The sequence below is a fragment of the Rhodococcus sp. NPDC003322 genome (assembly GCF_053589555.1).
In genome coordinates this window covers 1,241,348-1,354,257 of record NZ_JBSFSC010000001.1, presented here as the reverse complement: position 1 = coordinate 1,354,257, position 112,910 = coordinate 1,241,348, and the positions used below count along the sequence as shown (strand labels likewise).

The window sequence follows — 112,910 nt, the reverse complement described above, 5'->3', positions numbered from 1 at the left end:
CGGGGCCCGCCGGGCCTGGGGCGGGTACAGCGGCTACTTCGCGGATCCCGACGGCTACCGCTGGGAGGTTGTCCACAATCCCGGACTGGTGGTGCATTCGGACGGTCGCGTGGAGATCGGCACGCCCGACGGCCTGGAGTGAGTGGGGATTGCCTGCGTGCGAGGTCGGTAGGTGGCAGCAGGTAGCGTCGACCGGTGTGAACGACCCACTTCAGCCCCTGGTGGACCTGCCCGGCGTGCGTGAGGCCGCCGACCGGGCCCGCGACGCGCTCGGCGAGGTGCATCGGCACAAGACGAACCGGCGTGGCTGGCCGACCACGGCGGCCGAGGCGTCGGTTCGGGCCGCGCGGGCGTCGGCGTCGATCGACGGCGGCAGCACCGAACTTCCCGGCGCCGGTGAGGTGGGAGATCCGGTGCTGACCGGGGCACTGCGGGTTGCGCAGGCGCTCGACGGGGACGCGCTGGCGAACACGGTCTCGACGTGGCAGCGCGCACCGCTGCAGGCGTTGGCGCGACTGCACCTGCTGGCTGCGGCCGGGCTGGTCGACGACGAGGCGGCTCTGGGGCGTCCGCGTACCGAACCGGGCGTGGGCGAGCGGCTGGACCTGCTCGCGCAGTTGGTGACCGGTGGAACGAAGGCCCCGGCCCCGGTGCTGGCGGCCGTGGTTCACGGTGAGCTGCTGGCGTTGCGGCCGTTCGGTACCGGTGACGGCGTCGTGGCCCGGGCGGCCTCGCGTCTGGTGGCGGTCTCGACCGGACTCGATCCGCACAATCTTGGGGTGCCCGAGGTCAGTTGGCTGCGTCGGCAGCAGGCCTACCGGGATGCGGCCACCGGGTTCGCGTCAGGGACGGTCGAGGGTGTCGGGGGATGGGTGATCCTGTGTTGTGGCGCGCTCGAAGCCGGTGCCCGGGAGGCGCTTTCCATCGCGGAGGCCGCAGCACCCTGAATCGGCCTGCGGGACAGCGGAAAGCGGAGGAAATTCCTTTACGGCGTCGATGCTGTCGGCGCATGAAACGGGCGGCGCTGCCGACTGCTGTCGACTTCGCCGCCCGCTAGCACGGACTACCTGGTTACCAAGCGTGCAAAATGGTCTGTGATCCGGCCTCGGCGTAGGCTCACGTACCGTCGGTTCGCCTCTGCAACTTGTGCAAGGTTCTCGCCAACGTGTGCGCGAGTTACGCAGGCCCACAATGACTCTGCCCTTATAGTGGCTTGCGCTCCGCGTGGGTGCCTGGTGTCCGTGCTGGGACTCCCGACTGGGGAATCGACTCTTCTCTTCTGATTCGATCCTGGCCTGCCGTTCGTCCGTAACTCCTTTGTACCCTGTGACTCCGCGCACTTCAAGGGATATCCGGGCCTGGATCGATACCAGTTTTTTGCCTGTGTCAGCGCCGGCGGCGCAATACTCCGTACGTCACCGCGCCCGCCGCGACGGCAGCGAATCCGACCGCAGTGGCGGCGATCGTGGAGGTCGTCGACGCCGAGGGTAGTCGGGCTCGCAACGGCACCGGGTTCGAAAAAGTCAGTACGGGCCAACCCTTTTCGGTTGCCTCCTTGCGGAGTGTGCGATCGGGATTCACGGCTGTCGGGTGTCCGACGGCCTCGAGCATCGGCAGGTCGGTGGACGAGTCGGAGTAGGCGTAGCAACGGTCGAGGTCGTACCCGTGGGTCGCGGCCAGTTCGCGGATCGCCCGGGCCTTGCCCTCACCGTGACAGTAGAACTCGAGGTCGCCGGTGAACCTGCCGTCCTTCACCGCCATCCGGCTGGCGGCGGAGTGGTCGGCGCCGAGTGCCTGCGCGATCGGGGTCACCACCTCCTCGCCGGACGCGGACACCACGATCACGTCGTGGCCGCGGGCCCTGTGGTCCGCGATCAGGTCGGCCGCCTCCGAGAAGACGAGGGGGTCGACGATGTCGTGCAAGGTCTCGGCAACGATCGTCCGCACCTGGTCCACGTCCCAGCCGGCGCACATGTTCGTCAGGTGCACGCGCATCCGCTCGGTCTGGTCGTGGTCCGCGCCGGAGACGAGGAAGAGAAACTGTGCGTAACTGCTCTTGAGCACGGCGCGACGGTTGATCAGCCCCTGCTCGAAGAACGGCTTGCTGAAGGCCAGGATGCTCGATTTGGCGATGATGGTCTTGTCGAGGTCGAAGAATGCGGCCACGCGCCGATCCTCCGAACTCTCCTGCGTGTTCGCCGTCACGGGTACAGAGTAGAGGTCCGGCCTGCGGTCGCGGACAGCCGCGCGCACGGCGGGCCGCAATATGGACATGTGACCAGTTGAACTTGCGATGGGATGGGCGGCGAGGTGTAGTATCAGGGGCACCTGGACTTGATCTAGGTGTGTTCAGTCCGACCCCCCGGGACTGAACTCCGAAGACCCCCGCCTCCTCCCCCCCTGGCGGGGGTCTTCTTCGGTCCGGGTACCGAAGCTCCTGGTGGATCGCCATTTTCGAGGCAGGTCGCGAGGGTTGTCCACAGGCGACGAAAGTTCTCCACAATCGGCGGACATCCTCTGGTGCGCCGCTGTCCGTGCCCGCACGCTCGATACATGGACACACCAAGGGACGCGGAACGGCTGCAGGTCCTCGTGCTCACCGCCGATGCAGAACTGTCCTCCGGCGTCCGCCGCGCCGGTGCTGCGGCCGACCGCGAGATCGTCGAGCACCCCTCGCCTGCGCCGCGCCGGTTGTGGGTCGGCGCCTCCCACGTCGTGGTGGACGCGGAGTCGGCGCACGGGTGCGCGGGAGCGAACCTGCCCCGGCGCGGTGGGGTACACCTCGTTTGCTCCGGCCCGCCCGGGGCGCCCGAATGGCGCGCCGCGACCGCTGTGGGTGCCGAATCGGTGCTCAGCCTGCCCGCCGGTGAGGCGGACCTGGTGGCCGTCCTCGCCCGGCGCGCCGAGGGGCGTGACGGGCGAGGACCGGTCGTCGCAGTCGTGGGTGGTCGCGGCGGTGCCGGCGCGTCGACTCTGGCGGCCGCGCTCGCACTGACCGGCCCCGTCAAGTGCCCCGGGCGGCGGTCCCTGCTCGTCGACTGCGACGCTCTCGGAGGTGGCCTGGACCTGCTTCTCGGCGCCGAGCAGCGGCCGGGACTGCGGTGGCCATCGCTGCTCGTCGAGGGTGGTGCGGTGTCGGCTGCTGCGCTGCACGCCGCGCTGCCCGGTCTCGGGGAGGGAGTCTCGGTCCTGTCGTGCGGTCGCGGGCCGGGACTCGAGGAGCCGGGCGCGGCAGCGCTCACCGCGGTGGTCGAGGCGGGTCGCGCCGCCGGGGACGTGGTGGTGTGTGACGTGCCGCGGTACTCGCGCTCGGTCACGGAACTCGCGTTGAGCCTCGCCGACGTCGTCGTCGTGGTGATTCGCGCGCAAGTCCGCGCGGTCGCCGCGGCCGAGGCGCTGCTCGCCGGGCTGCGGGACCAGCATCCCAATGTCGTTGCGGTGGTTCGTGGTCCGGCGCCGGGTGGGTTACGTGGCACCGAGATCGCGGATCTGCTTGGCGTGCCGGTTCTTGCGTCGATGCGTCCGGAGCCGGGTCTGGCCACCGCGCTCGAACACGGCGGGCTGCGGCTGCGCGGTCGATCGCCGTTGCGCCGCGCGGCCACGGCGGTTCTCGACCTCGTCGCTACCGCCGGGCGGGACTCGTGAGCGCGCTGGTGTCCGCGGACCTGCTGGACCGGGTGCGCGGGCGGCTCGCGCAGACGTCGGACACGCCCACCCCGGCGACGGTGGCCGCGGCGATCCGCGCCGAGGCGTCCGGGGTGCTCGGTGACACCGACCTGCTGGAAGCGTTGCGGACCCTGCAGACCGAACTGACCGGGGCGGGGATCCTCGAACCGCTCCTCGGGCAGCCCGACGTGTCGGATGTCCTGGTCACCGGCCCGGACGAGGTGTGGGTCGATCGGGGGCGCGGGCTCGAGCGTGCCCCCGTCGCGTTCGCCGACGAGGCCGCGGTGCGCAGGCTCGCGCAGCGTCTTGCACTCGCCGCGGGCAGGCGACTGGACGACGCCCAGCCATGGGTGGACGGCCGGTTGCCGGGCACACCCGGCGCGAACTTCGGGGTGCGCCTGCACGCGGTGCTCGCCCCCGTCGCGCAGGCCGGTACCTGTCTGTCCCTGCGGGTGCTGCGGCCGGCCACCCAGGGCCTCGACGCGTTGCTCCGTTCGGGCACCTTGACGGCGGAATCGCACGAGCTGCTGCGCCGCATCGTCGCCGCGCGGTTGGCGTTCCTGGTGATCGGCGGGACCGGGGCGGGCAAGACCACTCTGCTCGCCGCGCTGCTGGCGACGGTCTCGGCGGGTGAGCGGATCGTGTGCGTCGAGGACGCGGCCGAACTTGCCCCGAACCATCCGCACGTGGTGCGACTGGTCGCTCGTCCGGCGAATGTCGAAGGGGTGGGGGAGGTGTCGGTTCGGCACCTCGTGCGCCAGGCACTGCGGATGCGGCCGGACCGCATCGTCGTCGGTGAGGTGCGCGGAGCCGAGGTGGTGGATCTGCTCACCGCGCTGAACACCGGTCACGACGGTGGCGCCGGAACCGTCCACGCCAACTCGCCCGAGGAGGTGCCCGCCCGGCTCGAGGCGCTCGCGGCGCTCGGCGGGATGGATCGGGCGGCGCTACACAGTCAGCTCGCCGCCGCGGTGCAGGTCGTCCTGCATTGCCGCCGGAACGCGACCGGCCATCGGTCTCTGGCGGAAGTAGCTGTGCTGGAAAGGAACTCCTCCGGCGAGGTGATGGTGGTACCCGCGTGGCGCGAGGGTTGGGGTCCGGGTGCGGACCGGTTGCACACTCTGCTGAAACGGGCGAACCGGTGACCGCCGCACTGATGGTTGCGGCGGTGGCGTTGCTCGTCGTGCCGGCGTCGCCGGCACGTCACCGGCTGCGGTCACGGCCGGACCGGCACGGCGCGGTCCACGGGGCGCTGCCCCGAATCGGTGTGACGCTCGCTGCCTCCGCGGTCGCGGCCGCGACGGTCGTCGAACCGGCCGCCGGTGCGGCGACGGCGATGGTCTTGGGCACCGTGGGATATCGGGTGCGGCGATCGCGGCGGACCCGCCGTCGTGCGGGGGAGCTCCGGACCCTGCTCGCGGCGCTCGAGGTCGTCATCGCCGATCTCCGAGTCGGAGCGCACCCCGAGGCCGCGTGCAACGGCGCCGCGGACGAGACGAGAGGTTCCGTTGCCCAAGCATTTCGGTCCGCCGCCGCCACCGCACGCCTCGGGGGGAGTGCGGCGCAGGGGCTTGTCGCCGGGGGTCGTCGCGGCGAATCGGGTGACGCGGACATCGCTTCGGACCTCGACCGCATCGCGGCCGCCTGGAAGATCGCCGAACGGCACGGCATCGCGCTCGCCGATCTGCTCGAAGCGGCACGGGCGGATCTGCTGGGGCGGATCAGGTTTCGCACTCGAGTGGAGTCGGGGATGGCCGGCGCCAGGGCCACGGCCGCGGTCCTCGCCGGGCTACCGCTGCTCGGCGTGGGACTCGGCCAGATGATGGGTGCGGGGCCCGTGCGGGTGCTGCTGTCCGGCGGGCTCGGGGGCATCCTTCTGGTCGTCGGCACCGCACTCGCCTGCGCCGGGTTGGCCTGGGCCGACCGAATCACCACCCGGGCGACGGCATGATCGGCGCGGCCGGGCTCGCCCTCGCCGCGGCGGTGCTCGCGGCGCCCGGTGCGACCGTCGCCCGTGCGCGGCTGCGGGCGCTGCCCGGGCACGTCCCGGACGTCGTCCCACGACGCGCCGGCCCGGCGTCACCGGATCCGCTGGCGGGCGCGGCCAGCTACGACCTGCTTGCGGCGTGCATGCGATCCGGCCTGCCGGTGGCCGCCGCAGCCGCCGCCGTGGCAGAGGAGGCGCCGGATCCACTCGCGGAGGTGCTGCGCCGGGCGGCGAACCTCCTGGCGCTCGGGGCCGAGCCCGACATCGCGTGGCAGCACGCGGGCACCTGCCCCGAAACCGAGGCGCTGTCGCGGATGGCCCGGCGCTCGGCGCGATCCGGATCCGCGCTCGCTGACGCCATGGCCGAACTCGCGGCCGAGGAACGCGCCTCGATCGAGGACCGCGGCGCGGCGGCAGCCGAACGTGCCGGCGTGCTCATCAGCGGCCCGCTCGGCCTGTGCTTCCTGCCCGCGTTCCTGTGCCTGGGTATCGCCCCGGTCGTCATCGGGCTCGCCACACACGTGCTCGGTGAGGGGTTGCTGTGACAGCACACGCACGTCGTCGCGGAACGGCCGCGACGAAGATCAAGGGGGAAAGTCATGTCCGACAAGGGACTGCGTTCGGTTCGGGCCGGTGCACGAGTGCTTCGGATGCGCCTGCTGCTGGCCGCGGTGGCGGACGACGGCATGTCGACGGCGGAGTACGCGATCGGCACCATCGCTGCCGCGGCGTTCGGGGCGGTGCTGTATTCGGTGGTCACCGGCGACAGCATCGTCTCCGCGCTGACCGGCATCATCGACAAGGCGCTCAGCACGTCGGTGTAGTCACCGGCCGCACCCCGGCAATCGGCGACCGGGGTGCGGTCACGGTCGAGGCCGCGATCGCGTTGACGGCGATCGTCGTGGTCGTGATTCTGTGCGTCGGCGCGGTGCTCGCCGTGACCGCGCAGGTGCGGTGCATCGACGCCGCGCGGGAGGCGGCGCGCCTGGCGGCGCGTGGAGACCACGACCAGGCGGTACCGGCCGCGCGGCGGGTGGCGCCGGACGGCGCGCGCATCGATCTGCACGAGGCCGAAGGGTTCGTGACCGCGCGCGTTCGGGTCGACGCGGCCCTGTTTCCGATGCTCGAGGTTTCCGCGGAAGCCGTTGCAGCGCTCGAGGACTCGGTTGTCGATGAGGGAGGGTCGCGGTGAGGGATGAGCGTGGCTCTGCGACGGTGTTGTCGTGCTTCGCGATGCTGGCGCTCGTGGCTGTCGTTGCGGCGGTCGGGCATCTCGGCTCGGCGGTGGTGACCCGGCACCGGGCGCAGGCCGTCGCGGACCTCGGAGCCTTGGCCGCGGCGGGCGTGGCCGATCTCGGGGTGGACGGTGCGTGCGCCGCTGCCGGCGAAGTCGCAGGCCGGTCGCGGGCCGCGGTGCTCGAGTGCCGGCTGGAGGGCTGGGACGCGGTCGTGAGGGTGGCGGTTCCGGTGCCGCTCTCGCTCGGGTACACGGAGGCGACCGCCGCGGCCCGCGCGGGGCCCGCCGCGGACCGAGGTGTCGCCACCGGAACCGGCACTTCCCTGACAGGGGCCGACTCGGCGCGGAGTCGCTCACCTGCCCGGTGACTGTGTGGTTCGGTCGATGCTGCGTTGTTGCCGGCGGGTGGGACCCGTCGGGACCGGACGGTCGGCCCGGTACGGGCTCGACCCGTCGTTAGCACGCCCGGATGTGCAACACGCACATATCCTCGGCGCCGGGTATCGGGGCCAATGGCAGGATTCGGGTGTGACCATGACGGACCGTTCCGCGCTGCGACTGCGATCGTGGCTGCTCGCGGACATCACCGAGGAGCCCGCCGGGCACCAGGGGCCCTTCCGGTCACCGCCGAAGAAGGAGGAGCACAAGCACCCCTGGTGGAAGGTGATGTGCCTGACCGGCGTCGACTACTTCTCCACCCTCGGGTACCAGCCCGGCATCGCGGCGTTGGCTGCCGGTGTGCTGTCGCCGCTGGCCACGCTCGTCCTCGTCGCGCTGACCCTCCTCGGAGCGCTGCCGGTGTATCGGAGGGTCGCGGCCGAGAGCCCCCGCGGGGAGGGCTCGATCGCCATGCTCGCAAAACTGTTGCCGCGCTGGGGTGGCAAGATCTTCGTCCTCGTGCTGCTCGGCTTCGCCGCGACCGACTTCATCATCACGATGACGCTCTCGGCCGCCGACGGTGCCGCACACGTCGTCGAGAACCCGTTCGCCCCGAGCTTCCTGGACGGGCGCAACCTGGTGGTCACCCTGGTGTTGCTGGCCCTGCTGGCGGCGGTGTTCCTCAAGGGGTTCTCCGAGGCTATCGGCATCGCGGTCGCTCTGGTCGCCGCGTTCCTCGCCCTGAACCTCGTTGTCGTGGTGGCCGGCTTCTGGCACGTAGCCACGGCGCCGTCGGTCGTCACCGACTGGACGCACGCGCTGTCCGCGCAGCACGGCAGCCCGTGGGCGATGATCGCCGTCTCCCTGCTCGTGTTCCCCAAGCTGGCACTCGGGATGTCCGGCTTCGAGACCGGGGTCGCGGTGATGCCGCAGATCACCGGCGACGAGACCGACACCGCCTCCTCGCCGCGCGGACGCATCCGTGGGGCCCGGCACCTGCTCACCACATCGGCACTGATCATGAGCGGGTTCCTGATCGTCACGAGCTTCCTGACCATCGTGCTGATTCCCGAAGCGGAGTTCGAAGCCGGGGGGCAGGCGAACGGGCGGGCCCTGTCCTACCTGGCGCACGAGTACCTCGGAAACGGGTTCGGCACCGTGTACGACGTCAGCACGATCGCCATCCTGTGGTTCGCGGGCGCGTCGGCGATGGCCGGGCTGCTCAACCTGGTACCGCGCTACCTGCCCCGCTTCGGGATGGCCCCGGACTGGGCGCGTGCCGTCCGTCCCCTCGTGCTGGTGTTCGCCACGATCGCCTTCGCGATCACCTGGTACTTCGACGCCGGCGTCGACGCGCAGGGCGCCGCGTACGCGACCGGAGTTCTGGTGCTGATCACGTCCGCGGCGGTCGCCGTCACGATCTCCGCACGGCGGCGCGGCCAGCCCCACAAGGCAGTCGGGTTCGCTGTCGTGTCGGCGATCTTCCTCTACACGACCGTGGTCAACGTCTTCGAACGGCCGGAGGGCGTGCAGGTCGCCACCCTGTTCATCATCGCAATCCTGGTGGTGTCGTTCGCGTCCCGGTTCAGTCGGGCGTTCGAGTTGCGGGCCGACTCGGTCAGCTACGACGAGACCGCGCAGCGCTTCATCGACGAGGCCGCCCGCGGCACCATCCGAATCGTCACCCACGACGTCGATCGGCGAGGTTCGGCGGATTACCGTGCCAAGGCCGCGAAACAGCGTGCCGAGAGCCACCTTCCCGACACCGAACCGATCCTGTTCCTGGAGGTCAACATCAAGGACTCGTCGGAGTTCGCGACGAAGCTACGCGTCCACGGCCGGCAGCGCGACGAGCACCGGATCCTGTGGGTCAACAGCGCAGCGATCCCGAACACCATCGCCGCGGTTCTCCTCGACATCCGGGACCGAACCGGGGCCATCCCGCACGTGTATTTCGACTGGACCGAGGGAAACCCGATCTCGAACCTGCTGCGGTTCCTGTTCATCGGTCAGGGCGAGGTGGCCCCGGTCACCAGAGAAGTACTGCGCCGGGCCGAGCCGGACGTGTCCCGCCGACCGCACGTCCACGTCGGGTAGGGGGCGGGTATGAGAGTCGACGGCCGGGAGATCCCGGTCCACGGAAGCCTGTTGCAGCCGCTGCGACGTCGCACCAGCGACCAGTTGAGGGTGGTGCTGTCGGGTCTGGCCGTGGTGGCCGTGGTGGTGGTCTCGTACCTGACGCGCGGTCGGTGGGAGTCGCTGGAGAACTCGATCTCCGATCTGATCGGCGTCGCCTCCCCGGAACTGTCCAACCGCGTGTACTCGATGTACGGGGTCGCGATCCTGGCGCTGCCGTTCGCGATCCTCGTCGGCATGGTCTTCGGACGACGCTGGAAGTTGCTGGCCGGCTACGCGGTCGCCGCGCTGATCGCCGGTGTCGCGTTGTCGATCACCGGCGACGGCATCGCCGCACCCCAGTGGCACCTGGACCTGAGCGAGCACCGGGACACCTTCCTGTCCCAGTTCCTCGACGACTCGCGGTGGATCGCGATGCTCGCAGCCGTGCTGACGGTGTGCGGGCCGTGGCTGCCGAGACGGTGGCGTCGGCTCTGGTGGGCGCTGCTCCTGGCGTTCGTGCCGATCCACCTGTTCGTCAGCGCCATGGTCCCCGCCCGGGCCATGCTCGGGCTCACCGTCGGCTGGTTCGTCGGTGCGCTGGTCGTGCTGTTCGTCGGTACCCCCGCGCTGGAGGTTCCGGTCGACCTGGCCTTGCGGGTGCTCGGCCGCCGCGGTCGCGGCGTGCGGGAACTGACCGTCCTCAGCCCGGCCGGCCCCGGGCCGCTGGTGCTGGCGGCGCGGTGCCGGCTGGAGCCGGGCGCCGAGGTCGGGCACGGGCCCTTCCCGCCGGCCGAGCATGCGGGGGTCCTCGACCCCGTCGCGGCCGAAGCCGATTCGCCGGCGAACACGGCGTCGACGGATCTCCCGGGGACCGAGGCGGCGGACGGCGGCGGGACCGAGACCACGCTGATCCTCGACCTGTTCGGTCAGCACCAGCGGACCGAAGGTGTGGTCCGGCAGGCAGGCCGGTGGCTGACGTTCCGCAGCAGCGAGACGCTGCCACCGTTCGCGTCGCTGCGCCGTGCCGTCGAACACCGGGCACTGATGGCGACGGCGTTGGGGGCGCTCGGCCTGTCCGCCAACGTCCCGGTCGCGGTGGGGGTCCTCGACCGCGGGTGGATGATGTATGCGCACACCACCTCTCGCGGCACACCGCTGGACCGCCACGACCTCGACCACCTGAGCGCGGTGTGGGACGGGCTGCGACGGCTGCACGCCCACCAGATGTCCCACGGTGACCTGCGTCCCGAGAACATCCGCATCGACGACGGCAAGGTGCTGTTCGACGGATTCGCGCGCTCCGAAATCGGGGCGTCCGATTCGCTGCTGCTCTCCGACACCGCGCAACTTCTGCTGGTGACCGCCGACCTGTACGGCGTGGAGCGCGCGGTGGCGGCGGCGATCGACGCGGTGGGGCCCGAACGGGTCATCGCGGCGTCGGGGCGGCTGACCCGCACCGCGACCCCGAGCCGGATCCGCCGGGCGGTCCGCGAGCCCGGCGAGCTGATGGGCGCAGTCCGCGCGGGGGTCCGGACCCAGACCGACACCGAGGTCATCCGCGACGAGCAGGTCACCCGCTTCTCCCGGAACCAGCTCATCCAGCTGGTGCTGCTGATCGGGCTGGTGTACGTCGCCTACCCGTTCATCAGCCAGGTCCCGACCTTCCTCACCGAGATGGGCTCGGTGAACTGGTTGTGGGTGCTGCTCGGGCTGGCGGTGTCGGGCCTGACCTACATCGGTGCGGCCGCCGCCCTGTGGGCGTGCGCGACCGAGTCGGTCAACTTCCGGCACCTGACCGTCATGCAGTTCGCGAACACCTTCGCAGCGACGACCACTCCGGCCGGGGTCGGTGGTCTCGCCCTGAGCGTGCGGTTCCTGCAACGCAACGGACTCGGTGGCGTGCGTGCCACCGCGGCCGTTGCGTTGCAGCAGACGGTGCAGGTGGTCACGCACCTCGGGCTGTTGATCATCTTCAGCTTCGCGGCGGGCAAGAACGCCGACCTGTCGCACTTCATCCCCAGCGCGACGGTCATCTACCTGATCGTGGGAGTGCTGTTCGGCGCGGTCGGTGCGTTCATGGTGGTCCCGAAACTGCGGCGGTGGCTGCGCGACGACTTCCGCCCCCAGATCGCGGATCTGACCGCCGAACTCGTCGATCTGGCGCGCGATCCCGGACGGTTCCTCATCATCGTCGGCGGCTGTGCGGCGACCACTCTCGGTGCAGCACTGGCGCTCTGGGCGAGTGTGGAGGCGTTCGGCGGCTCCGTAGCGTTCGTCACCGTCACCATCGTCACGATGATCGGCGGCACCCTTGCCTCGGCCGCCCCGACGCCGGGTGGTGTCGGGGCTGTCGAGGCGGCGCTGATCGGTGGTCTCGCGGCGTTCGGCGTCCCCGCCGCGATCGCGGTGCCCTCGGTGCTGCTGTACCGGGTGCTCACCTGCTGGCTGCCGGTGTTCATCGGCTGGCCCACCCTGCGCTGGCTGCAACGCAACGACCTCGTCTGACCCCGCGCAGGTTCCGTAATGTCACATTGGGTATCGCCAAGTGACCCAATGTGACATTACGGAACCTGCGGTGAGGTGACAGCGGTGGTCGCGTCGGGGGTGGGGAGGGCGCCGAGGACCGCGGTCAGCAGCGCCGCGGCGGCGGCCTTGTCGAGGGGGTTGTTGCCGTTGCCGCACTTGGGTGACTGCACGCACGACGGGCAGCCGGCGTTGCACTCGCAGGAGTCGATCGCATCCCGCGTCGCAGTCAGCCAGCGGCGCAGTTGCGCGTGCCCGCGGTCGGCGAACCCGGCACCGCCCGGGTGCCCGTCGTAGACGAACACTGTCGGAAGTCCGGTGTCGGCGTGCAGGGCGGTCGACACCCCGCCGATGTCGCCGCGGTCGCAGGTCGCGACCAGCGGCAGCAGTCCGATCGCGGCGTGCTCGGCGGCGTGCAGTGCGCCGGGGAACAGGTCGGCCGGGACGCCCGCGCCCTCGAGCAGTTCCGGGGTCACCGTGTACATCACGGCCCGGGTCGGGAGCGTCTGGGCGGGCATGTCCAACTCCACCGAGTCGATCACCTCGCCGGACGCCAGTCGGCGCAGGTAGCCGACGACCTGGTGGGTGACCTCGACCTCGACCAGCGCGACGGTGACCGGGCCGTGGTCGCTGTGGTCGAGGACGGCGGTGACGGCGATGTCGGTGGTCTCGCGGGCGGAGGTCGTCCACTCGGGGGTGTCGGCGTGCACGAGCGCCAACCCCTCCTCGAGGTCGAGGGTGTCGACGACGAACGACTCGCCCTGGTGCAGGTAGACGGCCCCGGGATGGGTGGTGGCGGGGGCGCGTCCGCCGTCCACGGTGCCGAGCAGTCGTCCCGATTCGGCGTCCACGATCGCGACCTGCAGCCCGATGCCGCCTCGGATGTCCACTGCTGCATGGGGATTGGATCCGGAGGTGACGAACCAGCCGTGTGCCCGTCGACGGATCAGTCCCTGAGCGGCGAGGTCGGTGAGCAGGTCGAGGGCGCCGAACTCGACCACCTCGGCGTCACTGAGCGGCAATTCCATCGCCGCGCACAGCAACTGGGGGCCGAGGACGTACGGGTTGTCGGGGTCGGTGACGGTGGCCTCCACCGGCCTGTCCAACAGCGCGGACGGGTGGTGCACGAGGTAGGTGTCGAGCGGGTCGTCGCGGGCGACGAGCACCACCAGCGAGCCTTCACCGCGCCGCCCGGACCGGCCGGCCTGCTGCCAGAACGAGGCAACGGTGCCAGGGAATCCCGCGACGACCACCGCGTCGAGCCCGGCGATGTCCACGCCCAGTTCGAGTGCGTTGGTGGTCGCGGCGCCGAGGAGGGTGCCGTCGGCGAGGGCGGCCTCGAGCTCGCGGCGGTCCTCGGCGAGGTATCCCGCGCGGTAGGCCGCGACGCGGTCGGCCAGATCCGGATCGACCTCGGCGAGCAGCCTGCGGGTGCTCATCGCGGTCAGTTCGGCGCCGCGCCTCGAGCGCACGAACGTCAGCGTGCGCGCACCCTCGACCATCAGGTCGGCCATGATCCGGGCGGCTTCGCTACCGGCGGCGCGCCGGACCGGGGCCCCGTTCTCCCCGGTCACGTCGGTGAGCAGCGGGGGCTCCCACAGAGCGACGGTGCGCGGCCCGTGCGGCGAGCCGTCCTCGACGACCTCCTCGCACGGCGCGCCGATCAGCCGGGACGCCGCGGCGCCGGGATCGGAGGTGGTGGCGCTGGCGAGCACGAACACCGGGTCGGCGGCATACCGTCGGGCGATGCGGCGCAACCGGCGCAGGACGAGTGCGACGTTGGATCCGAACACGCCCCGGTAGGAATGGCATTCGTCGATCACCACGTAGCGCAGCCTGCGGAAGAAGTGGGCCCAGCGTTGGTGCGACCGGAGCATTCCGACGTGCAGCATGTCCGGGTTGGTGAACACCCACCTCGAGTTCCCGCGCACCCACTGCCGGACCTCCTGCGGCGTGTCGCCGTCGAACGCGTTGGGGTAGACGTCGGCGAGGTCGTCCGCGCCGTCGCAGAGGGTGACGGCGGCGCGGATCTGGTCGGCGCCGAGCGCCTTGGTCGGGGCCAGGTACAGCGCGGTCGCGCGGGGGTCCTCGGCGAGCGCCGTCAGGACCGACAGCTGGTAGGCCAGGGACTTCCCGGACGCGGTGCCGGTGGCGACGACGACGTTGGTTCCGCCGGCGGCGAGGCTCGCGGCCCGTTCCTGGTGGGTCCACGGCAGCGGGATCCCGGTCTCGCGCAGCGCCTCCACCACTTGCGGGTTCGCCCAACCCGGCCATTGCGCGAAGCGGGATTCGCGCGCGGGCAGATCGGCGACGTGGGTGAGGGGGTCGTCGCCCGCGGGCGTGCCGGCGAGTACTCGGCCGAGCAGTTGGCGTCCGTAGCTCGCCGGTTCGTCCACTGCCTGTTCTCCGAGTTCTGTGTTGGCCAGGTCACACTCTCCGACCTGGGCTTTTGATGCTACTGCGGGCGCCCGACGGGCCTGGAACCGAGCCCCGGGTGAGTCCCGACAGCCGCCCTGAGCTGCGGTTACCGACCGGTAGTTGGCAACAAGATCATTTCTTTATGGATTTTCGACTGTTGCAGTCGCAGGAAGCGTGGTTGACTAACACGCGGTCGCAGCTTCTGTGTTCGTGTACGCGCTCGCAGGACGATGTTGCGAGCGCGGTGCTCGATGCTTTTCCTGAGGGGGAAATCAGCGGTACAGCGGTCGGAACCGGCCCGGTGGGCTGTGAGCGCCGTCCGCCGCATCCGGTGTTAGAAAGAGAAGGAAAAGCATGGCACAGGGCACTGTGAAGTGGTTCAACGCGGAGAAGGGCTTCGGCTTCATCGCTCCCGAGGATGGCTCCGCTGACGTCTTCGTCCACTACTCCGAGATCCAGGGCAGCGGCTTCCGCACCCTCGAGGAGAACCAGCGCGTCGAGTTCGAGGTCGGCCAGGGCACCAAGGGCCCGCAGGCCACTGGCGTTCGCGCCATCTGATTCACCCGTAACCGGGTACGAATCTCTCGTCCCCCGCCACCGTACGGTGTCGGGGGACGAGTCGTGTTGGCGCGCAGTCCCCCTCCCCGCGTCGCATGAACAACCCTGCGCGACGGGGCTACTGTCCGAGGGATGAACCAGCTGTCGTTCTTCTCCGCGGAGACGGTGCCGCCCGAGGTGCCGGATCTCGACGGGCTGCTGGCCGGGCCCGGACAGATCGTGGCCACCGCGGACCGTGCCCGGGTGTCGGTGGTCGTCGACGCCGGCTGGCGGGCCGACGCCATCGCCGAGATGATCGAGGACGTCGGCCTGGTCGCCGAGCTCACGCGGTCGGACGAGGGCAGCCCACTGGTCCGTACCGCGTCGGTGCCCGAACTGGCCGTGCTCGCCGTGCGGTGGACGCGGGGTGCGGTCAAGGCGGTGCCGCCCGGATGGGTGCCGGGGCCGCGGGCACTGCGGGCGTGGGCGCTCGCCGCAGGCCACGCGGAGAACGACGGTGACCGGTTCGTCCTGGGGCTGGACCCCCGCGCCCCCGACACCTTCGCGCCCCTCGCGCAGTCACTGATGAGGGCGGGAATCGCGCCGACCCTGTTCGGCACCCGGGGGACAGCCCCCGGGCTGCGGATCGTCGGCCATCGGCGGCTGCTGCGGCTGGTGGAGAACATCGGCGAACCGCCGGCAGGGGCGGAGGCATCCGCCGCGTGGCCCCGGGTGTAAAACGGTCGTCGCGGAGCTGATCTGCGAGGATTGATCCGCGATGTGTCACCCTGGTAATCGGGTGATCACCGAAATACAGGTCGAGAAAGGTGCAGGCAGGGACGTGGCAACTCGGGACAAGGACACGGCGGGGGACACCACCACCGCTGCCGGCCGGACGCGTCGGCTCGTGATCGTCGAGTCGCCGACCAAGGCCCGCAAAATCGCCCCCTACCTGGGTAAGGACTACGTGGTGGAGGCGTCGGTCGGCCACATCCGCGACCTGCCCCGCGGCGCGGCGGACGTGCCCGCGAAGTACAAGGGCGAGCCCTGGGCACGGCTCGGTGTGAACGTCGACCAGGACTTCGAGCCCCTGTACGTCGTCAGCCCCGACAAGAAGTCGAAGGTCACCGAACTCAAGGGCCTGCTCAAGGACGCCGACGAACTCTTCCTCGCCACCGACCCCGACCGCGAGGGCGAGGCCATCGCCTGGCACCTGCTCGAGACCCTCAAGCCGAAGATTCCGGTCCGCCGGATGGTCTTCCACGAGATCACCAAGCCCGCCATCCTCGCCGCCGCCGAGGACACCCGCGACCTCGACCAGGACCTGGTCGACGCGCAGGAGACCCGCCGCATCCTCGATCGCCTCTACGGCTACGAGGTCAGCCCCGTGCTGTGGAAGAAGGTCATGCCGAAGCTGTCGGCAGGCCGCGTCCAGTCGGTGGCGACCCGTGTCATCGTCCAGCGGGAACGGGAGCGGATGGCCTTCCGCTCGGCCGAGTACTGGGACATCTCCGCCACCCTCGACGCCGGTGCGGACGCCAGCCCGCGCACCTTCGGGGCCAGGCTGGTCGCCGTCGACGGCAACCGGGTCGCAACCGGCCGCGACTTCGGCGCCGACGGCGCACTCAAGTCCACCGGCGTGACCGTGCTCGACGAGTCGGCCGCCCGCACGCTCGCGGAGGCGCTCCACGGCGTGGACCTGACGGTCGCGTCCGCCGAGGACAAGCCGTACAGCCGCAAGCCGTACGCGCCGTTCATGACGTCGACGCTGCAGCAGGAGGCCGCGCGCAAGCTGCGCTTCTCCTCCGAGCGGACCATGCGCACCGCGCAGCGGCTGTACGAGAACGGCCACATCACCTACATGCGTACCGACTCGACCACGCTGTCGGAGTCGGCGATCTCAGCCGCCCGCGCGCAGGCCACCGAGCTGTACGGCGCCGAGTACGTCAGCCCGACGCCGCGGCAGTACACCCGCAAGGTCAAGAACGCGCAGGAGGCCCACGAGGCGATCCGGCCCGCCGGTGACGTGTTCGCGACGCCGGGGCAGCTGCACAGCCAGCTCGGCACCGACGAGTTCAAGCTGTACGAGCTGATCTGGCAGCGCACGGTCGCCTCGCAGATGCAGGACGCTCGCGGCACCACGCTGACGCTGCGCATCACCGGCACGGCGCGTTCGGGCGAGGAGGCCACGTTCTCGGCGTCCGGCCGGACCATCACGTTCCCCGGCTTCCTCAAGGCGTACGTCGAGTCCGTCGACGAGGAGGCCGGCGGGCAGTCCGACGACGCCGAGTCCCGGCTGCCGGTCCTCGTCGCGGGGCAGGGCGTCACGGCCTCGAAGCTGGACCCGGACGGGCACACCACCAATCCGCCGGCACGGTTCACCGAGGCCAGCCTGATCAAGACCCTCGAAGAACTCGGTATCGGCCGGCCGTCGACCTACGCGTCGATCATCAAGACGATCCTCGATCGCGGGTACGTCTACAAGCGCGGCAGCGCGCTGGTGCCCTCGTGGGTGGCGTTCGCCGTCATCGGTTTGCTCGAGGCGCACTTCGGCCGGCTCGTCGACTTCGACTTCACCGCCGCGATGGAGGACGATCTCGACGAGATCGCAGGCGGCCGCGAGCAGCGCGGAAACTGGTTGTCCGGCTTCTACTTCGGCGGCGACGAGGGGCCGGAGGGTTCGGTCGCCCGGGCCGGCGGACTGAAGAAGATGGTCGGCGAGAACCTCGAGGGAATCGATGCCCGCGAGGTGAACTCGATCCGGCTGTTCGACGACGCCGAGGGCCGCGAGGTGCACGTGCGGGTCGGCCGATTCGGTCCGTACCTGGAGCGGATGGTCGTCAATCCCGACGACCCGGAAGGGGACCTGGTCTCGCAGCGGGCGAACCTCCCCGACGACCTGCCGCCGGACGAGCTCACCCCGGAGTACGCGGAGAAGCTGTTCGCGACCCCGCAGGACGGCCGTCGCCTCGGCACCGACCCGCTCACCGGGAACGTGATCGTCGCCAAGGAAGGACGATTCGGCCCCTACGTCACCGAGCTGCTGCCCGAGCCGGAGCCCGAACCGACGCCGGACATCGTTCCGGTGCCCGTGGCCGGCGCGGACGCGGACGGCGCGGTCGCAACGAAGGCCCCGGCCAAGAAGGCTCCCGCGAAGAAGGCGGCCAAGAAGGCCGCCGGGCCGAAGCCGCGGACCGGCTCGCTGCTCAAGTCGATGGACGTCGCGACCGTGACGCTCGAGGACGCACTGCGCCTGCTGTCGCTGCCGCGGGTGGTCGGCGTCGATCCGGAGTCGAAGGAAGAGATCACCGCGCAGAACGGTCGCTACGGCCCGTATCTGAAGAAGGGCACCGACTCCCGGTCGTTGGCGAACGAGGAGCAGATGTTCACCGTCACCCTCGAGGAGGCGCTGAAGATCTACGCCGAGCCGAAGCGGCGCGGCCGGCAGGGTGCCGCGCAGCCGCCGCTGCGCGAACTCGGGAACGATCCGGTGACCGAGAAGCCGATGGTGATCAAGGACGGCCGCTTCGGCCCCTACGTCACCGACGGCGAGACCAACGCCAGCCTGCGCAAGGGTGACGAGGTCGAGACCATCACCGACGAGCGCGCCGCGGAACTGCTGGCGGACAGGCGGGCTCGCGGCCCGGTGAAGAAGAAGGCGGCCGCGAAGAAGGCCCCGGCGAAGAAGGCTCCGGCGAAGAAGGCGGCCGCGAAGAAGGCCCCGGCGAAGAAGGCGGCCAAGAAGGCGCCCGCGAAGAAGCCGGCCGCCGAGGACTGACGCGCCGGGAGTGGCGGTGTACCGGGAACTGTCGGTCGCGTTGCCCGGCACCGTCGCCTGGACGGTGGAGCGGGTCGGCAGGGACGGCACGCTGGTGCTCCCGGACGGGTGCATGGACGTGATCTGGCACGACGGCGGCTTCCTCGTCGCCGGTCCCGACACCCGCGCTCACCGCACCACGGCGGCGGGCCCGCGGGCGATCGGGCTGCGCTTCGCCCCCGGACTGGGCCCCCGCGTACTCGGGATCGCGGCGAACGAACTGCGCGACACCAGGATTGCGCTGTCGGACGTGTGGTCCGGTGCGGCGGTGCGGCGGTTGGCCGGGGACGCGGAGACCGATCCGCTCGGCGCCCTCACCGCCGAGGTGCGGCGCCGCCTCGACACACCCGACCTGCCGGTCGAGACGGCGATCGCGGCGCGGCTCGCCGCCGGTGCCACGGTCGCCGAGGTCTCCGCCGAACTCGGCTGGAGCCCCCGGAAGCTGCACCGGAAGTCGCTGTCCGCGTTCGGGTACGGGCCCAAGACCCTCGCCCGGGTGCTGCGATTCGACCGGGCGCTGTCGGCGGCGCGGGCGGGGGACGCCTTCGCCCGGGTCGCCGCCGACGGCGGCTACGCCGACCAGGCGCACCTGGCCCGCGAGATGCGGGCCCTGGCCGGAAAACCGTTGACGGAACTGCTCGCTCAGCCGGGCAGTGCCGCAAACAGATCGACGTGGTTGCCGTCCGGGTCGGTCAGCGTGGCGTAGCGCTGCCCCCAGAAGGCGTCGAACGGCGCGAGGGTCGACGTCCCGCCGACGGTGAGCAGCTCGGTGTACATCGCGTCAACGTCGCCGGGGGTACCGCAGTCGAAGGCCAGTGACGGCCCGCCGCCCGCGGCTGCGTGCACGTAGTCGGGGTCGAAGGAGCGGATCGTCTCGACGGTGTCGAACGCGAGCCGCAGTCCGCCGGGCAACGGCACCTCCACGTGCGGCTGCCCGGCCGCGTCCGCGGGCAGATCCAGGCCGAGGCGACGGTAGAAATCGAAGCTGCGGGTCAGATCGGCGGAGACGAGACCGATCACGGCGATGTGTGCTGTCATCCCTCGACGGTAGGGGTGGCCGGCCGTCGCGTCTTGAACGTTTCGGACGCCCCCCACGGTTCGGACGTGCGCCCCCGTGCCGCTGGCTCACCCGAGGTCGGTCCCGGTCGATAGGGTGGTGCGCATGGCAGGAGTGTTCGATCGACTGGTCGGCCAGCAGGATGTCGAGGTCGAACTGATCGCTGCCGCGACGGCGGCGCGCGGCGGGGCGGAGGCGGCCGGATCGCTCATGACGCATTCCTGGTTGTTCACCGGCCCGCCCGGGTCGGGGCGCTCGGTCGGCGCGCTGTGCTTCGCGGCCGCGCTGCAGTGCACCAGCGACGAGGAGCCCGGCTGCGGGCGGTGCCACGCGTGCACCACCGTCCTCGCGGGTACCCACGGCGACGTGCGGCGAGTGATCCCCGAGGGGCTGAGCATCAGCGTCAAGGAGATGCGCGAGATCGTGCAGACCGCCGCCCGTCGGCCCAGCACCGGGCGTTGGCAGGTGATGATCATCGAAGACGCCGACCGGCTCACCGAAGGCGCGGCGAACGCGCTGCTGAAGGTGGTGGAGGAGCCGCCGGAGCGGACCGTGTTCCTGCTCTGCGCGCCTTCCGTGGACCCGGAGGACATCTCGGTGACACTGCGGTCCCGGTGCCGGCACGTGGGACTGGTGACGCCGTCCGTCGAGTCGATCGCCGCGGTGCTTCGCGAGAGCGACGGACTCGACGAGCAGACCGCGCTGGATGCGGCCAGGATCAGCGGCGGCCACGTGGGCCGGGCCCGGCGACTGGCCACCGATGACGCGGCCCGCCGCCGCCGAGACCAGGGGCTGGCGCTCGCGTCCGCCGCGACACGCTGGTCGACCCGGTACTCCGTCGCCGAGGAACTGGTCCGGGAGCTCGACGTGGAGGCCAAGGAACTCAACGCCGAGATCAACGAGCGCGAGACCGACGAACTGCGGACCGCGCTCGGCGCCGGTGGTACCGGCAAGGGCGCGGCCGGTGCCCTGCGCGGCTCGGCGGGGGTGCTCAAGGACCTCGAGCGGCGGCAGAAGTCGCGCGAGACCCGGATGAAACGCGACGGCCTCGACCGCGCGCTCATCGACCTGGCCGGCCTGTATCGAGACGCGCTCGCCACAGCGCTCGGGTCCACCGCGACGCTGAACCATCCGGATCGGGCGGAGCAGGTCCAGAAGATGGCCGCCGTCGGCAGCCCCGAGGCGCTGCTGAAGTGCGTCGAGGCGGTCCTCGACTGCCGTGAGGCGCTCGACACGAACGTGAAACCCCAGTTCGCAGTGGCCGCGATGATGGCGAGACTGGGCGCCGAGCTGGGATAGCGGACCCGATTTTCGTGTTTCGGGGGAGAGCCGCTAGACTTCCGCTTGCTCGGTTGCGAGACCGGGCGCGCTGCCTTAGCTCAGTCGGTAGAGCATTTCACTCGTAATGAAAAGGTCGAGAGTTCGATTCTCTCAGGCAGCTCGGCGAAGCCCCAGGTGAGAGCACGATTCACCTGGGGCTTCTTCGTGCTTGCGCGTCGGGTGAGGGGCACGAAACCCCAGGTCGGGAACCGTCGGAGCACCTCCCATTCGAGGCTTCTGGTTGGCGACCTCGACGACTCTGCCTAGCTGCCGAAGAGCGGCCCGAGGCTGCCGAATGGTGACGGTGGCGGTACGTCGCGGTCGCGATGCCACTGCCAGTCACCATTGCCGTGATCTCGGTGCTCCCAGTGGCCGTTGCCGTTGTCGCAGTTACCCCACTCCCAGTTCCCACGGTTCTGCTGCCACTGCCACGGCCCGTTGTGGTCGCAGTCCTGCTGCCACGGATGGTCGACCATCGCAGCGGGCTCCGCGATTGCGGGAGCAGCCGCCAGGCCGAGTGGGAGCGCTGTCATCACGGCGATTACGGCGGCCCTGATCTGCAGCCTGCGTGACCTTGGGGTTGTTGATGTGTTGCTCATGGCTTGTTCCGATCCGAGATCGGTCATCGCAGGCCCGTCGAGCTCGGCGGTCGTCACCTGGCGGGCAGGCCCGTGACCGATGTTGTGCGACCGAGTTCGCTCACGGCGGACCTGGTCAGATCGATTTTCTCGGTCTGTGATCGATGATAGAAGCCCTGCCTGTGAACCCAGGCAGCTGTGAATCATCGCCCTGCGCATCGGTCCCGCTGATGATCCCGACCACGGCGTGGGCAATGCCGGCTGCGATCGCGAGAGCTCCATTGCCCGTCCTCATGAGGTGCCTGAACAGTGTGGCGATGTCCACCTTTGCATGCCTGAGCGGGCCGGTTCGTCGAGCGGCGCCAGCGGGCCGTGTCGGAACAACAGGAGGTCAAGACCCGATTTGGATTCTCTCGGGCAGCTCACGAAGCCTCGGGTGAGAGCTTGATCCACCTGGGGCTTTCTGTGTTCCGGGGGAGCGGGAGGCGCAAGCCGGGTCGGCATCGGTCGGTTTCGGCTCGCATCGTCGGGCCGGGCGCTGCACCCGACGAGCGCATCGGCGGCTTGCTCGGGTGAAACCTGAAACACAGTGTCGTTCGACACGCTCGTAAATCTGGTTAACTTGTTGATTGCTGAATTATTCTCGACGGCGCCCCGGTCGCATCGAGGCCGCGAGTCTCAGGACAACTCGCGGCAATCTGCGGCCGGGGCAACCCTCGCGTCGTCGCGCGCTGCCATCCCATTCGCTGCCCTTCGGGTTCATTCATGTGTCCGGGCCTGGCGCATCTGCCGCTAATTGTGGACTCGGCGTCCGAACTGGACGGCGGTCCATGAAAACCGGTCGGTTCGGTACTCGCAAGTCACAAAACCTGAGCAATACCATCGCCCCGCGTCGTTGTCGCCCCTCCGCGTAACGGCGTAGGCCCGCCGGCGCCCCCTCAGCCCGGCGGGCCGCCCCTGTGCTGCAACCCGAGGCGGCTATGGCAGAGCTAACCGCTTCCCAGGGGCATCTGTTTCTCCACGGACTCTGTGCCGACCGCCCCACCCCCACAGTGTCCGGCTTCCGCGACACCGTCACGCGGCCACGCCGTCGACCCCATCACCACCTCGCTGATCCCGCGTACGGGTTGTCCACATGGCGTCGAATCCGGAGTTGTCAACAGGTGTGAAAAATCCATTGCTGCAGGTAGGCCGAATGTCGGTGCCTGATTTTCATCCGCCGTCCCCAGGTTTTCCACAGGGTTGGGGAAATCTGTTCAGGGGTTTTGCCGCGGTTGTGCACAGGGGCTGTGCACAACCGCCAACCGCTATCGGGTGATTCGGTCCAGGATCACGGCGTGCACGTGATGTGCCTTCTCGGTACCGCGGAAGTCGGCCTCGAAGGTGTCCGGCCCGGCGGTCAGCGCGACGCTGCTGGAGGAGAAGAACTGGCCGGCCCAGGACTTGTTGCTCAGCAACGAGACCGACCGGATGTTCTTGTACGGGATCGACGTGATCGCGGTGCGCTTGCCGACGAAGCTGCGGTCCTGAATGACCACTCGCAGGTTCGTCAGCCCGAGAAACCCGGTGCCCGCGCCGGTGCAGTCGTAGACCGCGATGACGACCTCGCCCTCGAGTAGGTCCTGCTGGACCTGCTTCAACTGGTCGGCCTTGTCGAATGTCGGTTGGTCCGTCATTCAGGGTTCCTCCCCTTCGGTGTGGGGTTGCCGCGGCCAGAGCGCGCGAACGGCGGCATGCTCGGGCGAAATCTAACCCGTGCACCAGGACCGGACAAGCAACCGTGTCGAGGCGTCGTCGAGATAATCAGGCTAGGTTCTCCAGTAACCCTGTCCTGGACGGAAAGGACGTAGTGCGATGACCGATCCCGACGCCGACCCGAACCGGCCACCGAACCAGCCCCCGCCGCCGGACCAGTCGGGATCTCCGCAGCAGCCGGGTTACCCGCCGCCCCCGCAATCGGGTTATCCGCAGCAGCCGGATTACCCGCAGCAGTCGGGTTACCCGCAGCAGTCGGGCTACCCACAGCAGCCGGGTTACCCACAACAGCCGGGTTACCCACAACAGCCGGGTTACCCACAGCAGCCGGGATATCCACAACAGCCGGGCTATCCGCCCCCGGGTTACCCACAGCAGTACGCGGCGCCGCCGATGCCGGTGTACCCGTATGCCTCGTGGTGGGCGCGCGTCGGCGCGTACCTGTTGGACGGGATCGTCGTCCCGCTCGTCGGCTACATCATCGCGGGCATCGGTGCCTTCATCGCGTTCAAGGACGCCTCGACGACAACCACGACGTACAACGGTGACTTCTACACCGGGACCACCTCCGAGACGACCGGCGTCAGCGGAGTCGGAATCGCGATCATGACCGCCGGCTTCCTGCTCGCGCTGGCTCTTGTGGTGTGGAACATGGTTTTCCGGCAGGGGCGCACCGGGCAGTCGCTGGGCAAGTCGTGGCTGGACATCGCGGTGGTCCGGGAGGCGGACGGGCGACCGCTCGGTGCCGGGATGGCGTTCGTGCGCTGGTTGCTGCTCGGGATCCTCGGTGACCTCTGCTTCCTGAACTTCCTGTGGCCGCTGTGGGATTCGCGGCGCCGCTGCTGGCACGACATGCTCGTCTCGTCGGTGGTGATCCGTACCGCGTGAGCACACAGGTCGGTCCGCGAGAGCGCATGGCCGGGCCCGTCGGGGTCGCGGCCGCGGGGCTCGCGGTCGCGGCACTGCTGTACGTGCGCGACCCCCACCGGCCGGGTGCGTACGGCTTCTGCCCCTTCCACGCGCTGACCGGACTGTGGTGCCCGGGGTGCGGTGGGTTGCGGGCCGTCCACGATCTCACCCACGGTGAGGTATTGGCGTCGCTGTCGAGCAACGTCTTCGTCGCGCCGTTGGTGCTGGTGCTGGTGCTCGCCTGGGGCCGGTGGGTGCGTCGCCGCCGGCGCGGTGAGGACGGGAGGATGATCGTGTTGTCGGCCCGTGCCTCGGTGACGGTGCTGATTGCCCTCGCGGTGTTCACGGTGGTCCGCAACACGCCATGGGGATCGGTGCTCGCGCCGACGTGATCGCAAGGAACCGGACAAAGGAGGCTCGCCCGATGGCCATGCAGATCTTCTCCCTGATCGTGCTCGTAGGTGCACTGGTCATGCTCATCCCGGTGGCTCGCAAGGTGTTCGGCAAGCGCGACGACTGACTCGGCGTCTGCCGACTCGACACCGGCGGCCGGTGGGGTCATGCTCAGGCATGGCCGAAACGCTGCGCGACCGCGTCCGCGAAAAGCTGCTCCGTCAGATCGCGGAGGACGGAGGCTCTCCGTCGGAGGGCGCCGAGGACGACGACCCCCGTCTGGTCGCACTCGACGACGATCTCGCCGCGCTCGATCGGGCCCCGGAGGGGGATCCGGTGATCGAGCAGCTAGCACGCAAGTACTGGGTGCCCTGAGCTGAGAAATTCCACCCCGCCGTCGGGGAACTCGTTCGCGAAGCGTATAAATACATCTTGTGTCTAAGTTGTATTCGGCGTCCGAGCAGGTGTACCGCGAGGTGAAGGAGCGGATCCTGTCCGCATCCCTGCCCGGGGGCGAACTGATCAGCGAGGGCGAGGTCGCCGCCGAGATGGGAACCTCCCGGACCCCGGTCCGGGAAGCGTTCCTTCGGCTCGAGGCCGAAGGATGGATGCGGCTGTACCCGAAGCGCGGTGCGCTGATCGTGCCCGTCGCCGACGGCGAGGCCGAGCACGTGATCTCCGCACGCCGGCTCGTCGAGTCCGACGCCGCCCGGGCCGTGCTCGCCCGTGACGCGGCCGCCCGCACCGCCCTCGTGCGCGCACTGCGGGACAACCTCGACCGGCAGCGTGCCGCCGCGGCGGCCGGCGATGTCGCCGAGTTCAGCGGGCTCGACGCCGACTTCCACGGACTGATCGTGCGTGCAGGCGGGAACCCGTTGCTCGTCACCTTCTACATCGGCCTGCGGGAACGTCAGCGACGGATGACCGCGCGTTCGCTGGCCCGCGATCCGTTGCAGCTGCAGTCCGTCATCGACGACCACGTCCGCCTCGCCGACCTGATCGAGGCCGGCGACGCCGTGGGGTTCGCCGCCGCCGTCGACGTCCACATGCGGCAGGTGCACGGGCTGCCGTTCACCACCGGCGTGGAGGAGGCCCGATGAGCGTCCGGCTCGACACCCGCGCTGCCACGGCGGCATCGTCACGCCGCCGGATCGCGCCGTGGGCGCTGGTCTCGGCGGCGATGTTCGCCGTCGCCTGGGGCGGCAACGAATTCACTCCGCTGCTGGTGATGTACCGGCTCGACCACGGGTACTCGCCGGTCGTCGTGGACGGCTTCCTGTTCGCGTACGTGCTCGGGATCGTGCCCGCCCTGTTGATCGGTGGACCGCTGTCGGACCGGCTCGGCCGGCGCCCCGTCATGCTGCCCGCGCCGTTCGTCGCGGCCGCCGGATCGATCGTGCTTGCCGTCGGCGCCGACAGCGCCGCGCTGCTCGTCGCCGGTCGCGTCCTCAGCGGTGTCGGCCTCGGGCTCGGCATGGCCGTCGGCGGCAGCTGGCTCAAGGAACTGTCGGTGCCGCCGTGGGACGTCAGGGCGGGGGAAGGGTCCGGCGCCCGGCGGGCCGCGATGAGCCTGACCGCCGGGTTCGCGATCGGCGCCGGTGTCGCGGGGGTGCTCGCGCAGTGGGCGCCGTGGCCGAGCGCCCTGGCGTACGTCGTGCACATCGCCCTCGCGGCCGGTGCCGGGGCCGCCCTGGTGGCGGCGCCCGAATCGCGGCCGGCGACCCCGAAGGAGCTGCGGGCCCCGCTACTCGAGGACCTCAGGATCCCCGCCGCGGCGAACCGCCGGTTCTGGCTGGTCGTCGTGCCCGTCGCGCCGTGGGTGTTCGGCGCGGCCAGCTGCGCGTACGCCGTGATGCCGTCGCTGATGGCCGACCACAGCGGTGGGCGCCCGGTCGGGTTCTCCGCACTGCTCTGCGTGGTTGCCCTGGGCTGTGGCTTCGCCATCCAGGCGCTGGGGCGGCGCATCGACACCCCACGCAGTGCCCGCGCGGTGGTGGTGGCGTTGGCGATCCTGGTGGTCGGCATGACGCTCGGCGCCGTCGCCGCGGACCGGCTGACGGTGCCGCTGGCGCTGCTGGCCGCCGCGATCCTCGGCTGTGGCTACGGCATGGCGCTGGTCGCGGGACTGCAGGAGATCCAGCGCATCGCCCGCCCCGACGACCTGGCGGGACTGACCGCGGTCTTCTACTCGATCACCTACATCGGGTTCGCGGTGCCCGCGCTGCTGGCGCTGGTCGTGCAGACCTGGCCCGGAGCGGTCGGCTACCCGGCGCTGTTCCTGATCGGTGCCGCGGTGGCCGCGGTGAGCGTGATTCTGGTGCTCGGCAACAGTCGCGCGCACCTGCCCGCAGGCCGTTTCGATCCCGCGGACCCGGCCTCTCCGGCCTCCTTGGAGATCGGCGTCGGATCGCAATCCGACGGCGACCGGTGACCGGTTCCACGGGCGTACCGTAGCGGCAGGGGTCGGGAGAATGAGAGTGACGCCGCGATGTCGCCCGCAGTCAGGGGCAAGGTTGGGAACCTGCCCCACGAACTGACCAGTTTCGTCGGCCGCCGCCACGAGTTGAGCGAGGCCAAGCGGTTGCTCTCGACCTCTCGGCTGGTGACGTTCACCGGAATCGGCGGGGTCGGCAAGACCCGGCTCGCGTTGCGGCTCGCGGAGGACTCGCGGCGGGCTTTCGCGGACGGCGTGTGGCTGGTCGAGCTGGGACTGTTGTCCTCCCCGGACATGGTCGAGGACAACGTCTCGTCGGCGCTCGGTATGCGCGAGGTGCTGCCGCATCAGCCGTCGTCACTGGCCGAGCACCTCGGCGACCGGCACCTGCTGCTCATTCTCGACAACTGCGAACACCTGGTTGACACGGTCGCGGACCTGGCGGGCTCGTTGCTGCGGAGCTGTCCGGAGCTGCGCATCGTCGCCACCAGCCGGGAACCGCTCGGCGTCGGTGGGGAGGCGGTACTGAGGGTGCCGCCGCTCGGCGTCCCGGATCCGGATCGACCTGCGAAGATTCGTGGCGCCACCCGCTACGAGGCGGTGACGCTGTTCGAGGAGCGGGCCGGCGCGGCGGTGCCGGGCTTCGGGCTGACCGACGAGAACCGCGCAGCGGTGACCCGGATCTGTCAGCGGCTCGACGGACTGCCGTTGCCGATCGAGCTTGCCGCGGCCCGGTTGCGGGCGTTGTCGGCCGACCAGATCTTGCAACGCCTCACCGACCGGTACCGCCTGCTCAACGTCGGGAGCCGGGGTGCGCCGACGAGGCAGCAGACGCTGCGCCTGTGCATCGATTGGAGCCACGAATTGTGCACCCCCCGGGAACGGGAGGTGTGGAGTCGGCTGTCGGTGTTCTCCGGGTGGTTCGAACTCGACGCCGCCGAGGCGATCTGCGGTGACGACCTCGGTCCCGACGAATTGTTCGACCTCATCGCGTCACTGGTGGACAAGTCGATCCTCAACCGCGACGAGGTCGACGGGGTGGTCGGCTACCGGATGCTGGAAACCTTGCGTGACTACGGCCGCGAGAGGTTGCGTGAGACCGGGGACGACGCGCGGCTGTCCCGTCGGCACCGGGACTGGTACGAGGCGCTGGTGCTGCGGGCCGAGGCCGAGTGGCTCGGGCCGCGCCAGCTCGGCTGGCTGGCCCGCCTGCATCGCGAGCGGCCGAACATGCGAGCGGCGATGCGCTACTGTCTCGCCGCGCCGGAGGAGGCGGAGTCCGGGCTGCGGATCGCTACCGCGATGAGCCCCTACTGCCTGTCTCGGGGACAGATCAAGGAGGGGCGGCACTGGCTCGACCTGGCCCTCGACCACCAGGGCGGCGCGCCCACCGTCACACGGGCCAAGGCGCTCTGCGCGGACGTCATCCTGGCAGGCAACCAGGGGGATGTGATCGCGGGGCAGGCTCGGGTCGCGGAGGCCCGCACCGTCGTCGCCCGGCTCGACGATCCACGTCTGGACGCGCTGCTCGCCCACGCCGACGGCTATCTGTGCGTGTTCGCGGGTGATCTGCCGCGGGCCCTCGACCTCTTCGACCGCGCGCTGGCGTATTTCTCTGTGGACGTGGACCCGCTGCGGCACGTGTCGTCGCTGCTCGGCATCGCGCTTGCCCAGGCCCTTCTGGGTGACTTCGAGCGTGCCGCCGCGTCCCAGGAGGCGGCGCTGGTGGTCACACAGGCCACTGGGGAAACCCTGTACCGGTCCTACTCGTTGTGCATCCTCGGACTCGCGCTGGTGCGGACCGACCACGTGCGGGCGCGGGCGCTGCTCGAAGAGGGGCTGCAACTCGACCGGGCGGCGGACGACATCGTCGGGACGGCGATCTCGGTGGAGGCGCTGGCGTGGATCGCCGAGCGGGACAACGACCCGGGCCGGGCCGCGGTTCTGCTCGGTGCGGCCCAGACGCTGTGGCAGGCGGTCGGAAGCAGCGGCGTCACGGTTCCGGCGTTGCAGGGTTTCCACGAGCAGTGCGTGGACCGGACCCGTCGCGCACTCGGGGACCGGGCATTCTCCGTCGCGTTCCGGCGGGGCGCGGAGTCGAGCGTCGAGGACTCCGTCGCCCACGCACTCGGCGAGCTTCCCGTCGATCCGGTGCCGGAGGTGAGCGTCCTGACGCGGCGGGAACGCCAGGTCGCGGACCTCGTCGCGCAGGGCCTGACCAACCGGGCAATCGCCGAGACCCTGGTCATCTCGCGCCGCACCGCCGAGGGGCACGTCGAACACGTCCTGACCAAGCTCGGCTTCGGCTCACGCAGCCAGATCGCCGCCTGGGTGGCCCAACAGAAGTCCGGGGATGGCACGTGACCTGGTGAAACTCCGCCGTCGGGGTGAGTGTCGACGGGGATACGGGTACGGTGGCGCCGAAAAACAGGTATGGCACCGGGTAGTTCGACCGTCGTGCGTCGGGTTGGCACCGGGGATGGTGGTGATTGACAGTTCCAGCGCTTAAAGCCGAGGTACGTCCGATGCTCGAACACCCGCTTCCGCCGGTCGAGACTGCGTTGATGATCCGCAGCTGCGACGACTGTACGACCCTCCTCGCCCCCGATACCGCGACGTGTTCGCACTGCGGGTGCACCGACCTGACCTGGGTGCCCTCCTGCGGCGCCGGGTCGATCGTCTCCTGCACCGTCGTCCACTGCGCGACGCGACGCGACGTGCCCATCGGCTACGTCGAGTGCACCATCGCGATCGTCGAACTCGACGACGGCCCGTGGACCTACGCGTGGATCGAGGGCGTGCCGCCGGATCGCTCCGCCGAACCGGTCCGGGTCCGCTTCGCGCACGAGGAACCCGGCGAGCGCTACCCCTACTTCGTTCGCGCGGCGTAGCCGCACCGTCGGTGAACCTCACCCCGGATGGGGCGGAATTCACTCACAGTGGCGGCAGCTTCCTGTCGAACAGCCAGCGGTCCCACAGCGGGCGCAACGACCGGTCGGTGAAGTGCGCGGCGAGGTCGGTGAACTCCTCGGTGGTGACGCTGCCGTGCCGATGTTTGGCGGTCCACTGCCGGAGCAGGTCGAAGAAGTTGTCGTCGCCGAGTTCGGTGCGCAGCGCGTGCAGTGTCAACGCGCCCCGCTTGTAGACCCGGTCGTCGAACATCAGCGCCGGACCGGGGTCGCCGAGGGTCAGGTCGTACGGCAGCCCCGATTGGATCCTGTGCACCTGTGCCGCGATCTCCTGTGCGGACGGCCCGTCGGAGTTCTCCGACCACAACCATTCCGCGTAGCAGGCGAAACCCTCGTGCAGCCAGATGTCCCGCCACGCCGCGAGGGTGAGGCTGTTGCCGAACCACTGGTGCGCGAGTTCGTGCGCGACGAGCCGCTCGGACCCGCGCCGTCCGTCGCAGTGGTTCGCACCGAAAACCGAAATTCCCTGTGCCTCAATGGGGATTTCCAGTTCATCGTCGGTCACGACGACGGTGTAGTCGGCGAACGGGTACGGGCCGAACAGATCGATGAAGGTCTCCATCATCTTCGGCTGGCGGCCGAAGTCGTGGTCGAAGGGTGTGCGCAGGCGCTGCGGCAGCACCGCGTACATCGGGACGGGGACGGTGTCCGCCACCCGCCTGCGCTGGTACGGCCCGATCTGGATGGTCGCCAGGTAACTCGCCATCGGCTCGCTCTGCTCGTACACCCAGGTGGTCTGGCTGGCGCGGGTCTGCTTGCGCGCCAGAACCCCGTTCGCGACCACGTAGTACGGCGAGTCGGTCGTGATCGCGATCCGGTAGCTGGCCTTGGAACTCGGGTGGTCGTCGCACGGGAACCACGACGCCGCACCGTTCGGTTGGCTCGCCACGATCGCGCCCTCGGTCAGTTCCTCCCACCCGACCTCGCCCCACGGCCCGCGGACCGGTTTCGGCGTACCGGCGTACTGCACGGTCACCGACAGGGCGCCGCCGGCCGGGATCTTCTGCGTGGGCGTGACGGTCAGCTTGCCGCGCTGGTGGGTGTACTTCGCTGCGCGGGAACCGTTCACGGACACCTTCGACACGGCGAGCGCCTGTGACAGGTCGAAGGCGAACTTGCCGCGTGTGTCCGTGGCGGCGGCGGTGATCGTCGCCTTCCCGGCCAGTCGGTTGCTGGCGACCTTGTACGTCAGCTCGAGGTCGTACCGCGACACGCGGTACCCGCGGTTGCCGACGTCGGGCAGGTAGGGGTCGATCGGCTGCTCGTAAAACTTGCCCGGTTTGACCATGTGCCGCAACCCCTTCAGTTCCATGGGCCGATCGGGTTGCCCTGCCAGCGGGTGTTCGGCGGCACCACGTCGCCACGCATCACCAGCGACGCCGGTCCGACGGTGGCGCCGTCGCCGATACCGGATGCGGGCAGTGCGACGCAGTGCGGACCGAGTGTCGCGCCTGCGCCGAGGGTGACGGTGTCCATGGCCATGATCCGATCATGGAACAGGTGGGTCTGCACAACGCAGCCGCGTTCGACGGTGGCGCCGTCGGCGAGGGTCACCAGATCGGCTTCGGGCAGCCAGTACGACTCGCACCAGACGCCGCGGCCGATCGACGCGCCCATCCCGCGCAGCCACACGTTCAGCACCGCGGTGCCGGTGGCGGCGCGCGCGAACCAGGGGGCGGCGACGGTCTCGACGAACGCGTCCGACACCTCGTTGCGCCACACGAACGAACTCCACAGCGGGTGTTCGGTGCGGCCGATCCGGCCGACCGTCACCCACTTCGCGACGATCGAGATCAGGCCGGCGACGGCGCCGGCGACCAGCAGCACGATCCCGCTGAGCAGCGCCGCCGCCCAGAACCCGACCGCGCCGGCGAGGGCCTGCAACGCGAACAGCACGCCGAGTCCGATGCCGAACGTGATCATCACCGGCAGCAGCCGGCAGGTCTCGACGACCGCGCGCGCGACCTTGAGCCGGGTGGGCGGCGCGAAGGTGCGTTCGGCGTCGCCGTCGCTGGCCGCGCGCCGCAGCTTCACCGGTGGGCTGCCGAGCCACGACGACCCGGACTTCGCCTTGCTCGGTGCCGCGGACAGCACCGCCACGAGTCCGTTCTTCGGGACCCGTCGACCGGGCCCGGCCATTCCGGAGTTGCCGAGGAAGGCGCGCTTGCCGACCTTCGCCTCCTGGATGTGCAACCAGCCGCCGCCGAGTTCGTAGGACGCGACCATGGTGTCGTCGGCGAGGAACGCCCCGTCCGCGACGGTGGTGAACTTCGGCAGCAGCAGCACCGTCGACGCCTCGACGTTCTTGCCGATCCTCGCGCCGAGCAGCCGCAGCCAGATCGGCGTGAGCAGGCTCGCGTAGAGCGGGAACAGGAAGGTGCGGGCCGAGTCGAGCAGGCGCTCGGTGGCCCACACCTGCCAGCCGACCCGGCTGCGCACCGGGTGGTAGCCCTCGGTGAGGCCGATGCCGAGGGCCCGGACCGCGACCGCGGTCAGTACCGCGAACACGAGCAGCGCCAGCAGCGTCGCGACCGGCAGCCAGGCCAGCGCGCGGGGGATCGCGGCGCCGAGGTCGGTGGCGTCGTGGACACCCCAGCCGATCAGCGCGATACCCGCGGCGAGGGCGACGATCGGCAGTGAGGCGATGAACAGGGACGTCAGGCCGTACACGGGTACCCAGTGGGTGGCGCGGCGGGGACGCTGGGCGGGCCAGGGATGCACGGCCTTGCCGACCTTGACGGCCGGGGAACCGGCCCAGCTCTGCCCGGCCTTGACGCGCCCGATCACCGCGGAACCGGGCGCGATTTCGGCGTTCTTGCCGATCCGGGCGCCGGGCAGCAGCGTCGACCGGGCGCCGACGGCGGCGCCGGCGCCGATCCGGATGCCGCCGATGTGGACGACGTCGCCGTCGATCCAGTGCCCGGATAGGTCCACCTCGGGTTCGACGGAGCAGCCCTCGCCGAGTTCGAGCATCCCGGTCACCGGGGGCAGGGTGTGCAGGTCGACGCCGCGTCCGACCTTCGCGCCGAGCGCGCGGGCGTAGTAGATCATCCACGGCGCCCCGGACAGGTTCGCGGCGCCGCTGGCCTCGGTGAGCCGGTGCGCGACCCACAGTCGCAGGTGTTCGGGTCCGCCGCGCGGGTAGGTGCCCGGTTGCAGACCGCGCAGCAGGACCCGGCAACCGGTGACCGCGATGCCCATCCGGCCCAGCGGGGTGATGAACAGCAGCACCCCGAGCAGCACCCACCACCAGGAGAGGGCCGGCGCCCACGGCACGTCCGTGAACCAGGCGAGCACGTTGTTCACCAGGGCCAGCCAGGTCACCCACTGCAGTCCGGTCAGTGTGGTGAGCGGGACGGTCCACAGGATCTGCCGCCACTGTGCGGAACGGGGGGTCGGCTCGACGTGCCGCGGCTCGGTGACCTCGGCGGGGGCGAGGGAGTCGAGATGCTCGGCGAGCGACCCGAGCCTCGGGTGGTCGTACAGTTCGGCGACGGTGACCTCGGGGAACCGCTCGCGCAGCGCCGTCACCAGTTGTGCCGCCGCCAGCGAGCCGCCGCCGGCGGCGAAGAAGTCGTCGTCGGGGCCGGTGATCTGCGCACCGAGGATCGACGCCCACAGCCCGGCCACCCACCCGGCGGTGCCGTCGAGACCCGCCCCGGTGGCCGCGTCCTCCGGCGCGGCGCCGGGCAGCGGCCACGGCAGCGCCGCCCGATCCACCTTCCCCGAGGTGCGGGTCGGCAGTTCGGGCACCAGTGCGAGCCGAGGCACCAGGGCCGCGGGCAGCTGCTCGGAGAGGTGGGCGCGTGCGGCGGCGAGGTCGAAGTCGGGGTCGGTGCTGGCCAGGTACCCGACGAGGATCGCGTGCCCGGAGGCGGTCGTACGGACCGCGGCGGCGGCACCGGCGACGCCGGGCAGGTTCTGCAGCGCGTTGTCCACCTCGCCGAGTTCGATGCGGCGGCCGCCGATCTTGACCTGGTCGTCGGCGCGGCCCTGGAAGAGCAGGCCGCCCGGTTCGAGCCGCACGAGGTCGCCGCTGCGGTAGGCGCGGTCCCAGCCGAGCGAGGGCATCGGCGCGTACTTCTCGGCGTCCTTCGCGGGGTCCAGGTAGCGGGCGAGTCCGACGCCGCCGATGACCAGTTCGCCGACCCCGCCGGTCTCGACCGGGTTGTCGTCGCCGTCGACGACGGCCAGGTCCCAGCCGTCGAGTGGCAGCCCGATGCGCACCGGAGATTTGCCGTCCATCTGCGCGGCGCAGGCGACGACGGTGGCCTCGGTGGGCCCGTAGGTGTTCCACACCTCGCGGCCGTCGACGGCGAGCCGTTCGGCGAGCTCGGGTGGGCAGGCCTCGCCGCCGAAGATCAGCAGGCGCACCTCTTCGAGGGCCTCGGCGGGCCACAGCGCGGCGAGCGTGGGGACGGTGGAGACGACGGTGACGGCCCGTGACACCAGCCACGGCCCGAGGTCCATGCCGCTGCGCACCAGGGCGCGGGGCGCGGGCACCAGGCAGGCCCCGTGCCGCCAGGCCAGCCACATCTCCTCGCAGGACGCGTCGAACGCGACCGACAGTCCCGCGAGGACGCGGTCGCCGGGGCCGATCGGGTCGTCGGGCAGGAACATCCGCGCTTCGGCGTCGACGAACGCGGCGGCACTGCGGTGACTGACCGCGACCCCCTTCGGGGTGCCGGTGGAACCGGAGGTGAAGATGATCCAGGCGTCGTCGTCGAGGGTCGGCGGGCGCGGCGTGTTCTCGCGGGCCGGGGCGGTGCCGGCCTCGACGCCGCGGCCGGTCAGGATCGCTGCGACCTGCGCCTCCCCGAACACCAGCTCGGCGCGCTCGTCTGGGTCGTCGGCGTCGACCGGCACGTAGGCCGCGCCCGCGGCGAGAACGGACAGGATCGCCGTGTACAGCGACTGCGAGCCCGACGGCATCCGGATGCCCACCCGGTCGCCGGCGCCGACCCCGAGGTCCCCGAGCCACTGCGCGCCCCGCTCGACCTCGTCCCGCAGCTCCGCGTACGTCAGCGTGCTGTCGCCGTCGTCGATCGCGGGTGCGTCGGGATGCGCGTCGGCGGTGGCGGTGAGGATGTCGACGAGGGTGCGGGGCGCGGCGGCGAACGGCGACCGGAGGTACTCGGCCGGGATCTGCTGGAAGCGGTCCGCTGGTGACTGCAGGTGCAACGCCGGGGGTTCCTTCTCTCGTGCTGACTGTTCGCGTCGTTCTCTCACGTCAAGTTTGCGAGAGGGTGAACGGAAAGCCGGGACACGACATGGGAGAAGATTACGCGTCGTCCGGTATTCGTCGTCGGCTCTGCGGTGGCGGCGATGTCCGACGGACGATCACAACGTGTCGTTGTCGATGACGTTCTGCACGAGTGCACCGTAGGTCTCGATCAGACTGCGGCTGTCGATCACATCGGGCGTCACGATTTCGAAGGTGCGCAATCCGCTTGCGAGGCCGAGCATGAGGGTGACGATGAGTCGGGCGCGCACCTGTCCCGCCGAGTCGTCACCGATCGCGGCGGCGATCCTCGGGACGAATCCGGCCATCATCTTCGCGCGCGCGACCTCGCGATCCGGAGCTTCCTGGAGGATGAACGGCGCCATCGCCCAGTACTCGAAATCCCCCGAGTCCCGCCGTTCGACGAGAGCTCGCACCATGCGGCATCCCAGCGGCTCGGACGGGTGGTCGAGTTCCTCGACCCTCGGCGCCTCCGGTGCGGCCGCCTGGAACAGTTCCGCCTTGCTGCCGGTCAACTTCATGACCAGGGCCGGCGAGACGTCGGCGGCGTCGGCGACATCACGGATGGTTGTCAGGGTGAATCCGCGTTCGGCGAACAACCTCCGCGCGGCGTCGATGATGACGTCGCGGGTGGTCCTCTCGCTCATGCGGCAGTCCTCGTCGTGTCGGGGCGGTCAGATCTTCGTCGGGCTGGTGGCCTCGGCCGAAGGTTCGTCGGCGGCCCACGGTTCGACCCGGGGGACGGACGGCTTCGGAAGGAACACGGCAGCCAGCGTAGCCAACAGGGTCGCGGTGCCCGCGATCGCGAACATGGCGGTGAAGGCGCTGTGCCCGGGGAAGGTCCGCCCGGCCACCTCGACGGTGATGCCGGTCAGCAGTGCGGCGACGACCGCACTCATGCTCGACGACCCGATCGTCCGCAGGAGGCTGTTGAGACCGTTCGCGGCTGCGGTTTCGTTCAGCGGGACGGATCCCATGATCAGCGCGGGCATCGTGGCGTACGCCATCGCGTTGCCGATGCTCACGAGCACGCTGCCGACGATGATCAGCGTGACGGTGCTGTCGAAGGCCATGCGGAAGGCGTAGGCCGCGGTCATCACGAGGCAGGCGAGGACGAGCGTGCTGCGGCCACCGAACCGCGCGGTCATCCTCGCCGAGAGCGGAGAGAACAGGAGCATGGCGATACCGCCCGGCACCATGCACAGGCCCGCGGTGGCCGCGCTGAGTCCGAACCCGAAGCCGGTGATCTCCGGCAGCTGCAGCTGCTGTGTGGTGGACAGGGTGTTCGCGTACGACGAGAACCCGACGAACAGGCCTGCGACGTTGGTGAGCAGCACGGGCCGGTGCGCGGAGATCCGCAGGTTCACCATCGGGGCGGTCACGCGGAGCTCGTAGGGGACCCAGAGGGCGACGATGAGGGCTGCGGCGGCCAGGCTCGCGAGGGTCTGCGGGCTCGACCATCCCCACGCCGGGCACTTCGAGATCCCGAGCAGCAACGCCGTCATGGCGAGGGACAGCAGGATCGCGCCGATCACGTCGAACCGGGCCCGGGTGCCCGACACGGAGGCCGGGACGAGCACGAGGATGCCCAGCAGGAGCGCACATCCGACGACGCCCGAGACCCAGAAGACCGACGTCCAGCCGAAGTGGTCGTACAGGACGCCGGCGGCGGGGAGTCCCAGTGCGCCGCCGATTCCCATTGTCGCGCTGATCATCGCCGCGGCACCGGCCACCTTCTCCCGCGGCAGCACGTCGCGCAGCACGGCCATCGCCACCGGGATGAGCGACGACGAAAAGCCTTGCAGAGCGCGCCCGATCAGCACCGCCAGGTAGGTTCCGCCGATCGCGGCGATCAGTGATCCCGCCACCATCATCGTCAGCGACAACACCATCATCCGCCGCTTGCCGAACATGTCGGCCATGCGGGAGACGATGGGCGTGGCCACTGCTCCGGTCAGCAATGTGATGGTGACCAGCCACGTGGCGTCGCCGTTGGTGACGTCGAGGATCTCCGGGAAATCGGGGAGCAGTGGAACGACCAGTGTCGTCTGCAGCGCCACGACGAGACCGGCCAGGCTCAGCAGGAACGTGACCGCACCGGTCGATGTCGCGGCTTTCGGTGTGGTGGTCACGGCACTCTCCATCGCGTTCTCCAAACGTTCCCCTGTGGGGTGAACAGCGTTCACCAGCCGAGCCAGTGAACGCTGTTCACCCCTCGCGTGTCAAGCGCGTGCGCCGAGTCGGGCGTGCGCCCGTTGACGAAGACTCCGCTTCGATGGAGATTGTGATTGTCGAATTTGAAGAATGAAAGGACAGCAAATGGAGAAGGACGTTTCGGTCATCATCGGCGTGGGCGGCATGGGGTTGGCAATCGCCCGGCGTGTGGGCAGCGGCCGGGTGGTCCTGCTCGCGGATTTCGCCGAATCCGTGCTCGGTGCCGCCGCCGAACAGCTGCGTGGCGAGGGTCACGACGTCAGGACCCGGGTGGTCGACGTGTCCGACGCGGCGTCGGTGGCGTCGCTCGCTGACGCAGCGGACGAGCTGGGTCGAGTCGTCCACGTGGTGCACACGGCGGGACTGTCGCCCGAGCAGGCGTCGACGGAGGCCGTCCTGCGGGTGGATCTGCTCGGCGTCGCGCACACGCTCGACGAGTTCGCGCGCGTCGTCGCGCCGGGCGGTTCCGGTGTGGTGATCGCGAGCATGGCGGGTCACATGATGCCCGGCGGATTCCCCGCCGAGCAGGAGCGCGCGCTGGCCGCCACGCCGACCGCCGAGCTGCTGGACCTGCCGTTCCTGAGTCTCGAGGCCATCGGCCTCCCGACGGTGGCGTACGTGTGGGCCAAGCGGGCGAACATTCTGCGAGTGCAGGCGGCGGCGGGTGCCTGGGGTGGGCGCGGCGCGCGGGTCAACTCCATCAGCCCGGGGGTGATCTCCACGTCGATGGGGCGGCAGGAGCTCGACGGCGCGAGTGGCGAGTCGATGCGTGCGATGGTGGGCATGTCCGCCACGAAACGGGTCGGGACGCCGGACGACATCGCGGCCGCGGCCGCGTTCCTGTTGTCCCCGCAGGCCGGGTTCGTCACCGGCGCCGATCTGCTCGTCGACGGGGGAGCGGTCGCCGCCGTCCGGGCGATGGCGGGGTGAGCTGACACTCCCGGCGGCGGCGTGTGCGTGACGGTCGTGTTACAGCAGTGTTGATCCCATGGTTTGTCGTCTTTCATTGCGCTACTTGGGAATTGCCTTTACCCAGAGTTCACACGCCCCGGTTGCGACCGGTGAGCCTGCAGTCCACTCTCGGGTGACGACGATTCCTCGTATCAAACGGGCGTCGCACCACCGCCGATCGCGCGGTGGCCCCTTCGGACGAAAAGGTGGACCGCATGGATCAGGCTATGGCCGCGGCCGACACCGCCTGGATACTCGCCGCCGCCGGACTGGTGACGCTGATGGTGCCCGGACTGGCACTCTTCTACGGCGGCATGGTCAGCGTCCGCAGCACCCTCAACATGATGATGATGACCTTCGGCGCCTTCGCCGTGGTCGGGGTGCTGTGGGTGCTGTTCGGCTACTCGGCGGTGCTCGGCAACTCGCTCGGCGGTGCCGGGCTGCTCGGTGACCCGCTCGAATACATGGGACTCGGGCAACTGCTCGAGGCGCCCGCGGAACCGGGCCTGCCGCCCGCCCTGGTCGCGGCGTTCCAGTTGCTCTTCGCGGGCATCACCGTGGCCCTCATCTCCGGTGCGGTGGCGGACCGTCTCAAGTTCGGTGCCTGGATGGGCTTCACCGCGATATGGGTTGTGCTGGTCTACTTCCCGGTGGCGCACTGGGTGTTCGCGTTCGACAACGAGGACGGCACCGTCGTCGGCGGCTGGATCGCCAACACGCTCGGGGCGGTCGACTTCGCCGGTGGCACCGCCGTGCACATCAACGCCGGCATCGCCGCCCTGGCGCTGATCCTGGTGCTCGGCAAGCGGCACAACTTCACCAATCCTCCTCGACCGCACAGCCTTCCGCTGACCATGCTCGGCGCAGGCATCCTGCTGTTCGGCTGGCTCGGGTTCAACGGTGGCTCCGCGCTCGCCGCGAACAACAGTGCATCGGTCGTGGTGCTCAACACCCTCGCCGCCGCCTGCGCGGGCATCTGCGCATGGCTGCTCGTCGAGCGGATCCGGGAGGGGCGCTCCACCACCCTCGGTGCGGCGTCCGGCCTGATCGCGGCCCTCGTGGCGATCACCCCGGCGTGCGGGGCGGTCTCCCCGATCGGGGCGCTGGTCATCGGTGGCCTCGCCGGAGCCGTGTGCTGCGTGGCGATCTCGCTGAAGTACCGACTCGGCTACGACGACGCCCTCGACGTCGTCGGCATCCACCTCGTCGGTGGCATCCTCGGCACCCTGCTGATCGGCTTCCTCGCCACCGAGGCCGCGCCGAACGGCGTCGCGGGCCTGTTCTACGGCGGCGGATTCGGCCTGCTCGGTAAGCAGACGGTGGCCGTCGTCGCGGTCCTCGCGTACTCCTTCATCGTCACCTGGCTGATCGCCAAGGGTATGGACAAGGCCACCGGCCTGCGCGTCCATCACGACATCGAGCGCGACGGACTCGACGTCGCCGTCCACGGGGAGTCGGCCTACTCGATCGAGGCGCCGGAGTTCGGCGGCGCGGTCGTCACCACCGATGCCGACGACGTCTCCGCGGCAGCGGAGTCGATCACGGAACGAGCGGTGGCGGGCAAGGTCACCTAGACCCCTCGGCCTCAGGGGTAGGACCATCGGTGCTCCGACGGTTCGGGGCCGAGAGCACGAAGACCCCCGGTGTCGCGCACCCTCCTCCGCCGCGACACCGGGGGTCTTTCGTTGGCTGCCTTACATCTTGAGGAGGCGGACGATCAGGGCGCCGCCGCGGACCTGGTGAACTGCGGGGTGCTGCCGGTGAGAAAGGCGTCGAGACCGATGTGGAGATCGGGGTTGCGGACACTGGCCCAGCGGTGTTCGAGTTCGGGCTCGATTCCCTCGGCTGCCGCGGCGTCGATCATCTCCTTGGCCGCCCGCTGGGTGATCGAGGACCGAGTTGCGATCGTGGCTGCCAGCGCGGCCGCGCGCGAACGGAGAAATTCTCCGGGCACGACTTCCGAGATCAGTCCTACCCGCAGCGCGGTCGCGGAATCCACTCGGTCGCCGGTGATCACCAAGCGTTTGGCGGTGGCGGGCCCGAGCGTGCGGACCAATCTCGTGATCGTCCGGGGCGGGTAGATGACGCCGAGCCTTGCCGGTGTCACCGCGAACTCGGCGTCCTCCGCAGCGATGCGTATGTCGCACGCCAATGCGAGCTGTGCGCCGCCGCCGATGCAGTAGCCGGAGACGACCGCGACCGTCGGTTTGGGGAAGGCCGCCAGAGTCTCTTCCGCATCGGTGACCCGGTCTTCCATCCGAATTCCGGATCTCCTTGCCGACCTCAGCTCGTGAATGTCCATTCCGGCACAGAAATGGGGCCCGGAACCGGTCACGACGAGCACGGACACCGCGGGTTCATCGGCCAGACACGCCAGAGCGTTCGTCAACTCGGAGAGCATCTGCCCGGTCAGTGCGTTGCATCGGCGGGGATGGTCGATCGTGAGGACCGCAACGTCCTGATCGATGGCGATCCTGATCCGGCCGGGACACGCCGGCGTGGTCATCGACCCGCCTGGACGTCCTCGACGAGCAGCTTCTTCTGGACCTTGCCCATTGCGTTGCGCGGCAGGACGTCCACGACGCGAATCTCGCGTGGGCGTTTGTGGATCGACAGTGTCTGTGCGACGAAGTTCGACAGCTCGCGATGGTCGTGGCAGTCGCCGACGACGTACGCAACGATCCGCTGTCCGAGGTCGTCGTCCGGTACGCCGACGACCGCGGCCTCGCTGATGCCGGGATGATTCAGCAGTGCCTGCTCGACCTCCCCCGCACCGATCCGGTAGCCGCCCGACTTGATCATGTCGATCGACTCCCGCCCGACGATGCGGTGGAAGCCCTGCTCGTCGACGACGGCGATGTCCCCTGTCTTGAACCACCCGTCGTCGGTCATCGACTCTGCGGTCTTCTCGGGGTTGTCCAGGTATCCGTCGAAGAGGGTCGGACCCGTGATCTCCAACTGCCCGAGGGTTTCTCCGTCGTTCGGTACCGGGTTGCCCGCCTGATCTCGCAGCCGGCTCGCCACGCCCCCGATCGGGAGTCCCACCCAGCCGGGTCGCCTCTCGCCGTCGAACCGTGTGCTGAGCGTGATGATGGTCTCGCTCATTCCGTAGCGCTCGACCGGAGCGGATCCGGTGAGCGACAACATGCGCTCGAAGACGGGCACTGGCAGGGGAGCGCTGCCCGAGACGAGGAGTCGGGCAGAGCCGAGGGCACGGGCGGCAGACTCGTCGGCGCACACCCGGGACCACACGGTGGGAACGCCGAAGTACAACGAACCGCCAGCTGCCACATATCCTTCCGGTGTGGGTCGCACGGTGTGCACGAGCGGTGAGCCGTGTCGGAGCGCGCCAACGACGCCGAGGATGAGTCCGTGCACGTGGAACAGTGGAAGCCCGTGAACGAGGGTGTCGTGGGGCCCCCAGTCCCAGGCCTCGGCCAGTCCGTCAAGCCCCGCCGCCACTGCCGAGCGAGAGAGCACGACACCCTTCGGGGCCCCGGTGGTGCCCGAGGTGTACATGATCATCGCGGCGGTTCCGGGATCGGGCTCGAGGTGCGTCGATCCGGATCGAGCACGCGCGTCGACCGGGACGAGGGGGAGGGTGACGTCCGAGCGCTCGGCGCCGAGCCACAACTGCGCGTTCGAATCTTTCAGGATGTGGTTCCGTTCGGCCGGACCCGAGTCCGGTGGCACCGGTACCGCGGTCACACCCGTCATCAGGCACGCGGTCGTCGCAATCACTGTCTCGATGCTCGCCGTGGCGTCGATGGCAACTCTTGTGGCGCCGGTGATTTCGTCTGCCACGGCGGATGCCGCTGCGATCAGTTCGGACCTGGTGAGTGCGTCGTCTCCGACACGGACGGCGCAGCGATCCTCGGCGCCGTTGCCGGGATCGAGAGATGTCAGCAGCGGCCCGGGTATGAGGGTGGTCATCGGTGAAGGTCCCTTCTGAAGTCCTTACCGGACGGTCTCGGTCATATCGGTCCGCATGGTGGACCGATGTGCTACATTGCGGTCCGGCTAACGTATAGCCCGTGGTGCTCGCAGTCAACCGACGCGTGTGAAAGGTCTTGAATGAACAGTGTTCTCACCGCGATCCGGGTGTTCGAGGAGGTCGCGGCCGCGCAGCCCGTCGGGCTGTCGGAGCTGAGCAAGCGCCTCGACGTGCCCAAGAGCACGGTTCAGCGATGCCTCAAGACCCTGGCCGACGCAGGCTGGTTGCGTCCCGCGACGAACGACGCGGGACGGTGGGTGATCACCGGCCGCGCCTTCAGTGTGGGCAGTGCGATGTCGGCCGGCGACGACCTGCGCGACGTGGCGCTCCCCGAGCTGAGCCGGTTGCAGGTCGCGACCGGTGAGACCGTCCACTTGGCGGTTCCGGACGGAAGCGAGCTGGTGCTGATCGAGCGCCTCGACAGCGCGCACCAGCTTCGGGCGTTTCTTCCGTTGGGAACCCGGCTTCCTCTGCACGCGGCGTCCACGGGCAAGGCCTACCTCGCATCGCTTCCGGACGCCCAGGTCGAGGAGTTCCTGTCGACCGAACTCGCTCAGCTGACCGATCGCACGGTGACCGATCCGGCGGTGCTCCGCCGGGAGATCGCCGATATCCGAAGCCGCGGGTACGCGGTGACCGATCAGGGACTGCACGACGGGATCGCCGCCGTCGCGGTCGCCCTGCGCGGGCGAGGTGGAGCCGTGCGCGGCTGTTTCAGCGTCTCCGGTCCCGCCTCACGCCTGACCGCGGATCTCTATCAGGAGTGCGGCGAGAAGGCGCTGGCCGTGCGGGACGCGATCGAGCGCTTCCTGTCCTGAAGGCGAGTCGGGTCAGGACCGGGTCCGCTTGGATCGCGGGCGGCTCTGTCCGGCGGTGTTCGCCGGCTGAGCAGCGGCTTCAGCCTGCGGTCTCGTCGTCGGGCAACGGCTCGAACAGAACCGCGGTGTTGATGGTGGCGAGCTCGCGGCTGGCCGCCTCGTAGAGACCGGTGAGCACCTGCATCGACCGGACCGCGTGGTGCATCTTGGTCGTGATGTCGCTCAGTTCCTCGAGGTTGGACACCAGGGTCTGGCGGCGCAACTGCGCATAGCGGTCGGTGATCTCGCGGCCCTTCGCGGTCACCGTGAAGACGGACGCGGCGCCGGACTTGGTGCGCTCGAGAAGTCCCATGCTGACCAGCTTGCGCAAGTTGTACTGCAGATTCGGCAGGTCATCGCGATTGGTCAGCTGCGCGATGGTGGCGGTGTCCTTCGACCGCTCCTGCATTCGAACGACGTGTAGCGCAACCACCTCGTTGAAACCCAGGTCGAGGTCCGCTGCGACGCGGATCGCCTGGACCGCGAACCGTTGGAAACCGCTCTCCACCTGCAGGAGCGCGAACTCGAATGCGGTGAGCCCCTCCTCGTAGGCGTTCTCCGCGAGGTGCCAGCGCCGTCCTGGCGCCAGCGATTCGGGCTCTCCGGACGGCTGGGGGTCGGTGGGGCTCATGTCCTCTTTCGCTGTTCCTCGACGGACGACCTGGCGCGGGCGCGAACCGCAAGGAGCGATATGCGCTGGGTGCACGGTATCAGGAGGAGTCCATCGAAGTTCCATAAAAAATCTATTGACAGTCCATGGACAACTGATAGTGTGACTCGCAACACCCAAGGTGTTTCGACTTCTCCAGAACTTGCGGCCCACAGCCCGGGCCTTCGCGCAGCTGGTCCCATCCCCGCAGCTGAACAGCCCATTCACTCAGACCACAACGGAGGTCTCTTCGATGACCGGTTCTTCCTTCAGCGGCTCGTCCGCCGGCGTGACCCGGCAGTACGCGCCCTACGTCAAAGCCGACTGGGGCTACGCCAACCACTGGTACCCCGCACTGCTGTCCGGCGAACTCGAGGACGGCACCGTCAAGGGCATCACGATCGGCGGCCACGACATCGCCGTACGCCGTTCGGCGGGCAAGGCGTACGCCGTGTCGGACCGCTGCATCCACCGCGGCGTGAAGCTGTCCGCCAAGCCGATGTGCCTGTCGGAGGGCACGATCACCTGCTGGTACCACGGATTCACGTACGGCCTCGAGGATGGCAGCCTCACCACGATCGTCGGCAACCCCGACGACTCGCTGATCGGCAATGCCGGCATCCGCACGTACCCCGTCGAAGAGGTGAACGGGATCATCTACGTGTTCGTCGGGGACGAGGACTACGGCACTCCGCCGCCGCTCGGCAGCGACCTGCCAGCACCGGTCACCAACGACCCCAATGACAATCCTGTGCCGCATCTGCTGGACGAGGGCATCGTGATCCGCGGTATCCACCGCAAGCTGGTGGGCAACTGGCGCCTGGCCGCGGAGAACGGTCTCGATCCGGGGCACCTTCTCGTGCACTGGGACAACCAGATCCTGGTGGCGCTCGACCGGGCCCTGCCCCTCGGCGTCAACGCCCTCACCGACTCGGCCACCGAGGAGATCGACATCCCGGACGGTCCCAAGGGCGTGATGAACCGCTACGACCGCCCGGACCTCTACAAGCCGTGCCTCGACAACCCGAAGGTCAACATGAAGGCGCGCGGCACCGTGCCGCACTACTTCCGCACCTCGCTGTGGGTGCCCGGCGTCCTGATGGTGGAGCACTGGCCGATCACCGACCACGTGCAGTACGAGTTCTACGTCCCGATCGACGACCATCACCACGAGTACTGGGAGATCATCGCGACCCGCGCGACCACCGACGAGGAGATCGCCGAGTTCAACTTCAAGTACGACAACTTCATGCTGCCGCTCGCGCTCGAAGGCTTCAACAACAGCGACGTCTTCGCCCGCGAGGCGACCGAGGAGCACTACACCCGGTTCGACGGCTGGAACAACGAGATGCTCTGCGACATGGACTATTCCATCATTGCGTGGCGCAAGATGGCAGCGCGGCACCCGCGTGGCTACTTCGAGTCGCCCTTCCAGGACGAGGACTGACCATGTCCATCGCCCCGACCGACGCAGTTCCGGAGTGCGCAGTGACCACGAACAACGTCCACCTGAAGTTCACGGACGGCACGAAGACAGTTCCGGTGCCGGCAGGCACCACGATTCTCGAAGCAGCGAACGCGGTCGGTGTCCGGCTGGTGAGTCAGTGCACGATCGGTACCTGCGGAACCTGCGTCGGTCGGGTCGCCTGCGGTGAAGTGGTGATGCCCGAGGGTCGGGTCTACTCGTTGCGGCAGGACGAGTTGGACGCCGGACACCGACTGCTGTGTCAGTCGCACGCGTTCGCGGACTCCGAAGTGGAACTGGACTACCCGGCGTCGATGCTCGACGAGTACCCGGTGATCGTCACCACCGCCAAGGTGGGCGCCATTACGTGGCTCGGTGAGAGCGTTGTCGAGCTGCAGCTCAAACTCCCCAAGTCGGTGCGCTTTTCGTTCCGGGCCGGGCAGTACGTGCGGATGCGTGTTCCCGGCACCGACGAATGGCGCTCCTACTCGATGGCGTCCGGTGAGCGCGACCGGAAGAAGCTGACGTTCACGATTCGGGTGCTCCCGTCCGGCGCGATGTCGGACTACCTCCGCGGCGGTGCCGCCACCGGCGACCGGATCGAAATCGAGGGACCGATCGGAGGATTCGGGCTCGCGGACGATCCGGGACCGACCCTGATGATCGCCGGCGGCACCGGGCTCGCCCCGATGCTGTCGATGCTGGAGACACTGCAGACCGCGCGCGACGATCACCCGATCCGCCTCGTCTTCGGCTGCACGCGTGGGGCCGACCTGTTCCACCTCGACGAACTCGACGCCCGTCGCAGCTTCATGCGCAACCTGGCGGTCCGGGTGGTCGTCGACGAACCCGTCGAGATCCCCGACATCCTGGTCGGGAATCCGGTCAGCGTCCTGACCGCCGCCGACGTCGCGCACCCACAGACGGCCGCGTACCTGTGCGGGCCGCCGGCGATGCTGCAGGCCGCCGAACAGCGGCTGCTCGAACTCGGAATGCCGGCTGAGCGTATCCACGCCGAGCAGTTCCTTCCCAGCTAGATCGCGATCGAACTGCGCGGCGACGCGGTTCGACTTCCGAACAGAGGCAAGAGATGAGTATTTCGCGACTGGGCGCTCTGAGCGTCGACGTCACGGACCTGGAGGCTTGGCGCCGAGTGTTGGTCGACCTCCTGGGTCTGCATGCCCGATCCCGTGAGTCCGATCAGGATCCGCTGTTGATCCGCATCGACGACCACCATCATCGAATCGCGCTGTACCCCGCGACCGAGGATCGGATCCGGACGATCACGTGGGAGGTCGACAGCCTCGACGAACTCCGCGCGATCGCGGACCGTGTCGGCGCCGAGGGCCTTGCCGTGGAGTGGCTCGACACGGGTGCGCCGGAGGAACGGATGGCGGTGGCGGCCTTCCGATTCGTCGACGCCGACGGGTTCCCGAACGAGGTCTGCTTCGGTCCGACGATCGATCACCTCCCGTTGGCGCAGGGCGGCGTGATCGGTGGTTTCGTCACCGGTGAGCTCGGCCTGGGGCACGTGGTCCTGATGTGCAAGGACTACCCGAAGGCGGTTGACTTCTACACCCGCGTCCTCGGCTTCCGGTTGACCGACTACATCGTGTGGGACGGTGCGGATGCCACCTTCCTGCACTGCAATCCGCGGCACCACAGCCTGGCGCTGATGAACGAGTGCTTCAGCTTCACGGGCGGGGACTTCAACCACCTGATGCTCGAGGTGACATCGATCGACGATGTCGGGCGCGCATACGACATAATCAACGAGGCCGCCATCGCGCTGCAGATGACCTTCGGCCGGCACACCAACGACGGTGTGACGTCCTTCTACCTGCGTACCCCCTCCGGATTCGCCATCGAGATCGGCTACGGCGGCGAGCTCGTCGGCTCCGACGACTGGGAGGTCAAGACCTTCCGCTCGCCGTCCCGCTGGGGCCACGAGCCGCAGAAGGCGGAGTGAACGGGATGTCAGTCGTCTCCTCTCCCTTCGCGGACATCCTGGCCGACGAGAATCTCAGCTCCGCCGCGGTGGAACACTGCCTCGAGCGGATCGGTGCCCGCGACCACGCGATCAAGGCGTGGGCCCACCTGGATCCCGATCTGGCGCTGGAGCAGGCCCGATCCCGCGACGCCGAGCCGCGGCGCTCGGCACTGCACGGGATCCCGTTCGGCCTCAAGGACATCATCGAGACCGGGGACCAGCCAACCGGCTACGGCTCCGAGCTGTGGGCGGGATGGCGCCCGGAACGGGACGCCGAAGTGGTGCGACGCCTGCGCCGGGACGGGGCCGTCGTCCTGGGGAAGACGACCACCACCGAGTTCGCCACCTACCGTCCGACGCAGACCCGGAACCCGCACGCGCTGGGTCACACTCCCGGCGGCTCGTCGAGCGGTTCGGCCGCCGCGGTGGCGGACGGCCAGGTGCCGCTGGCTCTCGGCACGCAGACCGCCGGTTCGGTGCTGCGCCCCGGCTCGTTCTGTGGCGTGTTCACCCTGAAACCGACGTACGGCCGGTGGCCGTTCGACGGCGTGCTGCCCGTGGCGCTCACCTTCGACACCGTCGGCGGATTCGCCCGCCATCCCGCATGGCTGGGAGCGCTGGACGAGTCGCTGGCGTCGGACGGAGCGCACACCCCGCACTCGGTGATCCTGCCGGCGCTGCGCGACATGCGGGTCGGTGTGCTGCGCCCGCCGTGGGCGGACCGTGCGACCCCCGCCGCTGCGAGCATGCTCGAGGAGTTCCGTTCGGGCATGGGCGAAGTGGTGTCGAACGTCCGTGACATCGAGGTACCGGCGGAGCTGGCGGACCTCGACGAGGCACACACGCTCATCATGGCGGCCGAGGCGTCCGCGGCGCTCGCCGATCGGATCCACCGTTCGCGTCCGGAACGGATCAGCGACCAGTTGCACGCCTTCCTCCTCGCCGGACGAACCGCGCCGGCGAGCGAGATCCAGCGGGCGCGTCGGGTGCTGCGCTCCGCGCGAGCGTTCGTGGACCGGGCCCTCGCGGAAGTAGACCTGCTGCTGACGCTCGCCGCGCCAGGGGAGGCGCCGGCGGGTCTGACGAGCACCGGCGATCCCGTGTTCAACAAGCTGGCCAGCGTGAGCGGCTGTCCCGCAGTCGGACTGCCCACCGGGCGCGGCGCATACGGGCTGCCGCTCGGGATCCAGCTCATCGGACCGGCACACGCCGACCAGGCGCTGATTCGGGTGGCCACCAGCCTCACCGACAGCGTCGGACTGGCGGAGCGCCCGGAAGTACCGGAGGAGATCGAACGTGACTGAGCCGGAGACGACCGTACGACTGCCACTCGACGACACGCGTCGGGAGATGTACGAGCAGGTCTGCTCGAAGCTGGATCAGGACCGGTTCCGTGACCTGCTGGTCGACCTGATCGACATCCACAGCCCGACGGGCCGGGAGCGGGCCGCGTCCGAGTTCATGGCGACCCACCTCCGGGACCGGGTCGGGATCGACGCGCGATACCAGGCGGTGTCGGAGCACACGGGCAACGCCGTCGGTGAACTGGCCGGAACGGGCGGAGGGAGCCGCCTGCTGCTGTACGCGCCCATCGACACCCACATCGACCCCGAGGCGGACGTGCCATGGGTGGGGAAGTCGTTGCGCCCCGACATGGTTCCCCAGGCGAAGGTCGACGGCGATCTCGTGATCGGACTGGGCGCCTCCAACCCGAAGTGCATGGTTGCCGGACTCACCGAGGTGATGAACGCGGTCGTCGACGCGGACATACCTTTGGTCGGCGACCTCGCGATCGGATTCGCAGGCGGCGGCATGCCGGTGACGATGAGCAACCGCGACCACGTGGGGATGAGCAGTGGCGTGTTCCACATGCTCACGCACGGCATGATGCCGGACCACGCGATCGTGCTGAAGCCGTGGTGGGCGGTGTACCCCGAGGAACCGGGAATGTGCTGGTTCAAGGTTTCGGTGCGCGGCACCTTCGGCTACGCGGGTATCACGCGCGGCACGGACGGCTTCCGCTCGTCGATCGTCCCGGCCGCGACCGTGATTCAGGAGATCGAGCAGTGGCTTCCGGAGTACACCGCACGGAACACCTCGGGATCCACCCTGCCCGAGGGCTGGATCTCGGCGGTGCGCTCCGGCAGTCCGGACAAGCCGGCGTTTCCATCGGCCACCACGGAGATCTACCTCGACGTCCGGGTCAACCCGCGGGTCACGCCCGCCGATGTCCGTCACCAGTTCGCGGAGATGATCGCCGGTGTGCGGTGTCGTCACCCGGACATCGAACTGGACTGGGAGATGTACGGGTCCCTCCCCGGAGGCATGACCGACACCGCGAACTGGATCATCCAGTCCTGCCGCCGTGGGTGGGAGGAGGTCGAGGGGCGGCCTTACGAGACGACTCCGCTGCTGGGTGGGCAGACGGACGGCACGCTCATCCGTCGTCTCGGAATTCCTTGTGCTCGAATCGGTTACCCGTGGCCGCCCGCTACCGCCCCCGACGAACTGAACGAGGGGCTGGGCGGCATGGGTGTTGCATCGGTGTCCGACGTGATGACAGCGACCCGAGCGGTCGCGTATGCCGTCGTCGACACCCTCACTCGTACCAGAGAGGAACTCGAACTGTGAAGCGTGTACTCAACATCGTCCCCGTACCGGTCCCTCCGGAGGCATTGGATGCGTTCGCCTCCCAGCTCTCCGGCGACTTCGTGCACCCGGCGTTCGAGAACGTATTCGTGTCGGCGCGGGCGGGCGGCGGTGCGCTCGACAGCGCGTACGAGACGACCCTCGCGGACGCCTTCGTGCTCGACGCCGGATGCAGAGCGGAGGAGCAGGGATACGCCGGCGTGTGTGTCAACTCGATGAGCGATTCCGCGCTCGCGGCCCTGCGGTCCAGGTTGACGATCCCGGTCGTCGCGCCGAGCCAGGCCACGATGCTGCTCGCGTGCCTGCTCGGCAAGCGATTCTCGGTCGTGACGATGTGGCCGCAGTGGCACGAGCTGTACCACAAGGCCGCCCGCGAGAACGGGCTGACCGGTCGCATGGCATCGGTGCGCGACATCGGTGTGCGCCCCGACGCCGCCGAATTGCTCGCCGGCAAGGAGGAATTCGTCTTCGCCGCGCTCGAACGCGAGGCGCGGGCCGCGGTGGAGGAAGACGGCGCCGACGTGATCGTCCTCGGCTCGACGACGATGCACCAGAGTCACGCTCATCTGTCGTCCGTACTGGACGTTCCGGTCCTCAATCCCGGTGTCGTGGCCTACAAGATGTGCGAGATGCTCGTACAGACCGACCTCGCGCACAGCAAGCGCGCCTACCCCTCGCCCGAACGACCGCAGGACGACCTCCTGTCGGCCGTGGCGTCCGTCTTCCAGAACTAGGAGTCGAGATGACAACCGTGATCAATCCCGAGGTCGGGAAGAGCCTGCGGACCGGATCGTTCGACACCAACTACCACGACGTCGGCACTGGTGATCCCGTGCTGTTGCTGCACGGGTCCGGCGCGGGCGTGTCGGCCTGGGCCAACTGGCGTGGTCTGATTCCCGTTCTCGCAGAGAACTTCCGGGTGATCGCACCGGACCTGGTCGGGTTCGGATACACCTCGCTGCCCGAACCGGCGCGGTTCGAGATCTTCGATACCTGGATCGACCAGGTCCTGGCGCTGCTCGACGGGCTGGACATCCCGAAGGTGCACGTGGTGGGCAACTCGTTCGGTGGCGGTCTGGCACTGCACCTCGCGACGCGGTTCCCGGACCGGCTCGGTCGGATCGTCCTGATGGGGGCCGGCGGCGTGAAGTTCGACTTCACCCCGGAACTCGATGCGCTGTGGGGCTATGAGCCGTCGATCGAGAACATGAAGAAGATCATGGACATCATGGCGTACGACCGGTCTCTGGTGACCGACGAACTCGCCGAGCTGCGGTACCGCGCCACGATCCGGCCGGGCGCTCAGGAGGCGTTCGAGATGGTCTTCCCGGAGCCGCGGCAGCGCCACCTCGACGCCCAGATCGTGCCGGACGATGAGCTGGCGGGGATCGAGCACGAGGTACTCATCCTGCACGGCCGTGAAGACCGGGTCGTGCCGCTGGCGGCGTCCCAGCACATGTTCGACACCATCCCCAACTCGCAGCTGCACGTGTTCGGCAAGTGCGGACACTGGACGCAGATCGAACATGCGGCGCGCTTCCAGCAGCTCGTGAGCCAGTTCCTCGGAGAGGCGCTCGTGTCGGGGGAGGGGCGGTGAGCCCCAGCGGGTCACCCGGCGGATCCGCAGGGGATCCGATGCGGGTCGCGGTCATCGGGGCCGGCGTCGCTGGCCTGTCCTCGGCGAAGGTGCTCGGGCAGTTCGGCTTCGAGGTCACGGTGTACGACCGCACGCCGGACGTCGGCGGGGTATGGAGCGTCACCCGGCGCTACCCCGGTGTGACGACGCAGAACAACAAGGGCACCTACGCATTCTCGGACTACCCGATGCCGCGCGGGTATCCCGAGTGGCCCAGCGGCGAGCAGGTGCAGCAATACCTGGCCGGGTACGCCGAGCACTTCGGGTTGGTGCCGCACCTGCGCCTGGGCACCGAGGTGACCGCGGCTGTCCAGGACGAGGACACCGGGTTCTGGTCGGTGACATCCCGCGAGGTCGAGTCCGGCCGGGTCGATGAGCAGCGGTACGACCGTCTCGTGATCGCGAACGGGATCTTCTGCGACCCGTTCGTGCCCCCGTATCCCGGTGTCGACGACTACGAGCAGGCGGGCGGGCGGTTGTGTGCGGCGTCCGACTTCCATCGGCTCGAGGACGCCGCGGGCAAGGACGTACTGGTCGTGGGCTACGGAAAGTCCGCATGCGACGTCGCCGAGGCACTCAGCGAGGTCTCCGCCTCCATGACGGTCGTCGCCCGCGAAGTCACGTGGAAGATGCCGCGCAAGCTCGGGAACGTACTGAACTACAAGTACGTTCTGCTCACCCGACTGAGTGAGGGGCTCTTCGAGCACATCGACCAGCGTGGGTTCGGGCGGTTCCTCATCGGCCCCGGCCGCTTCCTGCGCAACGGTCTGCTCGGCGCCGTTCAGTCCGTCGCGCAGAAGCAGTTGCTCCTCGACCGGGTCGGGCTGGTGCCGGAGGGATCGTTCGAGCGGATCGTCCGACACGCGGTGAGCCTGGCGACCGAACAGTTCTACGAGAAGGTGGCGGACGGCACGATCGGTGTCCGACGAGGGACCGTCATCACTGCGCTGCACGAGAAGGACGGCAAGCCCGTGGCCGAGCTCGGCGACGGCACCGTGATTCCGGCGGATGTCATCGTGTGCGCCACCGGATTCCAGCAGCGCGTACCGTTCCTGACCGAGGCGATGCAGGACAGGCTGACCGACGACGAGGGCAACTTCCAGCTGTACCGGCAGATTCTGCCGCTCGACGTCCCGAACCTGTACTTCGTCGGCTACGGGTCGTCGCTGTTCAGCCCGCTCAGCGCCGAGGCCGCCGCGCTGTGGGCGACCGACCACATGCTCGGTGGCACGCAGTTGCCGCCGCTCGAGGATCGGCGCGCCTTCGTGCGGACCCGGCTGGACTGGATGATCGAACGCAGCGAGGGCAAGCCCGCCCGCGGCACGAACATCATCCCGTTCTCGTTGCGACAGGTCGACGAGGTGCTCGACGAGATCGACGCGAACGTGGGGACGCTGACACGGACCGCGCAGTGGTTCCTGCCCGCCCGGCCGGCGTCGTACCGTCGAACCACCCGCGTGTTGATGCGCCGTCACGGCGTGACGGCGCCATCAACTCGACTGTAAAGCTCGGGGAGGCCCCGGTGTCGCGCACCTCCGCCGCGACACCGGGGCCTTTCGTTGTCTGCCTTACTTCTTGGGTACGCGGACGATCAGGGCGTCGCCCTGGCCGCCGCCGCCGCACAGCGCGGCCGCGCCGACGCCGCCGCCGCGGCGGGCCAGTTCGAGCGCCAGATGCAGCGCGATACGCGCGCCGGACATGCCGAGGGGGTGCCCGAGCGCGATCGCGCCGCCGTTGACGTTGACCTTGTCGGCATCGATGCCCAGTTCGCGGGCCGAGACGATACCGACAGCGGCGAACGCCTCGTTGATCTCGACCAGGTCGAGGTCCTTCGGGTCGATGCCCTCCCGCTCGCACGCCTTGGCGATCGCGTTGGCGGGCTGCGACTGCAGCGTCGAGTCGGGTCCGGCGACGACGCCGGCGGATCCGATCTCCGCGATCCACTCCAGGCCCAGTTCCTGGGCCTTGGCCTTGGACATCACGACGACCGCCGCGGCACCGTCGGAGATCTGCGAGGCGGAGCCGGCGGTGACGGTGCCGTCCTTGGAGAAGGAGGGGCGCAGTCCGGCGAGGGACTCGGCGGTGGTGTCGGGGCGGATGCCCTCGTCCTCGGTGACGACGATCGGGTCGCCCTTGCGCTGCGGGATGGTCACCGGCACGACCTCGGTGTCGAACACCCCGTCCTTCCAGGCGCGGGCCGCGCGCTGGTGCGAGGCGGCGGCGAAGGCGTCCTGCTCCTCGCGGGAGACGAACTTCTCCCCGGCGTTGGCGGATTCGGTGAGGTTGCCCATCGGCTGGTCGGTGAAGATGTCGTGCAGGCCGTCGTAGGCCATGTGGTCGCGCAGGGTGACGTCGCCGTACTTGAAGCCCTGCCGGGACTTCTCGAGCATGTGCGGTGCGCGGGACATCGACTCCTGGCCGCCGGCGACGACGATGTCGAACTCGCCGGCGCGGATCAGCTGGTCGGCCATCGCGATGGCGCCCAAGCCGGACAGGCACACCTTGTTGATCGTCAGCGCGGGCACGCTCATCGGGATGCCGGCGGCGACGGCGGCCTGGCGGGCGGGGATCTGCCCAGCACCGGCGGTGAGGACCTGGCCCATGATCACGTACTCGACCTGCTCGGGGGCGACCCCGGCCTTGTCGAGCGCGCCCTTGATCGCGATCCCACCGAGGTCCGATCCCGAGAAGTCCTTCAAGGAACCGAGCAATCGACCTACCGGGGTCCGGGATCCGGCGACGATGACCGAAACGTTGTCCGTCACGGATGTTTCCTTTCGAAAGTGCAGGTTGCTCAGACGAGTTCGGGCAGGCGGATGTCCAGCGGGGCGTCGGTCGCGGCGGTGACATCGTCGACCGTCACGCCGGGCGCCAACTCGACCAGCGCGAGGGTGCCGTCGCCGACCACGTCGATCACCGCGAGGTTGGTGATGATCCGGTTGACGACGCCCTGCCCGGTCAGCGGCAGGCTGCAGGACTCGACGATCTTCGCGCCGCCGTCACGGTCGGTGTGCTCCATGACCACGATGACGCGTCGTGCGCCGTGCACGAGGTCCATCGCGCCACCCATGCCCTTGACCATCTTGCCGGGCACCATCCAGTTGGCGAGGTCGCCGGTGGCCGACACCTGCATGCCGCCGAGGACCGCGGTGTCGATGTGGCCGCCGCGAATCATGCCGAACGACAACGCCGAATCGAAGAACGCGGCACCGGGATTGACGGTGACGGTCTCCTTGCCCGCGTTGATCAGGTCCGGGTCGACCGCGTCGTCGGTCGGGTACGGGCCGGTGCCGAGGATGCCGTTCTCCGAGTGCAGGGTCACCCGCACGTCGTCGGTCAGGTAGCCGGGGATCAGCGTCGGCAGGCCGATGCCGAGGTTGACGTACTCGCCGTCGATCATCTCCGCGGCCGCACGCGCGGCCATCTCGTCGCGGGTCCATCCGGTCATCGCGAGGCTCCTTCGGTCGCAGTCACGGTGCGCTTCTCGATGCGCTTGTTCTGGGGGCCGGTGTGCACGATCCGTTGGACGAACACGCCCGGCAGGTGCACCTGGGCCGGATCGAGCTCGCCGGCGGGGACGAGTTCCTCGACCTGCGCGATGGTGACCTTGCCCGCCATCGCAGCGAGGGGGTTGAAGTTCAGTGCGGTCTTGTCGAAGACCAGGTTGCCCGCGGTGTCGCCGCGGACGGCGTGCACGAGGGCGAAGTCGGCGGAGATGCCGTGTTCCATCACGTACCGCTTGCCGCCGAACTCGCGGGTCTCCTTGGGCGGGGACGCGACCGCGACGGAGCCGTCGGCGTCGTAGCGCCACGGCAGGCCGCCGTCGGCGACGGGGGTGCCGACACCGGCGGGGGTGAAGAACGCGGGAATGCCGGCACCGCCCGCACGGAGGCGCTCGGCGAGGGTGCCCTGTGGGGTCAGTTCGACCTCGAGTTCACCGGAGAGGTACTGGCGCGCGAATTCCTTGTTCTCGCCGACATACGAGGCGGTGACGCGGCTGATCTGCTTGGCGCCGAGGAGGATTCCGAGACCGTGGTCGTCGACGCCGCAGTTGTTGGAGAACACCTCGAGGTTGCCGACCCCGGACGCGCGGAGCGCATCGATCAGGGCGTCGGGAATCCCGCACAGCCCGAACCCTCCGACGGCGATCGTGGCGCCGTCGCCGATGTCGGCGACCGCTTCGGTCGTCGTGGCGAACACTGTCGTTCCCATCCCAGTCCTTCCACTCGGGTGGCATCCCGCGGTCCTGTCCTCGAATGGTGTTCATCCGGCGGACGTCGCGGGGACTTCCTCCTCGACACTTAAGTGCGCAGGTCGCAGGGGTTCAAGAGCAGATCGTGAATCGGTCCAGAGTGCTCGTTTGGTGGACTGCTCCGAAACATGCGTTCACTGAGTGAACGTATGATCGGGGGCATGGAGGACACACTCAAGCCTCAGGTGATCCGTCGGGTGGGTGCCCTGCTGCGAGCAATCTCGGCGGTGGAGCCGGGCGGCGCGTCCACCTCCGACCTCGCCCGTGCCACGGACCTGGCCCGGCCCACCGCGCACCGGCTGCTGACCTCGCTGGCCGAGGAGGGGCTGGTCGACCGGGATCACAAGACGGGCCGGTGGTCGCTCGGGCCGGAGCTGTATCTGCTTGGGGCGCAGGCCGCGGGCCGCTACGACATCACCGACGTCGCCCGCGACATCCTGCGCGACCTGGCCCGCGAGACCGGGGAGAGCGCGTTCCTCTCGGCCCGGCGGGGCGACGAGACGGTGTGCATCGCCCGGGAGGAGGGTAGTTTCCCGCTGCGCTCACACGTTCTGCACGTCGGTATCCGGCTGCCGCTCGGGGTCGCGTCCGCGGGGCTGGTCATCCTGTCGCACCTGCCGGACCGGGAGATCGACGAGTACCTCGGCCGCCACGAGCTGACCGCCGCGTGGGGCTCCGACCACAGCTCCGAGGGCATTCGGGAGCGGATCGACGCCACCCGGCTGACCGGGTACTGCGTCAATCCCGGGCTGCTCGTCGAGGGCAGTTGGGGCATGGGCGCGGCCGTGTTCGACACCGCCGAGCAGCCCGCGTGGGCGCTGAGTCTGACCGGTGTGGAATCTCGCTTCCCGCTCGAACGGCGGAAGGAGCTCGGGGAACTGCTGCTGCGCCAGGCGCACCGGCTGACGCTGCGGCTGCGGCGGGGGCGCTGACGCCGTCAGCCCTGGTGGTTGTCCGGGTAGGCGGTCACGGCGAGGAATCGAATCGGCAACTCGACCAACTCGTTCGGGCCGTGCAGGCCCTCGCCGTCGAGGAGTAGGGCGTCCCCGGGGCGCAGCCGATACTCGTTCTCGCCGTGGCCGTAGACCATCTCACCCTCGAGCATGTACAGCAGTTCGGTGCCGGGATGTTGGAACAGCGGGAACACCTCGCTGGCGTTGTTCAGCGTCACCAGCACCGGCTCGAGTCGCTTGTGCTGCCCGCGCAGCGCCCCGAGCATCTCGTAGTGGTGACCGACCCGGGTGCCGCGGCCGACGATCTCGGCGCCCTGCCCGGCCGACGTGAACACCGCGTCCCGCGTCGAGTCCGCGCCGCGGAACAGGGACGTCACCGGCACGTCCAGGCCGGCGGCGAGCCGGGCGAGGGTCGAGAGGCTGCACGAGGTCTGCGCGTTCTCGATCTTCGAGAGCATTGCCTTCGAGATCCCGATCTTCGCGGCCATGTCGCCGACGGACAGCCCGCTCGCCAGCCGGAGCTTGCGGACCTGTTCGGCGATGACGCGTTCGAGGTCGACGCCGGTCGGGGTGTCCGCGGGCACCTCGCGCTGCGCGGTGTCGTGGTGCACGGGGCGCTTCGGGCTGGCCATCCACCCAGCCTAGCGGGGTGTTTCCCGGCAGTGGACACGGCGCGCTGCAAGCCGCAGTCGGCACGGCGCGCTGCAAGCCTTTCGGTGACGCTGTGTGCGATGAGTTCCGGCCGCTCGCGCGGTCCAACCCTCCAGAGGGACACTCACGTGAGGAGGCGTGTCATGACCACTGCCCTGGATCGAGAGTTCGTCGCCACGCTGGTCAAGAGCCCGGCGAAGGGCGGCTGGACGTACCTGGTGTGGCCTGAGTCCGTCGCGTACTTCGGTACCCGCGGACTGGTGAAGGTCCGCGGCACCGTCGACGGGCACCCGTTCGAGAGTTCGTTCATGGCCCTCGGCGACGGCACCCACAAGTTGCCGGTCAAGGCGTCGGTGCGGGACGCGATCGGCAAGCAGGCCGGGGACGACGTGACCGTGCGACTGCTCGAACGCCTGGGCTGACGGCTCATGCGAATGCGCGGCGGCAGTGCGCGAGCAGTTCGCGGACCGCGGGCCGGTTGGCGTTCTGCCACACCAGCGCCAGCAGCGCGGGAGCGTCCAGGTCGTCAACAGCGCGGGCGACGAGATGGGGGTGGGCGGAGGCCATCGACTCGCTGAGGATCGCCACCCCGAGACCGCGCGCGGCGAGGTCCGCGATCGCGTCGGAGGCACCCGCCTGCAGGCCGATCCGCGGTGTCAGTCCCGCTGCGGTGCAGGCATTGTCGAAGACGGACCGCAGGCCGGTGCCCGGCGGCATGCACACGACGGTGTCGGTGCACACGTCGCGCAGGGTGACGGTCCGGCGTCGGGCCAGCCGATGATCGGCGGGTACTGCGACGACCAGCGGTTCGCTGACGACGGTGAGCGATTCGAGGTCGGTGGGGGCCGTGGCCGTGCCGACCAGCGCCAGGTCGACGGTGCCGTCACGAACCGCGCCCAGAAGCCGATCCGAGTTGTCCTCGGTCAGAGTCAGTTCCACTCCGGGATGGGCAAGGTGGAACCGGGCGAGCGCGTCGAACAGCGGTGTGATCGTGCAGCCGACGACCATCCCGACGGTGAGCTGCCCACGGATCAGGTCGGTGACCTCACCGACGGCCTGTCCCAGCGCCTCCGCCGACGCCAGTGCGGCCCGGGCGTGCTCGAGCGCGGCCTTGCCCGCGACGGTCAACGTCACGCTGCGGGTGGAGCGATCGAACAGTTCGGCGCCGAGTTCGCGCTCGAGCGCGCGGATCTGAGCGCTGACCCCGGACTGGCTGATGTGCACCCGCTGGGCGGCGCGAGTGAAGTTCCGCTCCTCGGCGACCGCGACGAAGTACTCCAGCTGCCTCAGATCCATAACTTCAGATTCTAGTTCTGATCAGATCCATCTGTTGGACTTCTGAACTGTGGACGGCGAGGCTGGAGGTGTCGAACCCGATGGCAGGAGGAACCCATGTACGAGAAGGCGATGCGACCCGAGGACATCACCCGGCTGTTCGTCGAGCGCTCCAATGCCGGGGACGCCGCCGGGGTCGCCGCCCTGTACGCGGAGGACGCGGTGATGGCGTACCCGCCTGGCCGCACCACCGTCGGACGGGCGGCGATCCAGGCACTCTGGCAGTCCGTGCTCGCCAACCGGCCGCACTTCGAGGCCGAGGAGCCGCTGCCGACGCTGGTCTGCGGTGATCTCGCGTTGACGTCGACGCCGCCGAGGGACGGCGCCGGTGCCCGAGCCCAGGTGGTCCGGCGTCAGCCCGACGGCAGTTGGTTGCGCGTCCTCGACCAGCCCGAATTCGTCGCGGTCAGCGGGTGAGAGCCTCGGCGATCGGCGTCTGCCCGCTGTTGAAGGGGATGGTGCGGCGGACGGTGGTCGGATCCGCGAGAGTCGCGGCGACGACCGCGGCGACGTCCTCGCGCGGAACCGATTTCGCGGCCGGTGTGGGGGACACCTCGACGAGCCCCGTTCCGGGATCGAGAGTCAGCGTTCCGGGACCGAGGACGGTCCAGTCCAGATCGGTCGCCCGCAGGTACTCGTCGGCGGCGGCCTTCGCCTCGGCGTAGGCGAAGAACGAATTGTCCTCCGGTACTCCGTGATCGGGTCGCGACCCGAGGTAGGACACCATCACGTACCGGCGGACCCCGGCCGCCGCTGCCGCGTCCATCGAGCGGATCGCGGCGTCCCGGTCCACGGCGTAGGTGCGCGCCGGGCTGCCGCCGCCCGCGCCGGCCGACCAGACGACGGCGTCGTGTCCCCGCAGAACCTCCGCGATCTGCTCGGTGCTCATGTTCTCGACATCCGCGACCACCGGCCGGGCGCCGGTCGCTTCGACATCGGCGGCGTGTTCGGGGTTGCGGATCAGGGCGGTCACCGTGTCGCCCCGTGCCGCCAGCATCCGTTCCAGATGCAGCGCGACCTTGCCGTGTCCACCGATGACGACGACGCGAGCCATGACCGTTCCTTCCGTAGGGAATCCGGGGCCGCGTCCCAACCTACAGGTGCTCCGCACCCGTGCGCCTTTTCGGAGTTGGGACCACCAAGAAGGCGCACAGGTGCCGGCGGCGCCTAGCGCATTTCGCCGGCGCCCTCGTACTGGTTCAGGCTCAGCAGCAGGTCACCCTCCTCGAAGCGGGAGTAACGGAAGTCGTGCGGGTCGACGTTCGGCAGGGTGGTCTTGCCGTCGTCGAGGAGCATGTCGGCGACGAGCTTGCCGACGGCGGGGGAGATCTTGAATCCGTGGCCGGAGAAGCCGGTGGCCAGGAACAGACCGCCCACGGGAGCGGGACCGATGATCGGGTTGTAGTCCGGCGTCACGTCGTAGGCGCCGACGTAGCTGCTGGTGATCCGCGGATCCGGCATGTCGGGCAAGCGGTTGCCCAGCTTCATGATGTTCTTCTCGATGGTGCTGTCGTCCGCGCGGTTGCTGTAGTTGTCGGGGTCGATGTACTCCGGCGCCTGGTGGTCGGAATTGCCCACCAGCAGTTCGCCGTTCGGTTCCCGGCAGATGTACTGCAGGCCCGCGAGGTCGGACAGCACGGGAACCTCGGGGGTGGGAACGCCCTGATCGACGAGCACCAGCTGTGCGCGTTGCGCCTTGACGTCGACATCGACGCCCACCCCGGCGACGAGGGCCGGCGTCCACGGGCCGGCCGCGACGATGACGTGCTCGGCGTGGACCTCCGAGCCGTCGGCCAGCGTGACGCCGTAGACGCGTCCCGAGTCGTTCTGCAGGAGCGAGACGACCGGGGTGCTCTGCCGGATCTTGACGCCCATCTTCCGCGCGGTCGCGGCGAACGCCATGCCGGTCATGTAGGCCTCACCACGACCGCCGAGCGGCTCGTAGGCGAAGAGCGCGAAGTCGTCCAGGTTCATCCCCGGCCAGAGCTCGGCCATCTTGTCGTGGGCTATGAACTCGGTCGCGATACCCAGCGACTGCATCATCTCGATGTTCGCCTCGAGCGGCTTGACGTTGTTCTCGCCGACGCCGACGACGTAACCGCACTGCCGGAATGCCATGTCGTCGCCGAAGATCTCGGTCGCGCGAGTGAAGATGTCGACGCCGTACCAGGACATCGCGGCCAGCGACGGTGTGCCGTAGTGGCACCGGACGACGCCGCTGGACTTGCCGGTCATACCGGAGCACAGGGTGTCGCGCTCGAGCACCAGCACGTCGGTCTCGCCTCGGTCGGCGAGCGAGTAGGCGATGGCAAGACCTTCGAGGCCGCCGCCGACGATCAAGAACTTGGTTGTCTGCGTCACGGAGAATCCTTCGGTTCACGAGGCTCCCGCGGACGGGAGGTCGGCTGCTGTTTTCGGAACCCACTTCGTTTCTGTCTATGAATCGTTGTCTCATATCAGGAAACTCGATGGGCATGACAAAGGGGTTACGGCGTGGTCAGGAGGCTGTGACGACGAGCGTCAGCCCGTGCTGTGGGACAGATGAATTCGCACGAGTAGTCCCTGTGCCTCGCCCTGCAGGTCGACCGCGTCGTGTCGAACGACGAGACAGTCGCCGGCCTCGGCCCGGTACGCCGTGGCGGCCGCGGTGCCGGAGCGCACGAACAGTGCCGTCACGGCATCCGGCCCGGTCGTGACAGAGGTCGCGCCGAGGTCGACGAACTCGGCCTCCGCGTGGGCCGCCGTCGCGTCGGTCATCACGTTGAACGCCCGGGTGGCCTGATCGGGGAGGCACCGCGGCGCCGCAGCACCGTCGAACGGATGGGGTCGCCAGGGCTGCAGCGACACCGAGTGTGAATCCCATTCCAGTGTTACGGCGTGGTCGCCGACGACGGTGAAGATCCGGTCGATGCCGTCGTACGCGGAGAACACCGTCGGGGCGTCGCCCAACTCGGCGACACTGATCCGCCAGAGTGGTTTTCCCACACCGCGATCAGGTCCGACCGCGATCTCCTCCGTCACGCCGGCGCCGTTCCGCCACGGGACGCGGCGCCGCTCGGCGGCTCGCACCAGCTGTACGGCGGACATCAGGCACCGGCCGTCCAGTCCGCCATCACGTCCGCCAGTGCCTGCGCACCGATGTTGCAGTCGTCCGCCTCTGCGAACTCGTACGGCGAGTGCGAGACGCCGGTGGGATTGCGCACGAACATCATTGCGGTCGGGACCTTCTCGGCGAGAATTCCCGCGTCGTGTCCGGCCTGGGTGGGCAGGATCGGGATGTCACCGAGGTGGGAGAGGGCGCGCCGCAGGCGCTCTCGCGGCTCGGAGGGGAACTCGACGATCGGCGTGATCGACTCGGCGAAGACGTCGAGTCCGATCCCGTCCGGAAGGCAGTGCCGGCGGGCGTCCGCCTCGATCTCGGCGACCAGTTTGGTCAGGGTTTCCTCGTCGGCGGCGCGAGCGTCGAGCCAGGCCTTGATCTCCGACGGAATCGCGTTGGCGCCGTTGGGAAGAACCTCGAGCTTGCCGAATGTGGCGACCGCGCCGAGGCCGGCGGCGCAGGATCGCGCACTGTGCACGGACGACGCATAGGCGAGCATCGGATCCCGGCGGTCGACCAGTCGGGTCGCGCCGGCGTGGTTGGCCTCCCCGCTGAAGGTGAACTGCCACCGGCCGTGCGGCCAGATCGACGACGCGACGGCGATCGGCCTGTCGACGAGGTCGAGGGCGCGGCCCTGCTCGACATGCAGTTCGACGTACACGCCCACCCGGTCGACCAGGGTTTCGTCGACGCCGACGTGCTCGGGTGTGCGTCCGGCCCGGGCCATGGCCTCCGCGAGCGTGATTCCGTCCCGGTCGCGCAGCCCGAGGGCCCGCTCGGCGGTCAGTGCCCCGGTCGTGAGCTGGCTGCCGACACAGGCCACCCCGAACCGTGCCCCCTCCTCGTCGGAGAACGCGGCGATCGCGATCGGAACCGTCGGGAGGACGCCGCGCTCGCGGAGCAGGTCCACCGCGGCGAAGGCCGACACCACGCCGAGCGGACCGTCGAAGGCGCCGCCGTCGGGGACCGAGTCCAGGTGCGAGCCGGTCACGAAGGCGCCGGTCGGATCCCCGACCCAGTCCTCGGGCAGCCACCAGGCCCACAGGTTGCCGTTCCGGTCCTCCTCGACATCCATGCCACGCTGGGCGGCGCAGCCGCGGAACCATTCGCGGAGGGTGAGATCGGCGTCGCTCCAGGCGAATCGTCGGTAGCCGCCGGTCGTCGCGTGCTTGCCGACGTCGATGATCGACGCCCAGAGCGAGTCGAATGCGGTCATGCGGTCTGTCCTCTCGAAATGTGTGCTGTGTGCTCCCAGTGCGCGCGGCGGAGTGAGTGCGGCGGGGGGAGCCATCGGTACCTTGGCAACTCGTCGGCCGACACCCCGCCCCACACGCCGTGGGTCTCGCCCGCCCGCGCCGCGAACCAGCGGCACTCCTCCCGCACCGGACAGCCGGCGCAGACCGACTTGGCGTGGCGCACCAGTTCCGGTGTCTCGCCGAAGAAGTCGACGTCGTGGGTGCGGCACCGGGCCCGCAGTTGCCACTCCCACGCCTCGACGACGGGAGTGGGCAACGTGACGGGGTGGTCCCGGTTCACATCCGGCCTGGGATCCAGGTGGTTCCGGCGAGCGGGACGCGGGCCATCGCGGACGCCTCGACGGTCAGCGCGACGAGGTCCTGCGGCTCGAGGTTGCGCAGGTGCGACTTACCGCAGGCGCGGGCGATGGTCTGCGCCTCCATTGTGAGCACCCGCAGAAAGTTGGCGAGGCGGCGGCCGCCCTCGATGGGATCGAAGCGGGCCTGCAGCTCCGGGTCCTGGGTCGTGATGCCGGCCGGGTCCTTGCCGTCCTGGAAGTCGTCGTAGAAGCCGGCGGCCGAGCCCAGCTTCTCGTACTCGGCCTGGTACTTGGGGTCGTTGTCGCCCAGCGCGATGAGGGCCGCGGTGCCGATCGCAACCGCGTCGGCGCCGAGCGCCATCGCCTTGGCGACGTCGGCGCCGGACCGGATGCCGCCCGACACGATCAGCTGCACGCCGCCGGGGGTGCGGTGCATGCCCATCTCCTGCAGCGCCTGCACGGCCTGCGGGATCGCGGCCAGGGTCGGGATGCCGACGTGCTCGATGAACACGTCCTGGGTGGCGGCGGTGCCGCCCTGCATGCCGTCGACCACGACGACGTCGGCTCCGGCCTTCACCGCGAGCTTGACGTCGTAGTAGGTGCGGGTCGCGCCGACCTTCACATAGATGGGCTTCTCCCAGCCGGTGATCTCACGCAGCTCGATGATCTTGATGGCCAGGTCGTCCGGCCCGGTCCAGTCCGGGTGCCGGCACGCACTGCGCTGGTCGATGCCGACCGGCAGGGTGCGCATCCCGGCGACCCGCTCGGTGATCTTCTGGCCCAACAGCATTCCGCCGCCACCCGGCTTTGCGCCCTGACCGAGAACGATCTCGATCGCGTCGGCCTTGCGCAGGTCGTCGGGGTTCATGCCGTAACGCGACGGCAGGTACTGGTAGACCAGGTGCTTGGACTGGCCGCGCTCCTCCGGGGTCATGCCGCCGTCACCGGTGGTCGTCGACGTTCCGACCTCGCTGGCTCCGCGGCCGAGTGCCTCCTTGGCCCGGCCCGAGAGCGCACCGAAGCTCATGCCGGCGATGGTGACCGGAGTCTCGAGGTGCAGCGGGTACTTCGCGTTCCGGTCACCGAGCACGACGTCCGTCTCGCACTTCTCGCGGTAGCCCTCGAGCGGGTAGCGCGACATCGACGCGCCGAGGAACAGCAGATCGTCGAAGTGCGGGACCTTGCGCTTGGCGCCCCAGCCGCGGATGTCGTAGATACCGGTGTCGGCGGCACGCTGGATCTCGTGGATGACGCTGCGGTCGAAGGTGGCCGACTCGCGGAGACCGGGCTGGAACGTCGTCATGGTGTACTCCTGGGTGCTGAAAAGGCAGGGTGTATCGCGGAAGTGGCGGGTGTGGTGCGCCGGACGGTCAGTACGCGGAAGCGTTGTCGACGTGGAAGTGGTAGAGGTTGCGGGCCGAGCCGTAGCGGGTGAAATCGGCCGGGTCGGCGTCGAGGCCGGCCGCGTCCAGCAGTTCGCGCAGTTCCTGGAGGTGCTCGGGACGCATCTCCTTCTTGACGCAGTCCGCGCCGAGCGAGGCGACGGTGCCGCGCACGTAGATCCGCACCTCGTACAGCGAATCGCCGAGCGCCTCACCGGCATCACCGAGGACGACGAGCCGCCCGGCCTGGCCCATGAAAGCGCTCATGTGGCCGATGTCGCCGCCGACGACGATGTCGACGCCCTTCATCGAGATCCCGCAGCGGGCTGCGGCATTGCCTTCGATCACCAGCAGTCCGCCGTGCGCTGTGGCACCCGCGGACTGCGAGGCGTCGCCGGTGACCCGGACGGTGCCGGACATCATGTTCTCGCCGACGCCGACGCCGGCATTGCCCGCGATGGTGACCGAGGCATGCTTGTTCATTCCGGCGGTGTAGTAGCCGGTGTGGCCCTCGATGGTGACGTCGAGGGGGCGGTCCAGGCCGCAGGCGAGGGCGTGGGCGCCTTGCGGGTTGACGACCCGCACGGTGGCGGGGGACTCGGTGGCGTGCAGCGCGGCGTTGAGCTCACGCGTCGAGATCTCGGCCAGGTCGTACGAGGTGGTGACGGTGTGGGTGTCGGTGAGGGTCACGGTCGGCTCCGAAGGGTGTGGGGATGTCGGGTCAGCGCTGCCAGGCGCATGGCGTCGGTGCTGTCGGACGCAGAGCGTCAGCGCGGTCGGACGCAGAGCGTCAGCGGTTCCAGACGTAGACGCGGTCCGGTTCGGGTTCGAACAGGTGCGCGTCGGCGATGCCCGGCAGGTGCGCCAGGGCGCGGAACTCCGAGGCCATCGCGACGTAGGCGTCCGTCTCGGCGACGATCGCGGGTTTGCAGGCGATCGGATCACGTACCACTGCAAAGGAATCGGAGGTGGACACCAGCAGGGTGTAGAAGCCGTCGAAACGCTCGCCGAGCAGACGCAGTGCCTTCTCGAGGTCCGCGCCCTCGGCGAGATGCTTGGCGACGAAGCGAGCGCCGACCTCGGTGTCGTTCTCGCTGTCGAATTCGATGCCCTCCGCCTCGAGTTCACGCTTGACCGACAGGTGGTTGGAGAACGACCCGTTGTGCACCAGGCACTGGTCCGGACCGACGGCGAACGGATGCGAGCCGGCGGCCGTGACCGCGGACTCGGTTGCCATGCGGGTGTGGCCCACACCCTGCCAGCCGGACGCGGTGGGCAGGCCGAATCCGCGGGCCAGATCGAGCGGGTCGCCCATGCCCTTGAGCACGGTGACCTCGTCGCCGAATCCGATGACGGTGGCGTCCGGTGCGACGGAACGGATCACGGTGGTGAGCTCGTGGGCCGGGACCGGGGCGTGCAGCACCGTCGTCGGTGGCAGTTCGATCGCGGTGACCCCCACGCCGAGCACCGCGCTCGCGGCGGTGGCCAGGCCGGGCTCCGCGCCGAGCACCGACACCGCGGCGTGGCCGGCGGGGGAGAAGGCGGGGTCGCCGTAGATGGCCATGCCCGCGGAATCGGGTCCGCGGTCGACCATCTCGCCGAGCATGCCGGTCAACAGTTCACCCAGTCGAGGGTGCAGGGAGGGCTCGCGAAGGTGGAGCCCGACGATGCCGCACATGGGCAGTCTCCTTGTCAGGGGGTTCGGGTTGGTCAGAAGGCGGTGAGGTAGGTCTCGACCTCCCAGGGGGTCACCGAGTTGTGCCACCGGAAGAACTCCTCGCGCTTGAGGCCGGTGAAGTAGTCGGCGACCCCGGGGCCGGCGGCATCGAGTGCCCCGCAGACGACGGGATCGGCGGCGAGCGCGTCCATCGCGTGCAGCAGGGTCATCGGCAGGGTGTCCGGCCCGGCTCCCGCACCCGGCTCGCCCGGGTCGAGGTTGCGTTCGATTCCGTCGAGCCCGGCCACGATCGCGGCCGCCGCGGCGAGATAGGGGTTCGCCGAGCCGTCGCCGCCGCGCAGTTCGACGCGGTTGTGGTCCGGCACGCGCAGGTAGTGGGTGCGATCGTTGCCGCCGTAGGTGGCCCGGCGCGGCGACCAGGTGGCGCCGCTGCTCGTCGCGGTGGCGCCGGTTCGCTTGTAGGAGTTGACCGTCGGCGCGATCACTCCCTGCAGTGCGCAGGCGTGCTCGAGGATGCCCGCGATGAAGGAGTACGCGGTCTGCGAGAGCCCGAGGCCGCGGGGGTCGGAGGCGTCCGGGAAGGCGGACTCGCCGTCACGCCACAGGGACAGGTGCATGTGCAGTCCGCTGCCGGTGCGGTCGGCGAACGGCTTCGGCATGAAGGTGGCGGTCATGCCGCGTTCCTCGGCGAGGACCGAGATCAGGTAGCGCAGGGTCACCACCCGGTCGGCGGTGGTCAGCGCGTCCGAGTAGTTGAAGTTCTGCTCGAACTGACCGTTGCCGTCCTCGTGGTCGTTGGCGTAGTTGCCCCAGCCGAGCTCGTTCATGGCGGTGGAGATCGAGGTCAGGTGCTCGTACATCCGGGTGACGTCGCGGGCGTCGTAGCAGGGCTGTCGGGACGTGTCGAGTGCGTCGGCGGTGCGCAGGCCGCCGGCCTCGTCCTTGTTGACCAGGAAGTACTCGATCTCGGCGCCGACGTTCACCTCGAGACCCTGAGCGGCGGCGCGAGCGAGCGCCGACTTCAGGATGACCCGCGGGGCGTACGGCCAGGGCTTGCCCTCGACGTGCGGGTCGCAGTGGACGAGCGCCAGGCCGGAGCGGACGAACGGGATCGGGGTGAACGAGGAGGGGTCGGGGATCGCGACCAGGTCGGGATCCTTGGGCTCCTGGCCCATCGCGCCGGCCGCGTAACCCGCGAAACCGACTCCCTCGGTGGCGAGTTCGTCGACCGATTCGACGGGAACCAGCTTCGCGCACGGCTTGCCTGCCAGATTGACGAAGACCGCGAGGATGAAGCGGGTGCCGGTCGCGCGGGCCAGGCCTGTGAGGTCGGTGGGCGCGGTGTCGGATGCGCTGTCGGACGACGAGGGGAGACGCATCACGGTGAGGTCTGTGGTGTCAAGCGTCATCGGGTGTCCGGCGCGGACACTCCCTCGTTCTCGGGGGGAGTGGATGCGCCGTCCTCCTTTCTGTCGGTGGGGCCGGTTAGGTTGCAGAGCATGGGGGAAGTGGTGGGGTATTCATTTCGATTGCGGCCCGGTGTGCAGGCACTGCGCGCGTTGGAGGGAGAGTGGCACCGGTGTCGGTTCGTATGGAACGAGGCCGTGCACCAACAGAAGTCGAGTCCGCGGCCGACATTCGGGAAGCTGTCGAGACTGTTGACGGAAGCACGTATGCGTAACACCTGGCTGCGGGACGGGTCGCAGGTTGCACAGCAGCAGATGCTGCGCACGTACGCTCGGGCCTTGGATCAGTCGTTCACGGTTAAGGGGCGTGGGCGTCCGAGGTTCAAACCCCGCAAGACGACGTTGCCGAGCTTGGAATACACGCGCCGCGGGTTCCGCATTCGCGACGGCCGCCTGGTCCTGCCGAAAGGGATCAGTGTTCCGGTCGTGTGGTCGCGGGAGTTGCCGTCCGACCCGTCCAGTGTCCGGATCAACCGGGATGCGACGGGGCACTGGTACGCGTCGTTCGTCGTGGAACGAGAAGCGCCTCCCGCACCGGTACCGGAGGCCGATAGTGGGATCGGGGTGGACTGGGGTGTGTCCTGTACCGCCACCACCACGAACGCGGCGTTTGATTTGCCGTACTTGGGATACCGGAAGCGGTGCGCGGCGGAGCTGGCGAAAGCTCAGCGGAAGATGGCTCGCCGGTACAGGGGCAAGCGCAAACCGCAGTCCAAGGGTTATGAACGAGCGAAGCGGGAGGCAGCGAAGCTCCACAAGAAGGCGGCGCGCCAAACCCGACACGCCAGCCGGGTGTGGGCGAAGCGGGTCGTCGACAACCACTCGGTGATCGCGGTCGAGGACTTCACGCCGAAGTTCCTCACCAAGTCCACGATGGCACGTAAAGCCGCAGACGCCGCGATCGGTGCGGCGAAGCGGGAACTTCTCGAGCGTGGTGTGCGGGCCGGCCGGAAGGTGGTGTTGGTGCGGCCCGCGTACACGACGATGACGTGTTCGAGGTGTTTCGCGAGAGCCAAGCATCGCCTCGAGCTCGACGAACGGATCTTCCGATGTGCCGACTGCGGTTTCACAGATGGTCGGGATCGGAACGCTGCCAGGGTGGTCCTGGCTGTGGCAGAGCGCGGTCACACACGTGTCGACGATGTCAGACAATCTGATCACCTCCTTCGGAGCGAGTGGTCCGGTTGCGGTCTGAGCGTGAAATCCCCTGCCTTCAGGCAGAAGAAGCGTTAACGGGGCTCCTGGTCTTCTCGGTTCGAGTCGTTCTTCGTGTCACTACTGCGATCGCGTGCCGATGATCGCCACTGGATGTTTCACTGGATGAATCGATGTCGACTACTAGGAAACATAGCAATCATGACGGGAGTGTTACGGCTGGGTCAGGTTGTCGTGACGAGTCCCGGGGTCGTTCGGGTTGAGTCAAAAACTTTGCGGGAGAGAGGGTTTGGTTACACGGATTTATCCCCGCGCAACCTCGCGGTGTGTTTCCTCTCAGTAGTGTCTGTTTCACGCCAGCGATTGTGGCGTTCTCCCCTTCTCCACCTCTTCGGCCGGCGCCGCCGGCCTCGTGATCAGGAGTTCTCATGGCAGACGGCACGACAACGGCTCCCGCTTTCCTCGTCACCACGGGGTTCTGGGAAGACCTCCCCAAGATGCCGGTCGAGGAGTTTCCCGGCACCGAGGGGTACATCGGTGACGTCTACCCGAATCCCCAGGGCTCGGAGATGGCCGCGGGCTACTTCAAGCTCGACCCGACCGACGCCCCACTCGACTACACCTACGAGTACGACGAGATGAAGGTGGTCCTCGACGGCGAATTCCGGCTGGAGAACCTCGACACCGGACAGGTCGAGGTCGCCGGGCCCCGGGATGCGATCTTCTTCCCGAAGGGCTCGCATATCCGGTTCACCACCCCATCCGGTGCACTGGCGTTCTACGTCGGCCAGCGCACCTTCGCGCCCTAGGGGGCGTGGTGACCGTCTGCATGGACACCACCAGCGTCGGGCGCTGGCACTCGGAACGGGTGGACGTCGCCGACGGTGGCCGGGTCGTCACCGTTCTGTCGTTCGGTGGCGAGGCCCGCCACCGGGCGAACGAGCTGGTCGCGGGCTTCTCCGGCACCCGGGTGAACTGGCTGCGCCTGCCGCCCGGGTGGACCCAACTCGCCGGCGACGTCCTGGACCGGCAGCTCGTCGCCGCCCGGGTCGGCTGGCGACTGGTCCTGGTCGGCGCCGAGGAGCCGGTGCTCGCGGCGCAGGCCCGCGCCCTCGCCGCGGGCCTGCTGAGCGAGGAGATCCTCGCCGAGGTCGTTCCGGCTCGGGGAGCGGACGCCGACGTCCGCCGGGTGCACTGCGCGCACTGCGCGACCGTCCACTCGGTGGCGGCGCCCGTCGGCGGGCTGACTCGATGCCCCGAATGTGCGGCCGATCTCGTTGTCTACCACCATCTGTCGCGCCGGACCGGCGCGTACCTCGGCTACATGATCGATGCGGAGGATCGCTGATGACACCGATGACGGAGGAATCTCCATGACGCCGATGACGGAGGAATCTCCATGACGCAGACGTCCGACATCCGTGTGCGGGGTGACGCACCGACCCGGGTACTCGTGGTCGCTGCCGTCGGCACGCCCGCCGACGGTGTGCGTCATCTGCGCCTCGTCGATCCGGAGGGTGCGCCCTTGCCGTCCTTCACCCCGGGCAGTCACGTCGTGGTGACCTGCGGGGCCGACGACGACGGGCGCCCCCGACGCAACTCGTACTCGCTGACCGGGCCCGAACTCGAACCCGACGCGTACGAGATCTCGGTGCGGCTCGACCCCGCCGGCCGGGGAGGCTCCCGCTGGATCCACGACCTGGAACCCGGCGACACCGTTGAGATCGGCCGTCCGCGTAGCGCTTTCGCTCCGGTTCTGACGGCACGACATCACCTGCTCGTCGCCGGCGGCATCGGGGTCACCCCGATCCTGTCGCATGTCCGGGCGGCGTCCACGTGGGGGCGATCGTTCGAGGTGCACTACGTCTTCCGCCCCGGGGACGGCCCGCACCTGCGCGAACTGCGCGAGCTGTGCGGTGACCGGCTGCGCACCTTTCACACGCCCGCCGAGCTCTGGACGGAACTGGCACCCGCCCTGCTCGACCGCCCGCTGGGCACCCACCTGTACGCGTGCGGTCCTGCGCCACTCATCGACGAGCTCACCGCCCGCGCCGCCGACGCCGGATGGCCACCCGCCCGAATTCACCACGAACACTTCGGTGTCGGCGCCCTCGACGCCGGGCAGCCGTTCACGCTGGGCCTGCGGCGCAGCGGGATCGACGTGCCGGTGCCCGCGGGGGTGAGCGCCCTCGAGGCGCTCGAGCAGCACGGGGTGCCGGTGCCCAACCTGTGCCGCCAGGGTGTGTGCGGCGAATGTCGCACCGCGACGGTCGGTGGCGCCGCACAACATCGCGACCTGTACCTGACCGAGTCGGAGAAGAGTGCGGGCACGCACTTCATGCCGTGCGTCTCCCGCGCCGCCGGTGACCGAATCGAGGTGGACCTGTGACCGCCGTTCCCCTGCCCGCCCGCGTGGTGCGGTTTCCGTTTCCGTTCCCACACGAAACCTACCGCTACAGCACCAATGTCGAGCCCGCAGGCACCCGCGCGGTCACGGCGGCGGGGAGTTGGGGCGAGCATCCCGTCGACATCGACGAGTGGTACCACGAGGAGCTCGCCGAGCGGCGGCGCATCCTGTCGGCGGATCCGTCCCGGTTCCAGGCCTTGTCGCACATGGACGTCGCGCAGTGGGAGGCGATGGTGACGCTGATGCGGATGCTCGCCGACGCCTACCCGGACCGGTTCTCGCTCACACGAGAGGGAGACGGATGGCTCTGGAGCAACGCTGAACTCGGGTGTCGGCAGTCGTTCACCCATGGCGACGTCGACACCCTGCCCGAAGCGCCGCTGCGCTACATCGGCGGGCAGATCCAGGAGGACGTGGTCCTGCTCGACCAACGCGAGGGAGCGCTCTGGGGTGACGCCGGATTGGTGACCTTCGCGGCGGACTGGTCGCTGCGCTTCGACGTCGGTATGAGCTTCCTTCAGATCCACGGGCCGGTCCCGCGCGTGCACGAGGAAGGAGTAATCCCCCGCGCGCAACAGTTCCTGATGGGATTACAACCGGGACAACGCTATCGGCGGACCAACTGGACCCTGACCGTGGACCGGCGACTGGACACCGCCACCGAGACCTATCCGGACTGGGGCCGGGACCGCCGGCTCGTCGCGGAGGGCCCGGGCGTCGACGTGGGCGCCCGCCTGCACCTGAGGGTGGAGGTGCAGCACCTGGTCCGGTTGGGGGCCTCCGGTTCGATCATGTTCCTGATCCGCACCCACCTGCTGCCGTTCGAGGAGGTCGCGCTCGTGCCCGGATGGGCGCAGCGCCTGCACGATGTCCTCGTCGAGCTGCCCGACGACATCGCCGACTACAAGGGCATCACCCGGACCCGGGGTCCCGGCATCGCCTGGCTCCGCGAGTACGCGGGAGTGTCGGCGTGAGCGCCGGATTCGACCGCGGCGGTGTCGGCGGGGAACCGGACGCCATCGACAGCGCCGGGCGGGTGTTCCTGGTCGCCGCCCTCGGTCGGTGTCCGGACGGACGCCGGGTGGCCGCCGAATGGGTCGCGCAGGCGATCGCGTTGGGCCGCACCGCGACCGTGATGATCGACGCCGACGCCGAGCGTGTCCGGACCGCGGTGCTCGGCGCCAGCGCGGGCACCCGCGTGATGCTGGCGGGGCCGGAACGGGACGTGATGGCCGCGGTGGCCGGCGTCCGGGCCGCGGGGGCGCTGCCCTGCGAGGTGACCACCCACCTCACCGCGCCGGGTGCCGTCGCGGTGTTCTGCCCACACTGCGCCACCGCGGCGGACACGGCCGCCGCGCCCGGTGACCGTGTCCCGTGCCGGTCGTGCGGCACCGTGCTGGAGGTGCGTTCCCACCGCTCGTCGCACCACGGCAGTTATCTCGGCGCGGTGGCCGAGGTCGCCTGACCCTCGATCGATCGAAGGAGTGACGTTTGACCACGAGTGTGCATGCCAGTGACCTCGAGCGGCTGCCCTGGCCGTTCCCCGAGAACGAGAACACCTTCCGCTACGCCGTCAACGTCGAGCCCGCCCCGCGTTTCACCGCCACCGCGACCGGCGGCTGGGGCGAGCACGTCGTGGACCTCGGCCCGGACTACGTCGAGATGATGACGCTCCGCGCGGCGGTGCTGGCCGCGGATCCGGAACGGGTACAGGTGCTTGCGCACATGACACCCGCCTGCTGGGACGTGATGCTCTACCTGATGGGGCAGTTGGCGTCGTCGTATCCGGACACGATGGAGCTGCACCGTGACGGCACCGAATACCGTTGGGTGAATCGGCTTCTCGGGATCGACCAGGACTTCCTGCTCGGTAATGCCGGGACCCTGCCCGAGCACCCCCTGGCGTTCATCGGACGGCAGGTGCCCGACGACATCCTGCTGCTCACCGAACGCGACGGCCGGTTGTGGTTCGACGCCGCGCTCGTCACCTCGTCCGCGGACTGGTCGGTCAAGTTCGACATCGGCATGAGCTTCGACGAGATCCACCGGCCGGTACCGGGACTGACACCCGGCGGGGTGACCGGCCGAGCCGAGCAGTTCATGCGCAGGCTCACCACTGACCAGGTGTACCGGCGGGTCAACTGGACGTTCTCGGCGGTCGGCTCCCGGCTGCGAGACACCAGCCTCGAGACGATGCCGCGGTGGATGCACGACATGCCGCGCCTGATCGCCGACGAGGACTGGGGCCGCATCCAGTTGCGCATCGAACTCGAGCACCTGATCCGGCTGCCGATGACCGGCGCGCTGGTGTTCAACATCCGCACCTACATGGCGCCGCTCGCCGAGATCGCGACCGTCCCCGAGTGGGCCGGCCAGCTCGCCGACATCGTCGAGGAACTGCCCGCGGACATCGCCGCCTACAAGGGGATCGACGGCTACCGGATGCCGGCGATGGCGTGGCTACGGTCGCGAATCGGCGGCGCTCGCTAGGAGGTCGCGCCGGGCGAACGGTCACGGTAGGTCAGGAAGACCGTTTCTTTCTCGCCCTGGAGCCGGATGTCGAAAACGTAGCCGTCGGCGTCCCGGGTCGTCACGAGTGTGCTGCGACGCGGCGGTTCGAGCGACGCGAGCAGGGGATCGGTGGCGAGCACGCCCTCGTCGGCGGGCAGGTAGGCGCGGGTGAACAGCCGGTTGAGCAGCCCTCGTGCGAACACGGTCACCGCGAAGAAGGGCGGCCGGCCGTCCTCGCCGACCCCGGGAGCGAGCGTCGAGAACGAGTAGGCGCCCTGGTTGTCGGTCGAGGCGCGGCCCCAGCCGGTGAACGTCCAGCCGTCGCGGTGCAGGGAGCCGGCACGCTGCACGACCCGCCCGTCCGGGCCGGCCTGCCAGATCTCGAGCAGCGCGTCCGGCACCGGGTCGCCGTTGCCGTCGAGCACCCGGCCGTGCAGGCGGACGCCCTCGCGGTGGGCGGGCGGGACGAGCTCGCTGTCACCGTCGAACGGCAGCGCGTAGCCGAAGAACGGTCCGACCGTCTGGCCCGGGGTCGGGGGCAGGGCAGTGGGGGCGAGGTGGGTGCTCACGCGTGATCCTCCGGTTCCGTCCAGGTCTTGGCGCTGCCGGACAGGACGATGTCCCACCGGTAGCCCGTGCTCCACTCGTGCGAGGTGACGTCGTGGTCGTACTGCGCGACGAGGCGTTCGCGCGCCTTCCGGTCCGTGATCGACTGGAAGATGGGATCCAGCTCGAACAGCGGGTCGCCCGGGAAGTACATCTGGGTGATGATCCGCTGCGTGAAATCGGTTCCGAACAGCGAGAAGTGGATGTGCGCGGGCCGCCAGGCGTTGTGGTGGTTCCGCCACGGGTACGGTCCGGGCTTGATCGTGGTGAAGCGGTACGAACCGTCGGCGGCGGTGAGGCAGCGTCCGACGCCGGTGAAGTTGGGGTCGATCGCGGCGTGGTGCTGGTCGCGCTTGTGGATGTACCGGCCGCCCGCGTTCGCCTGCCAGATCTCGACGAGTTGCCCGGCGATCGGCCTGCCCTCGCCGTCGACGATCCGGCCGGTGACGACCGTGCGCTCGCCGACGGGCTCACCGCGGTGCTGGATCGTCAGGTCCGCTTCGAGGGGATCGACGTCCTGGTTGCCGAAGACCGGCGCCCAGAGCTCGACGCCCTCGGGGTCGGCGTGGTGCAGGTCCTTCGTCGGGTGGCGCAGGACGCTGCTCCGGTAGGGCGGGTAGTCGAGGCGGGGCTGGAACTCCTCCACGCCGGCATCGGTGTATTCCGCCTCGATGTCGCGGATCTCGGCGAGGATCTCCGACTGGGTCGATGCGGCGGCATCGGAGGATGCTCTCGCCCGGAGGTCAGATGGTGTGGTCACAGCGGCAGGCTAGGGCGCCGCCGCGCGCCGCCGCGAGGGTAGTCTTTCACTGAGTGGAAGGACGTCGAGCATGGCCGGAAACACCGCCGCCCCGGGCACGACCGTGGTCTCCCGGGTCCTCGCGATCCTGGGCGCCTTCGACGACGGGCATCGGGCGCAGACGCTCACGGCGCTCGCGGGACGTGCCGGTCTCGCGGTCCCCACGGCGCACCGGCTGGTCGGCGAGCTCGTGGCGTGGGGGGCTCTGGCGAGACGGGACACGGGCGAGTACGTGGTGGGCCCGCGGCTGTGGGAACTCGGCCTGCTCGCCCCGGTCCAGACCGGGATCCGCGAGATCGCCTCGCCGTTCCTGCACGACGTCTACGGCGCCACCCTCGCCACCGTGCACCTCGCGGTGCGCAAGGGCACTCAGGTGCTCTACCTCGATCGGCTTCGAGGTCACGCGTCGGTGCCCGTGGTCAGCACCATCGGCTCCACCCTGCCGCTGCACGCCACCGCCGTCGGGAAGGTGCTGCTGGCATACGCGCCGCCGGACGTCCAGGAGGCGGTACTGGCGTCGCTGACGCGGATCACCCCGTACACCGTGACCCACCAGGGCCGGCTCCGGGACCAGTTGCGTCGCGTGCACCGGGACGGTTTCGCGGAGACCCGCGAGGAGATGAGCCTCGGTGCCTGCTCGGTGGCGGTTCCGGTCCGGGCGCCGGACGACAGGGTGATCGCGGCCCTCGGGCTCGTCGTGCCGACCCTCGCGCGGGATCGATCCCGGCTCGTGGCCGCACTCCAAGTTGCCGCGCGTGGCGTCGAACGCAGCCTCCGCGGGGGATCTTCCGCTCAGTGAAATAATGTGCTGGCCGTCACTCGGCGTGGCCGCTTCACTGTCGGTCATGCGTACCGAGGTAGCCATCATCGGCGCCGGCCCCGCGGGCCTGCTCCTGTCCCATCTGCTCGCCGAGCAGGGTGTCGATTCCGTCGTGATCGAGACCCGCTCCCAGGACTACGTGCTCTCCCGCATCCGCGCGGGCATCCTCGAGCACTCGACCGTCGAACTGCTCGACTCCGTCGGACTCGGCGAGCGGCTGCGCCGCGAGGGCCAGGAGCATCGCGGCATCTATCTGCAGACGCCCGGCGAACGGCACCACGTCGACTTCGTCGAACTGTGTGGGCGCAGTGTCTGGGTGTACGGGCAGACCGAGGTCACCAAGGACCTCGTCGCGGCCCGTGAGGGCGCCGGCCAGCCGTTCTTCTACGAGGTCACCGACACCGCACTGCACGACATCGAAAGCGACTCGCCCTACGTGACGTTCGTGGACGCGGAAGGTGCGGAGCGCCGTGTCGACGCGGCCGTGATCGCCGGGTGCGACGGCTCGTTCGGACCGAGCCGGGCGGCAATTCCGGACAGCGTCCGCCGGACCTGGGAACGCACCTACCCGTACTCGTGGCTCGGCGTGCTCGCCGACGTGCCGCCGTCCACCGACGAACTGATCTACGCCTGGCACCCCGACGGATTCGCGATGCACTCGATGCGCTCGGACACCGTCAGCCGCCTCTACCTCCAGGTTCCCAACGGCACCGATCTCGCCGAGTGGTCGGACGACCGGATCTGGGAGGCGTTGAGCCGGCGTCTCGGCGATGGAATCGACGGCTGGACACTGAAATCCGGACCGATCACCGAGAAGAGCGTGCTGCCGATGCGCAGCTATGTGCAGACCCCGATGCGGCACGGGCGGCTCTTCCTGGCCGGCGACGCCGCGCACATCGTCCCGCCCACCGGGGCGAAGGGACTGAATCTCGCAGTCTCCGACGTGGCATTGCTGGCACCCGCGCTGATTGCGTTGCTGCGCAAGGACGACGAGACCCTCGCCGACGGCTACAGCGAGAGCGCACTGCGTCGCGTCTGGCGCTGCACCCACTTCTCCTGGTGGATGACGACCATGCTGCATCAGAGCGGCGACCCGTTCGACGCGCAGTTGCAGCGTTCGCAACTGCAGTGGATCGCCGGCAGCGCGGCCGGCTCCACCGGACTCGCCGAGAACTACGCCGGACTCCCGATCGGTATGTGAGGAGTCTCCGTCGCCCGTGAGTCCGTCCGGCCCGTCAGGGGACGGAAGGACTCACGGGTGCAGCGCGCTTCCGGCCAGCCACTGGCCCCACGGCACGCTCCAGTCGCCGTTCTGCCACACCTCGAGCGGGGCGCCGCCGGTGTTGCGGATCTCGACGACGTCGCCGGGCTGCGAGAAGTTGAAGAACCACTGGGCGTTCGTCGGGTTCAGGTTCAGGCAGCCGTGCGAGGTGTTGGTGTTGCCCTGCGCCCACACGCTCGACGCCAGCTCGTGCAGGTAGATGCCGTCGGTGCTGATCCGGGTGGCCCAGTTGATCGACTCCTTGTAGCCGAGGCGCGAGTTGATCGGCAGCCCATAGGTCGACGAGTCCATGATCACCGGGTTCGCCTTGTCCATCACCGTGTAGGTGCCGGGCTGGGTCCAGAACGAGAGCGTCGTGTTGCCGATCGTCTCGGTGCCGCCCATGCCCATCGACGTCGGCATCTCGCGGACCACCTGGCCGTTCTCGTAGACGGTCACCATCTTGGTGTTGTCATCGGCGATCGAGACGTGCGAGTCGCCGATCCGGAACGAGAGCTTCTCGTCCTGCTCGCCGTAGAGGCCCTTCCCGAGCTGGGTGCCGTAGATCTTCGCGTCCACCGACACGGTGGTGCCGGGTGCGTAGTACTCCTGCGGACGCCAGTGCGCGTTCTGGTCGTCGAGCCAGTACCAGGATCCCTGCACCGGGGGAGTGGTGGTGACCGTCATCGCCTTCTCCGCGGCGGCCCGGTCGCCGATCTCCTCGTCGAAGTGCGCCACCACAACGAGGCCGACGCCGTACGTGCCGCCGTCCGTGATCGACTGTCCGCCGGTGGTGTTCAGGTACAGCCGGGTCTGGTTGTTCGGCGCGACGGTGGTGAAGGTCGTGTCCTTGGTGGTCGCGACGCCGCGGGAGTCGGTCGCTGCCACGGCCAGGTCGTAGGTCTTCCCGTATCCGAGTGGTTCGGCGGGCTTCCAGGACGTCTCGTCCGGTGTGGTGATGCCGTCGATGACCTTGCCGTCCGGGTTGGTCAGCGTCACCGACGTCAGCGTGCCCTGGGTGACGTCGACGCGGATCGGGCTCAGCGGGTTCACGGGAGTGTCGGTGTCGCCCGGGGTGAAGGTGATCGACGCCTCCGACTCCTGGGTCGCGGACGCCGCGGCGCCGGAGGACCCGGTGTCGCCGCCGTTCGAGCATCCGCCGAGCAACAGCGCCGCGGCCACCGCGGCCGCGAGTGCGGTGGACTTGCGACGAAAACGCGACACTTCATGCCCTCCAGGATTCGAGCGGACACGATGCACCGCACGTTCGACTTGCCAGTTCAGGATATCGGCGCACGGGGCTCAGGCGTTTCCGGCGGCCGATGCCAGGGTGCCGACGCCGAGCACAGCGAGGATGCCTGCGCTCACGCTCTCGAGCCGCGCTGTGATCCGCGGGCTACGCAGCAGAGCGACCAGTCGGGACGCGGCGACCGCGAACCCGCTCATCACGACCAGTGCGACCGCGGCCTCCACCGCACCGAGCGTCATCGCCGATCCGAGCGTGACCCGACCGAGGAACTGCGGCACGACGGCCAGGTAGAACAAGCCGACCTTGGGGTTCAGCGCGCACGAGAGCACCCCCGCACCGAACGCCGAAACCGGGCGGGTGGCCGCGGCGACCGGGGCGGGTGTGTCCGCGACCGTCGCCGCACGACGGCGCTGCAGCGCCCGCAGTCCGAGGTAGAGCAGATACAGGCCGCCGGCGATCTTGAGGACCCGGTATGCGCTCGCCGACTGTTCGAGCAGCGTCGCCAACCCGAGCGCGACGACCGCGGCCCACAGGAGTCCGCCCAGGCTGACGCCGAGCGCGGCGGCGAGACCCGGACGGGTGCCCCCGATGCTGTAGCGCAGCACGAGGAACGAGTCGGGTCCGGGCATGATCGCCAGCAGCAGGCAGACACCCGCGAAACTGATCAGGGTTGCGGTGGTCACCGAACCAGGAAACCGCAGTTCCGGTGTGGTTTTCAAACCAATTTCCGGGTGCAGGTCCGGTGCCGGTCGGGAGTGCACGCCGCGCACCGGGATTCGGCATCCGAGCGCAGCGAGAAGTGATGGAAGTCACAGCGAACTCGGTGTGGCCGGGTTGACAGCGCGGCCGAACGGCTGCCATTCTCGGCTCAGGTCATGAGTGCCAGCGCGTAGCCCCGGCTTGCTGGCCGGCAACCCTCCACCGCGGTGGGGTGCCCCGGGTGACGACCAGGCCGTGAATCCAATACCGGACACGGCAAGCGCGGACTCGATGCATCAACCCTCACCGCACGAGTCCCTTGACGTAAGGGATGACGCCATGACTGCTGTACTCGACACCACCCTCTGTGCCGACGCCGTTCGCGACGAAAACTGTGATGGCACTGCGTCTTTCGCTCCTGTCTGCGGAAGTGACCTGATCGCGCCGCTCGTCGACGGGACCTCGATCGCGTACGCCAACTTCGACTACGCCGCCAGTGCGCCCGCGCTGTCCGCCGTCGCCGAGCGCGTGCAGTCGCTGCTGCCGTTCTACGCCAGCGTGCACCGCGGGGCCGGCTACGCCTCCCAGGTCTGCACCGAACGGTACGAGGGCGCCCGCGACGTGGTCGCCGACTTCGTCGGGGCCCGCACCGACGACGTCGTGGTGTTCACGCGCAACACCACCGACGCACTGAACCTGCTCGCCTCCTGCGTGCCCGGCGAGACCGTTGTCCTCGACATCGAGCACCATGCAAACCTGTTGTCCTGGAACCGGAACGGTGCCCGCGTCGTCCGCTCCGCGGACACCGTCGAGGAAACCGTCCAGCGCATCGTCGCCGAACTGTGCACCCGCCCGGCGGCACTGCTCGCCGTCACCGGTGCCTCCAACGTGACCGGCGAGGTGCTGCCGATCGCCCGCCTCGCGCGGATCGCCCACGAGTGCGGCGCCCGGATCCTGGTCGACGCCGCCCAGTTGCTGCCGCACCGCCGCGTCGACATCGCCGAGCTCGGCGTCGACTACCTGGCCTTCTCCGGGCACAAGCTGTACGCGCCGTTCGGCGCCGGCGCCCTCGTCGGCCGCGCCGACTGGCTGGACGCCGCCGAGCCCTACCTTGCCGGCGGCGGCGCCACCAAGAACGTCGAGATCGACGCCGTGCAGTGGGCCGCCGCTCCGCAGCGGCACGAGGCGGGCACCCCGAACGTGCTCGGCGCCGTCGCGATCGCCGCGGCGTGCGAGACAGTCGCCGGGTTCGACGCCGACGCCGTCGAGCTGCACGAGCGCGTGCTGTGCGACCGACTCACGGCCGGACTCGAAGCGATCGACGGCGTCCGGGTGCTGCGGATCTGGCCGGACTCGCCGGACGCCGTCGGCATCGTCACCTTCACCGTCGCCGGCGCCGAGCCGCGCGCGGTCGCGACCCACCTGTCGGACCTGCACGGCATCGGAGTGCGGGACGGCAAGTTCTGCGCCCACCCGTTGCTGTCGCGCCTCGGGTACGCCGAGGGTGCGGTCCGGGCCAGCCTCGGGCTCGGCAGCAGCAGCGCGGACGTCGATCGCCTGATCGCCGCAGTCGGCGAGTTCGCCGCGCTGCGCGCGACGAACGGTGTTCCTGCACGGTAACATCGGTGCCATGACTACGGACGCGGTGGACCTGATCGGTGGTCAGTGGTGCCGCCGGCACGTCGACCTGTGCCGTACCGCCTCGGGTATGTGTCCGGTCTGAGCTCGGCCTCGCCGGACCCGTCACTCCACCACCTTCCCGAGGACAGTCATGTCTGCATCGTTTTCGTCCCGTCCTGTCCGGCCGCTGCATGTGGCCGTCGAACTCTCCGGCGCCGGCCACCACCCCGCGTCGGCTGCCCACACCGATTTCCGAATCCCGTTGGGGCTCAGTGACTACTGGGTTCAGCTCACTTCCGCCACCCTCGATCTCGTCGGGGATCCAGGCTCCGTGATCCGGGTGCGAGCCCGCGACCTCGGGGAGGCGCAGCGGCGCCGCGAGACCGCCCGCATCCGCGCGGCGGCGGACGGCCGCGACCCCGACACGGTCGCGGTTCTGCTCGACGTCGAGGTGCTCCTCGCCGACGATCACCGTGCCGCCCGGCGCGAACTGGCCCGCCTGGATGCCTGTGGGGGCACCTCCCTGCACGAAGTGCTTGGGGGACGGATCGAACCCCATGTGCCGGAGTCCATCTCGTACATCGGCACCCCGTCCGGCCTGGCCGGTCTGATCGCCGACATCCGCGCCGCCGGAGTGGCGGACGGTGTCACCCTGCTGCCCCTGGTCCTGCCCAGGGTGCTCGACCGCGTCGTCGACGACGTGCTGCCCATGCTGCACGAGGGTGGCGTGACCGAGCCGTCCGCGGTCCTCGGCGAGGTTCTCGGGCAGTTCGGGTTGTCACCCGACCGGCGCGCGCTCGCGTCCTGACCCGCCGCGCGCCGCTCCGGGCGTGACCCCTCACGGCTGAATGTGGCCTTCAGCCGGTGGAGAACGAAACGGGGTTTGCCTGTGGTCGGCGACGCGTGACCACGTCACCCCAGGACGACATGGATACGCGGGTCCGGATCGAAGCGGTAGCCGGACCCGCGCACCGTCGACACCTGTCCGCCGAAACGGCCCAGCTTGGTTCGGACCCGCGAGACGTGCACGTCGACGCTGCGCCCGGCGCGGTCCCGCTCGCCGAGGGTGCCGCTCAGTTGCAGCATCCGGCGACGCGAGACGACCTCACGCGGCCGACTGGCCAGGTGGGAGAGTATCTCGAATTCGGTGTGGCTCAGTGAGATCGGCGCCCCGTCGAGTCGCGCTTCCCGAGCGGGCAGATCGATCAGCAGTGGGGCGGTCGCGTCGACGCCGGCGCGCACCGCGACGCCCGGCAACAGTTCACGCGCGCTGACGCGCAGTGCATCGGCGAGCGCTGTCAACTGACCGCGGTCGGCGGATCCGGAGAACTGCATGGTGAGCACGAGGTCGGTGCTCGACCTCGGAACTGACGAATCGGTCATGGGGGGCTCCGATGTCGGATGGATCGGGTGTGACGGCCGGGTCAGTGCGGGCCGTGACATTCCCGTTCGACGTGGATGCCGTTGGAGGCGAAGGTCATTCGTCGAGTGGGCTGGACCGATGGTAGCGGCCGCCGTGGTAGAGGAGCGGAGCGGCCGCGGCCTCCGCGTCGTTCTCGTCGTGGATCCGGGTCACCAGCCCGATCACCAGCGTGTGATCGCCCGCCGGGATCAACTGATGCACGGTGGTGCGGAGCCAGATCGGGGTGCCGTGCAGCACCGGTTCCCCGGTCTCGAGTCGCTTCCACAGCGAGGTGTCCGAGAAGCGCTCGTCGGCGCTGCGAGAGAACCGCTGCGCCAGGTGCCGCTGGTGCTCGCCGAGCAGGTGGATGACCAGTGAGTCCGCCGCGTGCAGCGCACGGATCGACGACGAGGTGTGCGCGATGTTGAACGACACCAGCGGTGGGTCCAGCGACAGCGAGGCGAACGAGGTCGCGGTGAAACCCACCGGCCCCGAATCGGAGTCGAGGGTGACGATCGTGACGCCCGCCGGATAGCTGCGCATCGCGGTGCGGTACTGGTCGGCCGTGACCGTGTGCGGGTCCGCGGGCAGATCGGCGGCGCGGTCGTGGTGCTGCGGTTCCAGGGGCTGGGGCATGAGGTACTCCGATTCGGGATGCACGTGACTTCGGGATGCACGTGGCGTGCGGATTCAGGGGGCACCGGAAAGCCGCACACAGGGGTGGGCGCCGCCGGGTCGAATCAGCGCGGACAGCGCCACGACGTGACGCGGCACAGGTCGACGTGTCTACGCCGCCAGCACTGCTCGGTCACGGGTGCCTCCAGAATCGGTTTGCCCCACTATAAGCCGGTCCTCAGTCGACGTCGACGGCCAGACCCGCGGTGATTCGAATCAGTTCGCGGAAGGTGGTTCGGAACACGCTGTCGGGACGCCCCGCAGCCGCCCACAGTTCCGGATACCCCTCGAGGGCGGAGTCGACGTAGGTGGACAGGTTGGTCGGATGCCCGACCGGGGCGACACCGCCGAGCGGCTGACCGGTCACCTCCCGCACGAGTGATGCGGGGGCCTGGGCCAACGAGCCCTCGAGGCGTTTGCCGGTGCGTTCGATGTCCACCTGGTGCGCGCCCGAGACCAGCAACAGGATCGGCTCGTCGTCGAGGAGGAAGACCAGGGACTTGGTGATCGCCCCGATGTCGACGCCGAGGGTCGCGGCCGCCTCGGCAGCGGTGTGGGTGGGCTGGTCCTGCGTGACCACCACCCCGTGGTGGCCCCGCGCGATCAGCGTCCTCGCGACGTTCGCCGCGTCCGGATGCAGTGTCCTCGCCATGCCCCACCATATGACCGCCGGGCATCTCGTGCGCGCCGAAGCGCCGGTTCAGTCCGAATGCGGGCGGCGGGCGGCGCGGGCGGTGCAGGCGAACACCGCCGAGAGTCCGACGAGGGTGTAGACCACGAGCGTCACGATCGGGGTTCCGACGCCGGTGCCGTGGAAATAGACGATGCTGCGCACCCCCTCCGTGCCCGCGCCCGGGGTGATCCAGCGGCCGATCGCCGCGTAGAAGGTGGGCAGCACGTTCGATCCGAATGCTCCACCCGCGCTGGGGTTTCCGAGCACCACGAAGATCAGGATCGCCAGGGGCACGGCCAGGATGCCGAGAGCCGCGCGCATGCCCATCGTGAACATGCCGGTCGCGAACACCACCCCGGCGCCGAGCAGCGACAGCGGCAGCAGGTGCCCGGTGAAGGTGCCGAGCAGGTTCGTGGTCACCAGTGCGCCGAGGAATCCGGAGGCCAGCGAGTACGCGGCCATGAGCGCGGTGTGCAGGCCGGCCTCGCGCAGCGTCCGCGGCGCCCCGATCAGCAGGCCGATCGCCGCGGCCAGCAGGTATCCGCCGACCACCCAGCCGATCGACAGGTAGAACCCGGACAGTCCGCGGTTGTCGTGCGCGCCCACCGGGACCTCGTCGCGGACCACGAAGGTGCGGCCCTGCTCGGCGGTGACCTTCGTGAAGATGCCCTCCAGGGCCGATGCGGCGGACGTGCCCGCGCCGCTCGCGGTGATCAGGGTGTCGGGACCGGTTGCGGCGAGTGCGTACCCGCCCATCACCTCGCGCTGGGCGATCAGCGTGCGCAGCTCGTAGGTGCTGGCGGCGACCCGTGCCTGTACCGGGTGACCGTCGATGTCGTTCAGCCGGTCGGCCACCTGCTGGTCGATCCCTGCAGGCAGACCCGCCTCGGCGACCACGGCGATCGGGATGTCGCGCGGGGTCGGCTGATGGAACGCCGCGACGTAGCTCGTGATGAACCCGAGCTGGAGGAGCAGTACGCCGATCGTCACCGCGATCAGGATCTGACGCGGGCTGTAGCGGTCGGTCGGACTGGTGGACCGGTGCGGTGCGGTTTCGGTCGCCGCGTCGACGTCTGTGATGCTCATGTGTTTTTCGGTGCTCCCACGCCATTGCCGATACCCAAGGTATTGAATACCGTAGGTATTCAGAATTCACGAGGTCAAGGGCGAAAGTGGACAACCGTGGCAACTGAGTCGAGCGCAACAACGGATCACGACCCGAGAGCTGCGTCACAGGGCGGCCCGGTGGCGCTGTCCCGGCCGTCCCGGACCGAGGTGCGTCGGCGTCTGCTCGAGGCCGCCGCCGAGGAGTTCGCCGAACGCGGATTCGCCTCGGCCCGGCTCGCCGAGATCGCCCGCCGGGCCGGGTTCACCAAGGGCGCCGTCTACTCCAATTTCGAGTCCAAACAGGACCTGTTCGCGGAGCTGTTCGCCGAACGCTCCCTCGAGGTGGCGGGCCGGGTGCTCGCCGAGATCGCCGGACTCGGCGCGGTCGACGCGGCCGGTCGGGGTGGCGAGACCATCAGCACGTGGCTCGTCGGCGACCCGGGATGGGCACTGCTCGTCCTCGAATTCGGCGTACAGGCCGCCCGTGAACCGGCCATCGCGGAGGCCTACCTGCGGGAGCGGCGCTCGCTGCGAGGACAACTCGAGGAACTGATCACCGGACGGGCCGTCGAGTGGGGGATCGCGGACAGCGTCGACGCTCGCACCCTCGCGATCACCGTGATGGCGCTGATCTCCGGCCTCATGCTCGAGCACGCCGTCGACCCGGAACAGGTGGACCGGCGGGCCGTGCAGGCCGCGGTCGCCGGAGTGTTCGCCGGTGCATTCACCCGCACCTGACCTCCATCCCCGGTGACCGAATGGGCCATTCGTTCACATGGACCGACCGAATGGCCCATTCGGTCGGGGACGGGAGGGGCCGGAAGCGGAGGGCGGTCAGGCGTAGTTGTCGTAGCCGCCCTCGGGTCCGAGCATGCGCTCGATGCGGGTGCGGTTGACCTTCGCCAGTTCGCCGAGCATCGTCTTGCGTTCGATGTCGCGGGAGTGGGCCAGACGCAGCGCGAGGTCGCTCAGCAGTGCGGAGGCGTCACGGCCGGCCGCGCACCACAGGTACGGGTATCCGAACCGCTGCTCGTAGCGGGCGCACTCGGCGAGCACGGTCCGCATCGTCGCCTCGTCCGGTGCCCACACCGCGCACTGCTCGAGCGCGGACGCGGTGGTGTGGGCCCGCCGCGCGACCGCCGGATGGCACTGGAGGGTGCTGTCGATGTCGGCCGGGGAGAGTTCGAACAGTTCGGAGTCGGCGCTGGTGAGCAACGCCTCGCGAGTGGCGTACGGCCGCCCGGCGGCGACCCGGCCCGCCCAGATCGCCGAGCAGCAACACTCGAAGAGGGCGTGCATCGCGCTGCGCTGTGGCAGGTCGTTGAATCTGTCCAGCCCGATCCCCTGGTGCATCAGCATCGTGACCTCCCGGCGCATCCGTGTGGGTTCATGGTGAAACGCCGGCAGCGGTCGGGCCAGTTGTCGGGCCGGAAGTTTTCACAGGCTTAACGACGAACGGTCCGCGTGGTTACTCTTGAGTAATGACTCAAGATGCACGCGCTCAGAGCCTCGACCTGAAGGCCTTCACCGTCGAAATCAAGGACCACGTCGCCCAGGTGACGCTGATCGGACCCGGCAAGGGCAACGCCATGGGTCCCGACTTCTGGAGCGAGCTCGTTCCGCTGTTCGGTGCGCTCGACGCCGACCCCGAGGTGCGCGCGATCGTGCTCGCCGGCCAGGGCAAGAACTTCTCCTTCGGCCTCGACCTCGCCGCGATGGCACCGATGATGGCCCCGGTCCTCGGGGACAAGGCGCAGGCGGCGCCGCGGACCACGTTCCACGGCGACATCAAGGCGATGCAGCGCGGGATCAACGCGGTCGCCGACTGCCGCAAGCCCGTCGTCGCCGCCATCCAGGGTTGGTGCATCGGCGGCGGCGTCGACCTGATCACCGCCGCCGACATCCGCTACGCCAGCGCCGACGCCAAGTTCAGCGTCCGGGAGGTCAAGGTCGCGATCGTCGCCGACATGGGCAGTCTCGCCCGGCTGCCTCGCATCATCGGCGATGGCCACATGCGTGAACTGGCCCTGACCGGCCGGGACATCGACGCCGCCCGAGCCGAGAAGATCGGCCTGGTCAACGACGTGTTCGACGACGCGGACGCCGTGCTGGCCGCCGCCCACGCCACCGCAGCCGAGATCGCCGCCAACCCGCCGCTGGTTGTGCACGGCATCAAGGACGTGCTAGACCACAGCCGCAGCTCCGAGGTCGACGACAGCCTCCGCTACGTCGCGGCGTGGAACGCGGCCTTCCTGCCGTCCGAGGACATCGGCGAGGCGATGGCCGCGGTCTTCCAGAAGCGTGCGCCGGAATTCAAGGGCCGCTGACTCCACTGGGACCCCCGGGACACCGACGCTCCGGGCGACCGGCCGACCGTGCAGAGGTAAAGGCATGTCAGCCGGTTGCCCGAGGGGTGGGGTACACCACATACTTGCGGCGCCAAACGCTTGAGTGACGCACGCAAGGAGTGACAGATGACCCCGGACGACGTTGCGCCCCTGGCTGACCGGATCGGCAACGACCTGGTCCGCCTGCAGCGGGTGCGCGACCGGACCATCGCGCACGCGAAGGCGACCGACGGCATCGATCCCGCGGTGTTCGCCTGCCTCTTCCGACTCATCCACGACGGGCCGATGCGGTCCAGCGCGCTCGCGGAAGCGATGTACACGGATCCGTCGACGGTGAGCCGACAGGTCACCCAACTCGTCGACCGCGGCCACGTGGAGCGGCAACCCGACCCCACCGACGGCCGGGCCAGCGTTCTCGCCGTCACGGACAGCGGCCGGGACGCGGCCGCCCGGATCCGCGCGCTGCGCAACGAGCGACTCGGCCGCCTCCTCGCCGACTGGCCCGTCGACGACCTCCGTGAGTTCACCCGGCTGCTGGACCGGTTCGTCGAGGACTACGAGCGGCTGCGGCCGGTGTTCGCGAAGGACGCCCGATGACCGACACCGCCGAGAGCACCACCGTCGCCGCCGAATCCGGCGGCGACGGCGTTTTCACCCACCGGCAGATCCTCGCCGTCCTGTCCGGGCTCATGATCAGCATGTTCCTGGCCTCGCTCGACCAGACGGTCGTCTCGACCGCGATCCGCACCATCGCCGACGACCTCGACGGCTATGCGCTGCAGGCCTGGGCCACGACTGCATACCTCGTCACCGCGACGCTGGTCACACCGCTGTACGGCAAGCTCTCCGACATGTACGGCCGCAAGCCGTTCTATCTGGCCGCGATCATCATCTTCGTGGTCGGTTCGCTGCTGTGTGCGGCCTCGCAGTCGATGTACATGCTGGCCGTGTTCCGGGCGATCCAGGGAATCGGTGCGGGCGGTCTGGTCTCGCTGGCACTGGCGATCCTCGGTGACATCGTCGGTCCCCGGGAGCGGGCCAGGTACCAGGGCTACTTCCTCGCGGTGTTCGGTGCGTCGGCGGTGCTCGGGCCGGTTCTCGGGGGATTGTTCGCCGGGCAGGACGTCATCGCCGGGATCACCGGCTGGCGCTGGGTGTTCCTCGTCAATGTCCCGATCGGCGTGCTGGCACTGGCCGTGGTGTGGAAGGTGCTGAACCTGCCGAAGGTGCGCCACCCCGATGTCGGGATCGACTGGTGGGGGACGGTGGCGCTGGTGGTCGGAGTCGTCCCGCTGCTGATCGTGGCCGAGCTGGGCCGCGGGTGGGGCTGGGGCAGTGGTCAGGCGATCGCGTGCTACGCGGTCGGCGCGGTCGGCGTGCTCGCGTTCATCCTCATCGAGCGACGGATGCGGGACGTGGCCGTGCTTCCCCTGCGTATGTTCCGCAACTCCACCTTCGCACTGGGTATCGCCATCTCGGCCGTGGTCGGCGCCGCGACGTTCGGGGTGATCGCCCTGCTCCCGCAGTACCTACAGGTGGTCCACGGGTCGAGTCCGACCCTCGCCGGAATGCAGATGATGCCGATGGTGCTGGGTTCGGGGGCCGGGTCGATCCTGACCGGGCAACTGATCGCCAGGACCGGTCGCTATCGGGTCTTCACGCTGGCCGGCGCTGTCATGCTCACCGTCGGCGCGTTCATGCTGTACGTCGTCGATGCCGACAGTCCCCTCACCGTCGCGATGGTCGCCATGGCACTCATCGGCCTCGGCCTCGGCAACGTGACGCAGCCGCTGACCCTCGCCATCCAGAACGCGCTCCCGCCGCAGGACATGGGGGTGTCCTCAGCATCGGCCACCTTCTTCCGCCAGATCGGCGGCACCCTCGGCGTCGCGGTGTTCCTGTCCATCCTGTTCGCGCAGATGACCCCGAACATCACCGGTGAGCTGCAGTCCGCAGGCGCCGATTCGGCCTTCCGTCAGGCTGTCGCCGAGAACGTGCACAGCAGCAACCCCGTCGACGCCGCGTTCGCCACCGGCCTGGCGAACGGTGACACCTCCGTCGCCGGCGAGGTACTGCAGGACAGCTCGGTGATCCAGCAGCTCAGCCCGGCTTTGGCGCAGCCGTTCAAGGCCGGCTTCGCCGACTCGATGTCGACGGTGTTCCTCGGCGTGACGGTCCTGTCCCTGATCGGGCTCGTGCTGGTGCTGTTCTGGAAGGAAGTGCCGCTGCGCACGGGCGGCGGTCTCGCGGCCATCGCGGCGGACCGCGCCAGGGCGGCGGCTGCGGCCGACACCGACTGAGTGGTTCCGGCCACGAGGCCGGGGGTCGTCCGCGTGGCGTGCGGCCAAACCGCCGTGGCTGCTGCGAGGATCGCGTCGAACGGGTCGGTTGAACCCCGGAGACGTGGAGATCGCTTGTGACGACGGAGACCACCTCAACCAAACAGATGCCGCTGCTGACGCTGTCGGCGATGGTCGTCGGGTCGATGGTCGGTGCAGGCGTGTTCTCGCTGCCGCGGAACTTCGGGTCCGCGACCGGTGGCCTCGGCGCACTGATCGCCTGGGCGATCGCCGGCACCGGAATGCTGATGCTGGCCTTCGTCTTCCAATCGCTGGCCATCCGCAAACCCGACCTCGACGCCGGTGTGTACGCCTACGCGAAGGCCGGCTTCGGCGAGTACCTCGGCTTCTTCTCGGCGTTCGGGTACTGGGCAAGCACGTGCGTGGGCAACGTCAGCTATTGGGTGCTCATCAAGTCGACGCTCGGCCAGGTCATTCCGATCTTCGGGGCGGGCAACACGGTGCCCGCGATCCTGCTCTCGACCGTGTGCATCTGGGCCTTCCACTTCATGGTGCTGCGCGGCGTGCAGGAAGCCGCGACGATCAACAAGATCGTCACCGTCGCCAAGCTGGTCCCGATCCTGGTCTTCATCGTGATCATGCTGTTCTACTTCGACGCCGGAGTCTTCGCCGACAACTTCATGGGTGGAGACGCCTACTCGGAGTCACTGTTCGAGCAGGTCCGCGCGACCATGCTGGTGACGGTGTTCGTCTTCCTCGGTATCGAGGGCGCGAGCGTGTACTCCCGGTACGCCCGCAGGCGGGAGGACATCGGACGCGCCACGGTGCTCGGATTCCTCAGCGTGCTGGCCATCTTCGCGTCGGTGACGATGGTGTCGTACGGCATCATGCCGCGCGACGAGCTGGCCGAGCTGCAGCAGCCGTCGATGTCGGGGGTGTTCGAGTCCGCGGTCGGCACCTGGGGTGCCTGGTTCATCAGCATCGGGCTGATCATCTCGGTGCTCGGCGCCTACCTGGCGTGGACGCTGATGGCCGCCGAGGTGCTCTTCGTCGCCGCCCAGGACCGGGACATGCCGTCCTTCCTGGCACGCGCCAACGACCGCAAGGTGCCGATGGTGGCCCTGCTGTTCACCACGGTGCTGATTCAGCTCGTGCTGGTCACGACCCTGTTCTCCGACGACGCGTTCAGCTTCACGCTCAAGCTGTGCAGCGCGCTGTCCCTGGTGCCGTACCTGCTGGCCGCCGCCTACGCGCTCAAGCTGGGCTGGACCGGTGAGACCTACGACGAGCTGCAGCCGGAGAACCGCACCAAGGAACTGGTCTTCGCCGCCGTGGCCACGTTCTACACGGCGTTCATGATCGTCGCGGCCGGTCTCGAGTTCCTGCTGCTGTCCTGCATCATCTACGCGCCGGGCACCATCCTGTTCGCGCTCACCCGCCGAGAAGCGGGCAAGCGACTCTTCTCGCCCTGGGAGGCGGCGCTTTTCGCCGTCGTCGCCCTCGGTGCCATCGCCGGAATCGTCGGCCTCGCGACCGGCACGATCACCATCTAGGAGTGCACACGATGACCGTCCCCGCTACCCTCGGCGTCCACTCGGAGGTCGGCACCCTGCGCAAGGTGCTGGTCTGCGCTCCGGGCCTCGCCCACGAGCGGCTCACCCCGAGCAACTGTGACGACCTGCTCTTCGACGACGTGCTGTGGGTGCAGAACGCCAAGCGCGACCACTTCGACTTCATGACGAAGATGCGGGACCGCGGCGTCGAGGTCGTCGAGCTGCACAACCTGCTCACCGAGACCCTCGCGGTCCCCGGCGCGAAGGACTGGCTGCTGGACCGCAAGATCGTCGCGAACGAGGTGGGACTCGGCCTGGTCGAGGACGTGCGCGCCTACCTGGAGAGCCTCGACAACCGGACCCTCGCCGAGTTCCTGATCGGCGGCCTGGCCACCTCCGACCTGCCCGACGACTTCCGCCCCGGCTACTTCTCCCTGGCCCGCGAGCAGTCCGGTGTCCGCGAGTATCTGATGCCGCCGCTGCCGAACACCCTCTACACGCGGGACACCACCTGCTGGATCTACGGCGGCGTCACCCTCAACCCGCTGTACTGGCCGGCGCGGCACGACGAGACCCTGCTGATGAAGGCAATCTACACCTTCCACCCCGACTTCACCGCGGCCTCCGTATGGTGGGGCGACCCCGAACAGGACTGGGGGATGGCCACATTCGAGGGCGGTGACGTGCTGCCCGTAGGGAACGGCGCGGTGCTCATCGGAATGAGCGAGCGGACCTCCCGGCAGGCGATCACCCAGGTGGCGCAGTCGCTGTTCGACGCGGGCGCCGCCGAGCGGGTGATCGTCGCGGGGATGCCGAAACTGCGCGCCGCGATGCACCTGGACACCGTCTTCACCTTCGCGGACCGCGACCTGGTCACCGTCTTCCCGGACATCGTCGACGGGATCCACACCTTCTCGCTGCGCCCCGGAGACAAGGCACCCGAGGTGACCGAGGAGAGCAAGCCGTTCGTCGACGTCGTCGCCGAAGCACTGAACTTCAAGAAACTGCGTGTGGTTCCGACCGGCGGCGGCTACTACGCGAACGAGCGTCAGCAGTGGGACAGTGGCAACAACCTCGTCGCCGTCGAACCGGGCGTGGTGTTCGCCTACGACCGCAACACCCACACGAACTCGGCGCTGCGCAAGGAGGGCGTGGAGGTGATCACCATCGTCGGTGCCGAACTCGGGCGCGGTCGCGGTGGCGGACACTGCATGACCTGCCCGATCGTCCGGGACGCCGTCGACTTCTGACCGCGTGGTCAGACCCGCCGCATCACCGACACGACCCTGCCGAGCACCACGGCCTCGTCGCCGTCGATGACCGGGTAGGCGGCGTTGCGCGGCTCCAGGTAGACGTGTCCGCCGCGCCGCCGGTACACCTTCACGGTGGCCTCGCCGTCGATCATCGCGGCGACGATCTGACCCGAATGCGCCTCGTGCTGCTGGCGCACCACGACGATGTCGCCGTCGCAGATCGCGGCGTCGACCATGGACTCGCCCCGCACCCTCAACCCGAACACGGTGCCGGACCCGACCAGCTCCCGAGACAGGGTCAGCACGTCGTCGGTGTGCTCCTCGGCGAGGATCGGCGCGCCGGCGGCGATGTCGCCGACCACGGGCACCGCCACCGAGTCGTCAGAGGCGGTGCCGGTGGCGGTGCCGCGCAGGAACGGGCGGACATCGATCGGCCGGGAGACCGCGGCGCTGCGGCGCAGGAAACCCTTGTCCTCCAGTGCCTTCAGGTGCCGAGACACCGTCGAGGTGGAGCGCAGCCCGACCGTGTCCGCAAGCTGGCGGGTGCTCGGCGCGAAACCGTACTCGACCACCCAGTCCCGGATCGTCACGAGAATCTGCTGCTGCCGCGGCGGCAACGCCGCAGGGTCGAGGCCGCCGAAGGGGTCGAGGTCGTCGTATCCGCTCACGGGGCGTGATCGTAGAGGGCGCTGCCGACACCGCCCGCAGCCCGCTCACCCCCGGAACGGCTGAAGGTGCCCTTCGTTCGGTTGACGCGAACGAAGGGCACCTTCAGCCGACAGGGGTCGTGCGAGACCCCGGGAGGTCGAGCTCAGTGGCCGCCGTTGGCCTTCAGCCGGTCGAACGCCTCCGCGATGACCTTCTCGGCCTCGTCACGGCCGACCCAGTCGGCGCCGGTGACGTGCTTGTTCGGCTCGAGATCCTTGTAGTGCACGAAGAAGTGCTTGATCGCGTCCAGCTCGAACTGCGACACGTCGGAGATGTCCTGGACGTGGTCCCAGCGCGGATCGCCCGCGGGCACGCACAGCACCTTGTCGTCGCCGCCGGCCTCGTCGACCATCTTGAACATGCCCACCGGGCGGGCCTCGACGATGACGCCGGGGAACACCGACTCGGGCAGCAGCACCATCGCGTCCAGCGGATCGCCGTCCTCGCCGAGGGTGTTCTCGATGTAGCCGTAGTCGGCCGGGTAGCCGAACGAGGTGTAGAGGTAGCGGTCCAGCTTGACGCGGCCGGTCTCGTGGTCGACCTCGTACTTGTTGCGCTGACCCTTCGGGATCTCGATGGTGACGTCGAACGACACGCGTTTCCTCGCTTTGCCTTCAGGTGGATGGTGCGATCGACAGGGTAGCCCGTCAGGGATAATGGCGGTGAACTACATGGAGCGACCAATCGGAGGGACGTTGGCGAAGGCAGGGGCGAAGGACCGCAAGATCGGGTCCCTGGCCGCGCAACGACGGAAGCGGGTCCGGATCCTGCTCGGGACGGTCGCTGTCGTGGCGATCGGCGCGACAGTCGCGGTGCTCGTCGTGCAGCGCCCGGACCTGGGCTTCGGCGCCAGCGCAGTCACCACCACGGTCGCAGCACCGCCCCCGGTACTGGCGACACCGCAGGTCGCGCCGGTCCCCGCGGACGCCCCGGCGCCGAGCCCCGCGGCCCTGGCCGCGGCCCTCGGTCCCGCGCTCGCCAACCCCGCGCTCGGATCCTTCACCGGTGTCGTCTCCGACGCGATCTCCGGGACCGTGCTGTGGAGCCAGGGCCCCGACACGCCGATGATCCCGGCGTCCACCACCAAGGTGCTCACCGCGGCGGCGGCGCTGCTGGCGCTGCCCGCCGAACATCGCGTCGCCACCCGCGTCGTGCAGGGCGCCGAGCCCGGCCAGATCGTGCTCGTCGGCGGCGGCGACGTGACGCTGACCGCCCAGCCCGCCGGGCAGCCCGGTTTCTATCCGGGCGCGCCGCGACTCGAGGACCTGGTCACGCAGATCCGCGGCGCCGGCGCCGCCGTGCAGTCCGTCGTCGTCGACACCGGCGCCTATGCCGGACCGCCGATGGCACAGGGCTGGTCACCCGGCGACGTCGCCGCCGGGTACATCGCGCCGATCGAACCGGTGATGCTCGACGGCGCCCGCCTGCAACCGCTGGAGGACGAGTCCCCGCGCAGCGGAACACCCGCGCTCGACACCGGGCGCGCCCTCGCGGCCGCGTTCGGGGTCGCCCCCGACCGGGTCACCCTCGGCACGGCGCCGTCCGGCGCGGCGCCGCTGGCGTCGGTCGAGTCCGCGCCGCTGCGCGACCGGCTCGCCCAGATGATGGGGCATTCCGACAACGTGCTCGCCGAGGCGATCGGCCGGGAGGTCGCGGAGCAGGTCGGCTCGGAACCCTCGTTCGCCGGCGCGACCGCGGCGATCACCAAGACCCTCGCCGGGGCCGGATTCGACCTGGGCGGCGTCACCCTGCACGACGCCAGCGGACTGTCGGTGGACGGGCGCATCCCGGCCCGCCTGCTCGACCAGGTCCTGACCGCCGCGACCGGCGACGCCCAGCCGAAGCTGCGGCCGATGCTCGACTACCTGCCCGTCGCCGGAGCGACCGGCACCCTCTCCGAGCGGTACGGCAACGGCTCCGGCGCCGGCTGGGTGCGCGCGAAGACCGGCACCCTCTCGCAGGCCAGCGCCCTCGCCGGGTACGTCACCGACGTCGGCAACCGGGTGCTGACCTTCTCTCTGATGTCGAACGACCGGTCACCGGACGTCAGCCGACCCGCCCTCGACGCCATCGCCTCCACACTGCGGTCCTGCGGGTGCACATGACCGGTGAGCGGTCCGGGGGACTCGGTGGCGCGGTCGACTGGGAGTTGGCCGCACGCACCGGCGTCCGCCTGGTCCGCCCCGGTCCGCGCACCAGTCGTGCGGCCGCCGAGGCGGTGGTCGCGGAACTGTCCGAGGCCTCGGTGCGCGCCGAGGGCCCCGTCCGCGACGTGACCGGGCTCGCCGACGGACTGCCGGTCCCGCAGGCGCGGGTGGTGGACCGGGCCGGCTGGATCCGGGCCGCGTCCGCGTCGATGGCGAACCTGACCGGCGACGACACCGACACCGACAGCGGTCTGCTGCGCGGCCGCCCGGCCGGTGTGCAGGCCGGCGCGATGCTGGCCTTCCTGTCGTCGGCGATCCTCGGCCAGTACGACCCGTTCACCGGCGAACACGGCACCCTGCTGTTGGTGGCGCCGAACGTCGTCGGGGTGGAGCGGGCCCTCAAGGTGCCGTCCGCTGACTTCCGGCTGTGGGTGTGCCTGCACGAGGTGACGCACCGGGTGCAGTTCTCGTCCGCGCCCTGGATCGCGGACCACATGCGGGAGACGGTCGCGACCCTCGGCGCGGCCGGAGACGACTCGGTCGCCGACCTGATCGGCAGGCTCGCCTCGGCGTTGCGGGCCCGACGATCCGGTCAGGAGCAGGCCCCCGAGGACCGCGGCGTGCTCGGGTTGCTGCGCGCCACCCAGGCCGAACCGCAGCGCGAGGCACTGGACCGGCTGCTGATGCTCGGCACCCTGCTCGAGGGGCACGCGGACCACGTGATGGACGCGGTCGGCCCCGATGTCGTCCCGTCGGTGGCCCGGATCCGCCGCGCGTTCGACGCGCGGCGCTCCCGCCAGACCAATCCGCTCCAGCGACTGCTGCGGGCACTGCTGGGGATCGACGCGAAGATGGCGCAGTACGTGCGCGGCAAGGCGTTCGTCGACGCGGTGGTCGGCGAGGTCGGGATGGCCGCGTTCAACACGATCTGGACCGGCCCGGAGACCCTGCCGCGCACCGGTGAGATCGAGAACCCGAAGGCGTGGATCGGCCGGGTCCTGTCATGACCGACGGCCCGCCGGCGGGCACGACCGGCGGCCCGCCGCGACTGCCCGAAGGGCCCGCGTTGCTCGAGGTACGACACGCGGTCCGGCGCTGGGTCGCCGCACACCGTCCCGCTGACGGCGTCGCGGTCGCGCTGTCGGGAGGCGCCGATTCGCTGGCCCTGACCGCCGCCGCCGTCGCCGAGGCGGGGCCCGTGCACGCGCTCGTCGTGGACCACCGGCTGCAGGCCGGCTCCGATCGGGTCGCCGAGCAGGCCGCCGGCCGCGCCCGTCTGCTCGGGTGCGCCTCGGCCCGGGTGCTGCCGGTCGACGTGACCGGGAAGGGTGGGCTCGAGGCCGCCGCCCGCAGCGCCCGGTACACGGCGCTGGACGCGGCCCGTGACGGGCGCCCGGTGCTGCTCGGTCACACCCTCGACGACCAGGCGGAGACGGTGCTGCTCGGGTTGGCCCGCGGGTCCGGACCCCGGTCGATCGCCGGGATGCGGGAGTGGAACGACCCGTGGGGGCGACCGTTGCTGAGGGTCCGCCGCGCTGTCACCGAACATTCCTGCGCGGAACTGGGACTGCAGCCCCACAGGGACCCGCACAACGCGAGTCCCGCGTTCACCCGGGTCCGGGTGCGAACCGAGGCACTGCCGCTGCTCGAACAGATTCTCGGCGGCGGCGTGGCCCCGGCGCTGGCCCGCACCGCCGAACAGCTCCGCGAGGACGGCGAGGTGCTGGACGCGGCGGCCACCGAACTGCGGCGCGCCGCGACCGTGCACTTGGAAACGCGGGGTGACGAACTCGACACCGAGGTCCTCGTCACCGCCCACCCGGCGATCCGTCGCCGCGCCCTGCGCGAATGGTTGCAGGTCAGCGGCGTGAACGGGCTGACCGAGCCGCAGTTGCGGGCCGCCGACGACCTCGTCGGGCGGTGGCGAGGCCAGGGTGGTGTCGCCCTCGGCGGCGGCGGACGGGATGTCAGGTTGGTGCTGTCCCGGCGGCATGGCAGGCTGTCGGTCGGGTTCGTCGCGCGCGAGCCAGAGCGGGTCAGCAATGAGCCGGATCGGTAATGAACAAAGGGGCTAGCGCCGTGTACGAAGGCGATATCGCATCGGTTCTGATCTCCGAAGAGGAGATCCGCGAGAAGACGGCCGAGCTGGCCGCCGCGATCGCCGAGAAGTTCCCCGACGGTTCCCCGGAAGGGGACCTGCTGCTGGTCGGCGTCCTCAAGGGCGCGATCTTCTTCATGACCGACCTGGCGCGGGCGCTGCCGATCCCGACGCAGATGGAGTTCATGGCCGTCAGTTCGTACGGCTCGTCCACCTCCTCGTCCGGCGTCGTCCGCATCCTCAAGGACCTCGACAAGGACATCGCCGGCCGGAACGTGCTGATCGTCGAGGACATCATCGACTCCGGGCTCACGCTGTCGTGGCTGATGCGGAACCTGTCGACTCGCAACCCGGCGTCGCTGACGGTGGTGACGCTGCTGCGCAAGCCGGAGGCCACCAAGATCGACGTGGACGTCGAGTGGGTCGGCTTCGACATCCCGAACGAGTTCGTCGTCGGCTACGGCCTCGACTACGCCGAGCGCTACCGCGACCTGTCGTACATCGGCACCCTCGACCCCAGCGTCTACGGAGGCTGATCGGCACCGCCGCTGTGGCGGCTGATCGGCACCGCCGCTGTGGCGGCCGACCGTACGGACCGTCCGGGATCCGGGTGGTCACCGGGCATAATCGACGGATGGATCTCGACTTCACCGTCGCCTCCATCGCCGAGCGGGTGCGCAACGGCGCGCTCAGCCCGATGGCGGCCGTCGACGACGCACTGACACGGATCGCGGAGCGGGACCCGCGGCTGGGGGCGTTCGTGACCGTCCGCTCGGACGCGGCGCGTGCGGAGGCGGCTGCGGTGGCCGCTCGCCCTGATCTGACGTCGCTGCCGCTGGCCGGGGTGCCGATCGCGATCAAGGACAACGTGCCCGTCGCCGGGCATCGCCTCGGCAACGGCTCGCAGGCGAGTCCGGTCACGCCCGCGACCGCCGACCATCCCGTGGTGGCGCGACTGCGCGCCGCCGGCGCGGTCCCCGTCGGCCTGACCGCGGTCCCGGAACTGTGCGTGTGGGGCGCCACCGACACGCCGGACGCGGTCACCCGCAACCCCTGGAATCCCGGCCTCACCTCCGGCGGATCGTCCGGCGGGTCCGCCGTCGCCGTCGCGTCGGGCATGGTCCCGGCCGCGCACGGCGCCGACGGCATGGGGTCGATCCGCATCCCGTCCGCGGCGTGCGGGGTGTTCGGCATCAAACCGGGACGCGGGGTGGTGCCCGCCGAACTCGGCGTGGACTCCTGGTTCGGCATGTCGGAGAACGGGCCGATCGCGACGACCGTCGCGGACGCGGCCCTGCTGCTGTCGGTGATGGCGGATCGCCCGGACCTCGCCGAGATCGCCGACCCGGGATCGTTGCGGATCGCGGTGTCGGTGCGGGCGCCGCTGCCGATGGTCCGCGTCGACCCGCACTGGCGGGCCGCGGCGGAACGGGCGGCCGCCGTGCTCGGCGGGGTGGGGCACCACGTCGCGACGGCGTCGCTGCCGTACCCGGTGAATCCGGTTCCGCTGCTGGCCCGTTGGACCGCCGGGACCGCGGCCGACGCGGCCGGACTGGACTCGTCGCTGCTGCAGCGGCGCACCCGGGGCCATGTGGCACTGGGCAAGGTGCTGGCCCGCACGGTGAAACCCGAGCAGGTCGCCCGGCTGGACCGGGCGCTGAGCGGGTTCTTCGCCGAACACGACGTGGTGATCACGCCGACGCTGGCGGCACCGCCGATCGCGGCGACGAGGTGGAGCGACCGTGCGTGGCTCACGAACCTGGTCGCGAACATCCGGTACGCGCCGTTCCCGTCGCTGTGGAACCTCGCCGGCTGGCCGGCGGCCAGCGTCCCGGCCGGGATCCACCCGGCGACCGGCACCCCGCTGGGCGTGCAGATCGCGGCCCCGCCCGGCGGCGAGGGCCGCATCCTCGCGGTGGCGGCACAGTTGGAGCGGCTGTTGCCGTGGCAGCGGGTCGCTCAGGTGTGAGGGGGAGTCCGAGACTCGGCAACGGCGCGGCGGTGCCCGCTCTACGCCAGGTCCGGACTCCGATGCGCGTGGGAGACCACTCGCTCGAGCGCGTGCAGATCCGTCTCCAGCTGCCGGAACAGCCAGTAGGCGCCGACGAACGCGAAGATCGCGCCGACCGAAAGCACCCGGACCGCGCCGATGATCTCCGGTATCTGCTGCGGGGACAGGAAGGTCACGCCCGCGACCGCGACCAGCGGTACCGACGCCGCGACCGCGAGGTAGCGGGTGCTGCGACGGTCCAGGCCGCGGAGGTTGCGGTCGTCGTCGCTGCTGCTGATGCCGTACGGCAGCAGCACCGGATACAGGTAGCGGACGGCGTAGAAGGTGACGAAGAAGAACGGGTAGGCCACGGCGATCGCCCCACACACGATCAGCGAACCCAGGAAGTGGACGTACGCGCCCGCCGGGATGCCGCCGGTGAGGATCTGCAGGGTCACCGGGTAGACCAGGCCGGCGATCGCCCACAGCCCGAAGACCACCACGACGACGCGGTCGCCGAGCAGCAGCGTGTCCGTGCGCGCCCGGGCCAGGGTCTGGGCGTCGTAGCGGCGCCCCTTGCGCAGACCGCGCGGCACGGTCAGCGGATATCGGCACATGTACAGCAGCACGATCGCGCCGAGCGGGAACGCGACGGCGTTGATCACGTACTGGATCTGCTCGAAGTGCCGCTGCACCAGCGGGGCGAGCGTGCTGATGATCAGCGTCTTGTTGTGGTGATAGTTGTAGGCGCCGGCCAGCGCGTTCGGGATCACCACCGCGGCGATCAGGATCGGGACCGCCCAGCGCTGCAGAGCTGACCGCCAGCGGCTCGGCGGCGGGTCGACGAGGGCTCGTGCGTGCTGGTCCAGGCACAGGTCGAACTGCCGGGCCAGCTCGGCGCCGCTCGGCCAGCGTCGTTCCGGATCCGGGTCCAGGCAGGTGCGCAGCACACGCCGCAGCGTCGCCGGGCAGTCCGGGGGCAGGCTGCCGTCCGCCTCGGGCCCGACCCCGGCCTCGCGGAGGGCGACCATCCGGTCGAGCGCGGCCGGGTCGGCGGGGTCGACATCGGGGAAGGGCCTGTGCCCGGTGAGCAGCTCCCACAGCACCACCCCGAGCCCGTAGATGTCGCTGCGGGTGTCGAGGTCGGCCGCGGCGCCGGGCAGTCCCGGGTGGCATGCGCACAGCTGTTCCGGCGACATGTAGGCGAGCGAACCGCCGAAGTAGGCGACGGGGCTGGTACCGGCGATCCGGTCGCTGAAGCTGATGTTGAAGTCGGCGAGCTTGGGGACGCCCTCGGCGGTCAGCAGCACGTTCGCGGGCTTCACGTCGCGGTGCAGGACTCCGTGCTTCCCGGCGTAGTCGAGTGCCTCGGCGAGGCGGCTCCCGATCCACGCGACGGTTTCCGGCCACGACAGCGCCGCGATCTCGTCGCGCACGCTCGAATCGCTGGGCCGGATCTCACCCTTCGCGTCGAGGGTGGCGTCGATCGCCGCGAGCAGCAACGCCCCGGATCGCTGCCCGGCCGGGGTGTCGCGCACCCGGCGGAGCACCCCGAGCAGCGTGCCGCCGGGCACGTACTGCATGTACAGCAGCTTCATCTCCAGGTCGGGGACGACGCGCTGGTCGAAGACCCGGACGATGTAGTCGTGGTCGAGTTGGGCGAGCGTCTCCGGTTCGGTGCCGTGGTCGCGGGAGATCTTGACCGCGACGAGCCGCTGCAGCGACCGCTGCCGGGCCAGGAACACCCGCGCGAAGGCGCCGCGGCCGAGCGCGACGAGCAGGTCGAAGTCGTCGACACGCTCACCGACGTCGAGGTCGTCGAGGGTGCGGCGGTCCCCGGCGGGGAGGGTCGACAGGTCGTCGGGATGGGCGGGATCACGCGCGGTGCCGGTCATCAGGTCCTCGAGTTCACCGGCCCGTTCGGGGACCTCGCGGGAGAGCTCGTTGGCCGACTCGGCGGTGTCGGTGAACGCAGCCGTCTGCTCGGCCGCGTGGGCCGCGGTCGTCGGGTCGGGAATCGATCGGGAGTGGCGCTGCGTCATGACATCTACCCGTGGCCGCTTGCGGCCGTGACCTGCCGTGGAGGGAGCCTCGAACCTTCAGGATAGTCCCGACCGGTGCCGCTCCAGCGGCGTCGACGGGTTCAGAACGGCCACCCGGGCACCTCGGGCAGGTCGGGGCGGGTGGGCCGGCCGATCAGCCAGGACAGCAGCTCGGCCCGCGGCAGGTCGGGGAGTTCGACGTCCGGCGCGACGGCCGCGAGTTCGGGCAGCTGGGTGGCGAGCGTGGACTCGACGAATTCCGTCGGCCAGTCGGTGCAGCTGTAGCCGAGGTCGAGGTCGAGGTGGTGGATCTCGAGTTCCCGCCACCGCAGCACCGGGATGTCGCGGGCGGTGACCGGTTTGCGCCACTTCACCGGGGTGTCGAGCCGGTCGGGCGCGGCGGCGCGAAGGTCGTCGACGAGCCGTCGGCCTGCGAAGCGCAGATCGGCGGTGAGCAGGTTCACGGGCCGGTCGGCGCCCTCCTCGATCGCGGCGGCGCGGGCGTCGGGGCCGCCCGGGTACATCTCGTTCGCCGTTCCGGCCCGGACCCCGAGCACGAACCGGCGCAGCCCGTCGGCGTTGCGGGCGAGGTGGGTGATCACGTGGCCGCGGCTCCACCCGGGCAGCGCCGACGCGGCCCGCGCCCGGGCAGCGGTGAGGGTGGTCAGTGTCTCCTCGACACGTGCCTGCGACCTCGCGACCTGATCGACAACCTCGGCATAGGACAGCGTCATGGCTGCAGACAGTAGTGGTCGCCGCCACGCCCGGCGCGATCTCGGAACCATCGCGCCCTCTCGCGCGTTGGAGCAAGGGAGTCGTGCACGCACACGGACGTGCTAACGGCGATCACCGGTGGTGTTCGCGGTAATCTTTGATTGTCCGGTGAGCAGCCGGAACGCCGGCGCACCGAGCTCGACCCGAGCTGTAAGGCTCGACCGGAACTGGAAAGGACTGGCCCCAGCGGCTGAACCTGTATGAACCGCAAGACAGTGTTTCGCAACCTGGCGATCGTCGCCGGCATCCTGCTGATCATCTATGCGTTCAGCTACTTCGGCAACGACACCCGCGGGTACAAGAGTGTCGACACCTCGGTGGCGATCGCGCAGCTCGACGCCAAGAATGTCACCGACGCGCAGATCGACGACCGGGAGCAGCAGATCCGGTTGACCCTCAAGCAGGGCAACGAGGCCACCGACAACTCGACGCAGATCATCGCGAAGTACCCGAGCGCCGCCTCCGAGCAGATCTTCACCGAGGTGCAGCAGGCCGGGCTCGACAAGTACAACACCAAGATCACGCAGCAGGGCTGGCTGACCCAGATCCTGCTGTTCGTGCTGCCGATGGTGATCCTGCTCGGCCTGTTCGTCTTCGTGATGGGCCGCATGCAGGGCGGTGGCCGCGGTGGCGTGATGGGCTTCGGCAAGTCGAAGGCCAAGCAGCTGTCGAAGGACATGCCGAAGAACACGTTCGCGGACGTCGCGGGCGCCGACGAGGCCGTCGAAGAGCTCTACGAGATCAAGGACTTCCTGCAGAACCCGGCCCGTTACCAGGCGCTGGGCGCGAAGATTCCGAAGGGTGTGCTCCTGTACGGCCCGCCCGGTACCGGCAAGACGCTGCTCGCTCGCGCGGTCGCCGGTGAGGCCGGGGTGCCGTTCTTCACGATTTCCGGTTCGGACTTCGTCGAGATGTTCGTCGGTGTCGGCGCCTCGCGCGTCCGCGACCTGTTCGAGCAGGCCAAGCAGAACAGCCCCTGCATCATCTTCGTCGACGAGATCGACGCCGTCGGCCGCCAGCGTGGCGCCGGCCTGGGCGGCGGTCATGACGAGCGCGAACAGACCCTCAATCAGCTGCTCGTCGAGATGGACGGCTTCGGCGACCGCACCGGCATCATCCTGATCGCCGCGACGAACCGCCCCGACATCCTGGACCCGGCGCTGCTGCGCCCGGGCCGGTTCGACCGGCAGATCCCGGTCACCAACCCGGACCTCGCGGGCCGCCGCGCGATCCTGCGGGTGCACTCGCAGGGCAAGCCGCTCGACCAGCACGCGGACCTCGAGGGTCTGGCGAAGCGGACCGTCGGCATGTCCGGCGCCGACCTGGCCAACGTCATCAACGAGGCGGCACTGCTCACCGCCCGCGAGAACGGCGCGGTGATCACCGAGGCCGCGCTCGAGGAGTCGGTCGATCGTGTGATCGGCGGCCCGCGGCGCAAGAGCCGGATCATCAGCGAGCACGAGAAGAAGATCACCGCGTACCACGAGGGCGGACACACGCTCGCGGCGTGGGCGATGCCGGACATCGAGCCGATCTACAAGGTCACGATCCTCGCCCGCGGGCGAACCGGTGGTCACGCGATGACGGTCCCCGAGGACGACAAGGGTCTGATGACCCGCTCGGAGATGATCGCGCGACTGGTGATGGCGATGGGTGGCCGTGCCGCCGAGGAACTGGTGTTCCACGAGCCGACGACCGGCGCCTCCTCGGACATCGACCAGGCGACCAAGATCGCCCGCGCGATGGTCACCGAGTACGGCATGAGCGCCAAGCTCGGCGCCGTCCGGTACGGCCAGGAGCAGGGCGACCCGTTCCTGGGCCGGTCGATGGGGCAGATGTCGGACTACTCGCACGAGGTGGCCCGGGAGATCGACGAGGAGGTGCGCAACCTGATCGAGGCCGCGCACACCGAGGCATGGTCGATCCTCAACGAGTACCGCGACGTCCTCGACGTGTTGGCGGCGGAACTGCTCGAACACGAGACGCTGACCCGCAAGGACCTGGAGAAGATTTTCACCAGCGTCGAGAAGCGGCCGCGGATCACCGCGTTCAACGACTTCGGTGACCGCACCCCGTCGGAGAAGCCGCCGATCAAGACCCCGCGCGAGCTGGCCATCGAGCGCGGTGAGCCGTTGCCGGAGGAGCCGTCGCGCACGCCGACGTTCGCGACTCGCGAGGCGGTCCCGGCCGGGCCGTCCACCCCGCAGGCGGGGATGCCGCAGGCCGGCGTCCCGCAGCAGGGTGTTCCGCAGCCGCCGCAGAACGGCTACCAGGTTCCGCCCGCGGGCTACCAGCCGTACCCGCCGCCGCAGCAGCCGCAGGGGTCGATGCCGGACTACGGCGCCCCGGCCGGGTGGTCGGCGCCGGGCTGGCCTCCGCGCGGTGAGGCGCAGCACGCCCGCCCCGCGGGCAGCCCGTATCCGGAGCAGGCGGAGAACCCGTATGCCGGGTACCCCCAGTGGAACCCGCCGCCGCACCCGCCTCAGCCGACGCACCAGCCTCAGCCGACGCACCCGAACCCGCCGGTGGAGGACAAGGACGTCTCCACTCAGCGCTGGGAAGGGCCGAACGGACAGCAGTAGGTCGCGACGCATAGTGTTTTGCACGGTCCGTCCCGAAACGGACCGCGGACGCGGGTTTCGAACGAAGTGGAGGTGCGATCAGGTGTCGGTTCATCAACTCGGTGGCGTGGGAACGAATGAGGCAGACGAGGTGCTGCGGTCGATCGAGACCGGTCGTGCCTTCGACCAGCCTCGGGCCGAGGCGGCGGTCCGTGAGCTGCTGATCGCCGTTGGCGAGGACCCGGACCGTCCCGGCCTGCTCGACACCCCGGCGCGGGTGGCGCGGGCGTACCGGGAGGTGTTCGCGGGCCTGTACACCGAGCCCGACGAGGTGCTGAACACGACGTTCGACGAGGGCCACCAGGAACTGGTGCTTGTCCGCGACATCCCGCTGTACTCCACCTGCGAGCACCACCTGGTCTCGTTCCACGGGGTCGCGCACGTCGGGTACATCCCGGGGGCCACGGGCCGCGTGACCGGGCTGTCGAAGCTGGCGCGGCTGGTCGACCTGTACGCGAAGCGCCCGCAGGTGCAGGAGCGGCTGACCAGTCAGATCGCCGACGCGATGGTCCGCAAGCTCGATCCGCGCGGTGTCATCGTCGTCGTCGAGGCCGAGCACCTGTGCATGGCGATGCGCGGCATCCGCAAGCCGGGCGCCAGCACCACCACGTCGGCGGTCCGGGGCATCTTCCAGTCCAGTGCCGCCTCGCGTGCCGAGGCGCTGGATCTCATCGTCCGCAGGTGACCGTGCTCCCGACGCCGGGGCGCTGCGTCGTGATGGGTGTCCTCAACGTCACCAGCGACTCCTTCTCCGACGGCGGCCGGTACCTGGACAGGGACGCGGCCGTCGCGCACGGGCTGGAGTTGCGCCGGCTCGGCGTGGACATCATCGACGTCGGCGGTGAGTCGACGCGTCCCGGCGCCCAGCGCGTGGATCCGGACGTCGAGGCCGGTCGCGTGGCACCGGTCATCGCCGACCTCGTCGCAGAGGGCATCCCGGTCAGCGTCGACACGATGCGCGCCTCCGTCGCGGAGGCGGCGATCGAAGCGGGCGTGAGCGTCGTCAACGACGTTTCCGGCGGACGCGCGGATGCGGCGATGGCGTCTGTCCTGGCCGATGCCGGGCTGCCGTGGATCCTGATGCACTGGCGGTCGGCCGGCGAGTACGTGCACGCGGGTGGGGTGCTGCACTACGGCGACGTGGTCACCGACGTGTGCGACGAGCTGATGCAGTCGGTCGACGCCGCGGTCGGCGCCGGTGTCGACCCGTCCCGGCTGATTCTCGACCCGGGCCTCGGGTTCGCGAAGACCGCCGAGCACAACTGGGCCCTGCTCGGCGCGCTGCCGAGGCTGAACGCGCTCGGGTTCCCGGTGCTCATCGGGGCCTCCCGCAAGCGGTTCCTCGGCACCCTGCTTGCGGATGCGGACGGTGACCGCGTCCCCGACGGCCGCGAGGTCGCGACCGCGGTGGTGTCGGCGTTCGCCGCTCGGCAGGGCGCCTGGGGAGTTCGGGTGCACGATGTGCGTGCGTCACGGGATGCGATCGCGGTGGAGCGGGCATGGTCCGCGGCGGAGGAGGTCGGTGATGTCTGACCGCATCGAGTTGCGCGGGCTGAAGGTGCGCGGAAATCACGGGGTGTTCGAGCACGAGAAGCGCGACGGCCAGGACTTCTTCATCGACGTGACGGTCTGGCTCGACCTCGCGCCGGCCGCCGCCTCGGACGATCTCTCCGACACCCTCGACTACGGCGCGCTGGCGCAGACCGCTGCGGACATCGTCGCCGGACCACCGCGGGACCTGATCGAGACGGTCGCCGCCGAGATCGCGGAGGCGGTGCTGCGTGACGAGCGGGTGAGCGCGGTGGAGGTGACCGTGCACAAGCCGTCGGCGCCGATCCCGTTGACGTTCGCGGACGTGGCGGTGGTCGCCCGGCGTTCCCGCGAGGGTCTGCGCCGATGAGCCGGGCGGTGTTGTCGATCGGATCGAACCTCGGTGACCCGCTCGCGAACCTGCGGTCGGTGGTCGAGGGGCTGGGCCCGCGGCTGGTCGCGGCGTCCGGGGTGTACGCCACCGCGCCGTGGGGCGGCGTGGAACAGCAGGACTTCCTCAACGCGACGCTGATCGTGGACGACCCCGATCTCGACTGCCGGGGCTGGTTGACCTTCGGTCAGGAACTCGAACAGCAGGCGGACCGGGTTCGGGACGTGCGCTGGGGTCCGCGCAGCCTGGACGTGGACGTGGTGGATTGCGACGGCGTGGTCAGTGACGACCCCGAGCTCACGCTGCCGCACCCGCGCGCCCACCTGCGCGCGTTCGTACTGATGCCGTGGCTGGAGATCGAGCCGGACGCGGTGCTGGTCGTCGACGGCGCGCGGGTTCGGGTCCGCGATCTGCTGGCCGGGCTCGACCGGACGGAGACGGCGGGTGTCCGCCGCACCGACGCGGTCCTGGTGACGTCGTGATGAAGCCCACGCGGGTCCGTGACCTGCTCGGGTTGGCGCTGTTCGCGGCCCTCGCCACCTGGCTCCTCGTCCGGACCTTCTACGGTTCACTCCCTCCGATCTCGATATTTGCGGGTGCATCGCTGTATCCGGTGGCACTGATCGAGGTGGTCCTGGCGTTCGTGATCCGATCACGCGTGGAGGACCATCGAATCGGCACGGACCGGCATCAGCTGCACCCGATCACCGCGGCCCGCGCGGTCGCCCTTGCCAAGGCGTCCGCCCTGGTCGGTGCGGCGAGCGCGGGGGTGTGGCTCGGTCTGCTGCTGTTCCTGTTGCCGGAGCGGGCGGAGGTCGACGCGGCGGCACAGGACACCACCGGAACGCTGGTGGGTTTGGTGGGTGGTGTGGCCCTGGCCGCCGCGGCGATGTGGCTCGAACATTGCTGCAAGACGCCGGACGAGCCCCCGGACGAACCGGCGATGTAGTTCGCGCAGGTACGGGAATCGCCGCGGACGTACTCCGGAGTAGTCGTCGGCGACGGCTATCCTGGGCGCCATGACGCTTTCTGGTCGCGCGGGTTCGATGCGGAGAAACAAGCGCAGCGCGAGCCAGATGATCGTGGCCGGCCTCGTGGTGCTGGCTGTGGTCGCGAGCCTGTTCCTGATCTTCAGCGACAGCGTGCAGGTGCTGCGCATCGGTCTGATGGCTGCGCTGTGGGCCGCTGTCATCGGCGCAATCGCGATGACCCGCTACCGCCGGGAGTCCGCGGCGGACAAGGCCAAGATCCGCGACCTGCAGACCGTGTACGAACTCCAGCTCGAGCGGGAGATCAGTGCCCGCCGCGAGTACGAGGCCGGGGTCGAGGCGCGGGTGCGCAGCGAAGTGAACGTCGACGTGTCCGAGATCGCGGCACTGCGGGTCGAACTCGCCGCCCTGCGCGGCAGCCTAGAGGTGCTGTTCGACGGTCGTCTGCCCGCCGACCGAGTGGCGATCGAGGCCGAGGGGTCCCGGATGGGCCAGCTCTCGGCCGCGCGCGAGGGCGTCCGGCCACCGGTACCGTTCGCGCCGAATCCCGCGTACGCCGATCCCGGGTCCGGCCCCACCTTCGCGACACCGTTCGACGAGCCGGTGACGGCGGAGGTGTCCGTGGTCGGGGAGGAGGACGAGCCGACGGACGCGGGCCAGCCCCCGAGGGTGGCGGCGCCGCAGTCCCTGCAGCCGCAGGCCCAGCCGCAGCCCGCGCAGACACAGCCGCAGCCGCAGCCGCAGCCGCACTCGCGGTCGGCCGAGTCCGGACCGCGGAAGCCGGTGCCGGCGCAGCCGGAGCCGCAGGCGGAGACGCCGACACCGCCGAAGACCTCGACGGATGCGCCCTCGACCGGTGCGCCCCGGATCGATACGTCCGTGGCCGAGGTGCCTGCCACCGATGCACCCGCCGGCCCGACGCCGGAGGACGACGTGGCGCCGCCGTCGCGCCGCTCACGGCGCCGCTCGACCGAAGACGAAGTGGGACCCGGTGATGTCGCCGGGGCCCACTCGAGCGGGCTCACCGTCGCCGAGATCATGGCGAACATGCAGGCCGCGTCCCCGGATTCGGAGGGCCCCCGGGCGGGTCGCCGCCGTCGCGAGTGAGCCATAGATCACTTTCTCGACCATGGCGGCGCGTCGGAGTTGCCGACTATCCTCGCTGTGAACGTCCGGTACCCGCACCGCGGGACTGGAACGAACGAGAGGAACAACGGTGACCTCATCCGAGATCACTCGAGACGGGTCTTTTCCGGACCCGGCGCCCGCACGACTGACGGTGGGAATCGTCTCGGCGGGACGCGTCGGCACCGCACTCGGTGCGGCACTCGAACGAGTCGGCCACCTGGTGGTGGCGTGCTCCGCAGTATCCGACGCCTCGGTGCGCCGTGCCGAGCAGCGTCTGCCGGACTCCGAAATTCTGCCTGCCGCCGATGTCGCGGCCCGTTGTGAGCTGCTGATCCTGGCCGTCCCGGACGACGAGCTCGCGGACCTGGTGCACGGCCTTGCCGCCACCGAATCGGTTCGGCCCGGGACCCTTGTCGCGCACACGTCCGGCGCGAACGGTATCGGTGTGCTGACCCCGCTGACACAGATCGGCGCGGTGCCGCTGGCGATCCATCCGGCGATGACGTTCACCGGACACGACGAGGACGTGGCCCGCCTGGCGTCGGCCTGCTTCGGGGTCACCGCCGCGGACGAGATCGGGTATGCGATCGCCCAGTCACTGGTCCTCGAGATCGGCGGCGAGCCCGTGCGGGTCCGCGAAGAAGTGCGGCCCCTGTATCACGCGGCCCTCGCGCACGGCAGCAATCACCTGGTCACCCTCGTGTCCGACGCGGTGGCGGCGTTGCGCGTGGCCCTGGCCGGGGACGAACTCTTCGGGCAGCAGGCCGTCGACGGTGCCCCGAACGGTGTGGCCGAGCGGGTGCTCGCGCCGCTGCTGTCGGCCGCGCTCGACAACGCGCTGCGCCGCGGTTCCGCCGCGTTGACCGGCCCGGTGGCGCGTGGCGACCGGGCCGCGGTCGCGACCCACCTGCGCGTGCTCGGCGAGGTGGACCCACAACTTGCGGCCGGCTATCGGGCGTTGTCGCTGCGGTCGGCGCAGATCGTCGGGGCGGACCCGGCGCTGATCGAGATGCTGGAGGACCAATCGTGAACGGCTACACGCGCGGCGAGCTGACCGTGCACCACGAGCCCGCCGAGCTGACGAAGGTCACCCGGGCGCTGCGCGGGGTCGGCAGGCAGGTGGCGCTCGTGCCCACCATGGGTGCGTTGCATGCCGGTCACCTGGAACTGGTGCGGCAGGCCAAGCTGCGGGGTGCGGTCGTGGTGGTCTCGATCTTCGTCAATCCGCTGCAGTTCGGAGCGGGGGAGGACCTCGACGCCTACCCGCGCACCCTCGACGCGGACCTGGAGCTGCTGCGTGGGGAGGGCGTGGAGCTGGCGTTCGTTCCGACGGCCGCCGCGATGTACCCGAATGGGCAGCGCACCATGATCCACCCCGGTCCCGTCGGGGCCGAGCTCGAAGGTTCTAGCCGTCCAACGCATTTCGCCGGAATGTTGACGGTGGTCGCGAAGCTGCTGCAGATCGTCTCCCCGAACACCGCCTGGTTCGGCGAGAAGGACTACCAGCAGCTCACGCTGATCCGGCAGATGGTCCGCGACCTGAACTTCGACGTCGAGATCCGCGGAGTCCCCACCGTGCGGGAACAGGACGGCCTGGCGCTCTCCTCTCGGAACCGCTACCTCGACGAGAACCAACGAGCCGCTGCTGCCACGATTTCCGCGGCCCTCGTCGCCGGCGCCCACGCGGCGGCCGGGGGACCGGAGGCGATCCTCGCGACTGCTCGCGAGGTGCTCGCCGCCACGCCGGAGGTCGAGGTGGACTATCTCGAGGTCCGCGGCGTCGATCTCGGTCCGGCCCCCGAACGGGGTGACGGGCGCCTGCTGGTCGCGGCCAGGGTGGGTTCCACCCGGCTGATCGACAACGTCGGTGTCGCTGTCGGCACCGGATTCCTCGAACGGGACACCGACTCCCAGACCACCTCCGCGGCGACCACCGCCGACGACCAGATCACCCGTTAGACCTAAGGGGCTGAACATGTTTCGCACGATGATGAAGTCGAAGATCCACCGCGCCACCGTCACCCACGCCGACCTGCACTACGTCGGCTCGGTGACCGTCGACCAGGACCTGATGGACGCCGCCGACCTGCTCGAGGGTGAGCAGGTGTGCATCGTCGACATCGACAACGGTGCCCGGCTCGAGACCTACGTCATCGCGGGTGAGCGTGGCAGTGGTGTGATCGGGATCAACGGTGCGGCAGCGCATCTCGTGAACCCCGGTGATCTCGTCATCCTGATCGCGTACGGCGTGATGAACGAGCAGGAGTGCCGCGACTACAACCCGCGCGTGGTGTTCGTCGACGCCGACAACCGGCAGGTCGAGTTGGGGTCGGATCCGGCGCACGCACCGGAGGGTTCGGGGTTGATCACTCCACGGATGCTGAGCACCCTGGAGAACACCTCGGCGCTGGTGTAGCCGTGCTGCTGGCGGTCGACGTCCGCAACACCACGATCTCGCTGGGTGTGTTCACCGGCAGCGGGGAACACGCACGGCTGGAGCAGGATTGGCGCATGCGCACCGACCCGCGGATGACGGCCGACGAGTTGGCGCTGATGCTGCGGGGACTGCTCGGCTCGCGGGTCGAGCAGATCGTCGGCGTCTCGGCGCTGTCGACGGTGCCGTCGGTGCTGCGTGAACTGCGGGTGATGCTGTCCCGATACTGGGGGCAGGTCCCGCACGTGGTGGTCGAACCCGGGGTTCGTACCGGGGTGCCGCTGCTGGTCGACAATCCCAAGGAGGTCGGGGCCGACCGGATCGTGAACAGTCTTGCCGCACACCATCTCTACGGCGGTCCGTGCATCGTCGTCGACTTCGGGGTCGCGACCTGTGTGGACGTCGTGTCGGAGAAGGGGGAGTTCCTCGGCGGCGCGATCGCCCCGGGGCTGGAGACCTCGACCGACGCACTCGCCTCGCACTCGGCTGCGCTGCGCAAGTTCGAACTGGTGCGTCCCCGCGCGGTGGTCGGGAAGAACAGCGTCGAGTGCATGCAGGCCGGCGCGGTGTTCGGATTCGCCGGGCTGGTGGACGGCCTGGTGCGGAGGGTGCGGGCGGAGCTGCCCGCGTTCGCGGGTGACGACGTGACGGTGATCGCGACCGGAGACAGTGCGCCGCTGGTGATGCCGGAGTCCGAGACCATCGCGCACCTCGAACGCGACCTCGCACTCGAGGGTCTCCGCATCGTGTACGAGCGCACCCAGGCCCGCCGCGCGGCCAAGCGTTCGCCGGTGGTGTGACCGACTTCTTTCCGCCCGAACCTTTGCCAGACTTCGAATCTGTGTCACACTGGTCGACGTGATTGCTCGCATGGTTGCTCAGGAGTGTTGTCGAGGCTGACTGCCGCCTCGACTCGGTTGAGGCACGTCAATTCGCCTCCGCTGTTCACATTCTCCTGGAGTTACTTCCATGCTTTCCACATCTGTGGTCTCCACCCTTGCGTCCGTTCCCGCCTCGCGACCGTCGGTGTCCCCGAGCCGGCTCCGCCCCGCTGACCTGCTGCGCATCACCGACGAGGGCGCGCAGGACGTGCTCGACGGCCGGTTCGCGCATCTGCTTCCCGCGGGCGGCCTCTTTCCCACCGAGCAGCGCTGGTCCACCCGGTTGCACGCGGACGACGACGTCGACGTCTGGTTGATCAGCTGGGTCCCCGGTGAGGCGACGGAGTTGCACGATCACGCCGGTTCTTTCGGCGCGCTCACCGTCCTCAGTGGATCGCTGGCCGAATATCGCTGGGGCGGAACCGAACTCAAATACCGAACGCTGGACGCCGGCGACCAGGCGTCGTTCCCGCTGGGATGGGTGCACGACGTCATGCAGGCGCCTGACAGCGCCGCCGGACCCGGCCTGCCGACACTGAGCGTGCACGCCTACTCACCACCACTGACCGCGATGTCGTACTACGAGGTCACCGATCGCGGCAGCCTGCGCCGTACCCGCACCGA

General features: G+C 69.6%; 111 protein-coding genes, 1 tRNA gene and 1 riboswitch (2 of these 113 running past the window's edge). Of the genes, 73 read left to right on the top strand and 39 right to left on the bottom strand.

Annotation, left to right across the window (positions count from 1 at the left end; genetic code table 11):
- Window positions 1-142 carry the 3' portion of a VOC family protein gene (locus ACWDUM_RS06420; protein WP_450133290.1) on the top strand. It extends 314 nt beyond the left edge of the window, so the window shows 142 of its 456 coding nt (coding positions 315-456); its start codon lies off the left edge, out of view; it ends in the stop codon at window positions 140-142.
- 55 nt (window positions 143-197) lie between these two features.
- On the top strand, window positions 198-947 hold the full coding sequence (locus tag ACWDUM_RS06415) for an oxidoreductase (RefSeq protein ID WP_450112451.1): 750 nt from the start codon (window positions 198-200) through the stop codon (window positions 945-947).
- 439 nt (window positions 948-1,386) lie between these two features.
- Here the strand turns inward: ACWDUM_RS06415 and ACWDUM_RS06410 are convergent, their stop codons facing one another.
- Window positions 1,387-2,274 (bottom strand): HAD family hydrolase, encoded by an 888-nt coding sequence (locus ACWDUM_RS06410; protein WP_450133289.1) that lies wholly within the window; start codon window positions 2,272-2,274, stop codon window positions 1,387-1,389.
- Window positions 2,275-2,553: 279 nt separating this feature from the next.
- On the opposite strand from ACWDUM_RS06410, the gene ssd reads away from it, so the two are divergent.
- The 9 genes from ssd (at window position 2,554) to ACWDUM_RS06365 (ending at window position 11,891) form a co-directional block, all read left to right on the top strand.
- The gene (ssd, locus tag ACWDUM_RS06405) at window positions 2,554-3,645 is read left to right on the top strand and encodes a septum site-determining protein Ssd (RefSeq protein WP_450133288.1); all 1,092 of its coding nucleotides are present in this window, start codon (window positions 2,554-2,556) and stop codon (window positions 3,643-3,645) included.
- A complete protein-coding gene (locus tag ACWDUM_RS06400) occupies window positions 3,642-4,811 on the top strand; it encodes a TadA family conjugal transfer-associated ATPase (protein ID WP_450133287.1) in 1,170 nt (389 codons plus the stop codon). Before ssd ends, ACWDUM_RS06400 begins: the two co-directional genes overlap by 4 nt.
- Window positions 4,808-5,617, top strand: a complete 810-nt coding sequence (locus tag ACWDUM_RS06395) for a type II secretion system F family protein (RefSeq protein WP_450133286.1) — start codon at window positions 4,808-4,810, stop codon at window positions 5,615-5,617. Before ACWDUM_RS06400 ends, ACWDUM_RS06395 begins: the two co-directional genes overlap by 4 nt.
- On the top strand, window positions 5,614-6,198 hold the full coding sequence (locus tag ACWDUM_RS06390) for a type II secretion system F family protein (RefSeq protein ID WP_450133285.1): 585 nt from the start codon (window positions 5,614-5,616) through the stop codon (window positions 6,196-6,198). The genes ACWDUM_RS06395 and ACWDUM_RS06390 overlap by 4 nt, the downstream gene beginning before the upstream one ends.
- A 54-nt stretch (window positions 6,199-6,252) precedes the next feature.
- Window positions 6,253-6,477: a DUF4244 domain-containing protein gene (locus ACWDUM_RS06385; protein ID WP_450133284.1), complete on the top strand. Its 225-nt coding sequence runs from the start codon at window positions 6,253-6,255 to the stop codon at window positions 6,475-6,477.
- A 20-nt stretch (window positions 6,478-6,497) separates the two neighbouring features.
- On the top strand, window positions 6,498-6,845 hold the full coding sequence (locus ACWDUM_RS06380) for a TadE family type IV pilus minor pilin (protein ID WP_450112462.1): 348 nt from the start codon (window positions 6,498-6,500) through the stop codon (window positions 6,843-6,845).
- The gene (locus ACWDUM_RS06375) at window positions 6,842-7,258 is read left to right on the top strand and encodes an Rv3654c family TadE-like protein (protein WP_450133283.1); all 417 of its coding nucleotides are present in this window, start codon (window positions 6,842-6,844) and stop codon (window positions 7,256-7,258) included. Before ACWDUM_RS06380 ends, ACWDUM_RS06375 begins: the two co-directional genes overlap by 4 nt.
- Before the next feature lie 166 nt (window positions 7,259-7,424).
- The gene (locus ACWDUM_RS06370) at window positions 7,425-9,365 is read left to right on the top strand and encodes an amino acid transporter (protein ID WP_450133282.1); all 1,941 of its coding nucleotides are present in this window, start codon (window positions 7,425-7,427) and stop codon (window positions 9,363-9,365) included.
- A 9-nt stretch (window positions 9,366-9,374) separates the two neighbouring features.
- Entirely contained in the window at window positions 9,375-11,891 is a 2,517-nt protein-coding gene (locus ACWDUM_RS06365; protein WP_450133281.1) for a lysylphosphatidylglycerol synthase domain-containing protein, read from the top strand.
- Between the two features lie 56 nt (window positions 11,892-11,947).
- Here the strand turns inward: ACWDUM_RS06365 and ACWDUM_RS06360 are convergent, their stop codons facing one another.
- Window positions 11,948-14,305, bottom strand: coding sequence for a DEAD/DEAH box helicase (locus ACWDUM_RS06360; protein ID WP_450133280.1), 2,358 nt, complete (start codon window positions 14,303-14,305; stop codon window positions 11,948-11,950).
- 376 nt (window positions 14,306-14,681) lie between these two features.
- On the opposite strand from ACWDUM_RS06360, the gene ACWDUM_RS06355 reads away from it, so the two are divergent.
- From ACWDUM_RS06355 to ACWDUM_RS06340, 4 genes are all read left to right on the top strand, one after another.
- A complete protein-coding gene (locus ACWDUM_RS06355) occupies window positions 14,682-14,885 on the top strand; it encodes a cold-shock protein (RefSeq protein WP_005515803.1) in 204 nt (67 codons plus the stop codon).
- 132 nt (window positions 14,886-15,017) lie between these two features.
- Window positions 15,018-15,602: a hypothetical protein gene (locus ACWDUM_RS06350; RefSeq protein ID WP_450133279.1), complete on the top strand. Its 585-nt coding sequence runs from the start codon at window positions 15,018-15,020 to the stop codon at window positions 15,600-15,602.
- Window positions 15,603-15,705: 103 nt separating this feature from the next.
- Window positions 15,706-18,642 (top strand): type I DNA topoisomerase, encoded by a 2,937-nt coding sequence (topA, locus tag ACWDUM_RS06345; protein ID WP_450133278.1) that lies wholly within the window; start codon window positions 15,706-15,708, stop codon window positions 18,640-18,642.
- A gap of 16 nt (window positions 18,643-18,658) precedes the next feature.
- Window positions 18,659-19,387: a helix-turn-helix domain-containing protein gene (locus tag ACWDUM_RS06340; protein ID WP_450133277.1), complete on the top strand. Its 729-nt coding sequence runs from the start codon at window positions 18,659-18,661 to the stop codon at window positions 19,385-19,387.
- Here the strand turns inward: ACWDUM_RS06340 and ACWDUM_RS06335 are convergent.
- Complete coding sequence (locus tag ACWDUM_RS06335; protein WP_450133276.1) at window positions 19,324-19,719, bottom strand: VOC family protein; 396 nt, start codon at window positions 19,717-19,719, stop codon at window positions 19,324-19,326. The two genes, ACWDUM_RS06340 and ACWDUM_RS06335, sit on opposite strands and share 64 nt — an antisense overlap.
- 124 nt (window positions 19,720-19,843) lie before the next feature.
- Between ACWDUM_RS06335 and ACWDUM_RS06330 the strand changes: the two genes are divergently transcribed.
- Together ACWDUM_RS06330 and ACWDUM_RS06325 are read left to right on the top strand one after the other, a co-directional pair.
- On the top strand, window positions 19,844-21,037 hold the full coding sequence (locus ACWDUM_RS06330) for a DNA polymerase III subunit delta' (protein WP_450133275.1): 1,194 nt from the start codon (window positions 19,844-19,846) through the stop codon (window positions 21,035-21,037).
- A gap of 69 nt (window positions 21,038-21,106) precedes the next feature.
- Window positions 21,107-21,179: transfer RNA gene (locus tag ACWDUM_RS06325), tRNA-Thr, on the top strand.
- Between the two features lie 142 nt (window positions 21,180-21,321).
- Here ACWDUM_RS06325 and ACWDUM_RS06320 read toward each other — a convergent pair.
- Together ACWDUM_RS06320 and ACWDUM_RS06315 are read right to left on the bottom strand one after the other, a co-directional pair.
- Window positions 21,322-21,591, bottom strand: a complete 270-nt coding sequence (locus tag ACWDUM_RS06320) for a hypothetical protein (protein ID WP_450112435.1) — start codon at window positions 21,589-21,591, stop codon at window positions 21,322-21,324.
- A gap of 1,352 nt (window positions 21,592-22,943) precedes the next feature.
- Window positions 22,944-23,312, bottom strand: coding sequence for a PH domain-containing protein (locus ACWDUM_RS06315; protein ID WP_450112434.1), 369 nt, complete (start codon window positions 23,310-23,312; stop codon window positions 22,944-22,946).
- Window positions 23,313-23,490: 178 nt separating this feature from the next.
- On the opposite strand from ACWDUM_RS06315, the gene ACWDUM_RS06310 reads away from it, so the two are divergent.
- The 7 genes from ACWDUM_RS06310 to ACWDUM_RS06280 all read left to right on the top strand — a co-directional run bounded on the left by ACWDUM_RS06310 (window position 23,491) and on the right by ACWDUM_RS06280 (window position 30,018).
- Entirely contained in the window at window positions 23,491-24,279 is a 789-nt protein-coding gene (locus ACWDUM_RS06310; protein ID WP_450133274.1) for an RDD family protein, read from the top strand.
- The gene (locus ACWDUM_RS06305) at window positions 24,276-24,692 is read left to right on the top strand and encodes a DUF2752 domain-containing protein (RefSeq protein WP_450133273.1); all 417 of its coding nucleotides are present in this window, start codon (window positions 24,276-24,278) and stop codon (window positions 24,690-24,692) included. Before ACWDUM_RS06310 ends, ACWDUM_RS06305 begins: the two co-directional genes overlap by 4 nt.
- A 178-nt stretch (window positions 24,693-24,870) precedes the next feature.
- Window positions 24,871-25,068, top strand: a complete 198-nt coding sequence (locus tag ACWDUM_RS06300; RefSeq protein ID WP_450112431.1) for a hypothetical protein — start codon at window positions 24,871-24,873, stop codon at window positions 25,066-25,068.
- A 59-nt stretch (window positions 25,069-25,127) separates the two neighbouring features.
- Window positions 25,128-25,793 carry a GntR family transcriptional regulator gene (locus ACWDUM_RS06295; protein ID WP_450133272.1) on the top strand — a complete coding sequence of 222 codons (666 nt, stop codon included), beginning with the start codon at window positions 25,128-25,130 and terminating at the stop codon, window positions 25,791-25,793.
- A gap of 80 nt (window positions 25,794-25,873) precedes the next feature.
- Entirely contained in the window at window positions 25,874-27,124 is a 1,251-nt protein-coding gene (locus ACWDUM_RS06290) for an MFS transporter (protein WP_450133338.1), read from the top strand.
- A 57-nt stretch (window positions 27,125-27,181) separates the two neighbouring features.
- Complete coding sequence (locus tag ACWDUM_RS06285; RefSeq protein WP_450133271.1) at window positions 27,182-29,491, top strand: ATP-binding protein; 2,310 nt, start codon at window positions 27,182-27,184, stop codon at window positions 29,489-29,491.
- A gap of 161 nt (window positions 29,492-29,652) precedes the next feature.
- Window positions 29,653-30,018, top strand: coding sequence for a Zn-ribbon domain-containing OB-fold protein (locus tag ACWDUM_RS06280; protein ID WP_450112428.1), 366 nt, complete (start codon window positions 29,653-29,655; stop codon window positions 30,016-30,018).
- A 43-nt stretch (window positions 30,019-30,061) separates the two neighbouring features.
- Here the strand turns inward: ACWDUM_RS06280 and ACWDUM_RS06275 are convergent, their stop codons facing one another.
- The 4 genes from ACWDUM_RS06275 to ACWDUM_RS06260 all read right to left on the bottom strand — a co-directional run bounded on the left by ACWDUM_RS06275 (window position 30,062) and on the right by ACWDUM_RS06260 (window position 37,470).
- Window positions 30,062-31,408, bottom strand: coding sequence for a M1 family metallopeptidase (locus ACWDUM_RS06275; protein ID WP_450112427.1), 1,347 nt, complete (start codon window positions 31,406-31,408; stop codon window positions 30,062-30,064).
- Window positions 31,399-35,277, bottom strand: coding sequence for a Pls/PosA family non-ribosomal peptide synthetase (locus ACWDUM_RS06270; protein ID WP_450133270.1), 3,879 nt, complete (start codon window positions 35,275-35,277; stop codon window positions 31,399-31,401). The genes ACWDUM_RS06275 and ACWDUM_RS06270 overlap by 10 nt, the downstream gene beginning before the upstream one ends.
- A 159-nt stretch (window positions 35,278-35,436) precedes the next feature.
- Window positions 35,437-35,985, bottom strand: a complete 549-nt coding sequence (locus ACWDUM_RS06265; protein ID WP_450112425.1) for a TetR/AcrR family transcriptional regulator — start codon at window positions 35,983-35,985, stop codon at window positions 35,437-35,439.
- Window positions 35,986-36,012: 27 nt separating this feature from the next.
- Window positions 36,013-37,470, bottom strand: coding sequence for an MFS transporter (locus ACWDUM_RS06260; protein ID WP_450133269.1), 1,458 nt, complete (start codon window positions 37,468-37,470; stop codon window positions 36,013-36,015).
- 187 nt (window positions 37,471-37,657) lie between these two features.
- Here ACWDUM_RS06260 and ACWDUM_RS06255 point away from each other — a divergent pair, with 187 nt between their 5' ends.
- Entirely contained in the window at window positions 37,658-38,482 is an 825-nt protein-coding gene (locus ACWDUM_RS06255) for an SDR family oxidoreductase (protein ID WP_450133268.1), read from the top strand.
- 236 nt (window positions 38,483-38,718) lie between these two features.
- Entirely contained in the window at window positions 38,719-40,077 is a 1,359-nt protein-coding gene (locus ACWDUM_RS06250; RefSeq protein WP_450112422.1) for an ammonium transporter, read from the top strand.
- 143 nt (window positions 40,078-40,220) lie between these two features.
- Here the strand turns inward: ACWDUM_RS06250 and ACWDUM_RS06245 are convergent, their stop codons facing one another.
- Both ACWDUM_RS06245 and ACWDUM_RS06240 read right to left on the bottom strand, forming a co-directional pair.
- Entirely contained in the window at window positions 40,221-41,009 is a 789-nt protein-coding gene (locus ACWDUM_RS06245) for an enoyl-CoA hydratase/isomerase family protein (RefSeq protein WP_450133267.1), read from the bottom strand.
- Window positions 41,006-42,436 (bottom strand): acyl-CoA synthetase, encoded by a 1,431-nt coding sequence (locus ACWDUM_RS06240; protein ID WP_450133266.1) that lies wholly within the window; start codon window positions 42,434-42,436, stop codon window positions 41,006-41,008. Before ACWDUM_RS06240 ends, ACWDUM_RS06245 begins: the two co-directional genes overlap by 4 nt.
- 141 nt (window positions 42,437-42,577) lie before the next feature.
- Here ACWDUM_RS06240 and ACWDUM_RS06235 point away from each other — a divergent pair, with 141 nt between their 5' ends.
- Window positions 42,578-43,315 carry an IclR family transcriptional regulator gene (locus ACWDUM_RS06235; protein ID WP_450133265.1) on the top strand — a complete coding sequence of 246 codons (738 nt, stop codon included), beginning with the start codon at window positions 42,578-42,580 and terminating at the stop codon, window positions 43,313-43,315.
- Between the two features lie 79 nt (window positions 43,316-43,394).
- Here ACWDUM_RS06235 and ACWDUM_RS06230 read toward each other — a convergent pair whose 3' ends face one another.
- On the bottom strand, window positions 43,395-43,985 hold the full coding sequence (locus ACWDUM_RS06230; protein WP_450112418.1) for a helix-turn-helix domain-containing protein: 591 nt from the start codon (window positions 43,983-43,985) through the stop codon (window positions 43,395-43,397).
- Window positions 43,986-44,256: 271 nt separating this feature from the next.
- On the opposite strand from ACWDUM_RS06230, the gene ACWDUM_RS06225 reads away from it, so the two are divergent.
- The 8 genes from ACWDUM_RS06225 to ACWDUM_RS06190 are packed head-to-tail and all read left to right on the top strand — an operon-like array spanning window position 44,257 to window position 53,248.
- Window positions 44,257-45,450: a Rieske 2Fe-2S domain-containing protein gene (locus tag ACWDUM_RS06225; RefSeq protein ID WP_450133264.1), complete on the top strand. Its 1,194-nt coding sequence runs from the start codon at window positions 44,257-44,259 to the stop codon at window positions 45,448-45,450.
- Between the two features lie 2 nt (window positions 45,451-45,452).
- Complete coding sequence (locus ACWDUM_RS06220; protein WP_450112416.1) at window positions 45,453-46,505, top strand: FAD-binding oxidoreductase; 1,053 nt, start codon at window positions 45,453-45,455, stop codon at window positions 46,503-46,505.
- Between the two features lie 53 nt (window positions 46,506-46,558).
- On the top strand, window positions 46,559-47,437 hold the full coding sequence (locus tag ACWDUM_RS06215) for a VOC family protein (RefSeq protein WP_450133263.1): 879 nt from the start codon (window positions 46,559-46,561) through the stop codon (window positions 47,435-47,437).
- 5 nt (window positions 47,438-47,442) lie between these two features.
- On the top strand, window positions 47,443-48,762 hold the full coding sequence (locus tag ACWDUM_RS06210) for an amidase (RefSeq protein WP_450133262.1): 1,320 nt from the start codon (window positions 47,443-47,445) through the stop codon (window positions 48,760-48,762).
- Window positions 48,755-50,089, top strand: a complete 1,335-nt coding sequence (locus tag ACWDUM_RS06205) for a M20 family metallopeptidase (RefSeq protein ID WP_450133261.1) — start codon at window positions 48,755-48,757, stop codon at window positions 50,087-50,089. Before ACWDUM_RS06210 ends, ACWDUM_RS06205 begins: the two co-directional genes overlap by 8 nt.
- A complete protein-coding gene (locus ACWDUM_RS06200; RefSeq protein WP_450133260.1) occupies window positions 50,086-50,841 on the top strand; it encodes an aspartate/glutamate racemase family protein in 756 nt (251 codons plus the stop codon). Before ACWDUM_RS06205 ends, ACWDUM_RS06200 begins: the two co-directional genes overlap by 4 nt.
- An 8-nt stretch (window positions 50,842-50,849) precedes the next feature.
- Window positions 50,850-51,704: an alpha/beta fold hydrolase gene (locus tag ACWDUM_RS06195; RefSeq protein WP_450112411.1), complete on the top strand. Its 855-nt coding sequence runs from the start codon at window positions 50,850-50,852 to the stop codon at window positions 51,702-51,704.
- Window positions 51,701-53,248, top strand: coding sequence for a flavin-containing monooxygenase (locus ACWDUM_RS06190; protein WP_450133259.1), 1,548 nt, complete (start codon window positions 51,701-51,703; stop codon window positions 53,246-53,248). The genes ACWDUM_RS06195 and ACWDUM_RS06190 overlap by 4 nt, the downstream gene beginning before the upstream one ends.
- Window positions 53,249-53,311: 63 nt before the next feature.
- On the opposite strand, the gene ACWDUM_RS06185 is transcribed toward ACWDUM_RS06190, so the two are convergent.
- From ACWDUM_RS06185 to ACWDUM_RS06175, 3 genes are read right to left on the bottom strand one after another with little or no spacing between them, the layout of a single operon-like run.
- Entirely contained in the window at window positions 53,312-54,508 is a 1,197-nt protein-coding gene (locus ACWDUM_RS06185) for an acetyl-CoA C-acetyltransferase (protein ID WP_450133258.1), read from the bottom strand.
- 29 nt (window positions 54,509-54,537) lie between these two features.
- Window positions 54,538-55,191, bottom strand: a complete 654-nt coding sequence (locus ACWDUM_RS06180; RefSeq protein ID WP_450112408.1) for a 3-oxoacid CoA-transferase subunit B — start codon at window positions 55,189-55,191, stop codon at window positions 54,538-54,540.
- Complete coding sequence (locus tag ACWDUM_RS06175) at window positions 55,188-55,955, bottom strand: CoA transferase subunit A (protein WP_450133257.1); 768 nt, start codon at window positions 55,953-55,955, stop codon at window positions 55,188-55,190. Before ACWDUM_RS06175 ends, ACWDUM_RS06180 begins: the two co-directional genes overlap by 4 nt.
- 201 nt (window positions 55,956-56,156) lie before the next feature.
- Here ACWDUM_RS06175 and ACWDUM_RS06170 point away from each other — a divergent pair, with 201 nt between their 5' ends.
- On the top strand, window positions 56,157-56,927 hold the full coding sequence (locus ACWDUM_RS06170) for an IclR family transcriptional regulator (protein ID WP_450112406.1): 771 nt from the start codon (window positions 56,157-56,159) through the stop codon (window positions 56,925-56,927).
- A 5-nt stretch (window positions 56,928-56,932) separates the two neighbouring features.
- Here the strand turns inward: ACWDUM_RS06170 and ACWDUM_RS06165 are convergent, their stop codons facing one another.
- Entirely contained in the window at window positions 56,933-57,580 is a 648-nt protein-coding gene (locus tag ACWDUM_RS06165; RefSeq protein WP_450112405.1) for a helix-turn-helix domain-containing protein, read from the bottom strand.
- Between the two features lie 162 nt (window positions 57,581-57,742).
- Here ACWDUM_RS06165 and ACWDUM_RS06160 point away from each other — a divergent pair, with 162 nt between their 5' ends.
- The gene (locus ACWDUM_RS06160; protein WP_450133256.1) at window positions 57,743-58,021 is read left to right on the top strand and encodes a DUF1905 domain-containing protein; all 279 of its coding nucleotides are present in this window, start codon (window positions 57,743-57,745) and stop codon (window positions 58,019-58,021) included.
- A 4-nt stretch (window positions 58,022-58,025) separates the two neighbouring features.
- Here the strand turns inward: ACWDUM_RS06160 and ACWDUM_RS06155 are convergent, their stop codons facing one another.
- Window positions 58,026-58,895 carry a LysR family transcriptional regulator gene (locus ACWDUM_RS06155; protein WP_450133255.1) on the bottom strand — a complete coding sequence of 290 codons (870 nt, stop codon included), beginning with the start codon at window positions 58,893-58,895 and terminating at the stop codon, window positions 58,026-58,028.
- A gap of 96 nt (window positions 58,896-58,991) precedes the next feature.
- Here ACWDUM_RS06155 and ACWDUM_RS06150 point away from each other — a divergent pair, with 96 nt between their 5' ends.
- Window positions 58,992-59,351: a YybH family protein gene (locus tag ACWDUM_RS06150; protein ID WP_450133254.1), complete on the top strand. Its 360-nt coding sequence runs from the start codon at window positions 58,992-58,994 to the stop codon at window positions 59,349-59,351.
- Here ACWDUM_RS06150 and ACWDUM_RS06145 read toward each other — a convergent pair.
- From ACWDUM_RS06145 to glnT, 9 genes are all read right to left on the bottom strand, one after another.
- Window positions 59,341-59,988, bottom strand: a complete 648-nt coding sequence (locus tag ACWDUM_RS06145) for an SDR family oxidoreductase (protein ID WP_450133253.1) — start codon at window positions 59,986-59,988, stop codon at window positions 59,341-59,343. The genes ACWDUM_RS06150 and ACWDUM_RS06145 overlap by 11 nt on opposite strands.
- 113 nt (window positions 59,989-60,101) lie before the next feature.
- Window positions 60,102-61,295, bottom strand: coding sequence for an NAD(P)/FAD-dependent oxidoreductase (locus ACWDUM_RS06140; protein WP_450133252.1), 1,194 nt, complete (start codon window positions 61,293-61,295; stop codon window positions 60,102-60,104).
- A 159-nt stretch (window positions 61,296-61,454) separates the two neighbouring features.
- Entirely contained in the window at window positions 61,455-62,021 is a 567-nt protein-coding gene (locus tag ACWDUM_RS06135; RefSeq protein WP_450133251.1) for a HutD/Ves family protein, read from the bottom strand.
- Entirely contained in the window at window positions 62,021-63,250 is a 1,230-nt protein-coding gene (locus ACWDUM_RS06130; RefSeq protein ID WP_450133250.1) for an allantoate amidohydrolase, read from the bottom strand. Before ACWDUM_RS06130 ends, ACWDUM_RS06135 begins: the two co-directional genes overlap by 1 nt.
- Window positions 63,247-63,570, bottom strand: coding sequence for a WhiB family transcriptional regulator (locus ACWDUM_RS06125; protein WP_450133249.1), 324 nt, complete (start codon window positions 63,568-63,570; stop codon window positions 63,247-63,249). The genes ACWDUM_RS06130 and ACWDUM_RS06125 overlap by 4 nt, the downstream gene beginning before the upstream one ends.
- Window positions 63,567-64,892, bottom strand: a complete 1,326-nt coding sequence (locus ACWDUM_RS06120) for an FMN-binding glutamate synthase family protein (RefSeq protein ID WP_450133248.1) — start codon at window positions 64,890-64,892, stop codon at window positions 63,567-63,569. The genes ACWDUM_RS06125 and ACWDUM_RS06120 overlap by 4 nt, the downstream gene beginning before the upstream one ends.
- Before the next feature lie 67 nt (window positions 64,893-64,959).
- A complete protein-coding gene (locus ACWDUM_RS06115) occupies window positions 64,960-65,661 on the bottom strand; it encodes a GltB/FmdC/FwdC-like GXGXG domain-containing protein (protein ID WP_450112395.1) in 702 nt (233 codons plus the stop codon).
- 100 nt (window positions 65,662-65,761) lie between these two features.
- The gene (locus ACWDUM_RS06110; RefSeq protein ID WP_450133247.1) at window positions 65,762-66,649 is read right to left on the bottom strand and encodes a glutamine amidotransferase; all 888 of its coding nucleotides are present in this window, start codon (window positions 66,647-66,649) and stop codon (window positions 65,762-65,764) included.
- A gap of 32 nt (window positions 66,650-66,681) precedes the next feature.
- The gene (gene glnT, locus ACWDUM_RS06105; protein WP_450133246.1) at window positions 66,682-68,058 is read right to left on the bottom strand and encodes a type III glutamate--ammonia ligase; all 1,377 of its coding nucleotides are present in this window, start codon (window positions 68,056-68,058) and stop codon (window positions 66,682-66,684) included.
- Between the two features lie 90 nt (window positions 68,059-68,148).
- On the opposite strand from glnT, the gene ACWDUM_RS06100 reads away from it, so the two are divergent.
- From ACWDUM_RS06100 to ACWDUM_RS06070, 7 genes are all read left to right on the top strand, one after another.
- Window positions 68,149-69,348, top strand: a complete 1,200-nt coding sequence (locus ACWDUM_RS06100; protein WP_450133245.1) for an RNA-guided endonuclease InsQ/TnpB family protein — start codon at window positions 68,149-68,151, stop codon at window positions 69,346-69,348.
- 350 nt (window positions 69,349-69,698) lie between these two features.
- The gene (locus ACWDUM_RS06095; protein WP_450133244.1) at window positions 69,699-70,079 is read left to right on the top strand and encodes an ethanolamine utilization protein; all 381 of its coding nucleotides are present in this window, start codon (window positions 69,699-69,701) and stop codon (window positions 70,077-70,079) included.
- Window positions 70,080-70,099: 20 nt separating this feature from the next.
- Window positions 70,100-70,618, top strand: coding sequence for a dimethylamine monooxygenase subunit DmmA family protein (locus ACWDUM_RS06090; protein ID WP_450133243.1), 519 nt, complete (start codon window positions 70,100-70,102; stop codon window positions 70,616-70,618).
- Window positions 70,619-70,669: 51 nt separating this feature from the next.
- Window positions 70,670-71,659, top strand: coding sequence for a PDR/VanB family oxidoreductase (locus tag ACWDUM_RS06085; protein WP_450133242.1), 990 nt, complete (start codon window positions 70,670-70,672; stop codon window positions 71,657-71,659).
- The gene (locus tag ACWDUM_RS06080) at window positions 71,656-72,651 is read left to right on the top strand and encodes a heme-dependent oxidative N-demethylase family protein (protein ID WP_450133241.1); all 996 of its coding nucleotides are present in this window, start codon (window positions 71,656-71,658) and stop codon (window positions 72,649-72,651) included. Before ACWDUM_RS06085 ends, ACWDUM_RS06080 begins: the two co-directional genes overlap by 4 nt.
- Window positions 72,648-73,142: a dimethylamine monooxygenase subunit DmmA family protein gene (locus tag ACWDUM_RS06075; protein WP_450133240.1), complete on the top strand. Its 495-nt coding sequence runs from the start codon at window positions 72,648-72,650 to the stop codon at window positions 73,140-73,142. The genes ACWDUM_RS06080 and ACWDUM_RS06075 overlap by 4 nt, the downstream gene beginning before the upstream one ends.
- 26 nt (window positions 73,143-73,168) lie before the next feature.
- Entirely contained in the window at window positions 73,169-74,167 is a 999-nt protein-coding gene (locus ACWDUM_RS06070) for a heme-dependent oxidative N-demethylase family protein (protein WP_450133239.1), read from the top strand.
- Here the strand turns inward: ACWDUM_RS06070 and pcaG are convergent.
- Complete coding sequence (pcaG, locus tag ACWDUM_RS06065) at window positions 74,164-74,757, bottom strand: protocatechuate 3,4-dioxygenase subunit alpha (protein ID WP_450133238.1); 594 nt, start codon at window positions 74,755-74,757, stop codon at window positions 74,164-74,166. The two genes, ACWDUM_RS06070 and pcaG, sit on opposite strands and share 4 nt — an antisense overlap.
- Complete coding sequence (pcaH, locus tag ACWDUM_RS06060; RefSeq protein WP_450133237.1) at window positions 74,754-75,554, bottom strand: protocatechuate 3,4-dioxygenase subunit beta; 801 nt, start codon at window positions 75,552-75,554, stop codon at window positions 74,754-74,756. The genes pcaG and pcaH overlap by 4 nt, the downstream gene beginning before the upstream one ends.
- A gap of 70 nt (window positions 75,555-75,624) precedes the next feature.
- Between pcaH and ACWDUM_RS06055 the strand changes: the two genes are divergently transcribed.
- Both ACWDUM_RS06055 and ACWDUM_RS06050 read left to right on the top strand, forming a co-directional pair.
- Window positions 75,625-76,392, top strand: a complete 768-nt coding sequence (locus tag ACWDUM_RS06055) for an IclR family transcriptional regulator (protein ID WP_450133236.1) — start codon at window positions 75,625-75,627, stop codon at window positions 76,390-76,392.
- Between the two features lie 46 nt (window positions 76,393-76,438).
- The gene (locus tag ACWDUM_RS06050) at window positions 76,439-77,614 is read left to right on the top strand and encodes a 4-hydroxybenzoate 3-monooxygenase (RefSeq protein WP_450133235.1); all 1,176 of its coding nucleotides are present in this window, start codon (window positions 76,439-76,441) and stop codon (window positions 77,612-77,614) included.
- A gap of 51 nt (window positions 77,615-77,665) precedes the next feature.
- On the opposite strand, the gene ACWDUM_RS06045 is transcribed toward ACWDUM_RS06050, so the two are convergent.
- Both ACWDUM_RS06045 and ACWDUM_RS06040 read right to left on the bottom strand, forming a co-directional pair.
- Window positions 77,666-78,898 carry a L,D-transpeptidase gene (locus tag ACWDUM_RS06045; protein WP_450133234.1) on the bottom strand — a complete coding sequence of 411 codons (1,233 nt, stop codon included), beginning with the start codon at window positions 78,896-78,898 and terminating at the stop codon, window positions 77,666-77,668.
- A gap of 78 nt (window positions 78,899-78,976) precedes the next feature.
- Window positions 78,977-79,606, bottom strand: coding sequence for a LysE family translocator (locus ACWDUM_RS06040; protein WP_450133233.1), 630 nt, complete (start codon window positions 79,604-79,606; stop codon window positions 78,977-78,979).
- Window positions 79,607-79,794: 188 nt separating this feature from the next.
- A riboswitch (SAM riboswitch) is annotated at window positions 79,795-79,911 on the top strand.
- A 50-nt stretch (window positions 79,912-79,961) separates the two neighbouring features.
- On the opposite strand from ACWDUM_RS06040, the gene ACWDUM_RS06035 reads away from it, so the two are divergent.
- Genes ACWDUM_RS06035 through ACWDUM_RS06025 form a run of 3 tightly spaced genes read left to right on the top strand, consistent with a single transcriptional unit; the run spans window position 79,962 to window position 82,050 of the window.
- Entirely contained in the window at window positions 79,962-81,242 is a 1,281-nt protein-coding gene (locus ACWDUM_RS06035) for an aminotransferase class V-fold PLP-dependent enzyme (protein ID WP_450133232.1), read from the top strand.
- A 10-nt stretch (window positions 81,243-81,252) separates the two neighbouring features.
- Window positions 81,253-81,345 carry a putative leader peptide gene (locus tag ACWDUM_RS06030; RefSeq protein WP_450112379.1) on the top strand — a complete coding sequence of 31 codons (93 nt, stop codon included), beginning with the start codon at window positions 81,253-81,255 and terminating at the stop codon, window positions 81,343-81,345.
- 48 nt (window positions 81,346-81,393) lie between these two features.
- On the top strand, window positions 81,394-82,050 hold the full coding sequence (locus ACWDUM_RS06025; protein WP_450133231.1) for a hypothetical protein: 657 nt from the start codon (window positions 81,394-81,396) through the stop codon (window positions 82,048-82,050).
- 104 nt (window positions 82,051-82,154) lie between these two features.
- Here the strand turns inward: ACWDUM_RS06025 and ACWDUM_RS06020 are convergent, their stop codons facing one another.
- From ACWDUM_RS06020 to ACWDUM_RS06005, 4 genes are all read right to left on the bottom strand, one after another.
- Window positions 82,155-82,625, bottom strand: a complete 471-nt coding sequence (locus ACWDUM_RS06020; protein WP_450133230.1) for a winged helix-turn-helix domain-containing protein — start codon at window positions 82,623-82,625, stop codon at window positions 82,155-82,157.
- A gap of 94 nt (window positions 82,626-82,719) precedes the next feature.
- Entirely contained in the window at window positions 82,720-83,280 is a 561-nt protein-coding gene (locus tag ACWDUM_RS06015; RefSeq protein ID WP_450112376.1) for a flavin reductase family protein, read from the bottom strand.
- 217 nt (window positions 83,281-83,497) lie between these two features.
- On the bottom strand, window positions 83,498-83,971 hold the full coding sequence (locus ACWDUM_RS06010; protein WP_450133229.1) for a YbaK/EbsC family protein: 474 nt from the start codon (window positions 83,969-83,971) through the stop codon (window positions 83,498-83,500).
- Between the two features lie 48 nt (window positions 83,972-84,019).
- On the bottom strand, window positions 84,020-85,078 hold the full coding sequence (locus ACWDUM_RS06005; RefSeq protein WP_450133228.1) for a hypothetical protein: 1,059 nt from the start codon (window positions 85,076-85,078) through the stop codon (window positions 84,020-84,022).
- 189 nt (window positions 85,079-85,267) lie between these two features.
- On the opposite strand from ACWDUM_RS06005, the gene ACWDUM_RS06000 reads away from it, so the two are divergent.
- Entirely contained in the window at window positions 85,268-85,837 is a 570-nt protein-coding gene (locus tag ACWDUM_RS06000) for a TetR/AcrR family transcriptional regulator (protein ID WP_450112460.1), read from the top strand.
- 96 nt (window positions 85,838-85,933) lie between these two features.
- On the opposite strand, the gene ACWDUM_RS05995 is transcribed toward ACWDUM_RS06000, so the two are convergent.
- On the bottom strand, window positions 85,934-86,458 hold the full coding sequence (locus ACWDUM_RS05995) for a 2-oxo-4-hydroxy-4-carboxy-5-ureidoimidazoline decarboxylase (protein ID WP_450133227.1): 525 nt from the start codon (window positions 86,456-86,458) through the stop codon (window positions 85,934-85,936).
- A 122-nt stretch (window positions 86,459-86,580) separates the two neighbouring features.
- Here ACWDUM_RS05995 and ACWDUM_RS05990 point away from each other — a divergent pair, with 122 nt between their 5' ends.
- The 5 genes from ACWDUM_RS05990 to arcA all read left to right on the top strand — a co-directional run bounded on the left by ACWDUM_RS05990 (window position 86,581) and on the right by arcA (window position 92,550).
- Window positions 86,581-87,426 (top strand): crotonase/enoyl-CoA hydratase family protein, encoded by an 846-nt coding sequence (locus tag ACWDUM_RS05990; protein ID WP_450133226.1) that lies wholly within the window; start codon window positions 86,581-86,583, stop codon window positions 87,424-87,426.
- Between the two features lie 147 nt (window positions 87,427-87,573).
- Window positions 87,574-88,044 (top strand): MarR family winged helix-turn-helix transcriptional regulator, encoded by a 471-nt coding sequence (locus ACWDUM_RS05985; protein ID WP_450112371.1) that lies wholly within the window; start codon window positions 87,574-87,576, stop codon window positions 88,042-88,044.
- Window positions 88,041-89,747, top strand: coding sequence for an MDR family MFS transporter (locus tag ACWDUM_RS05980; RefSeq protein WP_450133225.1), 1,707 nt, complete (start codon window positions 88,041-88,043; stop codon window positions 89,745-89,747). Before ACWDUM_RS05985 ends, ACWDUM_RS05980 begins: the two co-directional genes overlap by 4 nt.
- 116 nt (window positions 89,748-89,863) lie before the next feature.
- Window positions 89,864-91,300 (top strand): basic amino acid/polyamine antiporter, encoded by a 1,437-nt coding sequence (locus tag ACWDUM_RS05975; RefSeq protein WP_450133224.1) that lies wholly within the window; start codon window positions 89,864-89,866, stop codon window positions 91,298-91,300.
- An 11-nt stretch (window positions 91,301-91,311) separates the two neighbouring features.
- Window positions 91,312-92,550, top strand: a complete 1,239-nt coding sequence (arcA, locus tag ACWDUM_RS05970) for an arginine deiminase (RefSeq protein ID WP_450133223.1) — start codon at window positions 91,312-91,314, stop codon at window positions 92,548-92,550.
- 8 nt (window positions 92,551-92,558) lie between these two features.
- On the opposite strand, the gene lexA is transcribed toward arcA, so the two are convergent.
- Together lexA and ACWDUM_RS05960 are read right to left on the bottom strand one after the other, a co-directional pair.
- Entirely contained in the window at window positions 92,559-93,221 is a 663-nt protein-coding gene (lexA, locus tag ACWDUM_RS05965; protein ID WP_450133222.1) for a transcriptional repressor LexA, read from the bottom strand.
- A 143-nt stretch (window positions 93,222-93,364) separates the two neighbouring features.
- The gene (locus tag ACWDUM_RS05960) at window positions 93,365-93,856 is read right to left on the bottom strand and encodes an inorganic diphosphatase (RefSeq protein WP_450112366.1); all 492 of its coding nucleotides are present in this window, start codon (window positions 93,854-93,856) and stop codon (window positions 93,365-93,367) included.
- A 76-nt stretch (window positions 93,857-93,932) separates the two neighbouring features.
- Between ACWDUM_RS05960 and dacB the strand changes: the two genes are divergently transcribed.
- From dacB to ACWDUM_RS05935, 5 genes are all read left to right on the top strand, one after another.
- A complete protein-coding gene (gene dacB / locus ACWDUM_RS05955; RefSeq protein WP_450112365.1) occupies window positions 93,933-95,366 on the top strand; it encodes a D-alanyl-D-alanine carboxypeptidase/D-alanyl-D-alanine endopeptidase in 1,434 nt (477 codons plus the stop codon).
- On the top strand, window positions 95,363-96,415 hold the full coding sequence (locus ACWDUM_RS05950; RefSeq protein WP_450112364.1) for a zinc-dependent metalloprotease: 1,053 nt from the start codon (window positions 95,363-95,365) through the stop codon (window positions 96,413-96,415). Before dacB ends, ACWDUM_RS05950 begins: the two co-directional genes overlap by 4 nt.
- Window positions 96,412-97,467 (top strand): tRNA lysidine(34) synthetase TilS, encoded by a 1,056-nt coding sequence (tilS, locus tag ACWDUM_RS05945; protein WP_450133221.1) that lies wholly within the window; start codon window positions 96,412-96,414, stop codon window positions 97,465-97,467. Before ACWDUM_RS05950 ends, tilS begins: the two co-directional genes overlap by 4 nt.
- 20 nt (window positions 97,468-97,487) lie before the next feature.
- Window positions 97,488-98,042, top strand: a complete 555-nt coding sequence (hpt, locus tag ACWDUM_RS05940) for a hypoxanthine phosphoribosyltransferase (protein ID WP_450112362.1) — start codon at window positions 97,488-97,490, stop codon at window positions 98,040-98,042.
- Window positions 98,043-98,140: 98 nt separating this feature from the next.
- Window positions 98,141-99,475, top strand: a complete 1,335-nt coding sequence (locus ACWDUM_RS05935; RefSeq protein ID WP_450133220.1) for an amidase — start codon at window positions 98,141-98,143, stop codon at window positions 99,473-99,475.
- Between the two features lie 41 nt (window positions 99,476-99,516).
- Here ACWDUM_RS05935 and ACWDUM_RS05930 read toward each other — a convergent pair whose 3' ends face one another.
- Together ACWDUM_RS05930 and ACWDUM_RS05925 are read right to left on the bottom strand one after the other, a co-directional pair.
- Complete coding sequence (locus tag ACWDUM_RS05930) at window positions 99,517-101,538, bottom strand: serine/threonine-protein kinase (protein WP_450133219.1); 2,022 nt, start codon at window positions 101,536-101,538, stop codon at window positions 99,517-99,519.
- 101 nt (window positions 101,539-101,639) lie between these two features.
- Window positions 101,640-102,272 carry a maleylpyruvate isomerase family mycothiol-dependent enzyme gene (locus ACWDUM_RS05925; protein ID WP_450133218.1) on the bottom strand — a complete coding sequence of 211 codons (633 nt, stop codon included), beginning with the start codon at window positions 102,270-102,272 and terminating at the stop codon, window positions 101,640-101,642.
- Between the two features lie 240 nt (window positions 102,273-102,512).
- On the opposite strand from ACWDUM_RS05925, the gene ftsH reads away from it, so the two are divergent.
- From ftsH to ACWDUM_RS05865, 12 genes are all read left to right on the top strand, one after another.
- Window positions 102,513-104,894, top strand: coding sequence for an ATP-dependent zinc metalloprotease FtsH (gene ftsH / locus ACWDUM_RS05920; RefSeq protein ID WP_450112358.1), 2,382 nt, complete (start codon window positions 102,513-102,515; stop codon window positions 104,892-104,894).
- 106 nt (window positions 104,895-105,000) lie between these two features.
- A complete protein-coding gene (gene folE / locus ACWDUM_RS05915; RefSeq protein WP_450112357.1) occupies window positions 105,001-105,618 on the top strand; it encodes a GTP cyclohydrolase I FolE in 618 nt (205 codons plus the stop codon).
- Window positions 105,615-106,466, top strand: a complete 852-nt coding sequence (folP, locus tag ACWDUM_RS05910; protein WP_450112356.1) for a dihydropteroate synthase — start codon at window positions 105,615-105,617, stop codon at window positions 106,464-106,466. Before folE ends, folP begins: the two co-directional genes overlap by 4 nt.
- Complete coding sequence (gene folB, locus ACWDUM_RS05905) at window positions 106,459-106,833, top strand: dihydroneopterin aldolase (RefSeq protein ID WP_450112355.1); 375 nt, start codon at window positions 106,459-106,461, stop codon at window positions 106,831-106,833. Before folP ends, folB begins: the two co-directional genes overlap by 8 nt.
- Complete coding sequence (gene folK, locus ACWDUM_RS05900) at window positions 106,830-107,336, top strand: 2-amino-4-hydroxy-6-hydroxymethyldihydropteridine diphosphokinase (protein ID WP_450133217.1); 507 nt, start codon at window positions 106,830-106,832, stop codon at window positions 107,334-107,336. The genes folB and folK overlap by 4 nt, the downstream gene beginning before the upstream one ends.
- On the top strand, window positions 107,336-107,803 hold the full coding sequence (locus ACWDUM_RS05895) for a DUF3180 domain-containing protein (protein WP_450133337.1): 468 nt from the start codon (window positions 107,336-107,338) through the stop codon (window positions 107,801-107,803). Before folK ends, ACWDUM_RS05895 begins: the two co-directional genes overlap by 1 nt.
- 70 nt (window positions 107,804-107,873) lie before the next feature.
- Entirely contained in the window at window positions 107,874-108,950 is a 1,077-nt protein-coding gene (locus ACWDUM_RS05890; protein ID WP_450133216.1) for a DUF6779 domain-containing protein, read from the top strand.
- Window positions 108,951-109,059: 109 nt separating this feature from the next.
- Window positions 109,060-110,001: a Rossmann-like and DUF2520 domain-containing protein gene (locus tag ACWDUM_RS05885; protein WP_450133215.1), complete on the top strand. Its 942-nt coding sequence runs from the start codon at window positions 109,060-109,062 to the stop codon at window positions 109,999-110,001.
- The gene (gene panC, locus ACWDUM_RS05880) at window positions 109,998-110,930 is read left to right on the top strand and encodes a pantoate--beta-alanine ligase (RefSeq protein WP_450112351.1); all 933 of its coding nucleotides are present in this window, start codon (window positions 109,998-110,000) and stop codon (window positions 110,928-110,930) included. The genes ACWDUM_RS05885 and panC overlap by 4 nt, the downstream gene beginning before the upstream one ends.
- Window positions 110,931-110,946: 16 nt before the next feature.
- On the top strand, window positions 110,947-111,387 hold the full coding sequence (panD, locus tag ACWDUM_RS05875) for an aspartate 1-decarboxylase (RefSeq protein WP_450112350.1): 441 nt from the start codon (window positions 110,947-110,949) through the stop codon (window positions 111,385-111,387).
- 2 nt (window positions 111,388-111,389) lie between these two features.
- The gene (locus ACWDUM_RS05870; RefSeq protein ID WP_450112349.1) at window positions 111,390-112,205 is read left to right on the top strand and encodes a type III pantothenate kinase; all 816 of its coding nucleotides are present in this window, start codon (window positions 111,390-111,392) and stop codon (window positions 112,203-112,205) included.
- Between the two features lie 169 nt (window positions 112,206-112,374).
- Window positions 112,375-112,910: the 5' portion of a cysteine dioxygenase gene (locus ACWDUM_RS05865; RefSeq protein ID WP_450112348.1), read on the top strand. Its footprint extends 34 nt past the window's final position; only the first 536 of its 570 coding nucleotides appear in the window; it begins with the start codon at window positions 112,375-112,377; its stop codon lies beyond the right edge, outside the window.

Coding starts and splice junctions, on each gene's coding strand:
- ACWDUM_RS05895 (WP_450133337.1), top strand. CDS start 107,336: ATGAAGCCCACGCGGGTCCGTGACCTGCTCGGGTTGGCGCTGTTCGCG.
- ACWDUM_RS06410 (WP_450133289.1), bottom strand. CDS start 2,274: ATGTCCATATTGCGGCCCGCCGTGCGCGCGGCTGTCCGCGACCGCAGG.
- ACWDUM_RS06035 (WP_450133232.1), top strand. CDS start 79,962: ATGACTGCTGTACTCGACACCACCCTCTGTGCCGACGCCGTTCGCGAC.
- ACWDUM_RS06370 (WP_450133282.1), top strand. CDS start 7,425: ATGACGGACCGTTCCGCGCTGCGACTGCGATCGTGGCTGCTCGCGGAC.
- ACWDUM_RS06265 (WP_450112425.1), bottom strand. CDS start 35,985: ATGAGCGAGAGGACCACCCGCGACGTCATCATCGACGCCGCGCGGAGG.
- ACWDUM_RS06335 (WP_450133276.1), bottom strand. CDS start 19,719: ATGACAGCACACATCGCCGTGATCGGTCTCGTCTCCGCCGATCTGACC.
- ACWDUM_RS06055 (WP_450133236.1), top strand. CDS start 75,625: ATGGCCGGAAACACCGCCGCCCCGGGCACGACCGTGGTCTCCCGGGTC.
- ACWDUM_RS06315 (WP_450112434.1), bottom strand. CDS start 23,312: ATGACGGACCAACCGACATTCGACAAGGCCGACCAGTTGAAGCAGGTC.
- ACWDUM_RS06300 (WP_450112431.1), top strand. CDS start 24,871: ATGGCCGAAACGCTGCGCGACCGCGTCCGCGAAAAGCTGCTCCGTCAG.
- folB (WP_450112355.1), top strand. CDS start 106,459: ATGTCTGACCGCATCGAGTTGCGCGGGCTGAAGGTGCGCGGAAATCAC.
- glnT (WP_450133246.1), bottom strand. CDS start 68,058: ATGACGCTTGACACCACAGACCTCACCGTGATGCGTCTCCCCTCGTCG.
- ACWDUM_RS06085 (WP_450133242.1), top strand. CDS start 70,670: ATGACGCAGACGTCCGACATCCGTGTGCGGGGTGACGCACCGACCCGG.
- ACWDUM_RS05890 (WP_450133216.1), top strand. CDS start 107,874: ATGACGCTTTCTGGTCGCGCGGGTTCGATGCGGAGAAACAAGCGCAGC.
- ACWDUM_RS06250 (WP_450112422.1), top strand. CDS start 38,719: ATGGATCAGGCTATGGCCGCGGCCGACACCGCCTGGATACTCGCCGCC.
- ACWDUM_RS06230 (WP_450112418.1), bottom strand. CDS start 43,985: ATGAGCCCCACCGACCCCCAGCCGTCCGGAGAGCCCGAATCGCTGGCG.
- ftsH (WP_450112358.1), top strand. CDS start 102,513: ATGAACCGCAAGACAGTGTTTCGCAACCTGGCGATCGTCGCCGGCATC.
- ACWDUM_RS06130 (WP_450133250.1), bottom strand. CDS start 63,250: ATGACCGCATTCGACTCGCTCTGGGCGTCGATCATCGACGTCGGCAAG.
- ACWDUM_RS06180 (WP_450112408.1), bottom strand. CDS start 55,191: ATGACCGGATGGACCCGCGACGAGATGGCCGCGCGTGCGGCCGCGGAG.
- ACWDUM_RS06160 (WP_450133256.1), top strand. CDS start 57,743: ATGACCACTGCCCTGGATCGAGAGTTCGTCGCCACGCTGGTCAAGAGC.
- ACWDUM_RS06095 (WP_450133244.1), top strand. CDS start 69,699: ATGGCAGACGGCACGACAACGGCTCCCGCTTTCCTCGTCACCACGGGG.
- ACWDUM_RS06245 (WP_450133267.1), bottom strand. CDS start 41,009: ATGACCACGCCGGCGTGTCCCGGCCGGATCAGGATCGCCATCGATCAG.
- ACWDUM_RS06155 (WP_450133255.1), bottom strand. CDS start 58,895: ATGGATCTGAGGCAGCTGGAGTACTTCGTCGCGGTCGCCGAGGAGCGG.
- ACWDUM_RS06255 (WP_450133268.1), top strand. CDS start 37,658: ATGGAGAAGGACGTTTCGGTCATCATCGGCGTGGGCGGCATGGGGTTG.
- ACWDUM_RS06165 (WP_450112405.1), bottom strand. CDS start 57,580: ATGGCCAGCCCGAAGCGCCCCGTGCACCACGACACCGCGCAGCGCGAG.
- ACWDUM_RS06005 (WP_450133228.1), bottom strand. CDS start 85,078: ATGAGCATCACAGACGTCGACGCGGCGACCGAAACCGCACCGCACCGG.
- ssd (WP_450133288.1), top strand. CDS start 2,554: ATGGACACACCAAGGGACGCGGAACGGCTGCAGGTCCTCGTGCTCACC.
- ACWDUM_RS06025 (WP_450133231.1), top strand. CDS start 81,394: ATGTCTGCATCGTTTTCGTCCCGTCCTGTCCGGCCGCTGCATGTGGCC.
- ACWDUM_RS06050 (WP_450133235.1), top strand. CDS start 76,439: ATGCGTACCGAGGTAGCCATCATCGGCGCCGGCCCCGCGGGCCTGCTC.
- ACWDUM_RS05935 (WP_450133220.1), top strand. CDS start 98,141: ATGGATCTCGACTTCACCGTCGCCTCCATCGCCGAGCGGGTGCGCAAC.
- ACWDUM_RS06175 (WP_450133257.1), bottom strand. CDS start 55,955: ATGGGAACGACAGTGTTCGCCACGACGACCGAAGCGGTCGCCGACATC.
- ACWDUM_RS06120 (WP_450133248.1), bottom strand. CDS start 64,892: ATGACGACGTTCCAGCCCGGTCTCCGCGAGTCGGCCACCTTCGACCGC.
- ACWDUM_RS06195 (WP_450112411.1), top strand. CDS start 50,850: ATGACAACCGTGATCAATCCCGAGGTCGGGAAGAGCCTGCGGACCGGA.
- panD (WP_450112350.1), top strand. CDS start 110,947: ATGTTTCGCACGATGATGAAGTCGAAGATCCACCGCGCCACCGTCACC.
- ACWDUM_RS06355 (WP_005515803.1), top strand. CDS start 14,682: ATGGCACAGGGCACTGTGAAGTGGTTCAACGCGGAGAAGGGCTTCGGC.
- ACWDUM_RS06235 (WP_450133265.1), top strand. CDS start 42,578: ATGAACAGTGTTCTCACCGCGATCCGGGTGTTCGAGGAGGTCGCGGCC.
- ACWDUM_RS06215 (WP_450133263.1), top strand. CDS start 46,559: ATGAGTATTTCGCGACTGGGCGCTCTGAGCGTCGACGTCACGGACCTG.
- dacB (WP_450112365.1), top strand. CDS start 93,933: ATGGAGCGACCAATCGGAGGGACGTTGGCGAAGGCAGGGGCGAAGGAC.
- ACWDUM_RS06330 (WP_450133275.1), top strand. CDS start 19,844: ATGGCAGGAGTGTTCGATCGACTGGTCGGCCAGCAGGATGTCGAGGTC.
- ACWDUM_RS06015 (WP_450112376.1), bottom strand. CDS start 83,280: ATGCCCCAGCCCCTGGAACCGCAGCACCACGACCGCGCCGCCGATCTG.
- ACWDUM_RS06225 (WP_450133264.1), top strand. CDS start 44,257: ATGACCGGTTCTTCCTTCAGCGGCTCGTCCGCCGGCGTGACCCGGCAG.
- ACWDUM_RS05980 (WP_450133225.1), top strand. CDS start 88,041: ATGACCGACACCGCCGAGAGCACCACCGTCGCCGCCGAATCCGGCGGC.
- ACWDUM_RS06135 (WP_450133251.1), bottom strand. CDS start 62,021: ATGTCCGCCGTACAGCTGGTGCGAGCCGCCGAGCGGCGCCGCGTCCCG.
- ACWDUM_RS06365 (WP_450133281.1), top strand. CDS start 9,375: ATGAGAGTCGACGGCCGGGAGATCCCGGTCCACGGAAGCCTGTTGCAG.
- ACWDUM_RS06110 (WP_450133247.1), bottom strand. CDS start 66,649: ATGTGCGGCATCGTCGGGCTCCACCTTCGCGAGCCCTCCCTGCACCCT.
- arcA (WP_450133223.1), top strand. CDS start 91,312: ATGACCGTCCCCGCTACCCTCGGCGTCCACTCGGAGGTCGGCACCCTG.
- ACWDUM_RS06100 (WP_450133245.1), top strand. CDS start 68,149: ATGGGGGAAGTGGTGGGGTATTCATTTCGATTGCGGCCCGGTGTGCAG.
- ACWDUM_RS05950 (WP_450112364.1), top strand. CDS start 95,363: ATGACCGGTGAGCGGTCCGGGGGACTCGGTGGCGCGGTCGACTGGGAG.
- ACWDUM_RS05925 (WP_450133218.1), bottom strand. CDS start 102,272: ATGACGCTGTCCTATGCCGAGGTTGTCGATCAGGTCGCGAGGTCGCAG.
- ACWDUM_RS05985 (WP_450112371.1), top strand. CDS start 87,574: ATGACCCCGGACGACGTTGCGCCCCTGGCTGACCGGATCGGCAACGAC.
- tilS (WP_450133221.1), top strand. CDS start 96,412: ATGACCGACGGCCCGCCGGCGGGCACGACCGGCGGCCCGCCGCGACTG.
- ACWDUM_RS06285 (WP_450133271.1), top strand. CDS start 27,182: ATGTCGCCCGCAGTCAGGGGCAAGGTTGGGAACCTGCCCCACGAACTG.
- ACWDUM_RS06090 (WP_450133243.1), top strand. CDS start 70,100: ATGGACACCACCAGCGTCGGGCGCTGGCACTCGGAACGGGTGGACGTC.
- ACWDUM_RS06385 (WP_450133284.1), top strand. CDS start 6,253: ATGTCCGACAAGGGACTGCGTTCGGTTCGGGCCGGTGCACGAGTGCTT.
- ACWDUM_RS05990 (WP_450133226.1), top strand. CDS start 86,581: ATGACTCAAGATGCACGCGCTCAGAGCCTCGACCTGAAGGCCTTCACC.
- ACWDUM_RS06210 (WP_450133262.1), top strand. CDS start 47,443: ATGTCAGTCGTCTCCTCTCCCTTCGCGGACATCCTGGCCGACGAGAAT.
- ACWDUM_RS06145 (WP_450133253.1), bottom strand. CDS start 59,988: ATGGCTCGCGTCGTCGTCATCGGTGGACACGGCAAGGTCGCGCTGCAT.
- ACWDUM_RS06020 (WP_450133230.1), bottom strand. CDS start 82,625: ATGACCGATTCGTCAGTTCCGAGGTCGAGCACCGACCTCGTGCTCACC.
- ACWDUM_RS05995 (WP_450133227.1), bottom strand. CDS start 86,458: ATGCTGATGCACCAGGGGATCGGGCTGGACAGATTCAACGACCTGCCA.
- ACWDUM_RS06240 (WP_450133266.1), bottom strand. CDS start 42,436: ATGACCACCCTCATACCCGGGCCGCTGCTGACATCTCTCGATCCCGGC.
- ACWDUM_RS06350 (WP_450133279.1), top strand. CDS start 15,018: ATGAACCAGCTGTCGTTCTTCTCCGCGGAGACGGTGCCGCCCGAGGTG.
- ACWDUM_RS05930 (WP_450133219.1), bottom strand. CDS start 101,538: ATGACGCAGCGCCACTCCCGATCGATTCCCGACCCGACGACCGCGGCC.
- ACWDUM_RS06030 (WP_450112379.1), top strand. CDS start 81,253: ATGACTACGGACGCGGTGGACCTGATCGGTGGTCAGTGGTGCCGCCGG.
- ACWDUM_RS06320 (WP_450112435.1), bottom strand. CDS start 21,591: ATGACAGCGCTCCCACTCGGCCTGGCGGCTGCTCCCGCAATCGCGGAG.
- ACWDUM_RS06010 (WP_450133229.1), bottom strand. CDS start 83,971: ATGGCGAGGACACTGCATCCGGACGCGGCGAACGTCGCGAGGACGCTG.
- ACWDUM_RS06310 (WP_450133274.1), top strand. CDS start 23,491: ATGACCGATCCCGACGCCGACCCGAACCGGCCACCGAACCAGCCCCCG.
- ACWDUM_RS06220 (WP_450112416.1), top strand. CDS start 45,453: ATGTCCATCGCCCCGACCGACGCAGTTCCGGAGTGCGCAGTGACCACG.
- ACWDUM_RS06170 (WP_450112406.1), top strand. CDS start 56,157: ATGGAGGACACACTCAAGCCTCAGGTGATCCGTCGGGTGGGTGCCCTG.
- ACWDUM_RS06280 (WP_450112428.1), top strand. CDS start 29,653: ATGCTCGAACACCCGCTTCCGCCGGTCGAGACTGCGTTGATGATCCGC.
- ACWDUM_RS06390 (WP_450133285.1), top strand. CDS start 5,614: ATGATCGGCGCGGCCGGGCTCGCCCTCGCCGCGGCGGTGCTCGCGGCG.
- folK (WP_450133217.1), top strand. CDS start 106,830: ATGAGCCGGGCGGTGTTGTCGATCGGATCGAACCTCGGTGACCCGCTC.
- ACWDUM_RS06150 (WP_450133254.1), top strand. CDS start 58,992: ATGTACGAGAAGGCGATGCGACCCGAGGACATCACCCGGCTGTTCGTC.
- ACWDUM_RS06290 (WP_450133338.1), top strand. CDS start 25,874: ATGTTCGCCGTCGCCTGGGGCGGCAACGAATTCACTCCGCTGCTGGTG.
- ACWDUM_RS06275 (WP_450112427.1), bottom strand. CDS start 31,408: ATGGAACTGAAGGGGTTGCGGCACATGGTCAAACCGGGCAAGTTTTAC.